Genomic DNA, 115,343 nt, shown 5'->3' with positions numbered 1-115,343 from the left:
GGCCAGGTCGGCGCTCGGCAGGATGACGTTGGCCGACTTGCCGCCCAGCTCCAGCGCGACGCGCTTGACCGCGGCGCCCGCCGTCGCACCGATCTGCTTGCCGACGGCGGTGGAGCCGGTGAAGGAGACGAGGTCGACACCCTCGTGTTCGGCGAGCGCCTGTCCGGCGACCGGACCGAGGCCGGTGACCAGGTTGAAGACGCCGGCGGGGATACCGGCCTCGTCCACGGCCTCGGCGAAGAGCTGGGCGGTCAGCGGGGTGTCCTCGGCGGGCTTGAGGACGACCGTGCAGCCGGCGGCGAGCGCGGGAGCCACCTTCGCGACGATCTGGTGGAGCGGGTAGTTCCACGGTGTGATCGCGCCGACCACGCCCACCGGCTCCAGGAGCACGGTGGAGTTCCCGACCTTCTCCTCGAAGGAGTACGTCGCGGCCAGCTCGGCGTACGAACCGGCGACCAGGATCGGCACACCCGCGTGCACCATCTGCGAGAAGCCCAGCGGCGCGCCCAGCTCGGCGGTCACGGTTTCCGCGATCTCGTCCTTGCGGGCCACCAGCACGTCACGCAGCGCGCCGATCTTCGCGGCGCGCTCGGCGGGCGGGGTCGCGGCCCAGCCGGTGAAGGCGTCGCGGGCGGCCCGTACCGCCGTGTCGACGTCCTCGGCGGTACCGGCCGGGACGTGGCCGATGACCTGCTCGTCGGCCGGGTTCACGACCGCGATCGTGTCCTGGCCGGCGGCGGGCCGCCACCGGCCGCCGATGTACATCGCGTCATGGGCCTTCATCGCAATCCTCCAGAGCTGCTGAGCTGCCGTAGTCGTCCACAACCCAAACTAGCGCTGTTAGTTTTTGTGCGCCAGGGCCCCAAGTCCCCGGGTGCGACGGCCGGCGCCCGGTACGGCGGCGCGGCCCGGGTGGGATCGGGGGCGTGGTGAGGTCCTTCGGCGGAGGCCGGGCGCGCGAGAGCCCCTCGACCGGACCGACGGGCGGTCTGGTGGGTCGAGGGGCGCTGCTACACGTACTTCACGTCCGTGAGATGGGCGAAGACGACGACGTTCGAGGCGTATCCGGTCTTCTTGTCGAAGGTGCCGCCGCAGGTCAGGATCCGCAGCTCGGGGCGGCCGGCCCTCGCGCCGTACACCTCGGCGTCGGGGAATGCCTCCTTCTTGTACGTCCGCACGGCGTCGACGGTGAACACCGCGATCCGGTGGTCCTCCCGGGTGACGTGGACGACGTCACCGGGGACGAGTGCGTTGAGGTTGAGGAAGATGGCCGGTCCGGTCCGGGTGTCCCGGTGGCCGACGAGGAGGGAGGTTCCCGCCTCGCCGGGGGTCGGGCCGTCGCGGTACCAGCCCACCAGGCGCGGGTTGTCGACCTGCGGGGCGGCCAGGTGGCCCTGCGGTTCGAGTCCGAGGCCGACGACGGGCGCCTCGATGGTGATGGCGGGAACGGCCACACTCAGCGGCGGCGAGTGCGGCAGCGGCGGATGTACCGGGCGGGCGGCCGGCTTGGGAGCCGGCTTCACCGCCGCGGACGGGGGCGGGACCGGGCGGGGCGCCGCCGATTTGGTCGCCGCGGTGGTGACGGCCGGTGTCGGAACCACCGGCTTCGCCACCGGTGACGCTACCGCCGGCCGGGACACCGCGGGAGTCGGTACCACCGGCTTGGGCGCCGCCGGCACCGGCACCACCGGCGTCGCCACCCCCGGCGTCGGAACCGCCGGCTTCGTCGCCGGCGGGGACGGCGCCGCCGGCTTCGGCTCGGGCGCCGGGTTCTTGGCGGCCGTGTCGTGAGCGGCGGTGTCGTGAGCGGCGGTGACGACCGGCGCGTCCGGGGGCGATTCGCCGCACCCCCGGACGACACCGGTCACCAACGTCACCGTCGCGGTCGCCGTCATGGCCAGGCGCAGTCCCCGGCTCGGCCCGAGCCGGCGGCGGTAGCGGGTGTTACGCGGCGCCATTTGCGCGGCGGCGTGCCCGACGTACGAACATCAGCCCGGCCACTCCCGCGGCACCCGCGACCAGAGCGGGCGCCATGGCCGAGGAGCCGTCGTCGGTCTCGGTGCCCGTGCCCGTGCCCGTACCCGTGCCGGTGCCGATGTCCGCCGCGCCGCCGCCGCCCGCGGGTACGGCGCCACGCGGAGCGGGCTTGTTGTCCTGCTTCTTCGCGCAGTTGACCTTGAAGATCTTCTGCTTCGGGACGCCGCCCGGGAACGTCCAGCTGAGCTGGTAGTGACCGTCCGGGAGCGAGTAGTCCGCGGTGTTGCCCTTGCCGTTCATGAGTACGAGGCCACCCGACAGGATGGGCTCGACGGGGGTCTTCGGCTGCGGCGGAGTGACCGTCCAGTTGACCAGCTTCACTCCCTCGAAGTTGGACGCGGCCATGCTGAACGTGCAGACCTCGTAGTGGTCGTTGGTGTCGGCGGCGCGGGTTCCGGACTTGTGGATCTTGATGTCTCCACTGTCGCCCTCCACCGCGAGGGCGGCCGGCGCGCCCCACAGGGACACCCCTGCGAGGGCCAGCGTGGCGAGGGCGGCCATGCCCGGGCGGACACCGTGGAAGCGAAGAGATGCCGAGGTGGTCATGCGGGGCTCCTTCAAGCCGAGATGATTGTCGTACTGATCACTCGATCGCCTGATTAGATGTCACATATCGGGCGAGAAGAAGCCTCGAAACGCTGAGAAGATGTCAGATATGACCTGACTGGCCGACAGTCAGTGTCTGCCGCCCGAGCGAACGGGCCCCTTCCGCACCCGTTCCACCCCGCTCCCACGGGCGTCCGGGGAGGAGCCGCGCGGTCCCGGCGCCCGCACCGCGAGCACCGACGCGCCCACGAGGAGCACCCCCAGCATCAGAAACGGCGCCGCCGTGCCCGCCACGCCCGCCACCAGACCCGCCGACGCCGGCGCCGCGACCTGCCCGAGGCGGTTGCCGGTCAGCCGCAGGGCCAGGGCGGTCGAACGCGCCTCCGGCGGCGATGCCTGGACCACCGTGGTCATCGAGAGGGGCTGTCCGACGCCGAGGCAGAAGCCGAGGGCGGCCAGCATCAGCGCCAGCGCCCACACCGGGACCGGCAGTGCGATCCCCGCGCACAGCAGCCCGGCCAGCAGGCAGCTGACGGTCATCAGCGCGGTGCGGCCGAGCAGCCGGATCATCGGCGTCATGACCAGACGGCAGGCGATCGTCGCCGCGGCCCGCAGGCTGAGCAGCAGGCCGACGACGGAAGGGGCGATGCCCCGGTGCTCACCGACGACGGGGAGGTACGCGGTGAGGACGTCGGTCGCGGAGAGGACCGCGAGGCTGATGAGGATGCCGGCCGGCACGCCCCGCGTACGCAGGATGCGGTGGACGGGGACCTTGGCGGCGCCTTCCTTGCGCGCCGCGCCCTCCGCCCGCCGCTCGATCCGCCAGAGCGAGGTGAACGACACCGCCGCGACACCGGCCGAGACGACCAGGGCGAGGGCGCTGGTGCGGCCCATCGCACCGTCGTGCCCGGACACGAGCGCCCCGGCGGCGACCGGTCCGACGAGCTGGCCGAGGGAGGCGCCGATGGTGAAGTGGCCGAAGTTGCGGTCCTGTTCGGCCGGGGCGGACTGGCGGGCGACGATCGACTGCGCCCCGATGACGAAGCACAGGTGCCCGAGACCCATCACCCCGCTCCAGGCGGCCATCGCGGCACGGGAGTTCGCCGTACCGCTGAGGGCGCAGCCGGCCGCGATCAGGACCACACCGGCCGGCAGCAGCGGGGCGCACCGCCCGTGATCCGTCCTGCGCCCCAGCGGTACGGCCGCGAACAGCGGCAGCAGCGCGTACACGCCGGCGATCACTCCGACCGCCCGCTCGTCCGCGCCCAGGGAGAGGGCCCGGTACGAGACGGCCGGCCGCGCCATCGACACCGCCGCCTGCGCGAAGCCGAAGGCGATGACGAGGCGCAGCAACCACCCCCTGCCGCGCATCAGATGATGCCGAACACGATTCCGGCGGCGAGGACCACCAGCGAGGTGAGCGCGGCCCACTTGACGGTGAACCTGGTGTGGTCGCCGAACTCGACCTTGGCCATGCCGACCAGGACGTACACGGCGGGTACCAGCGGGCTCGACATGTGGAGCGCCTGGCCGACGAGCGAGGCGCGGGCGATCTCCAGCGACGACACTCCGTGCGCCGCGCCCGCTTCGGCGAGTACGGGCAGGACACCGAAGTAGAAGCCGTCGTTGGACATGAAGTACGTCAGCGGCAGGCTCAACAGGCCGGTCACGATCGCCATGTGGGGGCCCATGCCCTCGGGGATCGCGCCGACGAGCCAGTCGGCCATGTGCTTGACCATGCCGGTGCCGGTGAGGACGCCGGTGAACACGGCGGCCGCGAAGACCATGCCGGCGACGTTGAGCACGTTGTCGGCGTGGGCGGCGATACGGGCCTTCTGGTCGGCCATGTTCGGGTAGTTGACCGTGAGGGCGAGGGCCGCGCCGATCAGGAAGAGGACCGGGATCGGCAGCAGCTCCATGATCATGGCGGTGAGCAGCGCGACGGTGAGCCCGGCGTTGAACCAGTAGAGCTTCGGGCGCAGTGTCGGGCGGTCGGGGTCGAGCCCCTGGAAACCCTCGCCGTCGGCGGCGTACGCCGGACCGGCGTCGGCCGCCTCCGTACCGTCACCGGCGCCACCGGCGCTCTTGCGCGGCTCCTCGCCGCCGCCGCCACCGGCCGCGACCAGCACGTCGGCCTGCGCCTCGACCACCTCGTCCAGCGTGAGGTACCCGAGCCGCTTGCGCTCCCGCAGGCCCAGCACGTACGCCAGCACGAAGACGAACAGCAGGCCCACGGCGAGGGCCGGGATCATCGGCACGAAGATGTCCGCCGCGTCGAGCTTCAGCGCGGTGGCGGCGCGGGCGGTCGGCCCGCCCCAGGGAAGGGTGTTCATGACGCCGTTCGCCGTGGCGGCGACACCGGTCATCACGACCAGGCTCATCCCGAGCCGCTTGTACAGCGGGTACATCGCCGAGACGGTGATCATGAAGGTGGTCGAGCCGTCGCCGTCGAGGGAGACGATGGCGGCGAGGACGGCTGTTCCGACCACGACCCGCATGGGGTCCGCCTTGCAGAAGCGCAGGATGCCGCGCACGATCGGGTCGAAGAGACCCACGTCGATCATCACGCCGAAGTACACGATGGCGAACATCAGCATCGCGGCGGTGGGCGCGAGGTTTCCCACACCTTCGAGGACGTAGTCGCCGAGCTTGGCGCCCTGCCCGACGAACACACAGAACAGTGCCGGGATCAGCACCAGCGCCGCGATCGGCGACATCTTCTTCATCATGATCAGGACCAGGAAAGTCGCGATCATGCCGAATCCGAGGATTGTCAGCATTTGGGGTACCTAACGTTCGCCCTTGAACTCCCACCAGGCCAGGCGGTTCGTTGACGTTAGGTCGCCGTCCAACGCGTTAACAAGATGTTGACACGCGAGCAATAAGCGCAAAACCCCAGGTCACGATATGGGTGTCACGTCGACGGGGAACCCGTTGAGCACCGCCGTGCCCGACAGCGGGTCGAGCCGGCTCCCGTCGAGCAGCTGATTGACGTTGACCCCGGGGGTGGCCGCGGCGACCGCCATCCGGACGCCGTCCCGGTCGTGCCCCCAGCCGTGCGGCAGGCTCACCACTCCGCCGCGCACCGCGTCCGTCACCTCGACCGGAACCTCCAGCTCCCCTCCCTCCGCGCTGATCCGAGCCTGCTTTCCGTCCGTGAGGCCGAGCCGCGCCGCGTCGTCCGGGTGGACCTGGAGGGTGCAGCGGTTGCTGCCGCCGTTGAGCGACGCGATGTTGTGCATCCAGCTGTTGTTGGACCGCAGATGGCGGCGGCCCACGAGGACGAGCGCCGCGGGCCGTTCGTCCAGCGCGCGCCGCAGCCGGGGCAGGTCTGCGGCGACGGGCCGTGGCAGCAGTTCGATCTTCCCGCTGCGGGTCTTCAGTACCTGCGGAAGACGCGGCCGGAGCGGGCCGAGGTCGACACCGTGCGGATGGGCCAGCAGATCCTGGAGGGTCAGGTCGTACGGGCCCAGGCGCAGCATCATGTCGAGCCGCCGCTCGGGTCCGCCGCGGCCGGTGAGCGCGGCGGCGAGTTCCGCCGGGTCGCCGCCGTGGACGGGCGAGTGCGGTTCGGCGACGGCCTTGGTGAGGGCGCGCTCGATCACCAGGTCGTCCACGGCCGACGGGTCGGCGCCGTGCATGCCGCTCACCGCCAGGATCAGCCGGGCGTGGATCTCGCTCTCGTCCATGCGCCCCTCGTCCAGCGGGACGGCGGCGGGCGTGTAGCGCGCCTGGTTGTGCACGGCGAAGCCGTTGAAGGCGAAGTCGAAGTGGGCGCTCCGGGAGGGCGGCGGCGGAGGCAGGACGACATCGGCGTGCCGTGACGTCTCGTTGAGATAGGGGTCGACGCTGACCATGAAGTCCAGGTGCTCGCTCAGGGCGCGGTCGAGGCGCAGCCCGTCGGGCGCGGAGAGCACGGGGTTGGCGGCGATGGCCACGAGCGCGCGCACCCGGCCCTCCCCCGGGGTGTCGATCTCCTCGGCGAGCGCGGCCAGCGGCAGCTCTCCCTTGGCCTCGGCGTGGCCGGCCACGCGGCTCTTCCAGCGGCCGAGCGCGAACCCCTTGCCGGGCCCGGCCGGCTTCGGCGAGGGCACGGTGGCCGAGAGCGGGAAGAGGGCGCCGCCGGGGCGGTCGAGGTTGCCGGTGAGGATGTTCAGTACGTCGACGAGCCAGTTGGCCAGCGTCCCGAACTCGACGGTGGAACTGCCGACGCGGCCGTACACGGCTGCGGTGGGCGCGGCGGCGAGCCCGCGGGCCAGCAGCCGGATCTCGTCGGCGGGTACGTCGCAGGCGGCGGCCACGGCCTCCGGCGTGAAGTCCCGTACGGCTTCGCGGACTTCGGCCAGCCCTTCGACGTACTCCTCCAGGACACCGGGGGCGGCCAGCTTCTCCTCGAAGAGGACCTGGGCGAGCGCCGCCAGCAGCAGGGCGTCCGTGCCGGGCCTGATGGCGACGTGCCGGTCGGCGAGCTTCGCGGTGCGGGTGCGGCGCGGATCGACGACGACGAGCGTGCCGCCTCGGCGGCGCAGCGCCTTGAGCTTGCCGGGGAAGTCGGGGGCGGTGCACAGGCTGCCGTTGGAGTCCAGGGGGTTGGCGCCCAGCAGCAGCAGGTGGTCCGTACGGTCGAGGTCGGGCACCGGGATGGCGAACGGGTCGCCGAAGAGCAGTCCGCTGGAGACGTGCTTAGGCATCTGGTCGACGGTGCTGGCGGTGAAGAGGCTGCGGGTGCGCAGCAGCGAGAGCAGGACGGGCGGATAGAGCGCGCCGGCCATGGTGTGGACGTTGGGGTTGCCGAGTACGACGCCGACCGCGTGCGGTCCGTACTCCTCGATCAGGGGTCGCATCCGGGCGGCGACGAGGTCGAATGCCTCGCTCCAGGTCGCCTCCCGCAGCACGCCGTCCTCGCGGACGAGGGGCCCGGTCAGCCGGTCGGGGTCGGCGTCGAGCTCACCGAAGGACGCTCCCTTGGGGCAGATGAACCCCCGGCTGAAAACGTCGTCGCGATCACCGCGCGCGCCGGTGACCCTGGTCCCCTCGATGGTGAGGGTCAGGCCACAGGTGGCTTCGCAGAGCGGACAGATGCGCAGGGCGGTGCGGGACGCTGTGGCTTCGTCTTGACCGGGCATGAGCCCTCCAGGGGCGGCGGCGGTGGTGCGCGGGCACTGCCGAGCATACCGACCGGTAGGCATGGTGGGGAGGGCCCGGCGGCCCGAATCAGTCGAAGATCCGGGCCAGGTAGGCGTGCAGGACGGCGCGGGTCTCCGCGATCAGGTCCGGGTCCCCCGACGGGCCGACGCGGAAGGCCAGCTGGAGCAGGGCGTCGGCGGCCTCGACGGCGACCAGGACCGTCCGGCGCAGGGCCGGGTCCGGGGTGCGGCCGAGGTGAGCGGCCAGCAGGTCGGTCAGGCGGTCGGTGACGCGGTAGTCGATGTCGGCGCCGCCGGAGTCGGCCGCCCGGTCGCCCACCGGGATCTGGACGCCGAAGTCGACGAGGCGGAAGCCGGGGACGGTGCGCTTCATCGTGACGTACTCGTCGAGTACGGCGTCGATGGCGCCGCGCCAGTCCTCTCCCGGCATCGCGGAGATGCGGCCGCCGATCCGCTCGGCGTAGTGGTCGAGATTGCGCTGCGCGAGGGCGTCGGCCATGGCGCGCTTGTTGCCGAAGAAGCGGTACACGGACCCGATGGGCACGCCCGCGCGGGCGGCGACCGCGCGCGTACTGAGCTGCTCGTAGCCGCTCTCGTCGAGGAGTTGGGCGCAGGCGTCCAGTATCCGGGCGAGCCGGTCGGCGCTGCGCTGCTGCACGGGGGCTCGGCGAAGCGAGTTCGTTCGGGGCACGGTCCCCATGATGCCGACAGTCCCGGCGGGCGCGGCACCCGTTGAACGGGGAACGATTGCCGGCCGGGCGGCGGAGGGTCCCCGTTGACGAGCGGGCCCCGGAATCCTACTGTCACCCATAGGATTCCTTCGGCACCCCGGGAGCGGACGATGAGCGGCATCGAGCAGGCGAGGAAAGCGGCCGAGGGGCTGGCCCACTCCTCGGGCTTCGGCAACGAACACAGCTCGGAGGCCGTACCCGGCGCCCTGCCGCACGGCCGCAATTCACCCCAGCGCGCCCCGGTCGGCCTGTACGCCGAGCAGCTGAGCGGCTCGGCCTTCACCGAGCCGCGCGCCCACAACCGGCGCTCGTGGCTCTACCGGATCAGGCCGTCGGCCGCGCACCCCCCGTTCGCACGCACCGACAACGGCGACGTGCGCAGCGCGCCCTTCACCGAGACCGTCCCCGACCCGAACCGGCTGCGCTGGAACCCGCTGCCCGAGCCGGCGCCCGGTACGGACTTCCTGGCCGGGCTGTGGACGGTCGGCGGCAACGGCGACGTGACGCAGCGCACCGGCATGGCGATTCACCTCTACCACGCCAACGCCTCCATGACGGACCGGGTGTTCAGCGACGCCGACGGCGAACTGCTGATCGTTCCCGAGCGCGGCGGTCTGCTCCTGCGCACCGAGTTCGGCCTGCTGCGCTGCGAGCCCGGTCACATCGCGCTGATCCCGCGCGGCGTGCGCTTCCGCGTCGAACTCCTGGACGAGACGGCTCGCGGTTACGTCTGCGAGAACTACGGCCAGCCCTTCCAGCTCCCCGACCTCGGCCCGATCGGCGCGAACGGCCTCGCCAACGCCCGCGACTTCCTCGCCCCGGTCGCGGCGTACGAGGACGTCGAGGGTCCGGTGGAGGTGGTGAACAAGTTCTGCGGCAACCTCTGGGCCGCGACGTACGACCACTCGCCGCTCGACGTCGTCGCCTGGCACGGCAACCACGTTCCGTACGTCTACGACCTGCGGCGCTTCAATGTCATCGGCAGCATCAGCTACGACCACCCGGACCCGTCGATCTTCACGGTCCTCACCTCGCCGTCCGACACCCCCGGCCTGGCGGGCGTCGACTTCGTCGTCTTCGCGCCGCGCTGGCTGGTCGGCGAGGACACCTTCCGGCCGCCGTACTTCCACCGCAACGTGATGAGCGAGTACATGGGCCTGATCGAGGGCGCGTACGACGCGAAGGCCGAGGGATTCGTGCCGGGCGGCGGCTCGCTGCACAACATGATGTCGGCGCACGGGCCCGACCGTGAGACATTCGACCGCGCGAGCGCCGCCGAGCTGAAGCCGCAGAAGATCGACGACGGCCTGGCCTTCATGTTCGAGACGCGCTGGCCGGTCACGGCGACCGAGCAGGCGGCGACCTCCGACCACCTTCAGGCGGCGTACGACGACGTGTGGCAAGGTCTGCAACGCCACTTCGGGTCGTAGTACGAACCGTACCTACGGAGAAATGAAACCGTGACCGCATTCGCCCCCGACTCCCTGGTCCTAAACCGGAAGCTGCCGCTCTGGTACCAGGTCTCGCAGTCCCTGCGCGCTTCCATACTGGGCCGCACGCCCGACGCGGAGCTGCGGCTGCCCACCGAGGAGCAGCTCGCCGCCCACTACGGCGTGAGTGTGCTCACGATGCGGCAGGCGCTCAAGGAGCTGGAGGCCGAGGGTCTGATCAGCAGGCACCGGCGGCGCGGCACGTTCATCGAGCCGGGTGCCCGGCGCGGCGCCCCGCGCCGGCTGCTCGGCTCGATCGACGCGATCGTCGCCCAGCAGTCCGGGGAGCTGACGACGGTCCTGGGGCACGGGCCCACGCCCGTGCCCGGGGACCTCGTCGAGCACTTCCCGGACACCGACGAGGTGATCACCTACCGGCGGCTGCGCCGCGACGGCGAGAGCGGCGAGCCGACGAACTGGGCGGAGAACGCGGTGCGGCCGGAGATCGCCGCCGGTCTCGACGTGGCGGACCTCGAACGCTGGCCGATGACGAAGGTGCTGCGCGATGTGGTGGGCGTACGCATCGGCAAGATCACCGACACCGTCGAGGCCCGCCTCGCCGACCCCGAGACGGCGGATCTCCTCAAGGTCCCGCTGCTCAGCCCGATCCTGCACTACACGGGCGTGACGTACGACCGGGAGGGCCGCGTGGTGGACGTGGCCCGCATCCGCTACCGGGGCGACCGCTTCTCCTTCTCGGTGACGGTGGACGCGCACTGACCTGCCCGCCGCCCGCCGTGGCTACCATGCCCGCATGACTGCGAAGCGGTCCGGGGCCCCGGACACCGCCCCGTTGCTCGGTGAACTGATGCCCTGGTCGGTGGCTCCCCTGCGGCTGGGCCGCGGCTGGGTGCTGGCACCGGACAGCCGTACGCTGCGGGCCCGCTGGGACGCGCTGGTACGGGCCGACGGCGCCGGACGCGAGGAGCTGTTCGGGGCCACCCGGTCCCGTACGACGCACAGTTCGGTGGCGGCGCTGCCGGGGCAGCGGGCCGGTACGGGACGGCTCGCGCGGGAGAGCGGGCCCTGCCCGGAGCCGGTGCGTGTCCTGCACGGCCCCTTCGACGAGCAGTGGCTGATCCCGGACCACCGGCTGATCGACGCCGCCCGGCCGGAGCTGTGGCGGGTGGCCGACGACTCGCACCAGCTCTTCGCCGTGGAGCAGGGGTACGTGCCCGGGGCGGCGGCCGGGCCCGCGCTGCTGGTCGGCGCCCTGCTGCCGGACGGCCGCTCCCCGGCGGGCCGCCCCGGCCGCGTCCGCCCGCTGTACCGCCGCCCCGGTGGCCGTGAACCGAACCTGGCGCCGGGCCTCCTGCGGCTGCTGAGCGGACGTTACGGGCACGAGGTCACCGCCGGGGACGTGCTGGCGTGGGCGGTCGCGGTGGCGGAGGGGTCACCGGCGGGCGCGGTGGTTCCGCTGCCGGCCGCGGCGGAGGTCTGGGCGGCGGGGGTCGACCTGGGGCGGCGCATGACGGCCGTTCAGGTGCGCGGCGCGCGGGGCGGTGCCCGCCCCCGGCTGCCGGGCGGGCGTCGCCCGTACGTCCGGTCGGCGGTCACCGCGTGGCCCGCCGCCCTGCGGTACGACGCGGAGGCACAGGTGCTGCACCTCGGGGAGGGGCGCGTGTCGCCCGTACCGGCGGCGGCCTGGGAGTTTCACGCGGGCGGGGTGCGGGTGCTGGACATGTGGTTCGAGCGGCGTACGGCGGTGGGCGGGCCGGGGACGCTGGAGGCGATCCGCCCCACGGCGTGGCCCAGGGAGTGGACGTCCGACCTGCTGGAGCTGATCACGGTCCTGGCGCTGCTCGCCGAGCTGGACGCGGGCCGGGAGGAGCTGCGGTCCGGGGAGCGGATCACCCGTGGCGAGCTGACCCGGGCGGGAGTACTGCCGGTCCCGGAGGCGGCGCGACGCCCGGCATCGGTCCTGGACCACCAGGAGGAGGGCCCGGAGGGCCAGTTCGCGCTGCTCTAGGCACCGACGACGATCCGGTTGGTACGGCACGGCCTGCGGACCCTGATCAAGTCCGGCCACGCCGGGGGCCCTTACGCTGCTCGGCCACTCGCCGGACAGTCCGTCGCCGTCCATGGCCCGCACTTCCACGCCTCGGAGATCCGGGTCGGCGAATACCTGCTGTTCGACTACGCGGTGACCAACACGCATCCCCCGGCATCACTTACCTAGGGCACGAAGAGGAGGAACACTCCGACGAACCCGGCGGCGCCGAGAACGGTTCCGGTGACGGCGGTCCACATGCGCCCGATGCCCTGACCCGCGTAGTACATGCCCGCCACTCCGAAGGTGACAGAGAGGGGTCCGGCGAGGAGCGCCACGGGGAACAGGGGCACCCAAGGCCAGATCGCGGTGACGGCCCCGAGGACCAGCGCGGTGGGCCCCAGCGCGACGGCGGGCGTGTCGGTCCGGTCGTGCACGGTCGGTTCGGGCATGGCTCGCTCCCCCATTTGAACGTGTTCAAATTCCGTGCCGATCGTACCAACGGGGCACGGCCAAGGTGCGGTTGGGGCCGTGACACGACCAAGCCCCCGCCACTCGGGCGGGGGCTCGGGGGCAGCGGCGACCCGGACGGGAGCCTCCCGCCGCTACGTGAAGCTGTTCACCACGCGTTCCAGCATCCGCTCGAACGCGCCGTCCGGATCGACCGGTCCGGCGCCCTCGGCGAACGCCCTGGCCATCCTCGGGTACTTGCCCGTGGCGAGCTCGCGCCCGAGGTAGGCGATCCGCGTCGCGTCCTCCTGCTCCTGCGACCACGGCAGCGACCGCGCCCGCTCGGCCGTCGCGAGCTCGTGGGTGACGTACGTCGTCACCATGCCGTTGACCATCGCCACCAGTTCCAGCTTCGTCCCGGGCGGCGCGTCCAGCCCCTCCAGACAGTCGAGGCAGTACTCCAGATACCGGAGCACGTTGGGGCTGAAGCCGTAGACCGGTGACATGAGCCCCGGCAGCCACGGGTGACGGTGCATCAGGGCCCGCGCCCGGCGTCCGAGCGCGATCATCTCCGCCCGCCAGTCGCCCGACGGCTCCCCGGACAGGTCGTACTCCGCGCTGACGGCGTCGACCATCAGCTCGTACAGGTCCTCCTTGCGCGGCACGTAGTTGTAGAGCGACATCGTGCCGCAGCCGATCTCCGCGGCCACTCTGCGCATCGAGACCGCGTCGAGTCCGTCCGCGTCCGCGATCCGCACCGCCGCCGCCGCGATGTCGGCGCGGCTGTACGCCGGCCTGGGTCCGCGGCCGGCCCGTTCGGGGCGGGCCCAGATCACCTCGGGTGTCGCGGAACGCCCGCCGACTGCCATGGATCATCACCTCGCCCACCATCCTAGTTACGTACAGCGTACGTAGTGCGGTACGGTGGGCCGCATGACAACTACGTACGCTGTACTTAGTGAGGGTCTGGAGAAGCGGTTCGGTGATGTCCACGCCCTGCGGGGCCTGGACCTGGCCGTCGAGCAGGGCACCGTCTGCGGCATCCTCGGCCCGAACGGCGCCGGCAAGACCACCGCCGTCCGCGTCCTCACCACCCTCACGGCCCCCGACTCGGGCACGGCCACCGTGGCGGGCCACGACGTCCGCACGGACCCCGGCGCGGTGCGCCGGTCGATCGGTGTCACCGGCCAGGCCACCTCCGTGGACGGCGAACTCTCCGGCCGCCAGAACCTGCGCCTCTTCGCCCGGCTGCTGCGCATCAGGGGCGCGGCGGGCCCCGCCCGCGCCGACGAGCTCCTCGAACGCTTCGAGCTCACCGAGGCCGCCGACCGCCCCGCCCGCACCTACTCGGGCGGCATGCGCCGCCGGCTCGATCTCGCGGCCGGCCTGCTCGTCCGGCCCGCGGTGCTGTTCCTCGACGAGCCGACCACCGGGCTCGACCCGTACAGCAGGAACCAGATCCGGGACGCGGTACGCGACCTGGCCGGCCGGGGCACCACCGTGCTGCTCACCACCCAGTACCTGGAGGAGGCGGATCAGCTGGCCGACGGCATCGTGCTCATCGACCGGGGCCGGGCCGTCGTCACGGGCACCCCCGCCTCACTCAAGGCCCGTATCGGCTCGTACGCCGAAGTGGTCGTCACCGACGCGTCCGCGATGCTTCCCGCGGCCGCCGTACTCGACCAGCTCACCGGCACCGAACCGGCTCTCGACCACGAGCGCCGGGCGGTCGGGGCCGTCGCGGCCGACCCCGCGCTCACCCTCCCCCGCATCGTCCTCGAACTCGACGCGGCGGGCGTGCCGGTCGTCGACGCGAGCCTGCGGCCCCCGACCCTCGACGAGGTCTTCCTGCGCCTGACCGACCGCCGTCCCGCCCCCGCCACCAGCCCCTTCAAGGAGCGCGCCGCATGAGCACGATCGCGTACGACGGCACGGCCGTGCTCGGCCGTCACCTCCGGCGCATCAGGCACGCACCGGGCGTGCTGATCCTGACGCAGACCATGCCGATCACCATGCTGCTGTTCTTCGGCTACGTCTTCGGCAGCGCGCTCGCCGTGCCGGGCCAGGAGTACCGCGCCTTCCTGGTGCCGGGCCTGCTGGCCGCGACCGCCGCCAACGGCGTCATGACCGGCATGTTCCAGGCCGCCCAGGACTCCCACCGCGGCGTGATGGACCGGTTCCGCACGATGCCGATGAGCCGGACGGCGGTGCCGCTCGGCCAGACCGCCGCCGACCTGCTGGTCACGGCCGCCGGCACGGTGCCACTCGCCCTGGTGGGGCTCGCGGTCGGCTGGCGCGTGGAGGGCGGGGCGCTCGCGGCACTCGGCGCCTTCGGGCTCCTCGCCCTGTTCCGCTTCGCCGCCGCCTGGGTCGGCTGCTGCCTGGGCCTGCTCATCCACAACGAGGAGGCGGCCGGCCAACTCGGCAGCGCCACCTTCGTCCTGCCGCTGATGTCCGGCGCGTACATCCCCACCGACAACCTGCCGGGCGGGCTGCGCGCGGTCGCCGAGTGGAACCCGATCAGCGCCGTGGCCGCCGCCGTGCGCGACCTCTGCGGGAACGCCGAGCCGGCCGCCGGCGCCGCCTGGCCCGTCGCCCACCCGGTGGCCGGGACGCTCGCCTGGTCGCTGGTCCTGCTGGCGGTCTTCGTCCCGCTCACCGTCCGCGCGTACGCGAACAGCGGACGCTGAGCGAGAGCCCGGTGTTGTACGGGCCGGCCGGTTCGCACACCGGTTCCCCGGGGTTCTCCGCCACCCTGTCCGGGTGACAAAGGTGTGACGTACACGATAGTCAGTTGTCTCATGAGCACTCAGCCGCTGCCCCTGGACGGGATCACCGTCGTCGCCGTCGAACAAGCTGTCTCGGCGCCCTTCGCCACCCGCCAGCTCGCGGACCTCGGCGCCCGCGTGATCAAGATCGAGCGACCGGACGGCGGCGACTTCGCCCGGGGCTACGACACCGCCGCGCGCGGCCTCGCCTCGCACTTCGTGTGGTGCAACCGCGGCAAGGAGTCCCTCGCCGTGGATCTGAAGGACCCGCGCGGTCTGGAAGCGGTACGCCGGCTCGTCGCCGGAGCCGACGTGTTCGTGCAGAACCTCGCCAACGGCGCGGCGGCGCGGCTCGGGCTGGACGCGGCGACCCTGTGCGCGGCGCACCCCCGGCTCATCGCGGTCGACATCTCCGGTTACGGGGCACGGGGGCCGTACGCCGACAAGCGGGCGTACGACATGCTCGTCCAGTGCGAGGCGGGGCTCGTGTCGGTGACCGGCACCCCCGAGCAGCCGGCGAAGGCGGGCATCCCGGCGGCCGACATCGCCGCGGCGATGTACGCGTTCTCCGGGGTACTGGCCGCACTGCTGCGGCGCGCGAATACGGGCCTCGGCGGACCGGTCGAGATCTCGATGCTGGAGGCGCTCGGCGAGTGGATGGGGCATCCGCTGCACCACGGGATGCACGGGGGCGAGGCCCCGGCTCGTACCGGGGTCGCGCACGCCGTCATCGCGCCGTACGACGCCTACCCGACGGCGGACGGCGGACAGGTGCTGCTGTCGGTGCAGAACGACCGGGAGTGGCGCCGCCTGGCCGAACGCGTGCTCCGGCGGCCGGAACTGGCGGAAGATCCCGCCTTCGCCACGAACACCGCCCGGACCGGCAACCGGGCCAAGACGGACGCGGTGGTCGGGGAGGCGCTGGGAGCGATGAGCGCGGCGGAGGCGATCGCGGCGCTGGAGGCGGCCGGGATCGCCTGCGCGCGGCTGAACACGGTGGCCGACGTGGCGGCGCATCCCCAGCTGGCGGCGCGGAACCGGTGGCGGGACATCGGCTCACCGGTGGGGCCGCTGCGGGCGATGCTGCCGCCGATCACGATGCCGGGCGGGCCGGAGCCGCTGATGGGTCCGGTTCCCGCACTCGGCGAACACACCGACGCGCTTCTGCACGGCCTGGGGATGACGGACACGCAGATAGCAGCGCTGCGCCGGGACGGTGTGATCGCCTGAGCGCGTTCGCGACTCGGATTCCGCTCCGCGTCAGCGGCGGCTGCCGAAGAGCGATCGACGCAGCCGTCGCAGCGGAGCGAAGAGCGAGACGCGCGCGCTCCTGCTCGTCCGCGAGTGCGCGAGATCACGTGACGTGAGCTCGCGCATCAGCAGCGTCGCCTCGGCCGTCTCACCGAGCGGAACCGCTGGTCCGCCGAGCACCGCGAGATGGCGGTCGAGGCGCGAGCTGGTCGCGCCGCTCCCGCATGTGATCGCAGGCACTCGAGGCCTGCTGCGCACCGTTATCTGTTCCATGTCACTCCCCACCCGTACGAGGGCACCCGGCCCGGGCAGGTTAACCCTATCGCCCCGTCCAGACACTCGTGTATCCCGCCCGGTGTGATTCACCACCCCTGTACGGGTGTTGACGATCACTTGACGATTACTCTCCGAATACAGCCGATTCCAGGGCGAGTTGGACAGTTTGCGCACCCGAGCCCTTCCGCGCGAGGGGATGCGTACCCAAAGGGGCGTCAACTTACCTGAGTTGAGCTAACTTTGAGTGGTTTCCACCGCGATGCCGCACCGCCGCGGACAGGGGTCGCCAGTGAGTACACATCCGGGCAGCAGTGCACAGAGGGTGATCGCGGGCCGGTACCGCCTGCTGGCGCCGCTGGGCGAGGGCGGTATGGGGGTCGTGTGGCGCGCCCGCGACGAGGTGCTCGGACGGGAGGTCGCCGTCAAGGAGGTCAGAGCCCCCTCCGGGCTCGGCGCCACCGACGGCCGGCGGCTGTACGCGCGGCTGGAGCGCGAGGCGTGGGCGGCGGCCCGGATCTCACACCCCAATGTGATCACCGTGTACGACGTGGCGACCGAGGACGGCCGTCCGTGGATCGTGATGGAGCTGGTGCGCGGGCTGTCGCTCTCCGACGTACTGGACAGCGAGGGGCCGATGACCCCGCAGCGGGCCGCGCGGATCGGCGCGGAGGTACTGGCGGCCCTGCGCGCCGCGCACGGGGCGGGCGTACTGCACCGGGACGTGAAACCCGCCAATGTGCTGATCGCCAATGACGGCCGCGTCGTTCTGACGGACTTCGGCATCGCGACGGTCGAGGGCACCTCGGCGCTCACGATGACCGGCGAGCTGATCGGATCGCCGGAATTCCTCGCCCCGGAGCGGGCGATGGGGCGTACACCGGGGCCGGAGTCGGACCTGTGGTCGCTCGGAGTGCTGCTGTACGCCGCCGTCGAGGGCCACTCGCCGTTCCGCCAGGACACCCCCCTCTCGACCCTGCGCGCCGTGGTTGACGAGGAACTGCCGCGCCCCGTACGGGCGGGAGCACTGGCGCCGGTCGTCGAGGGGCTGCTGCGCAAGGAGCCGGCCGAGCGGATGTCCGCGGCGGAGGCGGAGCGTCTGCTGCGGACCGTGGGGGCGGGAGGTGCGCCGCACACCGCGACGGGGCCGGCAGGGCCGTACGGCCCGCCGGTCACAGGCTCCACGGCGGTCGGCGGATCGTCACCGCACGGCGGCCCCGTACCTCTTCCGGTACCGTCGCCCCTCCCTGCGGCCACGACCACGGCCACGGATTCGGCCACTCCCCCGGGCGCGTCCCGGCGGGGGCTCGCGGTGCTGGTGGCGGGGGTGGCCGCGCTGCTGCTCGCGGCCGGCGGGATCACCTGGGCCCTGCTGAACGCCGACGACGACCCGGGCACGACCACGGGCGGAGTCACGACGGGCGGCACGGCCGACGGCGGTGGCGGCGGCGACAGCGGCAATGGCGCTACGGGGTCCGGAGGTGGCGGTGGCGATGACAGCGGCGGCACGGACAACGGCGGTACGGGCGGCGGCGGTACGGGCGGCCCCACCGGCGGCGACACGGGAAGCGGCGGCGGGAGCGGCGGGCCCGGTGGCAGCAGCGCGAACGGCGGGAACGGCAACGGGGGTGGCGGGGGCACGGCGACTCCGCCGCACCACTCCGTCGAAGTCACGGTCACCGCGCTGACCGGCGGTTACTCCGGCGCGTGCCCGCCGCCCGAGGCCGAGGCACCGTCCTTCACCGCGACGTTCACGGTCGGGCGCGTCCCCGTGGAGGTGGGCTACCGGTGGGTGACCAGCAGCGGCGAGTCCTCCGCATCCGGCTGGAAGACGCTGAGTTTCGGCGCGGGCGAGGGGAAGTCGAAGCGGGTGAACCACACGGAGACGGCGTACGAGGAAGGCGGGACGCGCCGGGACGAGATCCGTGTGGAGGTCAGGAGCCCGGTGCGGGCGACGTCCGGCTCCGTACCGTTCTCTGTGACCTGCGAGCAGGAGACCCCGACGGACGGGGCCTCCCACCCGGCCGGTGGGCCGGCGGACGGTCGCGGCTCAGGCGGCTGAGGTGAAGACGGGCAGGTAGCCGCCCGACTGGCCTGCCGCGGTCGGGTGATAGGACTCGCCGATGTTGGTCCACTTCACGCTGTGCAGCCACGGCGCCGACGAGCAGATCTCGTGGCCCGCGAAGGCCGGGGCGACATCGGCGAAGGTGTAGCCGTGGTCCGCCGCCCGCTTGGCGGTGGCGGCGTTCAGGTAGTCGGAGGCGCCGTTGATCGCGGCGCGTTCCCGCTCGGTGAGCCCGGCGATGCAACTGCCGTTGAGCTTGTAGAAGCGGGGGTAGCCGATGACGACGACGTGCGCCGTGGTGGCCTTCGCTCTGATCGCCCCGTACACGGAGTCGAGCTTGCCGGGCAGGGTGGAGTCGACGTACGCGCGCGCTTCGGCGATCCGGGCCAGGCAGGCGGACTCGGACTGGGTGACGCACGTCGTCATGACGTCCGCGAAGCCGGCGTCGTTGCCGCCGACGGTGAGGGAGACGAGGTCGGTCGAGGGGGTGAGCGGGGCGAGCTGACTGGCGGTCACATCACCCGTACGAGCGCCCGAGCAAGCGGTGAACGCGAACGTCGAGGGTGGATGTGCGGCCGCCCACAGCGCCGGGTAGGCGCGCGGAGTGCGCTTGCAGGCACCGCTGGCGCTGTCGTAGTTGCCGGCTCCGACGCCCGAGGAATAGGAGTCGCCGAGGGCCACATAGTCCAGGGATTCGGCTTGTTGGGCCGCCTGCGCCGCGCTCGCCCCGGTGAGGGCGAGGGCCACGGTGAGCAGGAGTGAGGATGAGAACGCCGCGATTCGGGACAGTTTCATGGAACCTCCCTTAGCAGGATTTCCGCCTCAACTGTCGTAGCAGTCCCCATACATCACCGGAAGTGTCCATGCCAAGAACTTTGGCGGGGATCTTCCCCACAATCCCTCCGCATCCTTGACGCGCCCGAGCGGGCTGCGCGACATTGAAGCCCGGCATCCGGCGCGTCGGGGGGCAAAGTCGCCAATGCAGACCATCGGTAACAAGCCATTAGTACGGGTGACGGACTCGCTGCCCGCGCTCGCGGGCGCGGCGCTCGCCGTATCGGGGGTCGGCGCCGTCCTGGCGCTCGCTGATCTGGCGTCACCCCTTCGCGCGCCGTTCACTCTCTTCTTCCTGATCGTGGCGCCGGCCTGGGCCGTGGCCGCCGCGCTGCCAGGACTCGAACCGTTCGGCCGCCTGGTCGCCTCGGCGGCGGGGGCCGTCGCGCTCAACCTGCTGGTGGCCCAGGTGATGCTGGCCACGCACGTCTGGTCGATCAGGGGCGGGGTCGCGGCGATCGCCGCGATCAGCGCCCTGCTCTTCCTCCTGGCGCTGGTCCGGACACGGGTCCGGCGCCCCGGAGGCTCCTTGGCGGGAAGGCGGACCTCCTGACATGGACATCAGCGTGCACCGTCCCGGCGACCTCGGCGCCGCCGACCGGGAAGCCTGGACCGCGATGCAGTCCAAGGCCCACCTCCACGGTTCACCGGAGCTGGCGAACCCGTTCCTCTCGCCCGAGTTCACGCTGGCCCTCAGCCGCTACCGGCGCGGGGTGCGGATCGCCGTCGTACGCGAGGACGGTGAGCCGGTCGCCTTCTTCCCGCACCACAGATCCGCCACCGGCGTCGGCCGGGCCGTCGGCCTCGGGGTCTCGGACAGTCAGGGCCTGGTACACGGTCCCGGCTTCACCTGGGACGCGCGGGAACTGCTGCGGGCGTGCGGGCTCGCGGTGTGGGAGTTCGACCATCTGACGCAGGGACAGACGGCGTTCGACGCGGGCGTCACCGGTTCGTTCCCGTCGCCCGTGATCGACACGCAGGACGGGTACGAGGCGTATCTCGCGTACCTGCGGGAGAACTCGCCGAAGTTCCTCAAGTCGACGCTGGCCAAGGAACGCAAACTGATCCGGTCGGTGGGCGAGCTGAAGTACGTGCACGACGAGCGCGACCCGGCCGCACTGCGGACGCTGATGCACTGGAAGTCCGCGCAGTACCGCAGGACGGGGCGCAGCGACCGCTTCACCCAGCCCTGGATCGTCGGGCTCGTCGACCATCTGTTCCACACCCGGACACCGTCCTTCGGCGGTCTGCTCTCGGTGCTCTACGCGGACGGCCGGCCGATCGCCGCGCATTTCGGTCCGCGGTCCGAAAGGATCTTCTCCTGCTGGTTCCCGGCCTATGATCCCGAGTTTGCGAAATTCTCGCCGGGCCTGCTCATGCATCTGCGTATCGCGGAGGCGGCGGCTGCCGACGGTATCGCGTACATCGATCTCGGCCGCGGCCAGAAGGAGTACAAGGATTCCCTCAAGACCCGCGAAATCATGGTCTCGGAGGGTTGGATGATGCGCCGTCATCCGGTGGCGTTCGGACACTGGGCACACCGTGCCCCGCTCCGGGCGTTGCGCAATACGGTCGTAGAACGGCCGGAACTGTTCGAGCCCGCCGATAAGCTGCTCAAACGGATGGGTGAATTCCGATCGGGACGGTCTCGTATGTGACCGCAACTGTACGGCCAAAACGTAAAAAAGCGAGGCAGCGTTCCAGGCCTTGCCATACAGTCCCAATCATCAATACCGTCGTCATTCCACCCGCAACGGTCCATCATGCAAAGCGGCTCTAGGGGAGGGCTCAAGCGTCGCGATGGGAGACCGGGGCGGGGCGCGGTAGGGGGGTGCGTGCTCGGCGATCTTCACTGTGCCGAGTCGCGTGCCGCGCGGGAAGGCTGTGCCTGCTCGCCCGGCCAGTACGGAGTGTCAATCCGTCATGGCCCGGTGAGAACCCCCCTTTCGAACCGGAAACTCATCCGGACAGCCCGGGGGCGGGCGGTCCACCGGTGGAGAGGGAAAAGACTCATGAGCTCATTCCTCCGCCCTGCGATCGATTCGGTCGACGCGACCGAGGGGCAAGATCCGTCAATGGCCGGCAGTACCTACCGGCCGATCTCTTCACATCTCGCCATAGCACCGCCGGTCAGTGTCGTGATCCCCGCCATGAATGAGGCGGAGAATCTCCCGTACGTCTTCAAGACCCTTCCGCCCTGGATCCACGAAGTGATTCTGGTGGACGGGAATTCGACGGACGACACGGTCCGGGTGGCCCGTGATCTCTGGCCGGGGATCAAGGTCGTCGAGCAGCGCGGAAAAGGCAAGGGCGACGCACTGATCAGCGGATTCGCCGCCTGCACGGGCGAGATCATCGTAATGATCGACGCGGACGGTTCCGCCGACGGCCGCGAGATAGTCAGCTATGTGTCGGCGCTCGTCTCGGGGGCCGATTTCGCCAAGGGCTCCCGCTTCGCCAACGGCGGTGGCACGGACGACATGACGCCGGTCCGCAAGCTCGGCAACCGGGTGCTGTGCGCCGTGGTCAACGCCAAGTTCGGCGCCCGCTACACGGACCTGTGCTACGGCTACAACGCCTTCTGGCGGCACTGCCTCGACAAGATCGACCTCGACTGCACGGGCTTCGAGGTCGAGACCCTGATGAACATCCGGGTGGTCAAGGCCGGCCTGCGGGTCCAGGAGATCCCCAGCCACGAGTACGTCCGTATCCACGGCATGAGCAACCTCAGAGCCGTACGGGACGGCCTGCGCGTGCTCAGAGTGATCCTGAAGGAGCAGGGCAAGCGGCGCGCCGGACGCCGCCGCCCGCCGGTCTTCGCGCCGGGCGCCAGCCGGGGAGAGGTGTCTTGAGCCACCCGGACATCTCGGTGGTGATCTGTGTGTACACCGAGGACCGCTGGGAGGACATCCTCGCGGCGGTCGGCTCGGTGCGCCGCCAGTCCCGGCCCGCCGCCGAGACACTGCTGGTCGTGGACCACAATCCGGCGCTGCTCAAGCGGCTCGGCCAGGAGTACGGGGAAGACCACGAGGAGGTGCGGGTGCTCGCCAACGCGGGCCCCCGCGGCCTCTCCGCGGGCCGCAACACGGGGATCGCCGCCGCCCGCGGCGAGATCGTCGCCTTCCTCGACGACGACGCCGTGGCCGAACGCGACTGGCTGCGCCACTTCGCCGAGGGCTACGCGGACCCGCGTGTGATGGCCGTCGGCGGCCGCACCGTCCCCGCGTGGGCGTCCGGCCGCCGGCCCGACTGGTTCCCCGAGGAGTTCGACTGGGTCGTCGGCTGTACGTACAAGGGCCTGCCGCCCGGACGGGTACGGGTGCGCAACGTGCTGGGCGGGAACGCCTCCTTCCGCAAGTCGGCGTTCGACGTCGTGGGCGGCTTCGCCACCGGCATCGGCAGGGACGGCGACAAACGGCCGCTGGGCTGCGAGGAGACGGAGCTGTGCATCCGGCTCAGCCAGGCGCTTCCGGACGCGGTGCTGCTGATCGACGACCGCTCGGTGATCCACCACAAGGTTCCGGCGGTGCGGGAGCGGTTCGGTTACTTCCGTACGCGGGCGTACGCCGAGGGGCTGTCGAAGGCGCTGGTGGCCCGGAGTGTGGGCGCGGGCAAGGGGCTGGAGTCGGAGCGCCGCTACACCACCCGGGTGCTCCCGGCGGGGGTCGCCCGCGGGCTGCGCGACGCGGCGCTCGGGCGGCCGGGCGGCGCGGGGCGGGCCGGGGCGATCGTGGCCGGCGTGGCGGCGGCGGCCGGGGGCTACGTGCTCGGCAGCCTCCGTGCCCGGGGAGGCACCAGCACGTTCACGGTGCCGGGCCGGACGCCCGCGAGCGGCCCCGCCACCGTTCCCGGGAGACCTCCCGCACGGGGCGGTACGCGGTGAACCGGCCGGTCCCGATCCTGATGTACCACGCGGTGGGCCACCGGCCCGCCAAGGCGGCGTACCGCCTCTCGGTCTCCCCGGACGCCTTCGCCGAGCAGATGCGGCTGCTCGACGACCGCGGCTTCACCCCGCTGACCACCGCGCGGCTGGGGGCGGCCTGGCGGGGCGGCGGCACTCTTCCGGAGCGACCGGTGCTGATCACTTTCGACGACGGCTACGAGGGCGTGCACCGGCACGCCCTCCCCGCTCTCGCCGCGCACGGCTTCGCGGCCACCCTCTTCGTCACGACGCGCTGGCTGCGCGGCCCGTACGACGGTGGGGGCGCCCTCGACACCATGCTCGACTGGGACCAGGTGCGGGAACTGGCCGCCGCCGGAACCGAGATCGGCGGCCACAGCCACAGCCACCCGCAGATGGACCAGCTCACGGACGAGGCCCTGTGGTCCGAGACCCTGCGCTGCCGGGAAATCCTTGGCGAGGAGCTGGGCGCCCGTCCCGTCTCCTTCGCCTACCCGTACGGCTACTCGAACCGGCGCGTGCGCCGTACGGTGCGCGAGGCCGGCTTCGCGCAGTCCCTCGCGGTGGGCAACACCCTCGCCCAGCGGTGCCAGGGGCCGTACGCACTGGAGCGCGTGACCGTACAACGCGGCACGGGCATCGAGGAGTTCGAGCGGATGGTGGAGGGCCGGTGCATCGCCCGTACCTTCGCCGGGGACCGTATCCTCACCAAGGGGTACGCCATGGTCCGCAGAGCCCGAGCGGCCGGCCGGAAGGTAAGCAGGAGCCGTGCCTGACACGACCACCACCACCGACCGGGCCGACAGCCCGGCGCCGCCGGCGCCGCCGTCCGGGCGCCGTTTGCGTCTGCCGGGGGCCGGCGGCGGGAACCCGCTCTTCCGCAACGCCTACGCGCTGATGCTCAACACCGGCATCAGCGCGCTGCTCGGCCTGAGCTTCTGGCTGGCCGCGGCCCGGTACTACTCGGAGTCCGCGGTCGGCCAGGGTTCGGCGGCCATCGCCGCGATGAAGCTGCTGGCCGGCCTGACCGCGCTGACGCTCACCGGGGCGCTCGCGCGCTTCATCCCGGTGGCGGGGCGCGGAACGGGGCGGCTGGTGCTGCGGACCTACGCGGGCAGCTCGGTGGTCGTCGCGGTGGCGGCGCTGGTCTTCCTCGCCACACTCAGCCTGTGGGGCCCTTCGTACAGCTTCCTGCACGGCCCGCTGAACGGCCTCTTCTTCGTACTCGCCGTCGTCGGCTGGTCGCTGCTCACGCTCCAGGACGGCGTACTGACGGGCCTGCGCAGCGCGCTGTGGGTGCCCGTCGGCAACACCGTCTTCTCCGCCGTCAAGCTGATCCTCCTGATCGTGATCGCGGCCGCCGTCCCCACCGCGGGGGTCTTCGTCTCCTGGGTCGCGGCCATCGCCGTGTCGGTGGTCCCGCTGGGGTGGCTGGTCTTCCGGCGCCTGGTGCCGCGGCACGTGGCGGCCACCGAGGAGCGCGCGCAGCCGCCGACGCTGCGGCAGATGGGCCGGTTCCTGGCCGGCGACTACACGGGTTCGCTGTTCTCACTGGCCGTCGTCTACGCCGTGCCGGTCATCGTCGCCTCGCAGGTCGGCGCCGAGGACAACGCGTACTTCTACATCACCACGACCATCGGCGGCACGGTCAACCTGCTCGCCATCAACATGGGCGCCTCGCTCACCGTGGAGGGCGCGCACGATCCGAGCACCCTCGCCCGCAACTGCCGGGCCGCGCTGCGCCGCATGGCGCGCATCATGGTGCCGGTCGCGGCGGTCCTGTTCTTCGGCGCCCCGTACATCCTGGGCGTCTTCGGCGAGGGGTACGCGGACGCCGCGACCCCGCTGCTGCGCTGGTTCGCCGTCGGCGCGCTGCTGCGGGTCGTCATCGAGGTGTACTTCGCGGTGCTGCGCGCCCAGAGCCGCACCTCCCCCCTCGCCTACCTCCAGGGCGGGCTGTGCGTCCTCGTCCTCGGCCTGACGCTGCTGCTGCTCCCGCGCATGGGGCTCGTGGGGGCCGGGATCGCGGAGATCTCCAGCCTGGCTGTCGTGGCGTCGGTCGCGGGCGTGATGCTGTACCGGGTGGTGCGGTCCGCACCGCCCGCCGGGGACCGGGGCGCCGACGCCGCGGCCCCGGACGGCGACCTGGCGGACCTGGCGGTCGGCGGCGATCGCGGGGACGCCGTGTCCGCGAGCGGCGGGCGTACGGGTGAGGACACGCCGTCCGGCGGCGGGTCCGGGCCGCGCTGGGCGCTGCGCTCGGCGCTCGACGCGCCCACCATGCCGCTCGGGGCGCGGCTGGACTTCGACCACCAGGAGCGCAGGCCCGATGTGCGGCCGGGACCGGGGACTCCGGCCGCCGGCACACCGGCGCCGGGCAGCGGCGGGGCCGGCGAGGGGAACGGCCACCGGCCGACGTGGGCGCTCGGGCCGCCGCTGCCGAAGGCCACTCCCGAAGCTCCCCGCTCCGTCTCGTCCGTACCGGCTGCGACACCGTCCCGGGAGGCGAGCGAGGCCGGCATGACGGGTATGGCGGGCGAGGCCGGTGTGGCGGGCGGCGCGGGTGGAGCGGGGCGCGTGGCGGGCGGCGCGGGTGAGGAGCGCGTGGCTCCGGTGTCCCGTACGCCCCACGGGCCGCCCGCGCCCCATCGCACTCCCCTGCCGCATCCGCTGCGCACGCTGCGCTCGCGGGTCCCCGAAGTCGGCGTCGGCCTGCTGCTCCTGGCCGCTCTGGCGCTGTACTGGCTGCCGGTGCGGCACATCGGTGAGGCGGACCTCGACCGTATGGGCGGCCTCGGGCTGGTCTCCGTACTCCCGGCGGCCACGCTGACCGGCGCGGGACTGCTCGCGCTGTCCTTCGCCTCGCTGCTGTGGCCGGACCGGCCGAGGCCCGTCCTGCTGACCACCGTGCTGCTGGCCACGGTGGTGTCGCTGCACGCGCTGCCCGCCGTCCTGGAGGCCGAGCCTCGCTTCCCGACAGCCTGGCAGCACCTCGGCTTCATGGACCACATCGAGCGGACCGGCACGGCGGTGCCCGACCTCGACGCCCGCTGGAGTTGGCCGGGCTTCTTCGCGCTGGCCACCTTCGTGGCCGAGGCGTGCGGCGTCTCCGACATGTCGTCCGTGATCCGCTGGTGGCCCCTGGCCATGCAACTGCTCTACCTCCCGCCGCTCTTCCTGCTGACGCGCTCGATGCGGGCGGGCTGGCGGGCGAAGTGGACCGGGTCGTGGATCTTCGTACTGAGCGGCTGGGTCGGCCAGGACTACTTCTCGCCGCAGGGCTTCACGTACGCCATGTACCTCGCCTTCGTCGCGGTGCTGCTGGTCTGGTTCCGCGAGCCCCGCGTGCTGTGGAGCAGGCGGCGCCCCGGCGAGGCGGAGGTCAGGCCCGCCGGGCGGCGCGAGAAGGCGGTGCTCCTGCTGGTGTTGGCCGGGCTCTTCGCCGCCACCGTGCCGGCCCACCAGCTCACCCCGTTCGTGATGCTCGGGGTGCTCGCGGTCCTGGTGGTGGCGGGCCGCTCGACGCTGCGCGGCCTGCCGATGCTGTTCGCGGTGCTGGTCGCCGTGTGGATCGGATTCTTCGCCGAGCCGTACTGGTCGGGGCACTTCGACGAGCTGTTCGGCGGAGTCGGCGGGGTGGGCGGCAACGTGACCTCGTCCGTCTCCGGCCGCATCGAGGGCGGCAGTTCGACGCACAAGCTGGTGCTGTACGTGAGGGTCGCGATGGCCGGCGGTGTGATGGCATTCGCGTGCTGGGGATGGTGGCGGCGGCGCTTCGCCGGATACAGCGAGCGCTCGCTGCCCGTGCTGGCGTTCGTACCGTTCCTCGGCTTCGGCATGCAGTCGTACGGCGGCGAAATGGCGCTGCGCGTCTTCATGTTCGCGCTGCCCGGCGCCGCTCTGCTGGCCGGGCTCGCGCTGTTCCCCCGCACCGGTGTCACGCTCGCCGAGCGGGAGGCGGACCGCAAGAGCCTCGCGCCGCTGGCGGCGCTGCTGACGGGCCTGCTGCTGATGGGCGGCTTCCTGGTCTCCCGCTGGGGCAACGAGTCCTTCGAGCGGACCAGGTCCGGCGAGGTCGCGGCGATGGAGTTCGTGTACGCGCACGACGATCCGTCGGTGCGGCTGCTGTGGTTGAGCAGCGACACCGTCGACGACGTGACGCCCGCCATGCCGTGGGGCGCGCGGGACATGGAGAAGGTCACCTACTTACCGACGCTCGCACCCACCGATCCGGTGCTGGTCTCGGGGCTGGTCAAGTCGCTGAAGGACGCGGGGCCGAATTCGTACCTCATGGTCAACCGGAGTCAGTCGACGTATCTCCGTCTCGACGCGGGCTACTCGGCCACCTGGGAGAGGCGGCTGACCGCGCGGCTCGACCGGCGGCCGGAGCTGACGAAGGTCCTGTCCAACGCCGACGTCTCGATGTACGCGCTGCGCGAGCAGCCCGACGGCCCGGTCGGGAAACCCGCGCCGGGGCCGCCGGGTCCGAAGATCACATGGACTCCGTGGTCGGTGGTGGGCGCTCTCGCGGCGCTGGCGCTGATCGTGCTGCTGGCGGCGCGGGAGGTCGTACGGGTGGGGGTGGCACCCGGTGTACGGCAGTTGCAGTGGCTCCAGAGCACGTTCTGGTTCTCGCTGCCGCTGCTGGCCGTGCTGCTGGCGTCGCTGGCACAGCGGTTCCTGACGATGGCGTAGTGAGGTGCGGGGGCGGGGCGGGGCCCGGCTGTGGCCCGCTTCAGCGCTCCAGCCACCTCACTTCGTACCCCTTCAGGTCGAGGGACTTCCCGTCGACCTTCGTCCTGACGGGCCGGCCGAGGGTGTTCACGACGAGGACGGTCCGGTCGTCGGCGAGGACGCGGATGTGGCGTGCGTCGTCGGCGGCGACCGGCACGGAGCCGTCGTAGCGGGTCCCGGGAGGGAACTCCCCGGCGAACCGTGCCAGCAGTTTCATCATCGGCAGCCCCCCGCCGCCGTCGGGCAGTTGGGTCGGACGCCACAGGCATCCGGCGCACTCGGCGTCTCCCCTGTTCTGCGGATTCCAGTAGAACGCCGTGCTCGCGCCGCCCCTGGCCATCGCCATCAGGCCCGAGGCGTGGACGGCGGTGCGGCGCGTTTCGCTCCAGCCGTGGCGGTCGTCATCGTCGTCGCCCGGTTCGACGTAGTACTCCGCCCACCACACGGGGAGCCCGCCCGAACGGTCGCCGATCCACTCGCTCACGGCGGTCAGTTTCTCCGTGGCACGGAACTCGTCGGGCAGCAGCTCGTCGTGGCGGGTGTAGCTGGCGCCGTCGATCACGACGAAGTCGGCGCCCTTCTTGTGCTCGTTCCAGTACGTGTAGGAGTCGAGGACCCGCTGGTCGACGCTGCCCCACGGCCCCTTGAGCGCGGAGGCGTAGGTCTTGTCGCGCGGCTCGTAACTGTCCATGACGAGGTAGGGGCCGCCGACGAGGTTCTCCTTGTTGACCCTCTTCAGCTCGGCGTACACCAGGTTGTACAGCTCGGTGTAGCCCTCGTGGTTCCACCGTCGGCGGCTGTCGTCGAAGAAGCCCTTGAACTCGTTCCAGACGATGAAGTGGCGTACGTCGGGATAGCGCCTGGCGACGGTGCCGGCGAGCTTCGCGAAGTCCTCGTAGTGCTCGGGCCTCGGAGCGGTCTCCAGGGCTTCCCTGCTCCAGTCGGTGTTCTCCGCCCCCGCCTTGCCGCCCTTCATCCAGTCGGGCGCGCAGCACAGCGTGATCACAGGGGTGCCGCGCGTTCTGCGGATCAGGTCGACGCGGCTGTCCAGTTCGTCGAAGCGGTAGCGGCCGGGGGACGGCTCCGGATTCTCGGCGCCCCATCCCATGATGTGCTGGATCTGTGGCAGCGGCCGCGCGGACAGCGTCTCCTCGGCCCGGCGCAGGGCGGCCGCCTCGCCCTCGTCGGCGCTGTACTGCGTGTGTGTGAAGCCCCAGCCGAGTGCGGGCTTCGGCGCGCCCGACGGCGGCACGGGGGTGCCGTGCACCTTGTCGCCGTCGGTGGTGGTGCCGGCGTTGTCGTCCCGGCCGACGGTGCCGTCGCGGCCGGGAAGTGCCGTGCACATCGTCAGTACGAGGGCGATCGCGGCCACGCCCACGCCGATCAGTGCGGTGAACCGCCACCGCCTTGCCCCGGAGTTCCATCCATGGCGTCCCATCACCGTTCAGCGTATCGGCGGGGGGCGGCATTCCGGCAGGTGTGACGCAGAACGGATGAACGTCGGAAACCGGGGTGCACGGGGCGGCGCCGTGCCGGATCATGGGCGCCATGTCCGCAAACCCTGAGGCCGCTCTGCCGATCCGGCTGAACGTCGACGACAGCGATTCCCCGTCGGACGTCGTCGACGCGCTGTTTCTCGGCCGTTTCGCGACGGGCGAGCAGCCGTACTCCCACAGCAGGTCGATCGACCGCGTCAAGACCGGCGCCACGCTCCTGCCGCCGGCCGCCAGAGTGCTGCGCGCCGCCCGTGACGACGACCGCAGCGCGACCCTGGCCGAGGGCGACGGCTGGACCCTGCTCGTGTCCCGCTGGACGCGCGGCGCGGACGTCACGGTGACGGCCACCACCTCCGAGCTGGCCGAAAGAGTCCTGAAGCAGGCTACGGACGGTGCCCAGGACGAGCCCCAACCGCAGCCCGAGAACGTCACGATGGGCTTCTGGTATGTCTCGCCGCGCCGGGGCCCGCACCGCACGACCCGCCAGATCTCCGCCGGTACGTGGGACGCGGTGCGGCCCAACTACACCGCTCCGGTGGCCGAGGCGCTGGACCGGCTGATGAAGGTGACCCCGGACGACATCGCGGGCCGGCTGCTCCTGCTGCACGGTCCGCCGGGTACGGGCAAGACGTCGGCGCTGCGCACGCTGGCGCGGTCGTGGCGGGACTGGTGCCAGGTCGACTGCGTACTCGACCCGGAGCGGCTCTTCAACGACGTCGGCTATCTGATGGACATCGCGATCGGCGAGGACGACGGCTCGGCGAAGGGCCGCTGGCGGCTGCTCCTGCTGGAGGACTGCGACGAGCTGATCAGGGGCGAGGCCAAACACACGGCGGGCCAGGCCCTTTCCCGCCTGCTGAACCTGACGGACGGTCTGCTCGGCCAGGGCCGCAATGTCCTGGTCGGTGTCACCACCAACGAGGACCTGGAGCGGCTGCACCCGGCGGTGGTGCGGCCGGGCCGCTGCATGGCGCGCATCGAGGTCGGCTCGCTGACGCGCGCGGAGGCGTTGGGCTGGCTGGGTACGGAGACCCCCGGCCGGGAGGAGGCCGTCGGCCGCGACGGCGCGACCCTGGCGGAGCTGTACGCGCTGCGCCGGGGCACCGGACCGGCGTCGGTCCCGTCCCAGCAGGACGGCTCGGACGCGGGGCTGTACCTGTAGCCGCGGGCCACGCGTACCGCACCGCGCCGCGTTCACCGCCCGTACGCCGCCCGCAGCGCGTCCTCGACCGCCGCCAGCGCCTGCTCGTGGCCGAGGCCGAGACGCCGGGCGCGCTCCGCGTACCCCTGGGCCGCGGCGGCGGCCTGGCGCTCCGCCGCGTCCCCCGCCGCCGCGACGAACGTCCCGTTGCGCCCCCGCGTCTCGATCACGCCGTCGCTCTCCAGCGCGCGGTACGCCTTCGCGACGGTGTTGGCGGCGAGGCCCAGATCCTCCGCGAGGGCGCGTACCGTCGGCAGTTTGTAGCCCACCGGCAGCGCGCCGGCGTGGGCCTGGTCCGAGATCTGGGCGCGCAGTTGTTCGTACGGAGCGGTACCGGAGTCCGCGTCAATGGCGATCTTCAAGGTCACGGCCCGATTGTCCCCCACGGGCCGGGAAAAATGGGAGGCACCCGGACACGCCCCCCGCGTAACGTCCGGCACCATGACCCTGATCGTTCGTGACTTCACCCCGGCCGACACCGACGCGTGGGTCCGGGTGCGCCGCGCCGCGCTGCCCTTCATGGTGACGACCCCCGAGTCCGTTGCCTTCGAACGGGCGACCGCGCATCCGGACAAGAAGATGCGCATGCTGGTGGCCGAGGAGGACGGCGAGCTCATCGGCACGGCCTTCGCCGGTATCGCGTACGACAGCACCGAGCCCGGCCAGGCGTTCGTCACGCCGCAGATCCACCCCGGCCACCGCACCCGCGGCGCGGGTTCGCTGCTGCTGCGCGCTGCCGAGGAGCACCTGCGCGCCGAGGGCGCCACGGCCGTCTACGCCTGGGTGGTGGACACACCCGAGTCCCGCGCCTTCGCCGAGCACCGCGGCTACCGGCCGACCCGCCCCATGCACTTCCAGCGCCTGGACCTGGCGAACGGCCGACTGCCCCCGCGGCAGCCGCTTCCCGCCGGCGTGGAACTCCATACGGCGGCCGACTTCCGGGACGACCCGAGGCCGGTGTTCGAGGCCGACGCGGAGACCACCGCCGACGAACCCAGCGACATCAGCACGGACTTCACGGACTACGAGGACTGGATCAGCCACACCTGGAACCATCCGCTCCTCGACCACGGACTGTCCACGGTCGTGGTGGCCGACGGACGGGTCGCGGCGTTCACGGCGGCGCAGACGGACGGCCTCACCCGGTACTGGTCCGGCATGACCGGCACCGTGCGCGCCCACCGGGGCCGCGGCTTCGCGAAGCTGGCCAAGAACGACTCCCTGCACCTGGCCCGCTCGGCCGGCTACACGGACGCGTACACCAGCAACGACGCGGACAACCTGCCCATGCTCGCCGTGAACAGGTGGTTCGGATACGAGATCTGCGCCTCGGAGGTACGTCATGTCCGCACGTTCGGGTGAGACCGGGGGCGAGTTCGCCGGGAGCACCGGGAACGCCGGGCGGGAAGTCGAGGTCGCCCTGGTCAAGGCGGGCCGTACGAAGATCCGTTACCCGGCCTCCGTCGTCTCCGACGACGGCACGCACCTGGTGGTGAGCGCCCCGTGGGCGGCTCCGGGGGTACGGGACTTCGGCTTCGTACGGTTCGAGCCCGGTGACGTCTTCACGGAGCACTACTGGCGGGACCGGTGGTACGCCGTCAAGGAGGTCAGGGCGGGCGACGGCGCGCTGAAGGGCTGGTACTGCGACGTGACGCGTCCGGCGGTCGTCGCGGGCGGCCGGGTGGAGGTCGAGGACCTGGACCTCGACCTGTGGGTGTCGGCGGACGGTGCCACCGTCCTGCGTCTGGACGAGGACGAGTTCGCGGCGAGCGGCCTGGCGGACCGGGACCCGGAGGCCGCCGCCGAGGCGGTCCGGTCCCTCTACCGGCTGGAACTCCGCGCCCGTGGCGCGGGGTTCCAGGGGCTGCTCTACCACTGAGGGGACGGGGTCCGGGTCAGCCGGAGGCGCCCACGTCGTTGTGGGGGGCGCCGTCGCCCACCGGGGGCAGGTCGCCGCGCTCGGGCATCTCGTCGACGCCGGTGCCGGGGCCGCCACCAGAGCCGCCACCGGTCGCCGGGAGCACCTCGTCCAGCTCCTTGGCGCCGGCCCGGTGGGCCTTCTCGGCGGCGCGGCGCAGGGTCTCCCGGTCCACGCGGTCCGCGTCGGCGCTGACCCGCACCACATGACCCTCGTACGCCCGGGCGTACTCGTGGGCGTCGGCCGCCGCGCGGTACCAGAGGTCGCCGTCGCGCTCACACGCGACGTCCCCGCCGCCTCCGCCCGAACCCACCGACTGCTTCGCGCAGCTCGCCGCGTCCAGTTTTCCGCGGTCGACGGCGAGTTGTATCTGTCCGCCGGAGGCGGCGGAGACGTACGTGGCCGAGAAGCCGTCGTTCCCGATGACGCCCACGGACTGCCGTGCCAGGTCGTACCCCGGCGCCTCGGTCACATAGATCAGCTCCAACGCCGACTCCCCCGCCCGCGCCTTCAGTTCGGCCTGCGGCGGGGCGTCGGCGTCGGTCGCCGTCTCGGCACCACAGGCACCGAGCACGACCGGGAGCAGCAGAACGGCGAGCACACGCGGAATACGGGTCATACGCACATCCTGCCGAACCGGCCCTCACCCCACATGGGTACGGATACTCAGGCCGGCGTCCCCGTCGTCGGCAGGTGGACCGCTCGCCGCTTCCCCTGTTCGTCGTAGGCGATCGAGTCGCCGTCCTCGTGCCAGTGGACGACGAAGCGCTCCCCCGCCCGGTAGGCGTCGAGGCCGGCCCGGCAGTAGGCGACCATGTCCGGGGGAAGAGCGCTCATGGGGTACCAGGCCAGCTCGGAGCACTTGTCCGGTTCCCGGTTGTACGGTGCGAGGTCCGGGCCGCACTCCGCTTCGAAGAACCAGCCCGTCCTCGGGTTTCCGCGCGGTCCCCGGTGCTGCATGACCAGGGCCACGCGCAGGTCGTCGGGGCCCAGCACGACGCCGATCTCCTCCGCCGCTTCGCGGATCATCGCGGCCCGTACGTCCTCGCCGTCCTCGACGTGCCCCGACGGCGCGTGCAGCAGACCGTCCGCGTAACCGGTGCCGGACCGGCGGGCGAGCAGCACCTCGTCGCCCCGGCGCAGGACGAGGTGCACGTCGACGACTTCGGTGTGGCGGGGGCGCCGGGCGGGGTGGGCGACCAGCGCGTACCGTTCGTCGTCGACCGCACGGCCCCACAGGGTCGCGTCGGCGGACAGCGGTTCGTGCCGTACGTGCGAGGTGAGCGGGGTCAGCGCCGCCAGCAGCTCGGCCGCGGGGATGCCGTCGCCGGCCCAGGCCCCCTCGATGAGCAGCAGCCGTCCGCCGGGCTTCAGCAGGGAGCACCAGTGCCGCAGCGCCGCCGCGGCATCGGGAAGCAGCCACAGAACATGACGGGCCATCACGACGTCGAACCGCCGCTCCCCGACCGGTGGCCGGTAGGCGTCGCCGACGAGGATCTCGGCCCGCGTCCCGGCGAGCTTGATCCGCGCCAGGTCCACCATGCGCGGCGAGCGGTCCACCCCCGTCACCCGGTGCCCCTGCTCCGCGGCGAGCAGCGACAGGCTCCCCGTACCGCAGCCGAGATGGAGCACCTCGGCAGGCCGCCCGTCCGCCGGCAGCCAGGTCCTCAGGCGCGCGGCCCACGCCGCGCGCACGGCGGGGTCGAGCAGGCCGTGGTCCGGCTCCCGGTCGAAGGAGTCGGCGGTGGCGTCCCAGTCAATCCTCGTCATGGTTCCGATCGTCGCAGCCGCCACTGACAGTCGCGCTCACGCCGGCAGCCGCTTGCGGTAGTGGAAGCGGTCGTACTCGCCCTCCACCCGCCGCTCCACCTGCTCGTATCCGTAGCGGTCGTACATCCGCCGGTTCTCCCACATCTTCGCGTTCGTCATCAGCCGCACCTCGTTCAGGCCGAGCGAGCGGGCGTACGTCTCGACGAAGGCCAGCAGCCGCCGGCCCGTCCCGGTGCCCTGGGCGTCGGGGTGGACCGCGACGGAGTCCAGGTAGAGGTGGTCCTCGTGCGGGACGAGGACCAGGACACCCACGACCGGGTCGCCCGTCACGAACACCCGCCCCGCCGCGACGTTCGCCGCGTGATCGGCCTCCATCGGGACCGGCACGACACCGATTCGCTCGATGTAGTGGTGATAGGCCGCGTCGGTCACGGCCTTCACCCTCGGTACGTCGGCGGAGGTGGCGGGGCGGATCGTGTCGTCGGTCATGCCGACACGTTACGACGGCGTCGCGTAACCGCCTTCTTCAGCAAGGGCCAGGCCAGCAGGACGACGATCACGGCGTAGACCGTCACCGAGAAGGGCGTGTCGACCAGGCCGGTCGCGCTGCCGTCGCTGATCTGGAGCGCCCTGCGCAGCTGTTGTTCGGCGGCCGGGCCGAGGATGACGCCGATCACGGCCGGCAGCACCGGCAGCCCGTACCGCCGCATGCCGAACCCGATCAGCCCGATGACCAGCAGGATCACCAGGTCGAGCGCCTCGCCGCCCACCGCGTACGCGCCGACCGCGGCGAAGAAGAGGATTCCCGCGTAGAGGTACGGGCGCGGGATGCGCAGCAGCTTCGCCCACAGTGGCGCCAGCGGCAGGTTGAGCAGGAGCAGCAGCACCATGCCGACGAAGAGTGAGGCGATCAGGCCCCAGACGAGGTCGGGTTCGCGTTCGAAGAGCAGTGGTCCCGGCTGAATGCCGTACTGCTGGAAGGCGGCCAGCATGACGGCGGCGACGGCCGTTGTCGGCAGGCCCAGCGTCAGCATCGATACGAGGGTGCCGGCCGCCGAGGCGGAGGCCGCCGACTCCGGTCCCGCCACGCCCTCGATCGCGCCCTTGCCGAACTCCTCCTTGTGCTTCGAGAGGCGCTTCTCGGTGACGTACGAGAGGAACGTCGGGATCTCCGCGCCGCCGGCCGGGATGGCACCGAAGGGGAAGCCGATGACCGGTCCGCGCAGCCAGGACTTCCAGGTGCGCTTCACGTCGGCCCTGCCGAGCCAGGGGCGACCGACCGGAATCGGCTCGGCCACCGCGCGCCGCAGGTGGGCGGCGACCCACAGGGCCTCGCCGATCGCGAAGAGTCCGACCGCGACGATCACCACGTCGACGCCGTCGGCGAGCTGGAGCGAGCCGAAGGTCAGGCGCTGCTGGCCGGTCATCCCGTCGAGGCCGACCAGGCCGATGGTGAGGCCGATGAGCAGCGACGCCGCGCCCCGGACGCGGGACGAGCCGAGTACGGACGTCACGGCGATGAAGGCCAGCACCATGATGGCGAAGTAGTCGGGCGCGCCGATGTCCACCGCCAGCGAGGCGACGGCCGGGGCGAGGGCGACGAGCAGGATCGTGCCGATCATGCCGCCCGCGAAGTGGCCGATGGCGGCGGCCGCGAGCGCCTGGGCGCCGCGTCCGGCCTTCGCCATCGGGTTGCCTTCGATGGCGGCGACCACCGCCGCGCTCTCGCCCGGGGTGTTGAGCAGGATCGAGGTCGTGGAGCCACCGAACATCGCGCCGTAGTAGATGCCCGCGAACATGATGAAGGCGCCGGTGGGTTCGAGACCGTACGTCACCGGAAGCAGCAGGGCCACGGCCATCGCCGGGCCGATTCCCGGCAGTACGCCGATGGCCGTGCCGAGCAGGACGCCTATCGCGGCCCAGAGCAGGTTGACGGGTGTGAGGGCCGTGCCGAAGCCGTCGAGAAGGGAGTTGAGGGAGTCCATGACTCAGAGCACCTCCATCAGGGGGCCACCGGGGAGCGGGACTCCGAGCAGGTTGTCGAAGACGAAGTACGTGACGAGGGACAGGCCGGCGGCGATGAGCGGGTCGCGGTCGTAGTGGCGGCTGCCCAGCGCGTACGCCGATCCCCAGAAGAGCAGGGCCCCGGAGATGGGGAAGCCGAGCGGGTCGATGAGCACGGCGTTGCCGAGGAAGACCCCGGCGAGGAGCAGGACCGTACGCCAGTCGCTGGGGTCGCTGAGGTCGATGTCCTCGCCGCCCTCGGCCTCGCCGCGGCCGCCGCGCAGGACGTCGGCGGTGAGGAGTACGGCGACGAGCAGCAGGGCGATGCCGACGACCACCGGGACGGTCTTCGGGCCGACGGGGCCGCGCTGGGTGAGGTCGACATCCATGGTGAGGGCGTCGGTGAGGACGAGAATGCCGAGCAGCAACAGCAGCACGCCGACGCCGATCTCGGAGTGTTCGCGCAGCCAGGACCGGGGGGTGCGGGCCGCGGCCGGGGTTTCGGTTCCGGTGGTCACAGCCCCAGCTCCTTCAGCACCGAGTCCACGCGCTTGTCCTGCTCGTCGAGGAAGTCGCCGAACTTCTCACCGGTCAGGAACGCGTCGTCCCAGCCGTTCTTCTTCATCGACTCCTGCCATTCGGGCGAGTCGTGCAGCTTCTCGACGAGCGTGACGAGCTTGTCGCGCTCGGCGTCGGTGAGTCCGGGCGGCGCCACGATGCCGCGCCAGTTGGTGAAGTCGGTGTCGAGTCCCGACTCGCGCAGGGTGGGGGCGTCGAGGCCCTTCACGCGCTCGGGTCCGGTGACGGCGAGCAGCCGCAGCTCGCCCGACTCGATCTGGTCGAGGTACTCGCCGACGCCCGACACGCCGAAGGCGACCTTGTCGCCGAGGATGGAGGCGAGCAGTTCGCCGCCGCCGTCGAACGGGATGTAGTTGACCGACTTCGGCTCGATGCCCGCGGCCTTCGCCATCAGCATAGGGGCGAGGTGGTCGGGCCCGCCGGGCGAGGAGCCGCCGCCGACGGGAAGTTCGGCGGGGTCCTTCTTCCAGGCGGCGACGAGGTCGTCGATGGTCTTGTACGGGGAGTCCTTGCCGACGACGACGATGTCCTGCTCTTCGGTGAGCCGGGCGATCGGCGTCGTGTCGCCCAGTGTCCTGGGCGACTTGTTGGTGTGTACGGCGCCGACGACGCCGAGGCCCATCGACATGGCGAGCTTGCCGTTGCCGTGTTCGCCGACGAGGCGGGTGAGGCCGACGGTGCCGCCGGCACCCGGCAGGTTGAACACCTCGATGTTGTGGGTGAGCCCGGCGTCCTCGGCGTTCTTCGCGGCCGTACGGGCCGTGATGTCGTAACCGCCGCCGGGTGTGTTGGGAACCATGAAGCGCAGGCCGGGGATCTGCGTGCCGGTGTCGGCGCCGCTGCCTGTGGTGAGCAGCGGCGGCCCCACCAGTACGAGCAGTGCCGCCCCGAGCAGGGCGAGGGGAGTACGCATGCGCACCTGGGCCACCACCTGTCCGTGTGTACGGGTTGAACTGGGGATTCACGGAAACTTGTGAAGTGGCCCACATGTTGCCCGCGTGTTAACAAGCTGTCTCCCTTCCGCAATCAACGGACGTTGTGGTCGTTGTGGTCGCGCCCTAGCCTTGCGCGGTGACCAAGGTGCTGGTGGTGGACGACGACTTCATGGTCGCCAAACTGCACAGTCGCTACGTGTCCGCGATGGACGGTTTCACGGTCGTCGGAGTGGCGCACAGCGGCGCCGAAGCGCTGCGCGCGGCCGACCGGCTTCGTCCCGATCTGGTCCTGCTCGACGTGTATCTGCCCGATATGGACGGGGTCAGCGTGCTGCGCGAGCTGCGCGCGGCGGAGGAGCGGGCCGCCGGCGGGGCGCACCGGCACACCGTGGACGCCCTGTTCATCACGGCGGCCCGGGACGCGGAGATCATCAGGGCGGCGCTGCGGGCGGGCGCGCTGCACTATCTGATCAAGCCGTTCAACCAGGCGGCTCTCCAGGAGCAGCTGCGGCACGTGGCGTCGATGCGTACCCGCTTCGACGAGCTCGCCGAGCAGGGCGAGGCGCGCCAGGCGGACGTCGACCAGATCTTCGGCACCCGGCCGCCGGGCTCGCGGGAGCTGCCGAAGGGCCTCGCGGCGCACACGGCCGAGCTGGTCGGGCGCACCCTGCGCGAGCACCCCGGCGGCCTGTCCGCCACCGAGTGCGCGGAGGCGGGATCGCTGTCCCGCGTCAGCGCGCGCCGCTACCTGGAGTACTTCGCGGACACGGGCCGCGCCGAGGTGACGCTGCGGTACGGCGGAACGGGCCGGCCGGAGCGCCGCTACCGGTGGACCGGCTGACCGTTCCCGCGCGCGCACCGGCCGGGGGTCTGGCCTCTGCTCGGCCCCGTACCGGCCGGGGATCTGGCCTCCGCTCGGACCCGTACCGCCCGAGGGTTCCGCCCTGTTCAGATCCGCACTCTCGTCGGGTCGAGGACGATCGAGCGGCGCGACGCACGGCGTCGTCGCGTCGGCCGGGGAACTCCCTTCAGCGCGTGGAGGAAGGGCTCTTCGCCACGGTCCGCGGGGCCGAGCCACTCGCCGAGCGTCTGCCAGAGCGCGGAGTACCCGGTGGCCAGCTTCCGCACGGAGGCCCGGCTCAGCCGCGCCACTCCGTTGGCCGTGGCCTCCCGGAGAACGTCCTGCCCCTGTCGGCTGCTGAGGTGCAGTACGCCACCCTCCCCCTCCTCGCACTCCAGGTCCCGTGCCAGACGTTCGAGCCGTTGGTCAATGTCGGACGGGAGGTCGTCCGCGGCGGGACCGTCGGACAGCAGCGGAGGGGGAAACTCCGGGGCGAAGAAGAGGTCGGGCTGCCTGTTGGCCTGGACGTGGCCGATGAGGTCCACGCGGTCCTCCCACTGCCCGCACCGGTCGAAGCCGGTCACCCCGTGGATGCCCGCCCAGATCTCGCATTCGCTGCGGAGCCATTCGGTCGCGACCCGGATGTCGGCCCCGCGTTCCGCGCCCCGCAGGTTCCACACCTGCTGCATCACCTTGGCGACCGCTTCGAGGAGCCGGTAGTCGTAGGACCGCATCTGCTTCTCGGACCAGTTGTCCGCAGGGAGTGCGTCCGCGGCGGTTTCGAGTCCCGGGTAGGCGGTCCTGACGAAGCTCTTGAACAGCTCCTCGTTCCGGAGCAGGTCCAGGTCGGGGTCCTCGTGGACCATCCAGGTGCGCTCCACCGTCATGAAACCGCCCTTCGGTACGAGAACGGCCTTCTCCAGTTCCTCCACGGCACGCCGGACGTGCCCCTCCGTGACGTGCGGGTCGCCGTCGGCCGCCCTCATCGCCATGGCGTACGCGCACGCGCTGTTGTAGTGGGTCAGCCAGTCGCCGCAGCGCCACACCGGAAGGACGTGTCGCAGCAGGGGGACGCGGCTCTGGGCGCGGTTGATCCGTTTCTCGACCTCCCGGGCACCCGCCGATGCCCACGCCGGAGACCCGGTGCCCGGTGCCCGGTGCCAGGCGCAACGGAGCCCACACCTGCTGGTTGACCCGAAGCGCACCCCGGGTCACCGGCTCACGCGGGCCCCTGACGCTCTGGACGTACGAGAAGGGCCATACGACTCCCGCCAGGCTCCGCAGCCGGGCCGGCCAGTAGAGTCCGGCGATGCGGGCCCACCGGTCGTCTGCGGCCAGGCGGTCCAGCTCCCGTCGTGCGGCCCGCTGGAACACGGCGAGGACCAGCCCGGCGGCCGCCTCGCCGTTCTCGCTCGTCCGGGGACGGGCGGACAGCCGCAGCGCGGCGAGTAGCGCCGTCTTCTCGGTGCCGGGGGTCACCAGGCCCGTGGCGGTCGGCCAGTAGCGGTCCACGAGCAGCGGCGCCAGCCGCTCCGTCGTCTCCCGGTGGCGTGCGCCCTTGTTCTCGTACCACTGCCTCACCGTCTCTTCGGCGGTCGCCAGGATGATGGCGTTGCGGTACCGGAGCCCGAGCACCTCCGCGTACAGGCGGGGATGCCGGAGGTGGCGCAGGGGGCGGTACCGCTGCCACAGGCGCAGGTTGTACTGCTCGGCGGTCTGGCCGTCGAGCGTGAGGGCCCGCTGGCAGGTGTCGAGCGCGTCGATGTGCAGCCCCATCTTCTCCTGGACCTCCGCCAACTCGCCGCGCAGGTAGGGGTTGCCGGGGTCGAGCGAGATCGCGTCGTAGTACCGCGAGAGGGCCTCGTGGTACCGGCCGGCCCGGCTGAGCTCACTCGCGTTCTGGTACGCCTCGTACAGCTCGGGGTTCAGTTCCCGGCCCCACCACCGGCGCCAGGGCGGCTGCCGGCCGGCGCGCGTGGCGGGCAGCAGCGAGCTGATCACCCAGCATCCGGCCTTGCGGATGACCTCGCTCCACTCGCTCCCCCACACGGTCGTCGAACGGGCTCCGCCGAACACGTACGCCGTGACGGTCACCGTGACCCCCAGGTTCTCCGGTCCCTGCGCCCGGACCCTGAGCACCCCGCCGACGCGGTAGGCGAGTTGGGGCCGCAGCCGGCTCAGCAGGCGCGGCAGGGCGGTTCCCAGCTTGTTCGGGTCGAGTTCGACGTCGCCGACCAGCTCCAGGAAACTCGTCGGCGGCGCCTCGGCGGGCAGTGTCGTCGGCGCGTACATGCTGCTGCCGGACAGTTGCTGGCGAAGTTCGGCCGTCAGGTCCTCGGGCGGCAGGCCGAGTGTTCCCCCGGGTGTCGCGTCGATGAGTTCCTGCACGTCGACCGGGCCCGGTTTGTACGCCAGCGAGGCGCGCGTCGCTCTCCAGTACAGGTAGAGGACACCGAGGACGACGAAGAAGAAGGCGAGCCGCTGGCCGAGGGACAGGCCGCCGCCGCTCGCGAAGACCCGGCCGAGACCGCCGCAGACCTGGGCCAGCCACCCCACGGCGCTCTCCGCCCAGCCCCACAGCCCGTCGCCCCACGGACCGTCGGCCCAGGCCCGGTGTTCGTCACCGGCCCACGGGAGCAGACCGAGCAGGGCGAGGGTGCCTACGGCGCTCCAGACCCACCACGCGATCCGCCGGGGCGCGGGAAGTGCGGACGTCAGGCTGGTTTCGCTTTCCCTGCGCCGGTTGAACATGCCGGTCTCCGAGCGAGGAACGGCCCCTGCTTCCCACGCTAGGCGAAAAGCCGGTGGTAGACAGAGCAACCATCGCCCCGCCCCGCGCGGCAGGGTCCGGGCCCGCCGCTTCCTCAGGTCCCGCTTAGAGCCTCCTTAAAGCCGGCATAAAGATCACTGAACACCGCCGTCAGCAGCGGTTTTCGCCGGTCGCGGGGGCTAGCGTGCTGATCGCCGGGGCGGGGTTCAGTCCGTCGGCGCCGCTGGTTTCGGGGGGCCGCGCCGCCGGACTCGATCTCCGCCCCCGTGCCCCCACACGCTCCCCACCGCAAGGAGAACGTCCCGATGACCGCTCGTCTCCGTCGTACCGGCGCCTCGATCGCCGTCCTCGGCGTCGCGCCGCTCGCGCTGACCGCCCTGTCCGCCGCCCCGGCCTCCGCCCACGGTTCCATGACGGACCCGGTCTCGCGTGTGTCCGCCTGTTACGCGGAGGGTCCGGAGAGCCCCGACTCCGCGGCGTGCAAGGCGGCGGTCGCGGCCGGCGGTGTGCAGGCCCTCTACGACTGGAACGCGGTCAACATCGCGAACGCCGCCGGGAAGCACAAGCAGCTGATTCCGGACGGCAAGCTGTGCAGCGCCGGCAACGACAAGTACAGGGGCCTGGACCTGGCGCGCGCCGACTGGCCGTCGTCGAAGCTCGCCGCAGGCAAGCACACCTTCCGGTACAAGGGGACCGCGCCGCACAAGGGCTCGTTCGAGCTGTACATCACCAAGGACGGTTACGACCCGACGAAGCCGCTGAAGTGGTCCGACCTGGAGCCGAAGCCCTTCGCCGAGGTCACCGACCCGAAGATGGAGAACGGCGACTACGTCTTCGACGGCACCGTGCCGGCCAAGTCGGGCCGTCACCTCGTCTACAGCGTCTGGCAGCGCTCGGACAGCCCCGAAGCCTTCTACACCTGCTCCGACGTGGTGTTCGGCAAGGACACCGGCGGCTCGGGCACCGCCCCCGCCCCGGTGGCGTCCGCGCCGAGCGAGCAGGACATCGCGGACGGCGCCGACGAGTCGTCCGTGGAGCACAACGGCCATGGCGACAGCGACAACAAGACCGGCGCCGAGGTGACGGCCCCGGCCGCCGGCCAGGACGACGCCGGCACGGGCGAGGCTGACCAGGACAACGCGGGGACGGACAACGCCGGGAAGCCCGCCGCCGAGGAGCCCGCCGCCAACGCGCCGGAGCCGAAGAGCGACGCCGCGCAGCCGGTCACCGCGGCCGCCGCCGGCGACAACCTGGCCGAGACCGGCGGCGACAGCTCCACCACGTACCTCGCGATCGGCGGCGCCGCCGCGCTCGCGATCGGCGCCGCGGCGATGTTCGGCTCGGTCCGCCGCCGGGCCGCCCGCCGCTGACCCGGCCGGCCGTCCGCTGACGGCCCGCCCAGGAGCCGCTGCCGCCCCCACCTCGTTTCCCGGGTGGGGGCGGCAGCCTTTCAGAGTGCCGACGCGCAGGTGGTCGGGGCCGCCCGGCCCGGATCGAGGGCGTTGGCCACCTCGTGGAAGGCGATCCGGTCGATCAGCCCTATCGCCACGTGCTCGGAGAGGTCGACGGGGCACAGGTCCTGGAGCAGGACGTTGCGTACGCCGGGGCCGTCCAGGAACTGGGAGCGGTACGGGGTGACCACCTGGTCGTACCGGGTGGCGATGACCGTGTAGCGCACGCCCGGAACCGTGTCGCCGCCCTCGTTGAGCCTGGTCAGGAACGGGGACCCGGCGATCTGGTCGGCGAGGCCCGGGGTCTTGGTGGTCAGCAGGTGGCCGGCCCCGGGGAAATGGGGCAGGAGTTTCGTCAGGCCCAGCAGGGTCGTGCCGTGATTGTCGGGCGCGATGCCGATGAGGGCGTTCACCTCGTCGGCTCCGCCGAGGAACTTGAGGTAGTGACGCGGCATCATGCCGCCCTGGGAGTGGCCGACGAGGTCGGCCTCGGGAGCGCCGGTGGCGGCGAGCACCTTGTCGACGAAGGTGTCGAGCTGGGCCGCCGACTTGTCGATCGGGCCCAGGCCGTGGAAGAACGGCACGTCGGGAAGCTGCCCGTAGTCGAGGGAGAAGACGCAGTATCCGCGCCTGACCAGGTACGGGGCGAGGCCGAGCCAGTTGTCGACTGAGTTGCCGAAGGTGCCGTGGACGAGGACGACCGGGCGGGGATTGGCGGCGGACGGCTCGCACGAGTAGTCGTTCCACCCGCTGCTGGGGGCCGCGGTGGCGGCGCTCGCGGTGGCGGTGGGGGTGAGGGTGGCGGCGAGGGCCAGGAGGAGTGCGGCGGCAGGTCTGAGTGCGCGCTTCCAGGGCAGCATCGGGTGATCTCCTTGCGGCTCAAGGGGAGTTGCGACGAAGTAGCCCTGTGATCCGGATCACAAAGATGCTGTGCTGCCGCTAAATTACGCGCGAGTAGTCGAAGAGTGAAGTGACGCGCCGGTAAAAATTGACGAAAAGTCAACAAGGGCGACCAGGCTGCTGGCGCTGCTGGTTGAGGCGGACGGGTGGCGGGTTCGGACGGACGTCATGGAAGGCCCAGGCGGACGTCGTGACCGGCTCGGACGGACGTCGCGGCTGGCTCGGACGAACGTCGCGGAAGGCCCAGGCGGACGTCGTGACCGGCTCAGGCGGAGGCGCGGTGACCGGCCGGGGCGGACCCGCGGCCGGCCCGAGCCGGGGCCCGGCCCGTCGGCGCGGACGCTAAGCGCCGGTCGGACAGGGAGCCGGGCACGACCGCCCCCGGCCCGAACTTCGCCCGCGCCCGGTCCGCCACCGCCTCGATCCGGCGCGCCTTGTCGTCCGCCGGGTCGAACGTCAGCTGCTGCGTGGCCCGTTCGGCCGGAGTCAGCCCCTCCGCGCGCAGCGCGATGGCGCGCACCCTGGCGCGTTGCAGGCCGAGCGCCTCGTAGAGCCCGTACGCCGTGGCGGTGATCGCCGCCGAGTGGGCCGTCGGCTCGCCCATGGTGCGGGTGCGGGTCGTGGTGGAGCGGTCGGCGTAGCGCACGGTGAGCGTCAGCGAGCGGCAGACCTGTTCCTCGCCGCGCAGCCGGACCCCCACCTCGTGGGAGAGGGACAGCAGGGCGCGGCGGTGGCGGACCGGGTCCAGCTCGTCGCGGTCGAAGCGCCGTTCGGCGGCGAGCGAGCGGGAGGCCGCGTTGGGTACGACCGGCGTACGGTCGATGCCGCGCGCTCTCTCCTGGAGTTCGCGCCCCGCCCGCGCGCCGACGATCCGCTGGAGGGTGGCGAGCGGCACGGCGGCGACCTTGCCGACCGTGTCGAGCCCGTACGAGCAGAGGCTGCGGGCCGTCGCGGGCCCGACGCCGTACAGCGAGGCGACCGGCTTGCGGCCGAGGTAGTCGGCGGCGGCCTCCGGGTCGCCGGGCACGGCCAGGGTCTTACCCGGCGGCGCGTCCCGCGCGGCGGTCCTGGCGAGCAGCGGGTTGGCGCCCACGCCGATCGTGCAGTCGACGCCGCAGTGCGCGAGCGCGCGCACCCGCAGCAGGGCGGCCAGCCCGGCCGCGTCCCGCCCGAAGTACCGTTCGGCGCCGCGGACGTCGACGAGCGCGGCGTCGGGCGGGAGCGCCTGGACGGTGGGGGCGATGTCCTCGATCAGCCCGAGCAGGGTGGGCAGCGCGGCCTCGGACAGCTCGGCGCCCGCGACGTGGAAGCGTACGTAAAGGATCATCCGGCGCTCCCCGGGCTCGAATGCCACAGCTTGCGTCCCGTCGGGGCGCCTTCACCGGCGGGCTGGAGGTCCGCCCACGGGTTCATTTCGTAGCCGGTGGGCAGGTGGATGCGCCGGCCGTCGTCCCCTCCGCCCTTTCCCGGCGTCTCTTCCGCCGGTTCGGCGGGGGCCGCCAGCCGCGCCGCGACGGCGTCGAGTCCGCCCGTACGCCGCAGCTCCACGAGTTCCGCCAGGTTCCAGGCCGCCGACGCGACCACGCTGAAGCTGCGCGGTCCGCGCCGCTGCACCACTCCGCGCACGAGCAGCAGCCAGGAGTGGAAGACGGTGTGGGCGCACGCCGCGTGGCTGTCGTCGAAGAAGGCGAGGTCGACCAGGCCCGTTCCGTCGTCGAGGGTCGTGAAGATGACCCGGCGGCCCGAGCGGACCGGCGGGGTCTGGGTGGCGGCCTTGGCGCCCGCGACCAGGACGGTCTGGCCGTGTTCGGCCATCCGCAGCCGCTTGGCGGAGGTCGCTCCCAGCTCCTTGAGGAACGTGTAGTGGCCCCCCATCAGGTGCCGGGAGGCGTCCATGCCGAGGACGCCGAGTTCGGCGCTCAGGCGCTCCGCCTCGCTGAGGTCGGGGAGCCCGGCCGGGGCCGCCTGCCGGCTCCCGCCGAGCGAGAGCTGGTCGCCGGACGCGCCGGAAGTGCGCTGCGCGGCGCGGAGTTCGGACAGGTGGAGCAGCAGGTCGCGGCGGTTGGCGCCGAACGCGTCCAGCGCGCCCACCTGGGCGAGCCGTTCGGCGACGGGCCGGCTCGGGTGGGCCCGCTGCCACAGGTCGAGCAGTGACGAGTACGGCCGGCCAGCCACGATCCGCGCGGTCTCGGCCTCGCTGATGCCGTGGACGTCCGCGAGCCCGAGCCGGATACCCCAAATCCCGCCGGACGATCCCTTTGTTCCCTTTCCGCCAGACACCAGTTCGATCTGATGAGCGGCCGCCGACCGGTTCACGTCCAGCGGCAGCACGGGCACTCCACGCCGCCGCGCGTCCGCGAGCAACAGCCGCTTCGGGTACATGCCGGGGTCGTGCGTGAGCAGTCCGGCGTAGAAGGCGGCCGGGTGATGGGCCTTCAGCCACGCCGACTGGTACGTCGGCACGGCGAAGGCGACCGCGTGCGCCTTGCAGAAGCCGTACGACCCGAACGCCTCGACGATCTCCCAGGTACGGGCGGTCACCTCGGGCGAGTAACCCCGCTGCCGCGTCCGCTCCGCGAACCAGGCGCGGATCTGTGCCTGCGTACCGGGATCGGAGAGCCCGCGCCGCATCTGGTCGGCCTCGCCCCGGTCGCAGCCGGTCATGATCCGCAGGATCTCGATGATCTGCTCGTGGAAGACGACCACGCCGTACGTCTCGCGCAGCGCGTCCTCCAGGTCCGGGTGCGGGTAGCGGGCGGGCGCGCGGCCGTGCCGGGCCTCGATGAACGGCCGCACCATGTCGGCGGCGACGGGCCCCGGCCTGAAGAGCGAGATGTCGACGACCAGGTCCCCGAAGGTCGCGGGCTGGAGCCTGCCGACGAGGTCGCGCTGGCCCGGCGACTCGATCTGGAAGCAGCCGAGCGTCTCGGTCGAGCGGATCAGTTCGTACGTCGCCGGGTCGCCCTGCGGCACCTGCTCCGGATCGTCGAGATCGAGCGCCACGTCCGCCGCCCGCCGCAGTTCCGCGACCGCGTGCGCCATGGCCGACTGCATCCGTACGCCCAGCACGTCGAGCTTGAGCAGCCCGAGGTCCTCCACGTCGTCCTTGTCGAACTGCGACATGGGGAAACCCTCGCCGCTGGTGGGCATGACCGGTGTACGGCGCAGCAGTGAGGCGTCGGAGAGCAGCACTCCGCACGGATGCATGGCGATTCCGCGCGGCAGCGCGTCGAGCGCCTCGACCAGTTCCCACATCCGTCCGTACCGGTCCTTCTCGGCCGCCACCTCGCGCAGTTCGGGCAGTTCCTCCATCGCGGCGCGGGCGTCGCGGGCCCGGATGTGGGGGAACGCCTTGGCGATACGGTCCACCTCGGCCGGGTCCATGGACAGCGCGGCGCCCACGTCCCGTACGGCGTGCCGGACCCGGTACGTCTCGGGCATGGCGACGGTCGCGACCCGCTCGGCACCGAAGCGGCCGATGATCGCGCGGTAGACCTCCAGGCGGCGGGCGGACTCGACGTCGATGTCGATGTCGGGCAGCGCGGAGCGCCGTTTGGACAGGAAGCGCTCCATCAGCAGGTGGTGCTCGACGGGGTCGGCGTGGGCGATGCCGATGAGGTGGTTGACGAGCGCTCCCGCGCCGGAGCCGCGCGCGGCGACCCGGATGCCCATGTTCTTCACGTCGTCGACGACGCCGGCCACGGTGAGGAAGTAGGAGGCGAAACCGTGGTGGGCGACGATGTCCAGCTCGTGGTGCATCCGCTGCCAGTACTCCCGGGCCCGCGGCCCCCGGTCGTAGCCGCGCAGCAGCATTCCGGCGGTGGCCCGGGACTCCAGTACGCGCTGGGCGGTGCGGCGGCCGGCTCCGACGAGGTGCGGCTCGGGGAAGTGGACGGTGCCGAGCCCGAGGTCGTCCTCGGGGTCGACGCGGCAGGCGGCGGCGGTCTCCTCGGTCAGGGTCAGCAGCCGGTGGGCGGCGCCCCGGCGGTACCCGGCGGCCTCCGCGACCAGCTCGGCGATGCCCGCCATGTCGTCGGCGCTCTTGAGGGAACGCTCGCCGCTGTCCAGGGGGGCGCGCGGGTCGACGGGGACGAGTCTGCGGGCCGCGTCGAGTACGTCGGCGACCGGGCCGAGGCCCGGGTCGGCGTACCGGACGGCGTTGGTGAGTACGGGGGCGACGCCCTGTTCGGCGGCGAGGCCGAGGGTGCGGGCGGCCAGGCGCAGCGAGCCGGGGCCCGTGCCCGTACGGCCGTGGTGGACGACTTCGAGGCGCAGGGCGTCGCCGTACACGTCCCGCCAGGGCGCGAGCAGGGTGGCGGCCCGGTCGGGGCGGCCGGCGGCCAGCGCACGGCCGACGTCGGAGCCGGGGCCGAGCAGCACGGTGAGCCCGTCGCCGTGATTGCGCTCCCACTCCAGGAGGGGGTTGCGTCCGCCGGCCTCGTGGGCGGCGCTGATCAGCCGGCAGAGGTCCGCCCAGCCGGCGGCGCCGTCCCGGGCGAGGAAGGTGGCGCGGGGCGCGGACTCGTCGACGAAGGCCCCGCCGCGCACCGGCGTGCGCCTGCGCTGCGTACGTCCTTCGTCGCGGGCGGGCTCCGTAGGCCCCAGCGCCAGCTCCGCGCCGAAGAGCGGCCGTACGCCCGCCTTCGCGCAGGCCTTGGCGAAGCGGACCGTGCCCGCGACGGTGTCCCGGTCGGTGAGGGCGAGGGCGTCCATGCCGTGTTCGGCGGCGCGCGCGGCCAGCCGCTCGGGGTGAGAGGCGCCGTAGCGCAGAGAGAACCCCGAAACGGTGTGCAGATGCGTGAACGCGGGCATCGCACCTCCTGAGTCCCCTGAATCAATCCTGCTCTCACCTCCCCCGTCTCCACCATAGACCAAGTTTCGAACGTACGTGCGATAGCCGTGTCCTCAGCCATTCGGCCCGGCCCCACCTGCGCAAACGCGGGAGGCCACTGAGCGTGGGGGCATGACTTTCCTCGACGAGGTGAAGAACGCCGTCACGCCACGGGCCGCACTGCTCGTCATCGGCGTACTGGCGTTGCAGCTGCTGTTCATCGCGTCCTACGTGGGAGCTCTGCACGACCCCAAGCCGAAGGACGTCCCCTTCGCGGTCATCGCGCCCGAACAGGCGGCCGCCCGCCTCGTCGAACAGCTCGGCGGCCTCCCCGGCGAACCGCTGGACCCCCGTACGGTCGCGGACGAGGCCACGGCCCGGCGGCAGATCATGAACCGGGAGATCGACGGCGCCCTCGTCGTCGACCCGGCGTCGAACACGGACACCCTGCTCGTCGCCTCCGGCGGCGGCACCGTGCTGTCCTCGGCCCTGACCGCGCTCACGACCAAGATCGAGGCGTCCCGGCAGCGAGAAGTACGGACCGTGGACGTGGCCCCGGCGTCCCCCCAGGACTTCGACGGCCTCTCCGCCTTCTACCTGGTCGTGGGGTGGTGCGTCGGCGGGTACCTCTGCGCGTCGATCCTGGCGATCAGCGCGGGCTCACGGCCGGCCAACGGTCAGCGCGGCGTGATCAGGCTCGGCGTCATGGCGCTGTACTCGATCGCGGGCGGGATCGGTGGCGCGGTCATCGTGGGACCGATCCTGGGCGCCCTGCCCGGCAGCGTCATGGCCTTCTGGGGCCTCGGCACCCTGGTCGTCTTCGCCGTCGGCGCGATCACGCTCGCGCTCCAGGCGCTCACCGGCATCGTGGGCATCGGCCTGGCCGTCCTGCTGGTGGTGATCGCGGGCAACCCGAGCGCGGGCGGGGCGTTCCCGCTGGCGATGCTGCCGCCGTTCTGGGAGGCGATCGGGCCCGCCCTGCCGCCGGGGGCCGGCACCTGGGCCGCGCGCTCGATCGCGTACTTCGAGGGGAACGCGATGACCGGATCGTTCCTGGTCCTCGCCGCGTGGGCGGTGGCGGGCTGTGTGATCACCCTGGTCATGGCGCTGCGCCGGCCGACGAACGCGGAGTCGCGCCCGGTCGGCGTGTAGCGGGCCGCCCCCGGCCACGCCGAAGGCCCCGTCCGGCACGCATGTGCGCACCGGACGGGGCCTTCGGGCCGGCCGGGCCCGGGCCCGGCCGGCATCAGCCGATCAGCCGTTCAGCCGATCTCCGCGCCCAGCGCGGCCAGCGCCGCCGGCACCGGCTGGAAGAACGTCTCGCCGCCCGACGTGCAGTCGCCACTGCCGCCCGACGTGAGCCCGACCGCCGTGTCGCCCGCGAAGAGCGCGCCGCCACTGTCACCGGGCTCCGCGCACACCGTGGTCTGGACGAGCCCGTTCACGATGTCGCCGTTGCCGTAGTTCACCGTCGCGTCGAGCGCGGTGACCTCACCGTCGTGCACCTGCGTGGTGGAGCCGCTGCGCGTCACCTTCATGCCGACGGTCGCCTCGCCCGCCTTGGTGATCGGCTGCGTGCTGCCGTTGTAGAGGTTGACCTCGCTCGGGTGCTCGACCCCGTCGTCGTACTTCACGAGCGCGAAGTCGTTGCCCGGGAAGGTGGACGCGGCCATCGTGCCGAGCGCGCCGCCCGTGGAGTCGGTCCACTGGGTGCCGGCCTTGCCACAGTGACCCGCCGTGATGAAGTGCGGGGCGCCGTCCTTGACGACGTTGAAGCCGAGCGAACACCGGCCGCCGCCATTGAGGATCGCGTCGCCGCCCGCGATGAGCGGCTTGAACTCCCCGGCCGACTTCTTCAGTTCGGCCTTCTCACCGAGCGCGCCGACGACCTTCTCCAGCTTCGCCCACGCGTCGCCCTTGACCGTACGGTCGGCCGTCACGACGACCTTGTTGGTGACCGGGTCGGTGGCCCACGAAGTGCCGGGAATGGTGGCTTTGTCGGTCAGGGTGGTCCGTACGGCTTTCAGCTCCGCGAGACTGTTCTCGACGATTCTGGCCTTGCCTCCGGCCTTCCGTACGCCCTGGGCCGCCGCCTCGTCCACGACGTTGACCACGAGCGCCTTGGACTCGCTGTCGTAGTACGCCCCGGCCGCGTCGCCGCCCAGGAGCGAGTCGAGGTCCGAGGCGAGCTTTCCGGCTCCCGTCGACGACAGCTTCTTGACGGTGTACTGAGGTGTCTCCTCACTGGCGTTCGCAGTCTGGAAGGTAACTCCCGCTGCCACCAGGGCCGCGATACCTGCTCCCGCTATTGCCACACGGCGCTTGACTGTGCGTCGGTGCTTCACGTAATGACCTCCTGTGGGGGGGTTCGTCCCTGCGAAGTGGGGGGCAGGTCCGAGTACGCCCACTATTTCGAGGCTGATCGGTAGCACACAAGGTCGACTTCAGGACGCGCACACGACAACCCCAGTGCGCCCTCCGTGTCTTTACAAGCCAAGCACCGCCTGTGCCCGTCACGTTCGCGAACACCGCGTGCGACCGTGCGCACAGCAGCGGGTGAGGACTAGTCCTGTCCGGTACTCGCCCTTGCGGTCCGGATTCCGGCGGCGCCGGCGCGCATTGCGGGAACTCCCGGCGCTCCGGGGGCCGTTCAGCAGACTCGGCGCCGCCCCGCACGCCCCGGCCTCTCGACGGCGCGAGTTCCCGCATGCCCTGGCCTCTCGACGGCGCGAGTCCCCGCCCGGTCGGCCGGGCGGGGACTCAGGGGACTCATCTGTGCCGGTGCGCTCCTGGGGCTCGGGCCCGCGTCCTAGTAGACGCTGACGCCGTACGCGCTCAGCGCTTCGGTGACCGGCTGGAAGAAGGTCGTACCGCCGGACGAGCAGTTGCCACTGCCGCCCGAGGTCAGACCGATGGCGCGGGTGCCGGAGTAGAGCGGGCCGCCGCTGTCGCCGGGCTCGGCGCAGACGTTGGTGCGGATCATGCCGTAGACGATGTCGCCGCCGCCGTAGTTCACCGCGGCGTTGAGGCCGGTGACGGAACCGCTGTGGGTGCCGGTCGTGGAACCGCGACGGGTGACGGACATGCCGACGGTCGCGTTGGCCGCGCTGGTGATGTCCTGGCTGCCGACGGTGCCGGGGTGGGCGAGTGAGGTGTTGGCGTACCGCACGAGGCCGTAGTCGTTGCCCGGGAAGCTGGAACCGGCCGTCGGGCCGATGCTCGTGGTACGGGAGGAGTTGGTGTACCAGGGCGGGTTGCCGTCGGTGCAGTGGCCGGCGGTCACGAAGAAGTACGTACCCGCGCTGTTGCGGACGTTGAAGCCCGCCGAGCAGCGCCAGCTGGTGGCGTAGATCGCGTCGCCGCCGGCGAGAAGCTTGGAGAACTTGCCGGGGGTGCGCTCGACGCGGATGGCGCCTGCGTTCGTCCCGGCTTCCTTCTTGATCTTGGCGATCTCGGCGGCGGAGACCGTGCTGTCGGCCGTGACGACCAGGGTGTTCGTCGCCTTGTCGATGTGCCAGGCGGTACCGGCAACATCTGCTTCGAGGACCGCGTCACTCGCGGAGGTGAGCTGGTTGGCGCTGTACGCACGAGCCGTGTCGGCGCTGGCGTTCGGTACGGCGAGTGCGGCCGCGGCGACGAGTCCTGCCGTGACGCCGATCAGGCGGGATCGTCTCGCTATGCCGCTGCGGGGGGTAGTGCGCTTGATCCTCACTTTTCGTCCTCCCAGGGGGAAGTAGGGGGCCCGTTCGTGGGGTGAGACGGGCCCGTGAGGCGCAGTCAGTGAACCGGTCCGGATTCCGGACAGGTTGTGCCCCTGACAAGCGCTCCTCGGGAGTATTCGGGCCGTCAACTGCCCGCGCAAGGGCGCCTTTCGGCCGCCGGGGAGCCGGGTGCCGTTCACCACGGCCGTGTAGCGACCGGGCGGTGCCCCGTACCGGCCCGGTTGACTTGTCCCCGGCCGGTGTCCCCCGCCTGTCTCCCCCACCGGTCTCCCCTGCCGGCCTCCCCGGCCCGAGCCGGCGACTGTCCCCCGCCGGTCTCCCCCTACGTCAGCGGCCGTCCCCCCGGGAAACGCGCCGCTCCCCCGCCGGTACCGGAACCGGCAGCGTGTTGCCCGGCGGCGGGAACGGGCAGATGAAGTGGTCGGCGAAGGCGCACGGCGGCAGCAGCGCCCGGTTGAAGTCGACGCTCACCACGCCGTCGGCGGCGGGCGCGGGTGGCCGCAGGAAGCGGAAGCGGTACGAGCCGGCGCCGCTGGTCGCGTCGGCGAAGACCGCCCACAGCGAGCCGTCGCCCTCGACCGCGACCTGGAGCGTGTACTCCTCGCCCTCGATGCCGAAGGCGATCTCCCCGGCGAGGCCGAGCCCGCGCGTGCGCCCGTCCGCGTTCTCGACCTGGAGGGTGGTGCGCCCGGCGGCGTACGGACGGAACCGGCCCGCCAGCGCCCACTTCTCGTCGTACGGCGTCACCTCCATGCCCGCGAACGCCCGCCTCGCCGGGGACTCGGGGTCGAAGACACGTACCGCCCAGAGCCCTTCGCGGCGCAGCACGACCAGCCGCCGCCCGGCCGCCTCTACGCGGGAATCCGGAATGGGCCCGGTGTCCGCGGTCAGCCGGGCCTCGCCGGTCAGGAGCTCGCCGTCGAGGCTGATCCCGTCCTCGGGCGAGGCGGTCAGTACAACCTCGTCACCCTCGGCGGTCCACCGGCCCGGCACGCCCGGAATACGGCCTTCCGGGTAGTCGGCGAGCCAGTGCGTGCCCGTGAGCGAGAGCGGACCGTACGGCGCGGAGACCGTCCCGGTGCGCTGCTGGTGCCAGTCGTTCCAGTCCTGCCGCGGGTCTGTGCTCATGCGCGCAACCATTCCACACGGGCGCCGCGGGCACGGGGAGCCCGGTGCGCCGCCCGCGTCAGCAGTCGCAGCCGCAACACTCGCAGCAGTCGCAGTCGCACTTGTGGCAGAGCCCTTCGCGCTTCTTGCGCGACCAGGCCCCCTCGTACTCCTTGGCGCAGCAGAGCCGGCAGGTGCAGCACAGCCCGACCGCGGCGGCGCACCCCGCCCAGAAGCCGCGCCTGCCGGGCCGGTGCGGCTCGCCGGTGAACCCCGGCGGCATCCCACCGGGACCACCGGGACCACCAGGACCACCGGGCACGCCCGGACCGCCGTAGGCGCCGTACCCGCCGCCGGGGGCGCCGGCCCCGCCGCCCCCGTAGGGATTGTTCGCGCCGTACGGACCACCGCCGCCGTGACCGGCCCCGGGCGGCGGCGTCCCGTACGCCTGGACCTGGCCCTGGTGACCGCAGGCCGTCGTACCGAACGCCCGGTCCACGGACCGGCTCAGCTCGTGGGCCAGCAGGACGTGCGCCAGCCTGTCGTCTGTGAAGGAGGCGTCGCGCAGCGCGAGCCGTACACCGTGCACCGCGTCGTCGCACAGCCGGCGCGCCTCGGCGAGGCCGGTGCCGGTCGCCGTCAGCGGGTTCCAGGCACCCGACGCGGCGTCAGCTTCCAGGTCCTCCACGGCGTCCAGCAGGTGCGCGAGCCTCCCGAAGAGGCGGCCGGCCTCCGCCAGCGGCGCCGCGTTCTGCGGCCTGCCGGCGAGTACGGCGGTGTGCGCGAAGGCCGCCGCGGTGGCCGTCTCGGCCGGTTCGGTGACCGTGAGGACCGGGGTGCCGGGCCCTGCCAGCGCCTCGATCCCGGCCTGCCGGTCCACCGCGTCGACCAGCAGCGCGGTGTCGAAGCCCAGCGACGCGCCCGTACGCGCGCCCGCCCTGTCCCAGCCGGCGGCGACCCGCCGGGCTGCCGCGGCCACCGGCCTGCGGGCCAACACCCCGTCCCGGTCGGCGACGTGGTCCCGCATCTTCGCCGAGGCCAGTACGAGGGAGACGGCCGCCGCCAGTCTGGCCCCCTCGCCCTGGGCGACGGGCGCCGTGCGCATCGCGCGCAGTGGACAGGGGCCGGCCGTACGCCGCCATCCCGTGACGCGCTCGGACTGAGCCTCCGTCAGAACCGAGACGATCAGCCCGTCGTAGTTGGTGACGACCCGCGCGAGCTGCCCGTGGTCACCGCGAAGTGCCAGGCAGAGACCGCACAGATGGGCCATCCACTCGGTCCTGAGCCCCTCCGTGAGCCGATGGCTGCATGGCCTGACGATTCCGAACAAGGCGCTCCCCCAGGAGTCGTGAGACGGTGCGGCCCGCATCGTACCGAGGCGCTCGCGACGGGACGGGTTCACCCGTCCGTCCCCTTCGTCACCCGTGTGGCCCGACGGTCCTACTTTTCACTCTGTCAGCAGCCGGACACAGTAGGAACCTTGACGAATCGCCACAAGTTCTGCACCAGTACCGTCACGAATCCCCTGCGCGGCGGCTATCCACTTGGCGCGTAATCCGCATGATGGACGACGATAGGGGGAGCGGTACACAGACCGACCGCGGTGAAAGGAGGCGTCCCATGGGATCGGTGCGCAAGGCCAGTGCCTGGCTCGGGCTCGTCGAGGACAGCGACGACGACCGCTACTACGACGACGAGTACGCCGAGGGAAGCAACGAGAGTGCCGAGCCCTGGGTCACGGACCCGCGGGTCCGGGCGGTCTCCGAGTCCGCCGAGGACAAGAGCCCCAGAATCGCCACGGTCACCCCGGACGGCTTCCGGGACGCGCGTAGCATCGGCGAGCTGTTCCGGGACGGCGTCCCGGTGATCATGAACCTCACGTCCATGGAGCCCGCCGATGCCAAGCGCATCGTCGACTTCGCCGCCGGCCTCACCTTCGGCCTGCGCGGTTCGATCGAGCGCGTCGCGAACCGGGTCTTCCTGCTGAGCCCCGCGGACACCGAGGTCGTCAGCGGCGAGGCCGCGGGCCGCGACACGCACGGTTTCTTCAACCAGAGCTGATGGGCGAGGCCGCTCACCGGAAGGCGTCAAGACCGGTGAGCGCCTTGCCCAGTACGAGCTGATGCATTTCGACGGTGCCCTCGTAGGTGAGCACCGATTCGAGGTTGGTCGCGTGCCGCATCACCGGGTACTCCAGCGAGATCCCGTTCGCGCCGAGAATCGTCCTGCTCGTGCGGCAGATCTCGATCGCCTCCCGCACGTTGTTCAGCTTGCCGAAACTGACCTGCTCGGGGCGCAGCCGCCCCGCGTCCATGCGCTGCCCGAGGTGGTGGGCAAGCAGGATGCCCTTGTGGAGTTCGACCGCCATGTCGGCGAGCTTGGCCTGGGTGAGCTGGAAGCCGCCGATCGGCTTTCCGAACTGCTCGCGCGTCTTCGCGTAGTCGACCGCGGCCTCGAAACTGGCGCGGGCGGCGCCCATCGCGCCCCACACGATGCCGTACCGCGCGTGGCTCAGACAGCTCAGCGGCCCCTTGAGCCCCGTGACGTCCGGCAGTACGGCGTCGGCGGGCAGCCGCACCTCGTCCATGACCAGCTCGCTGGTGACCGAGGCGCGCAGTGACCACTTGTGCTTGATCTCGGGCGCCGAGAAGCCGGCGGCGTCGGTCGGTACGACGAAGCCGCGAATGCCGTCGTCCGTCTGCGCCCAGACGACGGCCACGCCCGCCACCGACCCGTTCGTGATCCACATCTTGCGGCCCGTCAGCACCCAGTCGGAGCCGTCCTTCTTGGCGTACGTCCGCATCCCGGCCGGGTCGGAGCCGTGGTCGGGCTCGGTCAGCCCGAAGCAGCCGATGATCTCGCCCGCGGCCATGCCGGGCAGCCAGCGCTGCTTCTGCTCCTCGGACCCGAAGCGGTGGATCGCGTACATGGCGAGGGAGCCCTGTACGGAGACGAGCGAGCGGATGCCGGAGTCGGCGGCCTCCAGCTCCAGGCAGGCGAGGCCGTACTGGACGGCGGAGGCGCCGGCGCAGCCGTAGCCCTCCAGCGACATGCCGAGGGCGCCGATCGAGCCGAGCTCCCGTGCCAGGTCACGGATGTCGGGGAGCTCGCCGCGCTCGTACCAGTCGGCGATGTGCGGCATGACCCGGTCGGCGGCCCACGTGCGTACGGTCGCGCGGACGGCGAGGTCCTCGGGTGCCAGCAGATCGTCGATGCCGATCGGGTCGCTGGGGTCGAACGGCGGAAGCTTCGAAGATACGGACATTCCTGGCCCTCCGGCGGCTGCTCGGCTCACAATCCGATGTGGTGCGATGGTGCGAAAAACTAGCAGTGGTAGTTACTGCTCGCGGCCGACGTTACGGGGTCACCGCGCGACCCGTCCAGACCCGGCCCGTTCGGCGTACTCACGGGACGCCGGCACCGTCACCTGCGGCGAAGGCTCGCTCGCGCACTCCTTCTCCTCCCGCTCGCTCGCGCACTCCTTCTCCCGCTCGCTCGCGCACTCCTTCTCCGCCCGCGCACCGCACTCCATCAGCCGCGGCAGCCTCAGCGCGGCCAGCGCGCCGAGGAGCAGCAGGCCCGCGCTGACGAAGAGCGTCACATGCAGGCCGTGGACGAAGGCGTGCCGCGCGGCGGTGCGCAGCGCGTCACCGGCGGGTCCGCCGATCCGCTCCGCGACCGTGTACGCCTCACCGAGCGAGTTGGCCGCGCCCGCGCTGTCCGCCGAGGAGACACCGGGGACGCCTGCCACGCCGGGCACGTACGCGGCGTTCATGACGCTGCCGAGCAGCGCGATACCCATGCCGGCCCCGAGCTGGTAGGAGGTCTCGCCGATGGCTGCGGCGCCGCCCGCGTGCTCGGCCGGGGCCTCGCTCAGCATCGACTCGTACGCCCCGAACAGCGTGGTCTGGAGCCCGAAGCCGAGCATCACGAAGCCGGCGGTCAGCAGCGCGGGCCGGTCGTGCTGCCCCATCAGGGTCAGTACGAGGACGGCCGCCGCGGTCAGCGCGAAGCCGGACGAGACCATCGCGCGCGGGCCGAGGCGCTGGAGGGTGTACGAGCCGGTGGCGCCGGCCGCCATCGCGGCGAAGGTCAGCGGCAGCAGCCGCAGTCCCGTCTCCAGCGGCCTCAGGCCGAGCACCAGTTGGAGGTACTGGACGGCGATCAGCTCCAGGCCGACCAGCGCGAGCATCGCCAGGACGATGCATCCCACGGACGTGGAGAAGGCGGCCCGCGCGAACATCGTCACGTCGATCAGCGGATTGGCCCGCGTCCTCTGCCGCCGTACGAAGAGAACGAGCAGCGCGGCGCCGGCGAGCAGCGGCAGCAGCGTCCTGGCGTCGGCGATGCCCTCACCGCCGCCGATCCGTTTCACACCGAGCACGACGCCGAGTACACCGGCCGCCGCCATCAGCGCGCCGAGGACGTCCCACGGGCCCTGGCCGCTCCCCCGGGACTCCGGCAGCAGCCAGCGGCCGGCCGGCAGTATCAGCACCATCAGCGGGATGTTGATGAGGAAGACCGAGCCCCACCAGAAGTGCTGGATCAGGAAGCCGCCGAGCACCGGCCCGGTGGCGGCCCCTATCGCCGCGACCGCCGTCCAGATGCCGATGGCGACGGCGCGCTCGCGCCGGTCGGGGAAGACCTGACGGAGGATCGACAACGTCGCGGGCATGATCATCGCGCCGCCGACGCCGAGCAGGGCGCGGGCCGCGATGAGGACGTGCGGGTCGTCGGCGCAGGCGGCGAGCGCGGACGCGCCGCCGAAGAGCCCGTAGCCGAGCAGCAGGACGCGGCGGCGGCCGACGCGGTCGCCGAGCGTGCCGAACAGGATCAGCAGGGAGGCGCAGACCAGCGGATAGGCGTCGACGATCCACAGCAGTTCCATCGCTCCGGGACGCAGGTCCTCGGAGACGGCAGGGACGGCGATGTGCAGGATCGTCGCGTCGAGGGCGACCAGCAGCAGGCTGACGCACAGGACGACGAGTACGACCCAGCGGTTGCCCCCGACCGCCTTCGCCGCCCGGCCGTCCGGCCGGTGCCCGGGGGCGCCCGCAGACCGCTGTGTTCCGGCCGTGGTCGTCCCTGACATGTACGTCCCTCCCAGTGGCGCATCCCTCGCGCTCGGCGGACCGGCGGGAACGGCGTTGTCCAACGTCCCTGCGGGCCCGGCATCGACGGGCGAGTGAGCCGTCAGAGTACGCGAGTTCACACGCCTGCCGCGTGGTGCACCTCTCACCGGACCCGAAGGGGGGTGTGGCGTACGCCACGTCGCCCCCGACCTGCGGGAACCGCGCGCGGGGGCGGTCCGGTGATCTTGGGAGCCCCATGAGGGAGCGGAAAATTCCGTGTTGAGTTCCGGTGAACGCAATTCGTCGGCACCCATTCACTCTTACGAGCGGGCCTCCGAATGAATTGCGCAGCGGGCCTCCTGGATTTCCCGAACGGCCTGGAATTACCCTCCCGGTGAGACGCACCCCACATCACATCGTCATCACAAAGATGCTGGATGGGCCGGGCTTGTCGTTCACTCGCTGTAACGTCGATTCAGTGCGTACTGACCGAATCTTCGCCCGGCTGGACCGGGAACCGGAGCCGCCGAAGATAGAGATCCCCGGGATGAGCCGTACCCGTACGGCCCTCTTCGGTTCGACGCTGGCGTTCTACATGGCCATCGTCTGGGCCGTGCTGATCACGTCCTGGCTGGTCGCCCTCGACTGGAAGATCATGCTGTTCCGGCCGTACGAGCAGTGGCCGCAACTGCACGCCTTCCTGGACTACTTCGTCGTGCTCGGGCAGCGCGGCCCGACCGCCGTGATGGTGGCGGCCTGGCTCGGCTGGCGTTCCTGGCGCCAGCACACGCTGCGCCCGCTGCTGACCCTCGGCGCCTCGCTCCTGCTGCTGAACGTGACGGTGGGCGCGGTCAAGCTCGGCCTCGGCCGCCGCGGGCCGCACTACGCGACGGAGATCGGCTCGGCCGAGATGTTCGCGGGCGGCGATATATTTCCTTCCGGTCACACCGCCAACGCTGTGGTCACCTGGGGCATCCTGGCCTACCTGGCCACCACGCCCAGGGCCAGGCGCTGGCTTTCGGTGCTCTCCGCCGTCGTCGCCCTGGGTGTCGGCGCGACCACCGTCTACCTGGGCACCCACTGGGTGAGCGACGTGCTGCTCGGCTGGGCGGCCGGGTTGCTCATCCTGCTGAGCCTGCCCTGGTTCGAGCCGCTCATCGGCCGCACCGAAGCGTGGGTCTTCGCGGTACGCGAGTCCTGGCGCACACGTCGCCGGCTCGGCGCCGCGCGTCCCGCACCGGCCGGCGGCCGTCTGTCCCCGGCACTGTTCCCTCAGCGTCAGCCCACCGCCCGCAACGCCGCCCAGGCGGACAGTCCGGCCCGCGAGCCGGTGACCGCGGGCAGCGGCCGTGCCGCGGGAGGCGCGACCAGGACCGCCGTTCACCTCACGCAGCGGCCCCACACGGCGCGCTCCGAGCGGCCGCCCGTCACCCCGGCCGGCAGCCGCCGTCCGCCGCACGCCGACCGCACGGGGGCCGCACGCCCCGGCACCTCGCCCCGGCCGGTGACCGGCGGCTGACCCGCCCGGACCCGCCCGGACCCGCGAGACGGTACGCACAGGCACCATCCCGCGCACGACGAAGGCCCCGGCCGGCTCCCATGGAGCCGCCGGGGCCCTTGTCGTGTTCTCCCGGGTTCGGGCGGGGCCGGGCTCCGGGCGGGACCGGGGTTCCGGGCGGGAGCTGGGTTCCAGGCGGGGCCTGGGTCAGCCCTTCCAACAGCGGATGACCGTGTCGTCCTTGACCTCGAAGTTGAGGCGGCCCTCCAGGAACTCCATGGTGATGATCGAGCCCGGCGGGAGCGACCTGACGGTGGTCCAGCCACGCTCCCGGGCCAGCCGCTCCGCGTGGCCGGCGTCGAGGCCGACGTACGCCTCGGGGGTGTCGTCGGGCTGTTCGGAAGGGGTCGGTAGGGGTGCCATGGGGCTCACCGTAGGCCGCTCGGCGCGGGGAGGGAAGTACGGGGCCCGAGCTGTGTGTCATCGCCCCAGATACCTCAGCGGTCACACTTGTGTCACAGGATCACGACAGGCGTTTGAGATGAGCCGCTTCACCCGAAAGGGCATCCGGGTGCTTGTGGCCGGTGAATTGAATGCCCTTGGAATGATCACGCAATAGCAGGTTCCTAATTCATTCCCGGCATCACCCGGACGCTCCCCGCAATTTCCCGACCGCACCGGCCGGCGAAAACTGACGGGCCGTAACGAATTCACGGTTTCCGCACAGAATCCGCACCGGGCGAGGTACGCTCCGCGGTCCCGCCGGGGTATCCGCACTCCGGCGCGTCGCCTTGACCGAGGGCGCGCGCGAGAAGATCACGAGCCTCCCTGATCCGGTCGGTGAGCTCCGGCGGCTCGACCACCTCGAAGGGGAAGCCCATCAGCAGGATGTGGATGACCAGCACGTCGAGGCTCGCCGCCCCGGTGCGCAGCAGGCAGCTGTGCTCGTCGACCGCCTCCAGCACACCGGCGCTGGGCGAGACCGCCTGCCGCGCCTCCTCCAGGGGCACCAGCAGCCGGACCACCGCCGTAGCGGCGTACGCCCCGGTGGACACGCCCTGCGAGACGTACGCCGCGAGATCACGGGCCGGGGGTTCGCGCGGGACGAAGCGCGGGCCGTGCGGGGGCGTGGGGGTGATCCGGTCCGCGCGGAACGTACGCCAGTCGGAGCGGTCCAGGTCCCAGGCGACGAGGTACCAGCGGCGCTCGGTGCACACCAGGCGGTGCGGCTCGACGGTCCGGCGGGACGAACTGCCACCGTGGTCGCGGTACTCGAAGCGCACCCGCTCGCTGTCGCGGCAGGCGTTGGCCAGTTCGGTCAGTACCGAGGCGTCGACCGTGGACGGACCGGGGCCGCGCAGCATGGGGACGGTGAAGGCGTTGAGCGCGCCGACCCGGCGGCGCAGCCGGTTCGGCAGCACCTGTTCGAGCTTGGCCAGCGCGCGTACGGACGCCTCGCCGATGCCCTCGATGCCCTGGGCGGCCGCGGTGCGCAGGCCGACCGCGACCGCGACGGCCTCCTCGTCGTCGAGGAGCAGCGGCGGCAGTTCGGCGCCCGCGCCGAGCTGGTAACCGCCGCCCGTACCGGGGCTGGCGTTGACGGGGTAGCCGAGCTCCCGCAGCCGGTCGACGTCGCGGCGCACGGTGCGCGGAGTGACGCCGAGCCGCTCGGCCAGGCCGTGGCCCGTCCATTCGCGGTGGGCCTGGAGCAGCGAGAGCAGGCGCAGCAGACGTGCCGAGGTCTCCAACATGCAGGCGAGTCTGCCAGGGCTCGAGGACAGCAACTGTCCTCGAGCCCCGGCCGCTCTCCCCATCCCGCCGGTCGCCTACTTCGCGGTGTCGAGCCGCACGCTGAGGTCGTTGTCGACGGTGAAGTACGGATACGCCGTCGTCGGCCGGGTGACCCGCGGGCCCTCGACCGGCAGCACCGGATAGCGGAAGACGCCCTTCTTGTCCCAGACGTCGTCCAGGATGCGGCCGACCCGGATCCCGTCGGCCTGCCCCGGCTCCGCGTCCGCCGGGCACAGCCACAGGTCCCACAGCCGCTGCTCGTCGCCGCGCCCCTCCGCCAGCGGCTCGTACGCCAGGGTGAAGGTGAACGTGCCGTCCTCCCGGACCGTGACCGGCTCCCGGTGCACGTCCTTCGTCGCGCCGCGCAGCCGGGCCTCGGCGACCGCGTCCCCGGCGAGCCCGGCGCCGTACAGCCGCCCCTCCAGCGTCATCGCGCCGTGCGAGAGGCTGACGGTCCCGGCTTCCGCGTGCGGCGAGCGCAGCCAGCTGCGCACCGCGAGCCGGCCGTCGACGGTCGGGTAGGGGATGCGTACGGCGACCCGGGCGCGGCCGGGGTCGGGCGCGCGGTCGACGAGCGAACGCAGGTCCCTGATGCCGGGCTCGACGCGCTGTTCCTCCGTCTCGTCGCCGTAAGCGGTGAAGACGTCCCAGCGCCCCTCGGCCAGCTCGACGGTGCTGGGCAGCACCGCCCGCAGCCGGCCCTCCCCGGCGGGGGTCAGCGGCAGCCGCACGGTGTCCGCGGCCGTGTTCCCGCCGCGCCGGCGCAGGACGAGCGCCGCGCCGGGCGACGCCTCGCCCACGATGTCGAAGGTGACGCCGCCCGCGGAGTCCGCGATGCAGTCGGCGCGCGGCGGCCCGGTGCGGGCCGGTGTGCTGGTCATGCGGTCTGCCCTTTCCGGAGCACGGAGGCGGCCTTGTGACGGAGGGAGTACGCCCCGTCGAGCACCGCTCCCCGGGAGAGGTGGAGCGCGTCGTGGAACCGGCCGCGGGAGCGCCCGTGGGAGCCGCGCGAGACCAGTTCGGTGAACAGCGCCTCATGGCGTTCGGCGATGGGCCCCGGGTCGAAGCGGGCCGAGCTTTCGAGCGCCGCCGCGCCCATGGTGCGCCGCAGGTCGTCGTCGTTGATCAGGCCGAGGAGCGCGTCGGCGACCGCGCCGGTGTCACCGACCGGCACGAGCCGTCCGTCGGACCCGTCGGTGATGATCTCGCGGGGCCCGTGCGGGCAGTCGGTCGAGACGACCGGCAGCCCGGAGCGCATCGCCTCGACGATGGTCATGCCGAAGGACTCGTGGCTGGAGGTGACGGCGGCGATCGAGCCTTTGACCCATTCGGGTTCAATGGGGTTGGCCGGTCCCATCAGGAAGACGTGGTTGTGGAGCCCGAGTTCTGCGATGAGCGCGTGCAGGGCGTCTTTCTCGTTGCCGCTCGCGTCGCCGCTGCCGTAGATGCGCAGCCGCCAGTCGGGGCGGACGGCGACGACCTTCGCGAAGGCTTCGACGAGCAGGTCGTACTGCTTGACCTTGGTGAGCCGGCCGGCCGCGACGACCCACTTGGCGCTGGAGTCGGCCGGTGCGACCAGCGGCGCGGGCACGCTGTTGGGCACGGCCTCGATGCGTACGCCGGGGAGCTTGAGGTGGGTGCGGTAGGCGTGCGCGTCGGCCTCGGTGACGGTCGTGACGGCGTCCAGCATTCCGTAACGGTGGCTCAGTTCGCGGCGCAGCCGGTAGCCGTGGCCGGCCAGGGTGAGGTGCTCCTGGCCGACGCGCACGGGGCCGCGCCGGGTCTGACGGGTGATGTGCACGTTGAGGCCCGGGCGGGTGCCGACGACGACGTCCGCCTCCGTGGACCGCAGATGGGTGGCGAGACGGGCGTCGGTGAGGCGGCTGTACTGCTTGTGCCGGCCGTCGCCCCTCGGGAAGACCTTCGCGGGGAGCGCGAACCGCTCGTCGTCGCCGTCGTATCCGTGGCTTTTCTTGCGCAGGTCCACCAGGTAGTCGAGCCGGACGCCGGCGGGTGCCCCCATCGCCGGCTCGTCGCGATGACGGAAGACCGAGACGATCTCGACGTCGTGCCGCTCGGCCAGGGTCCGGGCGAGGTTGAACGTCGTGCGGATCGTCCCCCCGATGCCGTACGCGTTGTGGAGCAGGAAAGAGATGTGCATACGCCGACGCCGACCCCCAGATCTTCGACGGACCGGTCTGTGTCCGCCTGCTTTCAGAAATGGACTGTACTGGGCGGAAACTGACTGACCCGAGCCGCATCAAATCGTTCCAATACGGTTGTCACATCGATAGCACAAGCGAGCAACCAAACCTCTGTTCCACGCATCAGGGGCGGTAGGGAAGCTGCGGAACGGTGAAGCAGTTGCGGGTCATGTCGCCCTGCGTCACCCACCCCGCCCCGTCCCGCCACCGCGCCACCGAGAGGCACGTACGGCTCGTCCGGGGCGGCTCGGCGTGCCGCTCGAACGAGACGGGGAGCAGCAGTCCGCGCGCGGTGTACGGCTCCTCCCGGTTCAGATACGCCTCGACGCACGCGCGTGTGAGCCCACGCCCGCACGACCTGGCGGCGTCCGTGAACCACATCGCGGCCGCCCAGCCCTCCAACTGCCACTGGGAGACGACCCGGTCCTCGCGCCGCGCCGCGCGCATCGCCTCGCGGAACTCCCGTACGGCCGGATGGCCCACGTCCTCGTAGTTGCGGCTGGCCCCGGTGACCCAGAGGGTGTTGCGGCAGCGCGGCGCGTCCGCGAAGTCCCCGGAAACGGCGGACGACCAGTTCTGCACATTGGTGACCTTGGCGGTGACCCGCGCACCGACCGCGTCCATCGCCTCGCACAGCTGGGCGTTGCCGTGCGTGTCCATCGCGTCGAAGACCAGGTCGACCCCACGGTCCTTCAGGTCGGCGGCCACCGCGCGGAAGTTGGGCAGCGCGAAGTCGACCTGTTCGCTGACGACCCGGTAGCCCTCGGCCTCCAGGCCCCGGGCGACCAGCCGGGCGTACGCGGCCGAGGACGCCTGGTTGTAGGAGATCACCGCGGCGGTGCGGGCGCCGTGCTCACGCTTGAAGTAGCGGTAGACCTCGGTGCCGCCGTAGAGCGTGCCGTTCCAGCCCGGCCTGCCTCCGGTGCGCGGGGCGTCGCTGCCGTAGATCCCGTACAGGTGGGGATAGGTGTCGTACGCCGGACCGATCGGCTGGCCGCCGATGTCGGGAACACCGGCGGCGGCGACCCGAGGTGCTCCCGCGTACTCCAGGGCCGTCGTGGCGACCAGCGCGAAGACCTTCCGCTCGTCGAGAAGCCGGTGCACGCAGCCGTTGTTGCCGACGCCGCTGCCGCCGTCGTCGCAGGTGAACACCTCGACCTTCCGGCCGTCGATGCCGCCGTCGGCGTTGAGCGCGTCGAAGTAGGCCAGCGCGCCGTCCCTCGGTCCGGTGAAGGCCGCTCCGCCGACCGGGCTGGTGGCGCTGGTGATGATGCCGATGCGTACCGGCCCGGCCTCCCGGGCGGGCGGGGCGCTGCGCCGGCCCTCGAAGTCGCGCTCGGGCAGCCTGCTGCCGCACGCGGCGCTCAGCAGGAGGAGCGCCACGAGCAGCAGGCATTCAGCAGCCCGGAGCAGACGCATTGCCGCTGAGCTGGACCAGCGCGCACAGGGTCTTGACGGAGACCTTCCACACCTCGTCCTGGAGGACGGCGGAACCCTTGCTGTCGGGCAGCGCGGGCTGTCCGCCGACGAGCAGGTCGTACGTCACGTCCGCCCCGGTGGCGGAGGTGAACTTCACGTCGGTGACCGTCGCCGAGGACCTCTTGGCATTCGGGTCCTTGGCGAAGGCGGTCAGCAGGGGCTGCATCCTGTCGCCGTCCTCCAGCACCTTCGCCTTGTCGTTGACCGGCGTCCCGGGATCGAAGAACGTCTTCCAGTTCTTCTCGACCTCCGCCCTGGCCGCCGCCGGGTCGGCGGGCGCGTCCCGCTCCGGTGTCGCCGGGGGGCTGGTGCCGAGGGCGGGTGAACGCGCCGGCGCCTCGGGGGCGTCGTCGTCGTCACCGCATGCCGCGGCGGCGGGTGCGAGGACGAGCATCGCGGCGGCAGCCCACGCCGCTGTTCGAGGGCGCGTGCCTCGAGAGTGTCTGCCGAGGACCATCTGGCTCACCACCGGGTGTCCGACCGGGCCGTGCGGCCCGATGCTTCCAGGGTCGGCTGCTTCTGGGCACAGTGCAACGCATCCGCCCAGGAGGGGACAGACCCGTACAACCCGCTACGTACTTCCAGGGGGTCCCGGTGCAAAGGACGCGACCGCGCGGCCGGCCGTTGTGGACCGGCCCGCGCGCCGTGCTGTGGGCCGGCCCGGCGGCGCTCGCCTGCGGGGCGGTGCTGTGCGTGATCGGCTGGTACGGCGTCTCCGGTGAGCGCTTCGCCGAGCGGCAGCTCCCGTACCTCGCCTCCTGCACCGTGCCCGGCGCGGCGCTGATCGTCGCGGGTGCGGTGTTCCTCGCGCGCGTCGGCCCGGCGTGGGCGGCGACGGAGAAGAACGCCGCCGCTGAGCCGTTGGAGGTACCGGCGCCGCCGCCGTCCGCGCGAGGCCCGCTCGTCCGGATCCCCGGCGGCACACTCCTGCACCGGCCCGACTGCCCCCTCGTCGCCGGAAAACCGGGCGCCGCGCCGCCGGACGACGCGTCCGGACTCGGCCTGTGCCCCGTCTGCGAACCGCCCGCCCCCGACGAACCCCCCGCTTCCTCCCCGGGGGCCTGACGCGGTGTCGTCGCTGACGTACGACCTGACGCTGGCGGGGCTCGCCGTGGGCAGCGCTGCGGCGCTCACCGGGATCGGACTGATCGTCACCTACCGGGCGACGGGGGTACTGAATCTGGCGCACGGTGCGAACGCCATGGTCTGCGCGTACGTCCTGCGCCAACTGGCCGTCGGATGGGACTGGCCGCTGCCCGTCGCCGCCGCGGTGACGCTGGTGGTGGTCGCGCCCGGCCTCGGGCTGCTCCTGGACCGGGCGGTGTTCCGCCCGCTGGCGGTCCTCGGCGGCGAACCGGCGCGGACCCTGGTCGCGTCGATCGGCGTATTCGTCCTCCTGGTGGGGGGCGCGGCCCTGGTGTGGGGCACGGGAGCCCGCGCGGACGCGCCCGTGCTGCTCTCCGGGGACCCGTGGGCCCAGCTCGCGGCGGTGGTGGTACTGGCGGCCCTGGTCGGCGCGGTGACCCGGTGGACGCGCTTCGGGCGCGAGCTGCGCGCGGTCGTCGACAACCGCCCGCTGGCCGCGCTGGGCGGCACCGACACGGACCGGGTGGCGGCCGCGGGCTGGGCGTTCGGCTCGTTCACGGCGGGGCTGACGGGGGTGCTCCTGGCGCCGTACGTACGCCTGGACCCGTACGGACTGCCCCTCCTCGTCGTCGAGGTGATCGCGGTGGCGGTGCTGGCGCGGATGCGGAGCCTGCCGGTCGCGGTGGTGGCGGCGCTGGCGATCGGCGTCGCTCAGGCGCAACTGACGCGCGTGCACCCGCCGTCCGGCTGGGCGGAGCCGCTCGTGCAGGCGATCGGCGCGAACCTCTTCGTGGTGGCCCTGCTGATCGCCGCCCTGACGGTGCCGGTCCCGGACACCCGCGACGCGCTCCCCCGCTCTCCGGCGCCCGCCGTCCGGGCCGCCCCGCCGGTCGCCTGGCTGGTGGCGGGTGTCCTGTTCCTCCTCCCCTTCGGCTTCGCGGGCTCGGACCTCCACACGTCCGTCCAGGTCCCGGCGCTGGCGGTGATCCTCCTCTCGCTGGTGGTGGTGACGGGCCGGGGCGGCCAGATCTCGCTGGGCCAGGCCGCGTACGCCGGTCTGGGCGCCCTGTTCACCGCCCTGCTCGCGGCGGGCCGCTTCCCCGGACTGCCCGCCGTGCCGGAACTCCCCGCCCTGGCCGTGGCGGTGGTGCTGGTGGCGCCGCTGGGCCTGCTGCTCGGCTGGCCGGCGATCGGACGCCGGGGCCTCGCCCTGGCCCTCACCACCCTGGCGTTCGGCGTCGCGGTGAGCCGGTTCGTCTTCGCGCAGCCGTACGCGACGTCGGGCCTCGGCCTGACCCGCCCGGCCGGCTTCCATTCCGACCGGGTGTACTACGCCCTGGAGCTCGCGCTGCTGGCCGCCGCCCTGCTGGCCGTGGCGGCGCTGCGCCGCGGCCGCACGGGGCGGGCGCTGGCGGCGATGCGCGACCACGAGACGGGCGCGTCGGCGGCGGGCGTCCCCGTCCCGGCCCTGAAGCTCCTCACCTTCGTCACCGGCGCGGCGCTGGCCGCCCTGGGCGGCGGCATGCTGGGCATGGGTCTGCGCGCGTTCGATCCGGCGGCATACGACCCGGTGCGCGCGTTGCTGTGGTTCGCCGCCGTGGTGGTCCTGGGCGCCGACAGCCTGCTGGGCGCGTGCGCGGCGGCGGCGCTCCTGGTGGGCGTGGACGCGGGAGTGGGGGGAGGCGCGGCGGCGGCGCTGATCGGCGTCCTGGCGGTACTGCTGGGCCACCGTCCCCTGACGGCGAGAGCCCCCGCGCGTGTGGCCACCACCGAGGCCGCCCCGGAGGCCACCGTCACCCCGGCGACCGGCGCCCCGCCGCCGGCCCCGGTCGCCGCGCACGTCGTCGGGCCCTCTCCCGGCCCGCCCCTTCCCGGGCTGGGGAAAGCCCCGCGCGGCGGCCCCGCAGCCGTGCTCCGGCGCCCGCCGCCCGCCCCCGCTCCGCGCCACCGCCCCGTCGGCGGCACCGCCTCCCCCACACCCCCTCGCCGCGCACGCCCTGCGCCTCACCTACGGCGACACGTACACCGCCCTCGACGGCGTCGGCCTCACCGTCGAGCCGGGCCGCGTCACCGCCCTGGTCGGAGCCAACGGAGCCGGCAAGAGCACCCTCTTCCACTGCCTCTGCGGCACCCTGCGCCCGGACTCCGGCCGCGTGGAGCTGAACGGCGTGGACATCACCCGCACACCCCCGCACACCCGCACCCGCCTCGGCATCGCCCGGACCTTCCAGGAGCTCGCCGTCTTCCCCTCCCTCACCGTCGAGGAGAACGTCGCGCTCGGCGCCGAGCAGGGCCACGTACGCCACGACCCCACCGCCGTGGAGGCCGTACTGCGCCTCCTGGACCTCGCGGGCCCCGTCCGCCACTGCCCGGCCGCCGCCCTGCCCACCGGCACCCTGCGCCGGGTGGAACTCGGCCGGGCGCTCGCGGGCCGCCCGCACACGCTCCTCCTCGACGAGCCCGCCGCCGGGCTCGACACGGCGGAGGCCGAACGGCTGGCCCGCGTCATGGCCGCCCTGGCGGCCGACGGCATGGCCGTGCTCGTCGTCGAACACGACCTCGACCTGGTCGCGGACATCGCCCACACCGTGCACACCATGACGGCGGGGCGCATCGCACCATGAGCAACGCCATGGAACTCCGCCGCGCCCTCGTCCGCTACGGCCCCCTGGAGGCCCTCCACGCGGTGGACCTCCCCGTCCCGGCGGGCGGCCCGCCCACCGTCCTGCTCGGCCGCAACGGCTCCGGCCGTACGACCGTCCTGCGCGCCCTCGCCGGCACCGTGCCCCTCGCCTCCGGCCGGGTCCTGTGGCACGGCACGGACATCACCCGCCTGCGCGCCCACGACCGCGCCCGCAGCGGCCTGTGCTTCGTACCCGACCGGTACGCCGTCTTCCCGTCTCTGACCGTCGCGGAGAACCTCCGGCTGGCCGCGCGGCAGGACGTCGCACCCGCCCTCACTGCCTACCCGGAGCTGCGCGGCCTGCTCTCCCGCCGCGCGGGCACCCTGTCCGGCGGTGAGCAGCGGATGCTCGCCGTCGCCCGCGCGTTCGTCTCCCGCGCCCGCGTGGTGCTCCTCGACGAACCCACACAGGGCATGGCCCCACCCCTCGCGGACCGTACGTACGCGCTGCTCGCCGCCCTCGCCCCGGCCACGACGGTCGTACTGGCGGAACAGAGGATGCCGCCCGCTCTGCTGAGCCGGACGGTGCCTCTGCCCGTCTTCGTGCACGAACTGCGCCGCGGCGCGGTCGTGTTCAGCGGTGAGGCGTCCGAGCCGAGGAACCCGCCGCCGTGACCGCGCCCGCCGGCTGCCCCTCCACCGCCGGAGCCGCAGGCACGGGCTCCCCCTTCGCCGCCGGAGCCGCAGGCACGGGCTGCCCCTTCGCAGCCGGAACGACCAGCGTCGTCCCCGTCCGGATGCGGTGCGGATCGCTGCCGATCACCGCCGCGTTGGCCCGGTGGAGCGCCTTCCAGCCGCCCTTGACGCGGTAGCGGCGGGCGATCGAGGCGAGCGTGTCACCGGCCCGCACGACATGCACCCGGCCCGAGAGGCGGTAGCGCTTCGAACAGGCGGGCCACGCCTTCCACCCCTGGTTGGCGAGCACCTTCTCCGCCACCTTGATCTGCTCGGCCCGCGTGGCGAGGTCCGCGCGCGGGGCGTACGCGAGCCCGCCGTGCTCCACCCACGTCGGATGCCAGAACTGGAGCCCGCCGTAGTAGCCGTTGCCCGTGTTGATGTGCCAGTCGCCGCCGCTCTCGCACTCGGCGAGGCAGTTCCAGGGCCACTGCGTGGCGGCGCAGCCGGCCGCGGGCGCCGCGGCGGACCCGGGTGCGGGAGGCGGCGCGGCCCGCGCGTCCGTGGGACAGAAGGCCAGCAGTACGGCGAGCAGGGCGGCCGGCACGTGGGAGGTCTGCGGCAGCTGGGGCATCGCGCCACGCTAAGCAGCCGCCCGCGCCCCGCCCCACGTGCCGCGCGGCGGACCGCGAAGCCCCACCCGGTCGGCCGACGGCGCCCGGCGGGGTACGCCGGGGCAGGTTGGTTCGATTCTGTTCCCTTCTTCGCGTGACTCCGGCGACAGCTCACCCGTTGTCTTCTTGACGAGCCGGGAACCGCCCGGCACCCGCACCGAGTCCGAGGAGCCCCCCGTGCCGCGCATGCTCGACGTCAGCGACGACGTACGCGCCGAGATCGGCAACGAAGAAGCCGACCGCCTGCTCGCCGGCGAGAACGCCCCGGGCAGCTACGACTGCACCTCCTGCCGCACGCAGGGCGACTCCGAACTGGAGCGCACGAGCACCGTGCTGTTCGTCGGGGACGAGACCGCCGTCCTCGCGTTCGCCCACGCCACCTGCATCCCCTCGCAGGTCGTCCAAGTGGCGGAGGACCAGCTCCAGGGCGCCGTACGCAGCATCACCGGCGGCGGCCCCGACCTTCCCAGCGCGGAGGAGTTCGGCGGCTCGCCGGGCCAGGCCGTGCTCGGGATCACCAGCGGTCTCGTACTGATCGACGGTCAGCTGTTCCCGGCCCTGGTCGTGGAGCCGACCGGCCCGGTCGCCCGCCCCGGCTCCGCCGGCACCACCGACGAGTTCCTCCAGCTCGTCACCGAGCAGGGGTTCCGGCCGGTCACCGACATGTCCGACGTGCCCGCCCCGCTGCCCGGCTGGTCGGTCCTGCTCGCCATGGGCCAGCTGCACGCCGTGCTCCAGCCCTCGGCCACCGGCGGCAACCCGGTCTCCTGGTGGCAGGCGCACCAGCCGCTCCAGGTCACCGACGGCTGGCGGACGGCGGCCAACAAGTCGAGCACCGTCCTGGTCTACGCCGCGCCCGCCGGTTCGATCGGCCAGCAGCCGCGCGAGGACCTGCTGCGCAACGCGCTGGAGCGGGCGGCCGCCCGTGGTGTGCTGGCCGCCGCCGCCATGCCGCTGGCCGGCACCTGACCGGCACGGGCCCCACAACAGGTCCATGCGTAACACTCACCCCCGCCGAGCAGGGAATTCCCTGCTCGGCCCGCATCCGACGGGCGCTGGGGTCGTTGGCACGTACGTGCACTCATACGACCCCTCACGCCATCAGCCGTACCAGAGCCAGATCCCCGCGATGCGCCCCTCGCGGGAGACCCGTGCCGAACCCTCGCACACCCCGATCTACGACGCGCTGTACTCGGAGTACCGCCGGTCCTTCCGGGCACTGCCCGGAGACCGCAGCGGCGAGGAGGAACTGGGGTTCACGGGCTTCGGCCAGGTGACGCGTCACGGTCAGGGCTCCGGCCCCGCGAACCACACCGGCCAGGGAACGCACGGCGCGCACACCGGTTTCTGGCGCGTCACCAGCAGCGACGGCAACGGGCGGCAGCACACCGGGAATCACCTCCCGGCCGCGCTGCCGCCCGCTCCCCGTAGGGGGTTCTAGGCCCGTCCACGGGCCGTCCGGCGTTACTTCTTGCGGCCGCGCTTCTCGCGCACCCGCACCGAGATGTGGATCGGCGTGCCATCGAAGCCGAACTCCTCGCGCAGCCGGCGCTCGATGAACCGCCGGTAGCCGGCCTCCAGGAAGCCCGAGGCGAAGAGCACGAACCGCGGCGGCTTGGCGCCCGCCTGCGTCCCGAAGAGGATGCGGGGCTGCTTGCCGCCGCGGACGGGGTGCGGGTGGGAGGCGACGATCTCGCCGAGGAAGGCGTTGAGCCTGCCGGTCGGGATGCGCGTCTCCCAGCCCGCCAGCGCCGTCTCGATCGCCGGGACCAGCTTCTCCATGTGACGGCCGGTCTGCGCCGAGACGTTCACCCGAGGCGCCCACGCGACCTGGGCGAGCTCGGTCTCGATCTCCCGCTCCAGGTAGTAGCGGCGCTCCTCGTCGAGGGTGTCCCACTTGTTGTACGCGATGACCAGCGCGCGGCCCGCTTCGACGGCCATCGTGATGATCCGCTGGTCCTGCACGCTGATGGACTCGCTGGCGTCGATCAGGACGACGGCGACCTCGGCCTTCTCGACGGCGGCGGCGGTACGCAGCGAGGCGTAGTAGTCCGCGCCCTCCTGGAGGTGGACGCGGCGCCGGATGCCGGCCGTGTCGATGAACTTCCAGGTGATGCCGCCGAGCTCGATCAGCTCGTCGACCGGGTCACGGGTGGTGCCGGCGATCTCGTTGACGACGACGCGGTCCTCGTTCGCCACCCGGTTCAGGAGCGACGACTTGCCGACGTTCGGACGGCCGATGAGCGCGATACGGCGCGGGCCGCCGGCGGCCATGCCGAAGGTCTGGGCCGGAGCCTCGGGCAGGGCCTCCAGGATGGCGTCCAGCATGTCGCCGGTGCCGCGGCCGTGCAGGGAGGAGACGGGGTGCGGCTGGCCGAGGCCGAGCGACCACAGGGCGGTCGCGTCCGCCTCGCCGCTCAGGCCGTCGACCTTGTTGGCGCAGAGCACCACGGGCTTGCCGGCCTTGCGCAGCAGCCGTACGACGGCCTCGTCGGTGTCGGTCGCGCCGACCGTGGAGTCGACGACGAACACGACCGCGTCGGCGGCCTCGATCGCGTACTCGGCCTGGGCGGCGACGGACGCGTCGATGCCGAGGACGTCCTGCTCCCAGCCGCCGGTGTCGACGATCTTGAAGCGGCGGCCCGCCCACTCGGCCTCGTACGTGACGCGGTCGCGGGTGACGCCCGGCTTGTCCTCGACGACGGCCTCGCGGCGGCCGATGATGCGGTTCACCAGGGTCGACTTGCCGACATTGGGGCGGCCGACGACGGCGAGGACCGGCAGCGGGCCGTGACCGGCTTCGCCGATCGCGCCTTCGACCTCTTCGGGGTCGAAGCCCTCCTGCGCGGCGAGCTCCATGAACTCCGCGTACTCGGCGTCGCCAAGTGCTCCGTGCTCGTCGCCGGAGTGAATCTGGTCGTTCATGAAGTCCGTTCCTCGTTCATCATCATCGATGGACCACCCGATTCGCGCGGTCCACTACTCAAGTCTCGCCTAGCGCCCGGTGAAGCGCCTGGCACTTTCCAGGTGGGCGGTCAGCCGCTCCTGGATCCGTACGGTGGCCTCGTCCAGCGCCTTGCGCGTGCGCCGTCCGCTGCCGTCGCCGGCCTCGAAGGGGTCACCGAAGACGACGTCCACGCGGCCGCGCAGCGGCGGCAGCCCCCGTATCAGCCGGCCGCGTCGCTCCGTACTGCCGAGCACCGCCACCGGGACGATCGGCGCCCCGCTGCGTACGGCGAAGTACGAGAGACCCGCGCGCAGCGACGCGAAGTCGCCCTCGCCCCTGGTGCCCTCGGGGAAGATCCCGAGCACCCCGCCGTCCGCGAGGACGCCGAGGGCGTTCGAGATCGCCGTACGGTCGGCGGTCGTGCGGTCCACCTTCAGCTGCCCGATTCCGCGCAGGAACGGGTCGAGTGGGCCGACGAACGCCTCTTTCTTGATCAGGAAGTGCACCGGACGCGGGGCGGTCCCCATCAGCATGGGACCGTCGATCATGTGCGAGTGGTTCACGGCCAGGATCACCGGGCCGCTCATGGGCACCCGCCAGGCACCCAGGACGCGGGGCTTCCACAGCCCGTACATGAGCCCGATGCCGATGCCGCGTCCGACGGCCGCACCACGCGGCGTGGGTGCGGTCACTTCGCGGCCCGCTTCCCCTCGACCAGGGTAACGACACACTCGATGACCTGCTCCAGCGTGAGGTCGCTGGTGTCGACCTCGACCGCGTCGTCCGCCTTGGCCAGTGGCGAGGTCTTGCGGCTGGAGTCGGCCGCGTCCCGCTTCAGCAGGGCCTCACGGGTCGCGGACACGTCCGCGCCCTTGAGCTCGCCGCTGCGGCGGGCGGCGCGCGCCTCGGGGGACGCGGTCAGGAAGATCTTGAGGTCCGCGTCCGGCAGGACGGTCGTACCGATGTCGCGTCCCTCGACGACGATGCCGAGCGCGGCGCCCTTGGCGATGGTCCGCTGGAGCTCGGTGATCAGGGTGCGCACCTCGGGCACGGCGCTCACGGCGCTCACCTTGGAGGTGACCTCCTGGGTGCGGATCGGCCCAGAGGCGTCGATCCCGTCGACCGTGATCGTGGGGGCGGACGGGTCGGTCCCGGAGACTATGACGGGCTTGCCCGCGGCGTCCGCGATGGCGACCGGGTCCGTGACGTCGATGCCGTTGTTCAGCATCCACCACGTGATCGCCCGGTACTGGGCGCCGGTGTCCAGGTAGCTGAGCCCGAGCTTGGCGGCGACGGCCTTGGAGGTGCTGGACTTGCCCGTGCCGGAGGGGCCGTCGATGGCGACAATCACTGCTGCCGGGGCGGTCCGGGCGGCGGTTTCCACGGTGTAGGACACCTTCCTGGTACACGGGCATGGGCGGACGGGGACCCACGGGACCCCACACAAGGTTACCGAGTCCCCGGCCCCGCCCTCGACGCCCCTACTAAGCCACCGCAAACCGGACATCGCCCCGGGTCGCGGCGCCGCTACCGGCGGATCGACCAGCCCCGTTCCCGGAGCGAGTCCATCAGCCCGGGGGCGGCCGACGGCTCGACCATCAGCTGCACCAGACCCGCCTGCTGCCCGGTCGCGTGCTCGATGCGGACGTCCTCGATGTTGACCCCCGCCCGGCCGGCGTCCGCGAAGATCCTGGCCAGCTCGCCCGGACTGTCGCTGATGAGGACCGCGACGACCTCGTACGCCGCCGGGGCGGTCCCGTGCTTGCCCGGCACGCGCTCGCGGCCCGCGTTGCCGCGCCGCAGGACGTCCTCGATGCCGTCGGCGCCGCCCCGGCGCTTGTCGTCGTCGGCGGACTGGAGGGCCCGCAGCGCCTGGACGGTCTCCTCCAGGTCGGCAGCGACGCCGGTGAGCACGTCCGCCACGGGGCCCGGGTTGGCGGAGAGGATCTCGACCCACATCCGGGGGTCGGAGGCGGCGATGCGGGTGACGTCGCGGATGCCCTGGCCGCAGAGCCGTACGGCGGTCTCGTCGGCGTCCGCGAGCCGCGCCGCGACCATGGAGGAGACGAGCTGCGGGGTGTGCGAGACGAGCGCGACCGCGCGGTCGTGGGCGTCCGCGTCCATGACCACGGGAACGGCCCGGCACAGGGCGACCAGTTCCAGCGCGAGGTTCAGGACCTCGGTGTCGGTGTCGCGGGTGGGGGTGAGGACCCAGGGGCGGCCCTCGAAGAGGTCGGCGGTCGCGGCGAGCGGACCCGAACGCTCCTTGCCGGACATCGGGTGCGTACCGATGTACGCCGTGAGGTCGCACCCCAGCGCCTCCAGCTCGCGGCGCGGTCCGCCCTTGACGCTGGCGACGTCGATGTACGCGCGGGCGATCCCCCGCCCCATGGCGTCGGCCAGCGTCGCGGCCACGTGTGCGGGCGGCACGGCGACAACGGCGAGGTCGACGGGGCCTTCCGGCGCCTCGTCGGTGCCGGCGCCGAGGGCCGCGGCGGTGTGGGCCTGCGCCGGGTCGTGGTCGGTGAGGTGGACGGTGACGCCCCGCCCGGCGAGCGCGAGGGCCGCGGACGTGCCGATCAGGCCGGTTCCGATGACGAGAGCAGTTCTCACTGGGCGATGTCCTTGCGGAGGGCGGCGGCGGCGCCGAGGTAGACGTGGGAGACCGAGGACTTGGGCAGGCTGGACTCGACGTGCGCGAGGACACGCACGACACGGGGCATGGCCCCGGATATGTCGAGTTCCTGGGCGCAGATCAGTGGTACGTCGACGATGCCGAGCTTGCGCGCCGCGGCGGCCGGGAAGTCGCTGTGCAGATCCGGGGTGGCGGTGAACCAGATGCTGATGAGATCGTCCGGGGTGAGCCCGTTGCGCTCCAGGACGGCCGTGAGCAGTTCGCTGACCCGCTCGTCCATGTGCCCGGCCTCGTCCCGCTCCAGCTGGACGGCCCCGCGCACCGCTCGTACTGCCACGTCGTGCTCCTCGTTCCCGTGCCTCATGTGCCTCTGCGTGATCCAGCCTAGTTGGGCGCGGTGGAGCGGGGCCCTGCGCATTCCGCGGGGTGAGACACGCGAACCCGGCCGCCGGGTGCTTCTCCTGCGGACCGATGCGCGCGAAGATGCTGGCCTTCGCGCCGAATGTCCGGAGCGAAGGGTGAGGAGCACGTGATGGGCAAGGGTACGAGCCGCCGGGCGGTCCTCTCGGCCGGCGCAGCCGTGGCGGGCGCCGCCCTGACGGTCGGCTGCGGCAACGGGGAGGGCGGCGGGGAAGCCGACGAGACGCGGCCGACGGCCTCCGAGCCGTCCGCGCCGACCGGCGAGTCCCCTTCCGCCGGGGAAACCCCTTCGGCGGGGGAGACGACGCCCGGGGGCGGCCGGCCTCTCGCCAGTACCTCCGAGATCCCGGTCGGCGGCGGCAAGATCTTCGACGGCGAGAAGGTCGTGGTGACGCAGCCGGAGGAAGGCACTTTCAGGGCCTTCTCCGCCATCTGCACCCATCAGGGCTGCACGGTCGGCAGCGTCGAGGGCGGCACCATCAACTGCCCCTGCCACGGCAGCAAGTTCCGCGTCGCGGACGCCTCGGTCGCGAGCGGCCCGGCGCGCAGGCCGCTCCCCCCGCAGCAGATCACCGTGGAAAGCGGTTCGATCCGGCTGCCCTGACTGCGGCACAATCCCGGGCATGATCCCGCCCGCCGCCCCCGACCCGACGACTGCCGATTCGACGACTGCCGATTCGACGACCGCCCATCCGGCCAACGCCGACCCGGCCACCGCCGGCGGGCCCGCCGTCCCCGCTTCCTCGGCGCCGACGCCCGAAGAGCTCGTACGCCATCACACCGTGTACTCCTGCGTGATGGGCTCGCGCGCCTTCGGGCTGGCGACGGACGACAGCGACACCGACCGGCGCGGCGTCTTCCTCGCGCCGACACCGCTGTTCTGGCGCTTCGAGAAGCCGCCGACGCATGTCGAGGGGCCGGCGCGGGAGCAGTTCTCCTGGGAACTGGAACGATTCTGTGAGCTGGCCCTGCGGGCCAACCCGAACATCCTTGAGTGCCTGCACTCCCCCCTCGTCGAGCACGCCGACGCCACCGGCCGCGAGCTGCTCGCCCTGCGCGGCGCGTTCCTCTCCCGCCGGGTCCACCAGACGTTCGCGCGGTACGCCGCCGGCCAGCACAAGAAGCTGATGGCGGACGTACGGCAGCACGGCGCCCCTCGCTGGAAGCACGCCATGCACCTGCTGCGGCTCCTCGGCAGCTGCCGCGATCTGCTGCGTACGGGCGAGCTGGTGACCGACGTCGGCGAGGACCGCGGGCGGCTGCTCGCCGTCAAGCGCGGGGAGGTCGGGTGGCCGGAGGTCGAACGCCGGATGGAGGTTCTCGCGGCGGAGGCGGACGAGGCAGTGGCGAAGAGCCCTCTCCGGGCGGAGCCGGACCGCCCGCGCGTGGAGGACTTCCTGCTGCGCACCCGCCGCGCCTCAGCGCACTGAGACGGCGGCGGGCGTGGTCACGGCGTCGCCGAGCCTCGCCCGTACGACGAAGTCGTCCAGCCGCTCGTACGCCGTCGCCTCGGCCGGAAGCCGGGACGCCGCCTGCGCCTCGTCGAGGACGCCGTGGAGTGCTTCGGTGTCCTCGCGCAGGCGCTCGCGGTCCGGCCCGGTGGCCGTGCCGTGTTCCGCCTCCGCCTTCTGCGCGACGAGCTCCGGCAGGTACGCCGGGGCGTCCACCCGGTTCCGCAGCGTGGGCAGATGGGCCAGCACCTCGCCGCTGCGCATCAGATGGATGCCGGTCAGCAGCGCCCGGAAGGTGTAGAGCAGCGGCTTCAGTTCGCCGGTCTTCTCGAAGAGCCGCCACTGCGTGCCCGCGAAACCCCGGTAGTGGTGCGCGTGGTGGCTGGTCAGGACGGCGGGCGCCAGCTCCACCAGCTCCGCGTGCGCGTCCGTCGTACGCACGACCAGGGGCGACAGCAACTGCTCCAGCACATAGCCGTTGCGGCGCAGCATCAGCCGCACGAACTTGCGCAGGTCGTGCGTGACCAGGTCCATCTCCACCCCGTCGCGCACCCACATGCGACCGCGTGTCTCCTCGGGCTCGTCCAGGCCGACGAGGTCCGCCGCGGGCAGCAGGTGCGTACCGCGCAGGTCGACGTCGGAGTCGCGGGACGGGAACCCGTAGAGGTGGGCTCCGGAGACGGTCGCGAACAGCAGGGGGTCGGTCTCCTCGGCGAGGACGGGGGCGAGGTCGGTGTCCGGCAGCCCGGCCTCGCGCAGGCGCTTCTCGTACGCGTTCATCGGTCAAGCGTCCCAGAGCGCGCCCAGGGCCAGCAGCTCGGTCCGGTACTCGATGCGCTGTGCCCACTCGGCCGGCCACGCGGCCGCGCCCAGGTGCGCTCCCGCGAAGGCTCCCGCGAGGCAGGCGATCGAGTCCGAGTCGCCCTTCGTGCATGCGGCGCGGCGCAGCGCGGTGAGCGGCTCCTCGGGGAAGAGGAGGAAGCACAGCAGCGCGGTCGCGAGGGCCTCCTCCGCGATCCAGCCGTCGCCCGTCGCCAGGCAGGGGTCGGTCTCCGGCGACGGTGTGCGCAGGGCCGCCGCGAGCCGCTCCAGTACGGCCAGGCACTCGTCCCAGCCGCGCGCGACGAAGTCCTCGGGCGACGCGTCGTGGGCGTGCGTCCACAGGCCGCCGAGCCAGCGCTCGTGGTACCGGAGGCGGTTCTCGTACGCGTACGAACGGAGCAGCCCCACCAGTCCGGTGGGCTCCGCCCCCTGGGCGAGCAGACGCACGGCGTGCGCCGTCAGGTCGCTCGCCGCCAGTGCGGTGGGGTGGCCGTGGGTGAGCGCCGACTGCAACTGGGCGGCCCCGGCGCGCTGCTCGTCGCTCAGCCCCGGTACGAGCCCGACCGGCGCGACCCGCATGTTGGCCCCGCACCCTTTGGAGCCGAGCCGGCTGGCCTGCTGCCACGGCCGGTCGCTGTCGAGCAGCCGGCAGGCGACGAGGCAGGTGTTGCCGGGGGCCCGGTTGTTGTCGGGCGAGTGGTACCAGTCGACGAATTCCTCGCGTACGGGGCGCACCAGCCGCGGCGGCCCGAGTACACCGCGCTCCATGGCGGTCCGTATCCCGCGTCCCAGCGCGAGCGTCATCTGGGTGTCGTCCGTGACGATCGCCGGCGACGGCAGCTCCATCTCCCGCCACGGACCGCACTTCGCGAGGATCGCGGGTACGTCGTTGAACTCGGTCGGGTAGCCCAACGCGTCGCCCAGCGCGAGCCCCACGAGGGCTCCGGTGGCTGCCTGCTTCATTCGGACCGTTCTCCTTCGGATCGTCGTTCGGGGCGCAGAAGTGCGGGATGCAGGGTGGTGGCGGTCCCCGCCCGGTAGAGCGCGGCGGGTTTGCCGCGTCCTCCGGTACGCCGGGGCGCCCCCTCCACCGGCTCCACGAAGCCGGGCGAGGCCAGCACCTTGCGCCGGAAGTTGGGCCGGTCCAGCTCGACGCCCCAGACCGTCTCGTACACCTGCTGGAGCTCGCCCAGGGTGAACTCGGGCGGGCAGAAGGCGGTGGCCAGGCAGGTGTACTCGAGCTTGGCGCGGATGCGCTCCCGCGCGTCCGCGATGATCCGCGCGTGGTCGAAGGCGAGCTCCGGCAGGGCGCCGACGGGCGTCCACTGCGCGTGCGCCGCGTCGCCGCCGCCGCGCGGCTCGGGCAGGCCGGGCACGAGCGCGGTGTACCCGACCGAGACGACGCGCATGCGGGGGTCGCGGTCGGGGTCGCTGTACGTACGCAGCTGCTCCAGGTGGAGCGCGGCGGCGGACTCCTGCGACAGACCGGTCTCCTCCGCCAGTTCGCGGCGGGCGGCGTCCTCGGCGCACTCCCGGGGCAGTATGAAGCCGCCCGGGAGCGCCCAGGCCCCGGCGTACGGGTCCTGGCCGCGCCGGATCAGCAGGACGTGCAGGCGGCTCTCGCGGACGGTGAAGACGGCGAGGTCGACGGTCACGGCGAACGGCTCGAAAGCGTGCGGGTCGTAGGGCGTCCGGCCGTTCTCGTTCATCGCTTCTCCGGCAGTGGATCGGTGAAGCCCCATCCTCCGGCGAGCAGCGCGTCGACGGCGGCCACGGCGGCCGCGAGCCGTTCCTCGTGCGGTCCGCGGAGCGTGACGAAGGGGCGCCCGGTACGGGTGAGTTCCTCGCGGAAGCGTTCCGTCATCCACGGCCGCAGGTGTTCGCCGTCGCGCAGGCCGTCGTCCTCGAAGGGCACGTCCGTGTGGTCGGTGAGCAGCCACAGGTCCTGGCCGCCGCGTGCGGCGATGCGGGCGACTTCAGGGCTGGGCCCGCCGAGGTAGCGCTCGTGCCACACCGTGGTGGCGAAGGCGTCGGTGTCACAGAACAGCACGGGAGAGCCCGTCCCGGCCGCCGCGTCCTCGGTTTCGCACTGCCGCCGCGCGATCAGCGGGAACTCCTCCGTGCCGAAGACGACGTCCGTCCAGTCGGCTTCCGGGCGCTCCGCGCGCAGGGCGGCCAGCTTCCGCTCGCTGTACTCCCTGCCGTACTCGGGAACGCACTTCGTGTGTTCCCAGACGCCGCCGCGGGCCCGGTAGTGGTCGGTGAGCGCCCGTGCCATGGTCGTGGTCCCGGTCGACTCGGCCCCCAGGACGACGACGCGCCGGGCGAGGGCGGCCCGTACGGGCGTCTCCAGGAAGTCCCAGTGGCGGACGGGGTCCGCGCGTACGGCCGTTCCCGAGACGGGGAAGGCCGTACGGTCCGGGTCGACGCACACCGCGTCCGCGCCGAAGCGCCGGCCCAGCTCCTCGCCGTACGCCTCCGAGGTGAAGACGGCGTCGACGGCCCCGGGAACGGCGGCCAGGAAGACCGCCATGTGCGCGTCCCACACGGCGGGATCGGTGATGTCGACGGGGATGTCGTCCACGGCCCCTACGACATCGGCGTCCGGGTGCGCGGCCCGCATCCACGCCACCCTCTCGTCGAGCGGGACGGATTCGACGGACGAGGCGCACACGAGAACGGTGAGCCGTTCGCAGCGTTCCCGTGCGGTGCGCACGAGGTGGTGGTGTCCGGCGTGCGGCGGATAGAACTTCCCGAGCACGAGGCCGTGCTTGTAGTCCGTCATACGGCGGCCCGCACAACGGGCTGTTCCCGGGAAGCGCCGCCGCGCCGCCAGTTGATCAGCCCGAGAACGCACAGGGCCATGAAACCGACGTAGAGCAGGGAGGTCAGGTACAGCCCCTTGTAGGCGTACAGCGGGACGTACACGACGTCCGCCGCGATCCACAGCCACCACGATTCGAGGCGCTTCCTGCACTGCCCGTACGTCGCCATCAGGGAGAGCGCGGTCGTCAGGGCGTCCCAGAAGGGAACGGTCGAATCGGTGGCGCGGTCGAGGAGCAGCGTGAGGGCCAGGGTCCCCACCGCCCCCGCCGCCACCAGCCAGGTCCACTCGGTGCGGCTGGTGCGCCGTACCGGGAGGGAGGAGGAGCCTGGTCCACCCCCGTGGGTCCAGGTCCACCAGCCGTAGGCGGCGAGGGTGATGAAGACGACCTGCAAGCCGGCGTCGGCGTACAGGCCCGCCTGGGTGAAGAGGAGGACGAAGAAGATGTTGTTGGCGATGCCGATCGGCCAGTTGGCGATGTGCTGCCGGGCGACGAGCCAGACGCAGAGCGCCCCACTGCCGAACCCGAGTACTTCCGTCCAGCTCACCGGTGTGTCCAGGACGGTCACCAGCGGCTGCTGCAACGGCCCGAGTATGTCCGCGAGACTCACGCCCGCCCCCTTAGTAGTCAGGATGACTATAAAGGCGCGGGGGGCTGTTCCACAAGCGGCAAAAAGCCCCGGCGGGTTCCTGTACGTACAGGAACCCGCCGGGGCTCAGATGCGGAGGGAAGGGCCGGTTACAGGCCGACTTCCTTCATCAGCATGCCCACCTCGGTGTTGGTGAGGCGGCGCAGCCAGCCGGACTTCTGGTCGCCCAGCGGGATCGGCCCGAAGGACGTCCGCACGAGCCGCTCGACCGGGAAGCCGGCCTCGGCCAGCATGCGGCGGACGATGTGCTTGCGGCCCTCGTGAAGGGTCACCTCGACCAGGTAGTTCTTGCCGGTGTTCTCGACGACGCGGAAGTGGTCGGCGCGGGCGTACCCGTCCTCCAGCGCGATGCCGTCCTTGAGCCGCTTGCCGAGGTCGCGCGGGAGCGGTCCCTGGATGGCGGCGAGGTAGGTCTTCTTCACGCCGTACTTGGGGTGGGTCAGACGGTGGGCCAGCTCGCCGTGGTTGGTGAGCAGGATGATGCCCTCGGTCTCCGTGTCCAGACGGCCCACGTGGAAGAGACGCGTCTCACGGTTGTTGACGTAGTCGTTCAGGTTCTGGCGGCCGTCGGGGTCGCCCATGGTGGCGACGACGCCGGCCGGCTTGTTGAGCGCGAAGAAGAGGTGCGACTGGGTGGCGACGGTCAGGCCGTCGACCTTGACCTCGTCCTTGTGCACGTCGACGCGGCGGCCCTGCTCGGTCACGATCTCGCCGTTGACCTCGACCCGGGCCTGCTCGATCAGCTCCTCGCAGGCACGCCGCGAACCCATGCCCGCACGGGCGAGGACCTTCTGGAGGCGCTCGCCCTCCTGCTCGGCTCCCGGGAACGTCTTGGGCGTCTTCACCTGAGGCTTGCTGTGCCGCTCGCGTACCCGCTCCTCCAGCTTGGCGTCGAGCTCACGCGGGCGGGACGGAGCGCTCTGCGGGCCACGGCGCAGCCCGGGGGTCCGGAAGCCGCCCTGCGGGGCCTTGGGGCCGCCCTTGGCGCCACCGCGCGCGGACGCGCCGCGGCTGCCGGTGCTCGAAGCGCCGCCCGCGCCACTGCCGCCACGGCCCGCTCCGGCGCCACCACGGCCGGCGGGGGCTCCGCCGCGACCGGCGGGCGCTCCGCCACGACCCGTACCCGAACCGGCACCACGGCCCGCTCCGGCGCCACCGCGCCCGGCGGGGGCACCGCCACGGCCCGCGCCGCCGCCACCACGGCCCGCACCGCTGCCGCCACGGCCTGCACCCGCGCCGCCGCCCTCACGGGCGCCGGGGGCGTCACGGCCGACGTCGTAACGGCGCTCCTCCGGACGGGGACGGTCCGGGCGGTCCGAGCGCTTCTGCTTGTCGTCGCGCCCCTTGCCCGCGCCCCGCTGATTCCGGTCGTTGCCGCTTCCGCTGTTCCTGCCGCTGCTGCTTCGCATCAAAATTCCGTCTTGTCGTCTGCGTGTGTGTCCGAGGCGTACGGGGCGTCCGCATCGAACGACGGCACACCCTCTAGCGTCTCAGCCTCGATCGCGTCCGCCTCCGGGAGGAATGGCGCGAGCTCCGGGAGCTCGTCCAGGCCCCTCAGGCCCATCCGCTCCAGAAAGTAGTTCGTCGTCCTGTACAGGATCGCACCTGTTTCGGGTTCCGTGCCCGCCTCCCCTACCAGACCGCGCTGGAGGAGGGTCCGCATGACGCCGTCACAGTTCACGCCCCGCACGGCCGAGACCCGTGAGCGGCTCACGGGCTGGCGGTACGCGACGACCGCGAGCGTCTCCAGGGCGGCCTGGGTGAGCCGGGCCTGCTGCCCGTCCAGGACGAAGCTCTCGACCGCCGCCGCGTACTCGGGCCGCGTATAGAAACGCCACCCTCCGGCGACCAGCCTGAGTTCGAATCCGCGCCCCTGTACGGCGTACTCGTCGGCCAGTTCCCGCAGCGCGTCCGCGACAGCTCTGCGGGGCCTCTCCAGCACCTTCGCGAGGTGTTCCTCGGTGGCGGGCTCGTCGACCACCATGAGGACCGCCTCCAGGGCGGGCTTGAGACCGAGGTCCCCGACCGCGGCGGGCTCGCTCACGCTGTCTCCTCCACCACTTGATCGAATTCGTCCGTGACGACCGGCTGCGCCGCCTCGCCGCCGGTCCACCGCACCACGAGTTCCCCGAGAGCCTCCTCCTGGTCCAGGACGACGGCCTTCTCCCGGTAGAGCTCCAGCAGCGCGAGGAAGCGGGCGACGACCGTGAGGGTGTCGGAAGCATCCTCCGTCAGCCCCTGGAACGTCGCCTCACCCACCTCCCGCAGCCGCGCGACGACCACCTCGGCCTGTTCCCGTACGGAGACGAGAGGCGCGTGGATGTGGTCGACGTACACCTGCGGCTCGGCCCGCGGCTGCATGGCCTTCACGGCGAGCCCGGCGAAGCCGTCGGGGCCGATGCTGATGACGACCTCGGGCAGCAGCGCGGCGTGCTGCGGCTCCAGACCGACCGTACGCGGGTAGCGCCGGGCCTCGGCGTCCAGCCGCTCGCTGAAGATGTCGGCGATCCGCTTGTACGCGCGGTACTGGAGCAGCCGCGCGAACAGCAGGTCCCGTGCCTCCAGCAGGGCCAGATCCGCCTCGTCCTCCACCTCGGCGGCGGGCAGCAGCCGGGCGGCCTTGAGGTCGAGGAGCGTGGCGGCCACCACGAGGAACTCGGTGGTCTGGTCGAGGTCCCAGTCGGGTCCCATGGCGCGGATGTGCGCCATGAACTCGTCGGTGACCTTCGAGAGGGCGACCTCGGTGACGTCGAGCTTGTGCTTCGAGATGAGCTGGAGCAGCAGATCGAACGGCCCCTCGAAGTTCACCAGCCGAACGGTGAACCGCCCGTCCCCGGCGCCTTCAGTACTGCTGGCAGACGCGTCACTCCCGACAGGCGCGTCCGGGCGGGCACCGCCGACGGAGCGCGGGTCCGAGTCCCCGGCGCCCGCCTCGCGGGAGCCGGCGTCGTCGGCGCCGTCGGCCGGCGCTACTTCGGCGGGTGATGCTGCGGCCGGTGGCGCTCCCGCCGGTGCAGATTCGGCCGGTGGCGCCCCGTCCGGTGCAGCCCCGGCGGGCGGCGCTGCGGCCGGTGGCGCTGCGGCCGGTGGCGCTTCGGGCGGGGCCGCGGCCCCGGCGTCCGGCGGCTCCGGTGCCCCCGGCCCGCGCCCCAGGCGGCGGCGGGGGGCGGGGGCGGAGTCGTCAGGGCGCGGCGGCATGTCGGTGGTCCAGGGTGCGGGGGAAACAAGGGCAGGGGCAGCGCAGGCTACCCCCGGTCCGGTCAGCGCCCGCGCAGGCGTCGTACGAGAATGCTCGCGTCGCCCCGGGACTCCAGGTCCGCGAGTACGACGGCGACCGCCTCCCGCACGATCCGGCCGCGGTCGACAGCGAGCCCGTGCTCGCCGCGCAGCACCAGCCGTGCGTGCTCCAGGTCCATCAGTTCCTCGGCCGAGACGTAGACGGTGATCTTCTCGTCGTGGCGCTCGCGCCCGCTGGGGCGACGATTCGCGCCGCGCCCGCCCCGGCGCCGCGGCTGGGCACCCGTCGCGGGGCCGCCAGGAGCCGCAGGACGCTGCTGGGCGGCCGACTGGGGCGTCGGCTGCCCCTCGGGGCCCCGGCGCGCCTTGGCGGCCGCCTGGTCGCCCTCCACGGCCCTGCTGCGATGCCCGCCGGCCTCCGCGTCGGCGGCGGCGTGCTCCGTCGCGTCCCGGCCGCCTGCGGCCGGCGTGCCCTCGGACTGCTCGCCCGCCGCGCCGGGGTCGCTCTCCCCCGCCGGCCCCGGCACGCGCGCCTCGCCGTTGACGGGCGGGCGGCGCGGGGACGACGACTGCAGCGCCATTCCCCCGGTCGTGCGGAACAGTTCGTCGGCCCCCGGCAGACTCACTCGGCGTGACACCGGGCGAGCACCTCCCTGGCGAGCTGGCGATAAGCGGCCGCACCGACCGAGTTGGAGGCGTACGTCGTGATCGGCTCACCGGCGACCGTGGTCTCCGGGAAGCGCACCGTCCGCCCGATCACCGTGTGGTAGACGTGCTCGTCGAACGCCTCGACGACCCTCGCCAGCACCTCACGGCTGTGCACCGTACGGGAGTCGTACATCGTCGCGAGGATGCCGTCGAGCTCCAGGTCGGGGTTGAGCCGCTCCTGGACCTTCTCGATCGTCTCGGTCAGCAGGGCCACGCCGCGCAGCGCGAAGAACTCGCATTCCAGCGGCACGATCACCTTGTGAGCCGCCGTCAGGGCGTTCACGGTGAGCAGGCCGAGCGAGGGCTGACAGTCGATCACGATGTAGTCGTAGTCGGCCATCAGGGGCTTGAGCGCCCGCTGAAGTGTCGACTCGCGCGCGACCTCGCTGACCAACTGCACTTCCGCCGCCGACAAGTCGATATTGCTCGGCAGCAGGTCCATGTTGGGCACCGCGGTCTTCAGGAGGACCTCGTCGGCCGACATGCCCCGCTCCATGAGCAGGTTGTAGACCGTCAGGTCGAGCTCCATCGGGTTCACGCCGAGACCGACCGACAGGGCTCCCTGCGGGTCGAAGTCGACGAGCAGCACCCGTCGTCCGTACTCCGCGAGAGCCGCACCCAGATTGATGGTGGACGTCGTCTTGCCGACGCCGCCCTTCTGGTTGCACATGGCGATGATCTTCGCGGGGCCATGATCGGTGAGCGGGCCCGGGATCGGGAAGTACGGCAGCGGCCGTCCGGTCGGGCCGATCCGCTCGCGGCGCTGGCGGGCAGCGTCGGGGGCGAGGGTGGCCGCGTACTCGGGGTCGGGCTCGTACTCGGCATCGGGATCGTAGAAGTGCCCCTCGGGCACCTCGTCGAAGTCGGCGAAGCGGGTGGTGGACTTGTCCCCACTCTGGTCGCCGGCCATGGCGTTCACGTGTAGGCCGTCCATGCTCTGGTGGGCTGTCGTCATGTGCTGATGGGTGGCGAAGGTGCGGACAGCGACGGAGCCGACAGCCTGGAGCCCCGATGGGCCCTGGCCCCGTGCAGGCATTCCTGGTTGACCACCCCCGGGAGTAAATGTCGACTCATTCACAAGTCGTCTTACCTCCTTGGACGTGACCAGGAAACTTATCGATAGGTCAGCGTGGCACCATGCCGACGGTTGGCGACTCTATGGCGTGTCACCGGTCCGCAGCAACACAATCGGCCGGACGCGGCCCGATGTGTCGGCAATGGAACACCCCTGTGTCAAGGGTGCGCGGACGGCAAACCGGGGCACGGACCGCGCGTTTCGCAGGGTCGCGAATCGGTTAAAGGGTTACGTTCGCGGCGAGTTGAGCGAGTCCCCGCGAGGGCCCCGGAACGCGACCGGCCGGACCTTGTCGGGCAAGGTCCGGCCGGTTGCGTGAGGTTGACGACTTTCGTTGACGCGTCAGCCGAGCAGCGTGCTCAGCTCGACGTGCGGCAGCGCGTGGGCCTCGGCGACCTCGCGGTAAACGACCTGGCCGTCGTGGGTGTTGAGGCCCTTGGCGAGGGCGGCGTCGCGGCGCAGCGCCTCGACCCAGCCGCGGTTCGCGAGCTCGACGATGTACGGCAGCGTGGCGTTCGTCAGCGCGTACGTCGAGGTGTTCGGGACGGCGCCCGGCATGTTCGCGACGCAGTAGAAGACCGAGTTGTGGACGTTGAACGTCGGCTCGGCGTGCGTGGTCGCGTGCGAGTCCTCGAAGCAGCCGCCCTGGTCGATCGCAATGTCGACAAGAACACTTCCGGGCTTCATCTTGGCGACGAGCTCGTTGGTGACCAGCTTCGGGGCCTTGGCGCCGGGGATCAGGACCGCGCCGATGACGAGGTCGGCCTCGACGACGGCCTTCTCCAGCTCGAAAGCGTTGGAGACGATCGTCTTGACCTTGGTGCCGAAGACCTTGTCGGCCTCGCGCAGCTTGTTGATGTCACGGTCGAGCAGGGTCACGTGGAAGCCCATGCCGACGGCGATCTGCGTGGCGTTCCAGCCGGAGACACCGCCACCGATGACCACGGCCTCACCGGCCGCCGTGCCGGGGACGCCGCCCGGCAGCACGCCGCGGCCGCCGACCGAGCGCATCAGGTGGTAGGCGCCGACCTGCGGGGCCAGCCGGCCCGCGACCTCGGACATCGGGGCCAGCAGCGGCAGGGCGCGGTTCGCGGTCTCGACCGTCTCGTAGGCGATCGCGGTGGTGCCGGAGGCCAGCAGGGCGTCCGTGCACTCGCGGGAGGCGGCCAGGTGCAGGTAGGTGAAGAGGGTCTGGTCCTTGCGGAGGCGGTGGTACTCCTCGGCGATGGGCTCCTTGACCTTCAGCAGCAGGTCGGCGGTGGCCCAGACCTCATCGGCGGTCGCCAGGATCTGCGCACCGGCGGCGACGTACTCACCGTCCGTGATCGAAGATCCGACGCCGGCGTTCTGCTCGACGAAGACCTGGTGGCCGTGGCGCACCAGCTCGTGCACGCCTGCGGGGGTGATGGCCACCCGGAACTCGTTGTTCTTGACCTCGCGGGGGATGCCGACCTTCACGTCGATCACGGTCCTTGGCTCAGGGGGAAAAAATGGGTCATTGCCATACATACCCAGGTACGCACGGCACACCCGGGCAACACCGCAGCATGACGCGGCAGAGCCAGTCTAATGAAGGATTTCCCGCTGTCTAGCCTTACAAAGCATCAATCTCTCGGCGAACCACTGCGGATTTCGTAGGCGGAACCCTCTTCTCCAAGCAGTCTTTCTGAGGCGTTCCGGTGCAGCCGGGCCGCCGCCGGGTCGCCGAGCCGGTCGAGGGTGTCCGCGAGCCGCAACTCCAGTGCCGCGTGCAGCCGTACGTCCCCGGCCTGCCGCGCGCCTTCCACGGCCTCGCGGCAGGTACGCAGCGATTCCTCGGGCCGGCCCGCGTACTCCTGCACCCGGGCCACTTCACTCAACGCCCGGGCGTGGCCCGGCAGATCACCGACCCTGCGGTGGCCAGCGGCCGAAGCCCGCCAGTTGCGCAGTGCCTCGCCGTAACGCCCCGCATAGGTATGGACGGCCCCGAGCCGCCCGTACAGGCGGGCGGCGTCCGCCCGTTCGCCCCGCGTCAGCCGCTGCTCCAGGGCTCGTCCGTACCAGTCGGAGGCGCGCTGCCAGTCGCCCAGTTCCTGGTACGTCCCTCCTACGGATTCCATCGCGCGGCCCGTCGCGTACGGGTCGCCTGCCGCCCGGCCGGCGTCCAGAGCCGCCCGGTAGCGCGCCAGCGCCTCCTCCGTGCGCCCGGTCCGCGCGTCCAGGTCCGCGAGATTCAGCAGCGCGGCGGCCCTTTCGCGGTGCAGACCGCACCGCTCGGCCACGTCGAGTACGAGCCGGTGCAGCCCGTACAGCTCGGGAGCCGCCGCATCGGTGCCCCGGTGCGCCGCCAGTGCCCGGACGAGCGCGGCCACCAGCCGCCTCGCGAGGGTGTCGAGCTCACCGTCCTCGACCGCGATGCGGGCCGAGGCGAGGAGCGCGGGCTGCCGGACCCGCAGCCACTCGGCGGCGGCCGGGACATGGGGGAAGCGCAGGGCGCGCGGCAGCCCCGCCAGGTTCTTGCGGGCCGCGGAGCCGTCGGGCTCGGTGATCGCCCGGCAGGACTGGAGCAGGCGTACGGTCCGCTCCAGCATCCTGGCGCGGGCCAGCTGCACCTCGGCGGGCCGGTCCCGGTCCGCCATCAGTGCCTTCAGCATCGGCGCGAGGCAGCCGGGCACCTCGTACTGCCGGTCGCCCGCCCGGCGCAGGAGTCCGAGCGCGGTGAAGTCGTCCAGTGCGGTCTGGGCCCCGGAGACCGAGCAGCCGGCGAGGGCGGAGGCCGTGTGGGCGTCCACGGCACCGGCGGGCGCGAGGGCCAGCAGGCGCAGCATCCGGGCGGTGGGCTGCGGCAGCGACTCGTACACGAACCGGAACGTGCGGGCGAGCGGCCTGCCGCCGGTGGGCTGGCCGGGCTCGGCGGGCAGGTCGTGCAGCCGCTTCGTCACATCGGCCACCGACGCCTTGGGGCTGGCGGCGAGCCAGCCGCCGATCAGCGTGAGCGCGGCGGGCTGTCCCCCGCACTCCTCGGCGAGCGATTCGGCCGCCGTGGGGTCGACGGTGATCCTTACGGCGCCCGTGAACCGGCCGAGCAGTTCGACGGCGGAACCGGTGTCCAGGCCGCCGATGGTGCAGGGCCGCACCCCCGGGATGCCGGTGAGCGGCCCCCGGAGGTGGCCACGACCAGGCAGTCCGGGTTGTCGGGGAGCAGCGGGTCGACCTGTTCGGCGTCGGCCGCGTCGTCGAGGACCAGCAGGACACGGCGTTCGGACAACGCTTCTCGGACCAGCTCGGACAGCTCGTCGTCACCCGCCCCGGGCGGGACGGGCACCGCGAGGTCGTCGAGCAGCGCCCGGGCCATGCGCTCGGTGGGGACCCGTTCGCCGCCGGGGTCGGTCAGCCGGGCACGCAGCGTGCCGTCCGGGTAGTCACCGGCGAGGCTCGCGGCGAGTTCGGCGGCGAGGGCGGTGCGGCCGGAGCCCGGCCGCCCCGCGATCAGCAGGACCCGGGCCCTGGGCGCCTTGCGTCCGGCGAGCGTGTCGAGTCCGGCGCGCTCGATGTCGTCGCGCAGCTCCTTCAACTCGCGCGCTCTGCCGAAGAACCCGCCCGTTGTCCGCCCTGCCGCAGCACCCGCCGCCATGCCGCTGGTGTCCACCGCCTGATCCGTCACGGGCCACGCTCCCGTCCGCCTGCGCACCACCCCGCCCGCGACTGCGGTCGGGAACTTCGAGCGTAGTTCACGCTCTGCTACGAACCGTGCGGAGCGCGGCGGGCGGGTCACCCAATCGGATCAGGGGATTTTCAGATGAGCGTCACGCCTCGAACGGCCGCGCCGGCCACGGGGCATCCGCCGGACGGAGGGCGTCGACCCCGTCGCCCGCGAGCGCGGCGGCGAGCGCCAGCACCCCCACCGCCAGGCAGGTGTTGTGCAGCTCTCCGGCGAGCACACCGCGCACGAGGTCCTTGAGCGGGACCCGCGCCTGCTCCATGTCCGCCTCTTCCTCCTCCACCTCGAAGCGATCGCCCTCGACGTCGGAGAGATCGCGGGCGAAGAAGATGCGTACGGCCTCGTCACAGCCGCCCGGCGTCGGGTAGACGTCGGTCAGCACGTGCCACTCCTCCGCCTTGACGTGCGCCTCTTCGTAGAGCTCGCGCTGCGCGGCGCCCAGCGGGTTCTCGCCCGGTACGTCGAGCAGTCCGGCCGGGATCTCCCACAGCCGCTGGCGCACGGGGTGACGGTACTGGCGGATGACCAGGACACGGTCGTTCTCGTCGAGGGCCAGGACCGCCACGGAACCGGGGTGCACCTGGTAGTCGCGGCGTACCACGCTGCCATTGGGCATGACCACGTCGTCGGTGCGGACACTCGTCTTGTTGCCCGTGAAGGGAACCGCGGTCGCGGTGACCTGCCACTCCTCGGGGGTGTCCTTGATGGCCATGAAAGCGTCCTCCCAAAGCAGAAGCAGAAAGCAGAAAACCGGGGCACCGGCCCCAAAAGGCCCGTACCCCGGCAACCGTATCTCCTGCTGCTACTTGCCTGCCGAGCCGGTCTCGCGCGCACCCTGCTGCCGCTCGACGGCCGCCTTCACCAGGCCCGCGAAGAGCGGGTGGGGACGGGTCGGGCGGGAGCGCAGCTCCGGGTGCGCCTGGGTGGCGACCAGGTAGGGGTGGACCTCGCGCGGGTACTCGACGTACTCGACGAGCTTGTTGTCGGGGGAGGTACCGGAGAAGACGATGCCCGCCTTCTTCTCCAGCTCCGCGCGGTAGGCGTTGTTCACCTCGTAGCGGTGGCGGTGGCGCTCGTCGACGTACGGCTGGTCGCCGTAGACCTCACGGACGATGGAGCCCTCCGCGAGCTTCGCCGGGTACAGGCCCAGGCGCATGGTGCCGCCCAGGTCGCCCGCGCCCTCGACGTACGCGAGCTGCTCCTCCATGGTGGAGATCACCGGGTGGGAGGTGGCCGCGTCGAACTCGGTGGAGTTGGCGTCCTCGATGCCGGCCAGGTTGCGCGCGGCCTCGACGACGATGCACTGAAGGCCCAGGCACAGGCCGAGCAGCGGGATCTTGTTCTCGCGGGCGTACTGGATGGCGCCGACCTTGCCGTTGACGCCGCGCTCGCCGAAACCGCCGGGGATGACGATCGCGTCGACGTCGCCGAGCTGGTTCCGGGCGCCCGCCTGCGTCTTGCAGTCGTCGGAGGTGACCCACTTGACCTTGACGCGGGCCTTGTTCGCGAAGCCGCCCGCCCGCATGGCCTCGGTGACCGACAGGTACGCGTCGGGCAGGTCGATGTACTTGCCGACGAGCGCGACCGTGACCTCGTGGTCGGGGTTGTGGACGCGGTCCAGCAGGTCCTCCCACTGGGTCCAGTTCACGTCGCGGAACGGCAGGTCCAGCTTGCGGACGACGTACGCGTCCAGGCCCTCGGTGTGCAGCACCTTCGGGATGTCGTAGATCGACTTGGCGTCGATCGCGGCGACCACCGCGGCCTCGTCGACGTCGCACATCAGCGAGATCTTGCGCTTGATGGACAGCGGGACCTCGCGGTCGGCGCGCAGCACGATGGCGTCCGGCTGGATACCGATGTTGCGCAGCGCCGCGACCGAGTGCTGGGTCGGCTTGGTCTTCAGCTCACCGGACGGGCCGATGTAGGGGAGCAGCGAGATGTGGACGACGAAGACATTGTCGCGGCCGACCTCGTGGCGGACCTGGCGGACGGTCTCCAGGAACGGCAGCGACTCGATGTCGCCGACCGTGCCGCCGACCTCGGTGATGACCACGTCGACGTCGTCGGTCGCCATGCGCCGGATGCGGTGCTTGATCTCGTTTGTGATGTGCGGGATGACCTGCACGGTGTCGCCCAGGTACTCGCCGCGCCGCTCCTTGGCGATGACTGTGGAGTAGACCTGGCCGGTGGTGACGTTGGCCGAGCCGTCGAGGTCGACGTCGAGGAAGCGCTCGTAGTGGCCGATGTCCAGGTCGGTCTCGGCGCCGTCGTTGGTGACGAACACCTCGCCGTGCTGGAACGGGTTCATCGTGCCGGGGTCGACGTTCAGGTACGGGTCGAGCTTCTGCATCGTGACCCGCAGGCCCCGCGCCTTGAGCAGCGCACCCAGGCTGGAGGCCGTCAGGCCCTTACCGAGGGAGGAGGCGACACCCCCGGTGACGAAGATGTGCTTGGTCGTCATGGATTTGGGCGGCATCGCCAAGAGGGGGCTCCCGTGGTCGCGAAGTGAGGTGCGTACCGGCCGCCGGCCCGGAATCCGGGTGGTGCCGTCGCTGCGGTTTCGGGGCGCCTGATCGTCACAGACTGGCCACCGGTCCACGGGGTACCAGCCTATCAGCGACGGGAGGAGGCCGCTTCCGGCCACGCGGCGCCGGAACTCCTGCCGCCCGAGACGTGACTCCTGCCGCGCGAGACGTGTTCTGCCACCTGCCTCTCACCCGCCCCTCACCCGAAGCCCACCCACAACTCACCCCTAGCTCACCCGTTCGGCAGACTCGTGTTGCCGGTACCGTCGCGCAGAGCTCTTGGCTGCGACGTATCCTGCTCGGATACATCGCTGCGAGCCGGCCGGCGAAGGCACCATCACCGCCCGCTCCCGGGACCAAGAGCTCGTCGAAAATCCCCTGACCGCAAGTGCCCCGATGGGGCGAACGTGGCCGTTCGACTGGAGATTGCAACGTGGCCGGGCGCATCGAGGACTACGCACTTATCGGAGACATGCAGACCGCGGCACTGGTCTGCCGGGACGGCACGATCGACTGGCTGTGCCTTCCCCGCTTCGACTCACATGCCATTTTCGCCGGCCTGCTCGGCACCGAGGAACACGGATTCTGGCGGATCGGACCCGCGCACGCGGCCGACGCGGGACCACCGGCGGCCACCCGCCGTCGCTACCGCGGCGACTCCCTGATCCTCGAATCCGAGTGGGACACCCCGCGCGGCACGGTCAAGGTGACCGATTTCATGCCGCCGCGCGACGGCGCGCCCCAGGTGATCCGGATCGTCGAGGGCGTCACCGGCCGGGTGCGGATGCGCTCCGCACTGCGGATGCGTTTCAGTTACGGACGTGTGGTGCCCTGGGTCCACAAGGTCGACACGCGCACGGTCGCCGTCGCCGGACCCGACTCCGTCTGGCTCGACGCCGACGTCGACACGTACGGCAAGGATCTGACGACGTACTCCGACTTCACCGTCGCGCCCGGTGACCGGATCGCCTTCACGATCAGCTGGCAGCCCTCGCACAAGGCCGAGCCGCCGCTGCCCGAGCCGGAGGCATCGCTGGAGGCGACCGCCGAGTTCTGGAGCGACTGGGTCGAGCAGTGCACGTACCACGGGCCCTACCGCGAGCCCGTGATCCGCTCGCTGATCACTCTGAAGGCGCTGACGTACGCCCCGACCGGCGGCATCGTCGCCGCGCCGACGACGTCACTGCCCGAGGAGATCGGCGGCGTACGGAACTGGGACTACCGGTACACCTGGCTGCGCGACGCCGCGATCACCCTGTCGTCGCTGCTGCGCACCGGCTACCGCGAGGAGGCGCGTGCCTGGCGCGAGTGGCTGCTGCGGGCGGTCGCGGGCGACCCGGAAAACCTCCAGATCATGTACGGGATCGCGGGTGAGCGGGAGCTGGGCGAGGCCGAGCTGGACTGGCTGCCCGGCTACGAGAACTCGACCCCGGTACGGGTCGGAAACGGCGCGGCGCACCAGTTGCAGCTCGACGTGTACGGCGAGGTCACCGAGGCCCTGCACCTGGCCCACATGACGGGTCTGACACGCAACGACTACGCCTCACTGCTCCAGCTCAAGCTGATCCGCTACCTGGAGGACCACTGGGACCAGCCGGACGAGGGCATCTGGGAGGTGCGCGGCCCGCGCCGCCACTTCGTGCACTCCAAGGTGATGGCCTGGGTCGCCGTCGACCGGACGATCAAGCTGATCGAAATGGGCGACGCGGACGGGCCGGTCGAGAAGTGGCGGGAGCTGCGCGACGAGATCCACCGCTCGGTGTGCGAGAAGGGCTACGACCCGGAACGCAACACCTTCACCCAGTCGTACGGTTCGCAGGAGCTCGACGCCTCTCTGCTGCTCATTCCGCAGGTGGGTTTCCTGCCGCCCGACGACAAGCGGGTCATCGGCACCATCGAGGCGATCCAGCGCGAGCTGTCCACCGAGGACGGGTTCGTACTGCGCTACCCGACCGCGGGTGACCACGCGGGCCTGGACGGTCTGGAGGGTGACGAGGGCGCGTTCCTGGCGTGCTCGTTCTGGCTGGCCGACGACCTGGCGATGATCGGGCGGGTCGACGAGGCGCGCAAGCTCTTCGAGAAGCTGCTGGGGCTGCGGAACGACCTGGGGCTGCTGGCGGAGGAGTGGGACTCCCGGCTGCAACGCCAGGTCGGCAACTTCCCGCAGGCCTTCAGCCACGTGCCGCTGATCGACACGGCACTGCGGCTGACGGCGAGCGGTGCGTACGGCGGCTGACTAGAGCAGCTTGCCGATCACCTGACGGGCGGCGCGTTCCCCTTCGGTCGCGCCGCCCTCCATGAAGCCCTGGAAGTCGTAACTGCAATGCTCGCCGCCGATGTGGATGTTCCCCTGTGCGGTGCCCTCGTAGCCGGCGTACCGGTGCAGATAGCCGACGGGCCAGTACGAGTACGCGCCGAGGGCGTAAGGGTTGCGGTGCCACGCGGAAAGCTGCGCCTTCGCGGTCCACGTTTTCGACGTTCCCGGGAAGAACGCGTCCACTTCACGGGAACGGCGCGCGGCGAGGTCCCGTACGTACGGGTCCGACTCGGTGGCGAAGGGCGTGGCCGGGGTGAGCGCTCTGGCGAGCCGGCCGCTGCCGTACTGGATGAGGATGCCGCCGGTCCCGGGCTGGAGCTTGGTGGTGTCCCAGGTCTGCTGTACGTCGCTGTCGGTGAAGCAGTCGCCCGCCGACACGCCGGGCCAGGGGCCCTCGCCGCGCCAGGGACGCGCCGAGAACTGCATGTTGAGCTTGGTGCAGTCGCCCATACGGGCGTCGCGGACCAGGTTCTTCATGAGCGGGTCGAAGCCGGCCCCCGACAGGTCGAGACGCTGGAGTACGGGCAGCGGCACGCACAGGACGGTGTGGTCGGCGGTGACGGTGGTGATCGTGCCGGCGTCGGTGAAGGTAAGGGTCTGGGTGCCATTGGCGTTGGCCCTTACCGCCGTGAGCTGCTTGCCCATCCGGACGGTGCCCGCGGGCAGTGCGTTCGCGATGGCGCGCGGGAGCTGATCGTTGCCGCCGGTGATGTGGTAGCGCTCGTTGGACAGTCCCCAGACGTTGAAGTGACCCGGGTTGGGCTGGTAGCCCATCAGGAGAACGAGCGCGAGCGCCGACTGCTCGCTCGTCTCGGCGCCGTACTCGACGTTGTAGGCGACGTCCATGAAGCGGCCGAGCGGCGAGGAGTGCCCGCCCGGAACCCGTGAGTCGATCCACTCGTGGATCGATATGGTGTCGAGGGCGGTCCCGGCCGGGGTGCTCTGGTTCCACTTCACCTCGCCCGCTTCCTTTAGGTCGCGGTGCAGGGCCTGGAAGACGCCCTTGAAGTCCTCGTCGGCCTGGTGGCGCGGGTAGTACGCTCCGTTGAACCAGAGCACCTCTTCCGCGCCGTTCGGTCCGCCGCCCAGGAAGTCCTCCGTCACCAGCGTGAAGCGGCGGCACAGTTCGAGGATCTTCTTGTGGCTGGTGTCGATCAGTTCCCCGCCGATCTCGGAGCTCTGCCCGTACGCCCAGTGGCCCCGCTGGGTCCACATGCGGCCACCGACCCGGTCGCGGTTCGCCTCGTAGAGCGTGCAGCCGAGCCCCGCGTCCTGGAGGGTCAGCGCGGCGGTGAGACCGGCTATGCCGGCGCCGACCACGGCGATTCTGGGCGCCGCCGCGCCCTGTGCGACAGCCGCCGCGGGCGCCGCCTGGGCGGTGACGGCCTGGCCGGCCAGGACCGTACCGAGGCCCAGAGCGGCTGCCCGGCCGAGCAGTTCGCGGCGGCTGGAACCGCGGACCTCGGCGGCGGGCATCCGCAGTCTGCGGGCGGCGGCGTGTTCCGCGGCGAGCTGCCGCAGTGCGTGCATCACGTGCGTACGGGACATGGGAGAGCTCCTCAGACGGTCGCGGCTGGCTGACTGGTCGGGCTGTCGTCGGTGCGTTCGGCCGCGTCCTCCAGGACGATCCGGCCGATGATCTCGTAGCGTTCGGGCTGCTTCGCCTTGAGGTAGAGGCCGAGTCCCAGGCCGCCGAAGAAGACCAGTCCGACGATCCACGGGATCAGCTCGAAGAAGAGGGAGTCGGCGGCGAGTCCGGCCGCGGTCTCCATGTTGAGCACCAGCAGGACGACGACGGCGATCATGCCGATGCCGCCGAGGAGCGGCGCGGTGAAGGTCCTGAACCAGTGCCGGTCCTCCGGGTGGTTCTTCCGGAAGTAGCCGATCACCGCGAACGAGCAGAGCGTCTGGACGATGAGGATCGCCATCGTGCCGAGGATCGCCAGCAGCGTGTACAGGTGGATGTACGGGTCCTCACCGGCGAGCCAGAAGGCGGCGACCAGGAGGGTGGCGATGCCGGACTGGACGTAGGACGCGATGTACGGCGACCCGTGCGAGCGGTGCGTGCGGCCGAGCGCGGGGTGCAGGAAGCCCTCCCGGCCGATCGCGTACAGGTAGCGCGACGCGCACTGGTGGAACGCCATGCCGCAGGCGAACGAACCCGTGAGCAGCAGCCACTGGAACGCGTCGACGGCCCACGCCCCGATGAACGCCTGCGTCGGATCGAAGAAGAGATCGAGCGGGGAGGCCGACGACGAGACCTTGACCGACCCTTCGAGGCCGTTTCCGGCGATCGTCATCCAGGAGACGTAGATGTAGAAGAGCCCCACCCCGACCACCGATATCAGCGTGGCGCGCGGGATGACGCGCTTCGGGTCGCGGGACTCCTCGCCGTACATCGCCGTCGACTCGAAGCCGACCCACGACCAGAAGGCGAAGAAGAGGCCGAGCCCCGCCGACGTTCCGGTGAAGGCGTTCACGGGGTTGATCGGTTCCATGGGGATGCCGTCGGGACCGCCGCCCGCGAGCAGGACCGCTGTGGCGACGGCGAACAGGACGGCGATCTCGGCGACGAGCATGACGCCGAGGGCCTTGGCGGTGATGTTGATGTCGAAGTACGCGAGCACGCCGGTGACGGCGAGCATCCCGGCGGCGTACACGATCCACGGGATGTCGACGCCGAGCTGGTCGGCGACGGTGGTCTGGCCGAAGTAGGCGAAGATGCCGACGATCGACGCCTCGAAGACGATGTACGCGAGAACGGCCAGCATCCCGGACGCCATGCCGGCGATGCGTCCGCGGCCGTGCGAGATGTAACCGTAGAAGGCGCCCGCGGCGGTGATGCGCTTCGCCATGGCGACGTACCCGACCGAGAAGACGGTCAGGACGAGGGTCGCGAAGAGATAGCCGGCGGGAGCGCCCGTTCCGTTGCCGAAGCCGACGGCGATGGGGAGATTTCCGGTCATGGCGGTGATCGGCGCCGCGGTGGCGACCGCCATGAAGACCACACCGACCAGTCCGACGGAATTCGCCTTCAGCCGCTGGACCTCACGTGCGGGTTTGTCAGACATGCCGGGCCCTCTCTGTTGTACGGGGGGCGACAGTCTTGGGCCGGGTGACGCAGACCACAATCGACACGCGGTCACTCAAAAGCGTTACGGGGGCGACGACTTGTCGGCCCGCCGGGCCGCGCGATGTGTCCCGTAACCGCAGGGTGATGTTCCTGGAACGGACACGCGGGTAGCGTCCACCGAATGCGGTGTCTTCCTGGGGCACGGCGGGAACAAGGTCACGAGGTACATCGCAGTGGAAACGCAAGGCGGCATCACCGTGCAGCGGGCGCTGGAGCTGCCGGGGCTGCGCGGCGGTCTTCCCGAGGTCGTCGCCGGCGCCGACCGGCTGAACCGCACCGTGCGCTGGGTGCACGCCGGGGAAGTGCCGAACATCGCCTCGCTGCTCAAGGGCGGCGAGCTGCTCCTGACGACCGGCCTGGGCCTCGGCACGCGCCCCGCCGAGCAGCGCGCGTTCGTACGCCGCCTCGCGGACCGGGGGATCGCCGCCCTGGTCGTCGAACTGGGCCCGCGTTTCAGCCGCCTCCCCTCGACGATCGTGGAGACCGCGCGGGCGGCCGGACTGCCGCTCGTGCAGCTGCACCGCGAGGTGCCGTTCGTCTCGGTGACCGAAGAGGTCCACACCGAGATCGTCAACGGCCACTACACCCTCCTGCGGCGGGCCGAGGAGGTCCACCGGCGCTGTACGGAGGCGCTGCTCGGCGGCGGCGGGATTCCACAGGTGCTCGGCATCCTCGCGGACTTCACCGCGAACCCGGTGTTCCTGGAGACGGCGGACGGACAGCTCCTGTACGCGGCCGCGCCCGAGTCCGGCGACGCGTGCGCCGACCCTCTCCAGGTCTGGGAGGGCCTGCGGGGCCAGCGGGAGGCGCGCGAGTCGGGACCGCCCGCGAACGGCGTGATCGTGGACGTACCGGGCGGCGGCCACGGCGCGGGAGCGGTGCGGGCCAGGATCGCGCTGCTCGCGGTCGCGTCCCCGCTCCTGCCCGTGCACCGGATCGCCGCGGAGCGGGCGGCCGGAATCCTCGCGGTGGTCCTGATGCAGGCGCGCCAGGAGGAGGAGCTGGCCGCACGCGGCCGGGGTGACTTCCTCACCGACCTCGCCGAGGGCCGCATCGCCGCCGAGGACGCCCCCGCGCAGGCCAGAGTGCTCGGCTTCAAGCCGGGCGAGGGCCCGCTGCTCCCCGTCGTCATGCGGCTCGCGGCCGAACTGGCGCCGGCGGGCAACTGGGCCGTACTGGCACGGGCCGTCCTGGAGGAGCTCTCGGCGGTCGGCGTGCCGGTCCTGCTGGGTGTACGCCCGGTGGAGGGCCGCGTACCCCTGCTGCTGGGTCTGCGCTCGGAGTCGGAGCGGACAGCGGTCGCGGACCGGGTGGCGGCCGCCCTGCGCGCCGGGGTGGAGCGAGCGGGCCTGGAACGCGCGGGCGCCCATCCCCCGGTGGTCGTCGTGGGCGTGGCCGGCGGCTGGACAGCGGCATCGGCGGGGCTGCGCCACGCGGCCGAGACCGCCACGGCGGCGCAGGGCCTGTCCGACCGTCCCTGGTACGACGCCCGGCGCCTCGACATCGACCTGCTCCTGTGGCGCCTGCGCGAGCACCCGGACCTGGCGGCCTTCGTCGAACGGGCGATCGGCCCGCTGCGCGACCACGACCGCACGTCCCGCCCGCCCCTGCTGCCCACCTTGCAGACGTATCTGGCGCACGCGGGCCGGAAGGCGGAGACCGCCCGCGAGCTGCATCTGAACCGCCAGACCCTCTACAACCGCCTGGCGCGCATCTCCGAACTCCTCGGCACGGATCTGGACGACCCGCAGACGGTGCTGGCACTGAGCCTCGCCCTGCGCGCCCGCCGCCACACGACCTAGCCGGTCAGTTCGTCGTACACGCTCAGCACCTGCGCCACGGTCTCGTCCTCGGTCGGCCAGGTGGCGGCCTGCGCCTTGCCGGCCCGGGACAGCCACAGCCGTCGCTCCGGGTCGCCCAGCAGCCGCAGGACGGCTTCCCCGAGCGCCTCACCGTCGCCGTACGGAACGAGCTCGGCCGCGTCGCCCACCAGCTCCGGTACCCCGCCGACCGCCGTGGCGACCAGCGGCGTGCCCGCGCGCAGCGCCTCCTGCGCCAGCACGGACCGGCCTTCCCAGCGGCTGGCCAGAACCGCGACGTCGGCGACGGCGAGCAGCTCACCGATGTCGTCCCGCCGGCCGATGAGCTTGACGGGCAGCGATTCGGCCTCGATGCGCCGCTGAAGGGCGCCCCGCTCGCTCCCCTCCCCGGCGACCACGAGCAGGGGCGTGGGAATGAGATCGCGCCACGCACGGGCCGCGTCGAGGAGGTCCCCGTATCCCCGGCTCCGTACGAGACTCCCGACGGCCATGACCAGGGGCCGGTCCACGGCACCGAGATCGGCCCGCGCCTTGCTCTCCTCGCCGTTCAGGGGCGGGCGCGGCGCCGGCACGGTGACCGGCGCGAGGCGCGCGTCACGCGCACCGCGGCCGCGGGCCCGGTCGACGAGATCGGACGACGTCCCCAGCACCACGGCGGCAGCCCTGGCCGCCCGGCGCTCCATCATCCGTACGAGGTGTCCGCGCGGCCCCGCGTCGTCCACCCGCGTGTGCCAGGTGACGACCAGCGGAATCCGCCGTCCCCGCAGCGCCAGGGCACTGCGCACAGCGGCGTGCGGCCCATGGGCGTGCACGAGACCGGCACCCGAGCAGGCCGCCCGCAGCGCCGCCACGGCGGCGGGATCACTGCGCCGGGGTACGGGGACGAATCGCGCCCCGGAACCGGCGAAGTCGTACGACCTTTCGAGCCCTGCGGGGGCGCAGACGGTCACCCGCAGTCCGTGTGCGACAAGCCCGGCCGCCAGCGACCTGACGTGCGCGCTGCTGCCCGGACTGCCGCCGCCGAGCACATGGACGACACTCAGCGGCGCCTGGCCGTACGGCGGGACCGGTGTGCTGCTCACGTCGGTCGGAGCTCCTGAGTCGGCGTCGGACGGCGGACGTACTGCGCGGCCCAGGATGCCAGCCCGCACGCGCGTTCCGGCACCACGAAAGGGTCGAACCCCTGGTCGTACGTCACGGGCATCACCCACACGGGTGATCAGGGCCGCACGTTGCGCAGTGACGGTAGGACCGTCCGCGCGACGGTACGGGACCGCGCCGGGGGGAGGTCCGGAACCCGGAGCGTGACGTGAGGCGGACGGCGGGCCGGTTCGCGCGACCGGCACCGCACCGGACCCGCGTCATGCGGTTGCGCACGCCGCCGGCGCAGCGGAACTCACCCGTACGTGGGCACCCACCGCAACCCGCACCGGCACCAGGTCACGCACCGCGACCGGCAGCGGCGCGCGCCCGCACCTGAGCACGCACCGCGACACGCACCCGCCCTACTCGTCACTCCGCGCGGCCGCCAGCAACTCCTCCGCGTGCGCCCGGGCGGTCTCCGAGTCCTCCTGCCCCGCCAGCATGCGCGACAGCTCGCGCACGCGGTCCTCGCCCTCCAGCACGGTGACGCCACTGCTGGTGACCGATCCGTCGACCGTCTTCTCCACCAGGAGCTGCCGGTCGGCGAACGCCGCGACCTGCGGCAAGTGCGTCACGACGACGACCTGGGCCGACTTCGCCAGCTTCGCCAGCCGCCGCCCGACCTCGACCGCCGCCTTGCCGCCGACCCCCGCGTCGACCTCGTCGAACAGATAAGTCGGCACCGGATCGGAACCGGCGAAGACGACCTCCACCGCGAGCATCACCCGGGAGAGTTCACCACCCGAGCCCCCCTTGGCGATCGGCCGGGGCTGAGCGCCGGGGTGCGGCGCGAGCAGCAGCTCGACCTCATCCACCCCGGACGCCCCATAGGCCACCAGCCGCCCGCCGACCTCGACCCCCTCCGGGTCCTCGGTCTGGCGGATGTCGATCGACACCCGCGCGTGCGGCATGGCCAGAGACGCCAGTTCACCCGTGACGGCTTCGGCGAACCGCTCCGCCGCCTCCGTACGCGCGTCGGTCAAGGTCTGTGCCAGTTCGCCCAGTTCATTCCGCAACGCGTCCCGCTCGGCCGTCAGCTCACCGATCCGGTCGTCGTCGCCCTCGAGCTCGGTCAGCCGCGCGGCACCTTCCTGCGCCCACGCGAGCACCGCCCCGACGTCATCGCCGTACTTGCGCGTGAGCTGAGTGAGCGCCGCCCGCCGCTCCTCCACCGCGGACAGCCGCAGCGGATCGGCGTCGAGGTTGTCGGCGTACCCGGCCAGCTCCCCGGCCACGTCACCCAGCAGGATCCCGATCTCACCGATCCGCTCGGCGAGCACGGCGAGCGCCGGATCATGTGCGCGTACCGCGTCGAGCGCCCGGTGGGCCCCGGCGACCAGCGTGTTCGCGTCGAGGCTTTCCAGGTCCTCCGGGTTCCCGGCGAGCGCGGCGTGCGCCACGGACGCGGCCGACGCCAGCGCCTCGGCGTGACCCAGCCGCTCCGCCTCGGCGGCGAGTTCGACGTCCTCGCCGGCCCGCGGTTCGACCGCCGCGATCTCCTCCAGCCCGAAGCGCAGGAGATCCGCTTCCTGCGCCCGCTCGCGCGCCCGGGTGGTCAGCTCGTCCAGTTCCACCACGACGGCCCGCAGCCGCCGGTACGCGGCGGCGTACTTCGCATGAGGTACGGCGACGGCGTCACCCGCGTACCGGTCGAGCGCCTGGCGCTGCCGGGCCGGCCGCAGCAGGCCCTGCTGATCGGTCTGCCCGTGTACGGCGACGAGGTCGTCCGCCAGCTCCGCGAGGAGCCCCACCGGAACCGAGCGCCCGCCCACATGGGCACGCGATCGGCCTTCGGCCGAGATGGTCCTGCTGATCAGCAACGCCCCGTCGTCGAGTTCGGCGCCCGCCTCCTGGGCCCGTACGGCGGCGGGCGCGTCGGCGGGCATGGTGATCCGCCCCTCGACCACCGCCGCCTTGGCCCCGATCCGGACGAGCGCGGGATCGGCGCGCCCGCCGAGCAGCAGCCCGAGGCTGGTGACGACCATGGTCTTGCCCGCGCCGGTCTCACCCGTCACCGCGGTGAACCCGGGTGACAGCTCGACGACGGCGTCATCAATGACGCCCAGCGACCGTATCCGCATCTCCTCCAACACGGACACGACCTTACGAGGTCCCGGCCCCCCATTGCGACGGCCCCCGCACCGACACTCCCCCGCACGCCCCCTCACTCCCCCGGGAACCGCCTCTCCCGCCGTGGAAAACGCCCACCGCGGCCCGGTCGGTCACCCGGAGCAGCGTCGCTTCGGTCGAGATGTCGACATCACCGCGGCGTCACTTCACTTCACTTCACTGCGCCGCACCCCGACGCGCCGCAGCGCGACACCGGCACTCCGCGTGCCGCGCTCCGGTACTCCACGCCCCGCACTCCGCACCTCAGTGCGGCGCCCCCCGCCACCCCGACACCGGAAGGGCGAACTTGGCGACGAGCCGGTCGGTGAACGACGCATGGTGCAACCGCGCCAGCCGTACGGGCACGGCGCCCCGCCGGACCACCACCCGCGCGCCGGCGGGCAGTTCCACGGTCCTGCGGCCGTCGCACCACAGCACGCCGTGCGGCGTGTGCGGCTGCACCTCCACCGCGAGCACGGAATTCGGCGACGTCACGAGCGGCTTGGCGAACAGCGCGTGCGCGCTGATCGGCACCATCAGGAGTGCCTCCACCTCCGGCCAGACCACGGGCCCGCCGGCCGAGAAGGCGTACGCCGTGGACCCGGTCGGGGTGGCGCAGACGATGCCGTCGCAGCCGAAGCCGGTCACCGGCCGCCCGTCGATCTCCAGGACGACTTCGAGCATCCGCTCGGGCGAGACCTTCTGCACGGCGGCCTCGTTGAGCGCCCAGTCCTCGTGCACGATGTCGCCGTTATTGTGCACCAGAACGTCGAGCGTCATGCGCTCCTCGACCTCGTACGCACGCGTGACGACCCGGTCGACCACCTTGTCGAGGTCGTCCCGCTCGGCCTCCGCGAGGAAGCCGACGCGGCCGAGGTTGACGCCGAGCATCGGCACCCCGGAGGCGCGCGCGAACTCGGCGCCGCGCAGCAGCGTCCCGTCCCCCCCGAGGACGATCAGCAGTTCACAGCCGTCGAGTACGGCGGGCGAGGCTTCCGCCACCGTCTCGACGGACGCCGGAAGCGGCAGATCGGCCGCCTCCGCCGCCAGTACGCGCACACCGATTCCGCTGCGCAGCAGCCCCTGTACGACCAGTTCCGCGCTGCGGATGGCCGCGGGGCGACCGGTGTGAGCGAGCAGGAAAACGGTGCGTGCCGCTCCCGGAGGCTCAGCAGCTCTGTCCGTCGTGGTCGCTGTCGTCGCTGTCGTCGTTGTCAACTCGGCCCCTCCGCCACTGCACGGTCAACATCCGCCGGGTCGAGCGCGGGAGCACCGGCCCGGAGCCACAGAAAGTACTCGACATTCCCCGAGGGCCCCGGCAGCGGACTGGCCGTGACGGCCCGTACGCCCAGGCCGAGTTCCCACGCCTGGCGCGCCACGGCCCGTACGGTTTCGGCCCGGAGTTCGGGGCTGCGCACGACTCCGCCGCTGCCCAGGCGGTCCTTGCCCACCTCGAACTGCGGCTTCACCATCATCACGAGATCGGCGTCCGGCGCGGCGCACCGCACCAGCGCCGGCAGCACCAGCCCCAGCGGAATGAAGGACAGATCACCGACGATCAGGTCGACCGCCTCCCCGTCAATCGTGTCGAGTGTCATTTCCCGCACGTTGGTACGGTCCTTGACGCTCACGCGTTCATCGGACTGGAGCGACCACGCGAGCTGGCCGTATCCGACGTCGACGGCGACGACCTGCCGGGCGCCCGCGCGCAGCAGCACATCGGTGAATCCACCCGTCGAGGCCCCGGCGTCGAGCGCCCGCCGCCCCTCCACCTTCAGCCCCAGTGGTACGAACGCCTCCAGCGCGCCGGCCAGCTTGTGGCCGCCGCGCGAGACGTAGTCGGGGTCGTTGTCGTCCTTGAGCACCACGACGGCGGCGCTGGTCTCGACCTGCGTGGCGGCCTTGGTCGCGACGGCGCCGCCCACCTTTACCCGCCCTGCGGCGATCAGCTGGCTCGCGTGCTCCCGGGAGCGGGCGAGTTTCCGGCGGACCAGCTCGGCGTCGAGGCGTCGGCGCGCGACTCCTGCCACGATCGGTTCAGCTCCTGTTGTCGTACGGGGAAGGGGGCGCCGGAGGTCCCGGTCGGGCGTCCAGCGCGGTCAGCGCCTCACGCAGCCCCCGGTGTACATCCTCGTACACCTCGATGTGCCCGTCCGCCGGGAGGTGGTCGGCGTCGCCCAGCCGCTCCAGCAGCGCGTCGACGCCGCCGTGCCCGGTGGCGGTGCGCTCCACCCCGAGGGGCGCCGGTGCGGCCGGGTCGTACACCGCGGCGGCGACGGGCTCCGGCGTCCGGCCGGCCCTGTCCTTGACGTCCTCGACGTCCTCGACCTCGTGGTTCATGCCCCGACGCTACCCCGAAGCCCTGGGGTACCGTCGATCCGATGGCAACGACGGAGGAGTGCCGCGGCGCACTCGACACACTTTCGGACAACCTGGCCCGGGCCGACGACGACGGCGTACGCAGCGCCGCCGCGCTCGACCGTTCCCTGAGCTGTCACGTCACTGATCTGGACGTCACGTTCACCGGCCGCCTCACGGACGGCCGGATCGACGTACGGGAGACCCTGGACGGTCCGCCGCGCGAGCGGGCCGAGATCCGCCTGGCGATCACGGGCGACGACCTGGTCGCGATGGTCGGCGGCGAGCTGAACTTCGCCAGGGCCTGGGCTTCGGGCCGGGTGAGGCTGGAAGCCGGCTTCCGCGACCTGATCCGCCTCAGGAAACTCCTGTAGCCCACTGGCCGGCCCGTCCTCCTTAGCCCACCGGCCGGTCCGTCCTGCTGTGGCCCACCGGAGCCGGCCCGTCCGCCCGCGTCAGGAAGCCGGGACGGCCCCGGCCACCGCCCGCCCCGCGCGTGCCTGCCGCGCCGCCGGCACCACCAGCGGCGTCCCGGTCTCCGGGTCGTCGATGACCTGGCAGCGCAGCCCGAAGACCCGCTCCACGAGCTCCGCCGTGACCACCTCGGCCGGCGGCCCCTGCGCGACGATCTCGCCGTCCCGCATCGCGATGAGGTGGGTGGCGTACCGCGCCGCATGGTTAAGGTCGTGCAGTACGGCGACCAGCGTGCGCCCCTGCGTCTCGTGCAGTTCCGCGCACAGGTCGAGCACGTCGATCTGGTGCTGGATGTCGAGGTACGTCGTCGGCTCGTCGAGCAGCAGCAGGGGCGTCTGCTGGGCCAGGGCCATGGCGATCCACACGCGCTGCCGCTGTCCGCCGGACAGCTCGTCGACGTAACGGTCGGCCAGCTGTCCGACGCCCGTCGACTCCATCGACTCCCCGACGATCCGCTCGTCCTCCGGCGACCACTGCCGCAGCAGCCCCTGATGCGGGTAGCGGCCGCGCGCCACCAGGTCGGCGACCGTGATCCCGTCCGGCGCGACGGACGACTGCGGCAGCAGCCCCAGCGTCCTGGCGACCTTCTTCGCGGGCATGGAGCCGATGGCGTTCCCGTCCAGGAGCACCCGGCCCTGTGTGGGCTTGAGCATCCGCGAAAGGGCGCGCAGCAGCGTCGACTTGCCGCACGCGTTGGGACCGACGATGACCGTGAACGAATGGTCGGGTATCTCGACGGACAGGTCCTCCGCGATGACCCGCTGGTCGTAGGCGAGGGTCACCGATTCCGCACTGAGGCGCTGACGCTGCACTGGCTTGCTCCTGAGGTTCTTCTCGGTCGTCATATACGTCCCGCCTTGCGCTCCGTCACCAGCAGCCACAGCAGGTAGCAGCCGCCCAGTACGCCCGTCACCACACCCACCGGCAACTGCGTGTCGCTCAGACCCTGCTGTGCGATCCAGTCGGCGAACACCAGCAGCGTGGCACCCATGCACACCGACGCCGCGAGGTTCGCGCCCGGCGAGCGCGTCAGCCTGCGGGCGAGCTGCGGCGCGCTCAGCGCGACGAAGGCGATGGGTCCGGCGGCGGCCGTGGCCACCGCGATGAGCAGCACGGCGGACAGCATCAGCACCAGCCGGACGCGTTCGACGCTCACCCCGAGGGCGTACGCCGCGTCGTCGCCCATCTCCATCATCCGCAGCGACCGCCCGTGGCCCAGCACCAGCGGAATCAGTACGACGCACATGCCGAGCAGCGGCCACGCCTGCTCCCAGCCCCGCCCGTCGAGCGAGCCCGTCATCCACACCGTGGCCCGGGTCGCGTCGACGATGCTGGCCTTGGTGATCAGGTAGTGGTTGAGCGCCGTCAGCATGGCGGCCGCGCCGATGCCGACGAGTACCAGCCGGAAGCCGTGCACACCCCGCTTCCAGGCGAGGAAGTAGACGGCGGCTCCCGTCAGCAGACAGCCGACGAGCGCGCCACCGGTCACCGCTACAGCGTTGCCCTTGAACAGCACGATCACGGTCAGCGCGCCGGCCGTCGCGCCCTGCCCGAAACCGATCACGTCCGGACTGCCCAGCGGATTGCGGGAGATGGACTGGAAGACCGCGCCGGACGCCCCGAGCGCCGCACCGACGAGCAGCGCGACGACGACCCTCGGCACGCGCAGCTCGGTGACGATGAATTCCTGCGACGCGGTGCCGTTGCCGAGGAGCGTACGTACGACATCGGCCGGCGACATCGGGAAGTCACCACTGCCGATGAGCACCACACCCATGGCCAGCGCCGCGGCGACGAGCAGCAGCGAGGCGAGGAGGGCCCGGGGCTCGATCCGGAAGGAGAGCCCGCCGCGGGTGCGCACCGTGCGCGAGGTCCGCGTCAGGGGCCGCTTCCCGGTCCGTGTCCGCGAGGGAGAGGTAACAGTCACAGTTGAGCCATCTTCCGGCGGCGTACGAGATGAATGAACACGGGCCCGCCGACCAGCGCGGTCACGATGCCCACCTGGAGTTCGGAGGGCCGGGCGACGACCCGTCCGATGACGTCCGAGCCCAGCAGGAGCACCGGCGAGAGCACGGCGGCGTACGGCAGGATCCAGCGCATGTCGGGCCCGGTGAGGGTCCGTACGAGGTGCGGGACCATCAGCCCGATGAAGACGATCGGCCCGCAGGCGGCGGTCGCGGCGCCGCACAGCAGCGTGACGGCGACCATCGCGAGGACGCGGGTCCGGGTCAGGTGCGCGCCCAGCGCCCTCGCCGTGTCCTCGCCCATCTCCATCGCGTTGAGCGGCCGTGCGATGAGCAGCGCGAGCACCACACCGACAGCGATGAACGGCCAGACCTTGCCGATGATCACCATGTCGGCGGAGGCCAGCGAGCCGACGGTCCAGAAACGAATCTGCTCCAGCGCGGCGGAGTCCATCAGCTGTACGGCGTTGACGTAACCGTAGAGCGCGGCCGTCGCGGCGGTCCCGGCGAGCGCGAGCCGCACGGGTGTCGCGCCCCGGCTCCCGCCCAGGACGTAGACCAGTACGGACACAACTCCCGCACCGGCGAACGAGAACCAGACATATCCGGTCAACGAGGTGATACCGAGAAAGCTGATGGCGGAGACGACGGCGGCGGCGGCCCCCGCGTTCACGCCCAGGATGCCCGGCTCCGCGAGCGGGTTGCGGGTGAGCCCCTGCATGACCGCGCCCGAGAGTCCGAGAGCCACGCCCACGAGCACGCCCAGGATCGTGCGGGGCACCCGCACATCCCGGACGATCACGTCGTTGCCGGTGCCGGAGGCATGGAACAGGCCGTGCCACACGTCGCCCACAGCAAGCGGTTTGGCGCCGATCGCGATGCTCGCGAGCACGACCAGCAGCAGTACGCCGACGGAGACGAGCAGTCCGACGGCGCGCCAGGCGTTGCGTTTGGGGGACGCGGGAGCGGCCTCCGGGGCCTGCGCCGCGCTCTGCTTGGGGGAACTCTCGACCAACACGGAGTTAGGTTAGCCTACCCTCGCATCGCGCCACACGGCCGCGGGCCCAACGATTCCCCGGCCCCCGGCTCGCGCCCTCCCCCTAAAATCCCACCCTGGTCAGCGCCTTGTCCGCGTCCAGCCCGCACGTCCCGTCGCCGGCGTACGTCCAGGCCGCCGCGCACAGCGCCCGCAGCCCGTCCAGCGCCGCGCCCTCACCCTCGGCGACCAGCTCACCGTCGCGTACGGCCGCGGTCCACCCGCCGCACACGAACCCGCCGTCGGCCCCGGCCGCTTCCGCCACTTCCGGCTGCCCGGTGAGCAGCCCGCGCAGGTCCGCGTCCACATACGTCGGCCGGTACTTCGGCGCCGCCGCCAGCAGCTGCGCGGCGTCCGTCACCCCGGTCAGTACGAGCAGCGAGTCGACACCGCCCACGTTCGCGCCCTCGATGTCGGTGTCCAGCCGGTCCCCGACCACCAGCGGCCGCTCCGCGCCGGTGCGCAGAATCGTCTCCCGGTGCATCGGCGGCAGCGGCTTGCCGGCCACCCGCGGCTCGGCGCCCGTGGCGATCCGTACGACCTCCACCGCCGCACCGTTGCCCGGCGCGATCCCCCGCGCACCGGGAATCGTCAGGTCGGTGTTGGACGCGAACCACGGCACGCCGCGCGCCACGGCGTACGACGCCTCCGCGAACCGGCCCCACGCCAGATCGGGCCCGCCGTACCCCTGCACCACGGCCGCCGGATCGTCGTCGGCCGACTCCACCGGCACCAGCCCGCGCTCACGCAGCGCGACCCGCAGCCCGTCCCCGCCGACCACCAACACCCGCGAACCGGCCGGAACCTGATCGGCGATCAGCCGCGCCACGGCCTGCGCCGACGTGATGACGTCGGACGCCTCCGCCGGCACCCCGAGTTCCGTCAGGTGCTCCGCGACCGCATCGGGCGTCCGCAGCGCGTTGTTGGTCACGTAGGCGAGGTGCATCCCGCCGTCCCGGGCGACCCCGAGCGCGTCCACGGCGTGCGCGATTGCCTCACCGCCCGCGTACACGACACCGTCGAGATCCAGCAGAGCCGTGTCGTACGCCTCCCTCAGCGCACGCGCGCTCGCGTCGGGCCGGGTCCTGGTCCGCTGGCTCATTCCGTATCACTCCTAGATCGGTGCCTGTCCCCCGATCATCGCTCATCGGACCACCCGACTTACGATGCACCAATGAGTACACCTGGTCGGCCCGAGGAGGACCACGGCCTGCGCCTGGCCCCGTTCCGTGGACTGCGTTACGTCCCCGAGCGAGTGAGCAGCCTGGCCGCTGTCACGTCCCCGCCGTACGACGTGGTCGTACGGCCGGACGGCCTGCACCACCTGGAATCGGCCGACCCGTACAACATCGTCCGCCTGATCCTCCCGCAGGCCGCCTCACCCGCCGGCCGCAACCAGCAGGCCGCCGACACCCTGCGCCGCTGGCTGGCGGAAGGCGTAATGGCCCCGGACCCCGAGCCGGCCCTGTACGTGTACGAGCAGCGCAGCGGCGACGTTCTCCAGCGCGGACTCATCGGAGCCCTCACCCTGACTCCGCCCGCCGAGGGGATCGTCCTCCCCCACGAGGACGTCATGCCGCACGTCGTCGCCGACCGCGCCGCCCTGATGCGTGCCACGGCCGCCAACCTCGAACCGCTCCTGCTGACGTACCGCAGCGGCGGCCAGGCCGCAGGCGCGACCGCCGTCATCGAACGCACCATCCACCGCTCGCCCCTCCTGGCCACCACGACGGAGGACGGTTTCAGCCATCGCCTGTGGTCGCTCACGGACCCCGCCGAGCTGGCCGAGGTCACGGCCGACCTGTCCCACCGCCAGGCCCTGATCGCGGACGGCCACCACCGGTGGGCGACGTATCTGCGCCTCCGGGAAGAGCACCCCGCGCGCGGCCCCTGGAACTCCGGCCTCGTCCTCCTCATCGACACGGCCCGCTACCCGCTCCAGGTCCGCGCCATCCACCGCGTGCTCCACCGCCTGCCCGTCGCGGACGCCCTCGCCGCCGTCGCGGACACCTTCCGCGTGCGTGAGGTCCGGGGACCGCTCTCCCACGCCCTGGACGCCCTCGCCTCCGCGTCCGCCGCCGGCAACGCGTTCCTCCTGGCCGGGGACGGCGCCTTCCACCTCATCGACCGCCCCGACGAGGCCCTGCTGTCCCGTACGGTCCCGGCCGGCCGCCCCGAAGCCTGGCGCACCCTGGACGCGACGGTCCTGCACGCGGCCCTCCTGGACCACGTGTGGTCGATCCCCGACGCCCCCGAGCACATCGCGTACATCCACGGCACCGAGGCGGCCGTCACGCAGGCGGAGCGCCACGGCGGCACGGCGGTCCTGATGCATCCGGTACGCGAAGAGGTCGTCCGCGACCTGGCCCGTCAGGGCGTCACGATGCCCCGCAAGTCCACCTCGTTCGGCCCGAAGCCGGCGACGGGCCTGGTCCTGCGGAGCCTCGACCTGAGCTGAACCGCGCCGGAAACGAGAAAGGGCGGCACCCCCGGAGGGGTGCCGCCCTTTCTCAAACGGGACTCAGTCAGTCCTTGTCGCCCTGAGACTCGACGTCGGTCTCAACCTCGGCCTCGACCTCGGCCTCGGCCTCGGTCTCCGCCTCAACCCCGGTCTCGGCGTCGTCCGTGACGACGATCTCGGCCTCAGCGGCGGCCGGGGCGGTCCGCCCGGACTCCTCGCTGTCCTCGTCGAGCGCGTCGACGAAGTCGACACCGTCGAGCTGGGCGAGCCGGTCCGAAGCGTCGGTCAGGCCGTCCTTGTCCGCCTCGATCGCCTTGGCGAACCACTCACGTGCCTCGGCCTCCCGCCCGGCGGTCAGCAGCGCGTCGGCGTACGCGTACCGCAGTCGCGCGGTCCACGGCTGAACCGAGTTCGACGCCAGCTCGGGACCCTGGAGGGTCACGATGGCCGCATCGATCTGACCCATGTCCCGACGCGCCCCGGCCGCGACCATGCGCATCTCGACCTGGCCCGCCTTGTCGAGCTTCTGCACCTCGGGCTCGCCAGCCATCGCCATCGCGCGCTCGGGCCGACCGAGCCCGCGCTCGCAGTCCGCCATGACGGGCCACAGCTCCACGCTGCCGGTCATCCGGCGGGCGGCGCGGAACTCCGCGAGCGCCTCCGTGTACCGCTGAGTCGCGTACGCCGCGAAGCCGGCGGCCTCACGCACGGCAGCCACCCTGGAGGCGAGCCTCAGCGCGATGCGCGAGTAGGCGTACGCCTCCTCGGGGTCGTCGTCGATGAGGTTCGCGACCATGACGAGGTTCTTGGCAACGTCCTCGGCCAGGGTCTTCGGCAGGCTCTGGAGCTCCTGACGAACGTCTTTGTCGATCTCGTATCCCGTGACGTCCTCGGGGATGGGAAGCCGCTTGACGGGCTCCCGCTCACGGTCGTCCCGCTGACCGCGGTAACCGTCGCGGTCGCCGCCACGGTCCCCCCGGTCGTCACGACGCGGGGCACGGTCGTCACGGCGGGGCCCACGGTCGTCACGACCGCCTCGGAACCCACCACGCTCGTCGTCCCGACGCGGCCCACTGCTCGGCCGGTCGTCACGACGCTCATAACCGCCGCCGCTGCTGGGACGCCCGCCCCGGCTGTCGTCACGCCCACCACGGAACCCACCGCGATCGTCGTCACGACGCTGGTAACCGCCGCCGCTGGGACGGTCGTCACGGCGCTGGAAGCCACCGCCGCTCGGACGGTCGTCACGACCCTGGTAGCCACCGCCGCTCGGACGGTCGTCACGACCCTGGTAGCCACCACCCCTGGGGCGGTCGTCGCGACGCTGGAACCCGCCGCCACCGCTGCTGGGACGGTCGTCCCGACGCGGGGCACGGTCGTCACGACCGCCACGGAACCCGCCACCCCGCTCGTCGTCCCGACGCGGCCCACTGCTCGGGCGGTCATCGCGACGCTGGTAGCCGCCGCCACTGCTGGGACGGTCGTCACGACGCTGGAAGCCGCCGCCGCTGGGACGGTCGTCACGGCGCTGGTAACCGCCACCACTCGGGCGGTCGTCACGACCCTGGTAGCCACCGCCGGTGGGACGGTCGTCACGGCGCTGGTAGCCACCGCCGCTGGGACGGTCGTCACGGCGCTGGTAGCCACCACCGCTGGGGCGATCGTCGCGACGCTGGAACCCGCCGCCACCGCTGCTGGGACGGTCGTCCCGACGCGGGGCACGGTCGTCACGACCGCCACGGAACCCGCCACCCCGCTCGTCGTCCCGACGCGGGGCACGGTCGTCGCGGCCACCACGGAACCCGCCGCCACCGCCGCTGGGGCGGTCGTCACGACGCTGGAAGCCACCGCCACCGCTGCCACCACTCGGCCGGTCGTCACGACGCTGGTAGCCACCACCGCTGGGGCGATCGTCGCGACGCTGGAACCCGCCGCCACCGCTGCTGGGACGGTCGTCCCGACGCGGGGCACGGTCGTCACGACCGCCACGGAACCCGCCACGCTCGTCGTCCCGACGCGGCCCACTGCTCGGCCGGTCGTCACGACGCTGGTAACCGCCACCGGCGCTGGCCGGACGGCCGCCACGGCTGTCGTCACGGCGAGGGCCGCTGCTCGGTCGGTCGTCACGACGCTGGAAGCCACCGCCACCACCGCTCGGACGCCCGCCTCGGTCGTCATCACGGCGAGGCCCACCGGAGCGGTCGTCACGACCACTTCGGGGAGCACCGCCGGTGGGGCGGTCGTCACGACGGAACCCACCGCGATCGTTGTCCCGGCGCGGCGCACGGTCGTCACGACCGCCGCGGTATCCGCCCCTGTCATCGCCGTCTCGCCGGCGCGGCTCGCGCTCCGGACGATCGTCGGAAGAGTTGGTGGACATCGGTTGGCTCCTGTCTTGGGGTAACGCAGTCATTCTCGCGCAGTCGGCCATCCGACGCGCTTCGGAAAAACAAAAAGGACCCTTGGTCCAGCATGAACGCTGGACCAAGGGTCCTGAAAGATTGTTCGGCGGTGTCCTACTCTCCCACAGGGTCCCCCCTGCAGTACCATCGGCGCTGAAAGGCTTAGCTTCCGGGTTCGGAATGTAACCGGGCGTTTCCCTAACGCTATGACCACCGAAACCCTATCGGGCTTAGCGAACAAGCACACTCTTCAATTAAGTAAGTGGATCTGTTCAACCGGTGCGATAA

At 72.1% G+C, this 115,343-nt stretch carries 96 protein-coding genes, 1 rRNA gene and 5 pseudogenes (1 of these 102 cut by a window edge); 32 read left to right on the top strand and 70 right to left on the bottom strand.

All coding sequences use genetic code 11. The features are described from left to right. The 7 genes from AS594_RS27370 to AS594_RS27335 all read right to left on the bottom strand — a co-directional run. Positions 1-783 carry the 5' portion of an aldehyde dehydrogenase family protein gene (locus tag AS594_RS27370; protein ID WP_069929511.1) on the bottom strand. It extends 612 nt beyond the left edge of the window, so the window shows 783 of its 1,395 coding nt (coding positions 1-783); it begins with the start codon at positions 781-783; its stop codon lies off the left edge, out of view. A 227-nt stretch (positions 784-1,010) separates the two neighbouring features. Next, positions 1,011-1,640 carry a class F sortase gene (locus AS594_RS41330; RefSeq protein WP_420877902.1) on the bottom strand — a complete coding sequence of 210 codons (630 nt, stop codon included), beginning with the start codon at positions 1,638-1,640 and terminating at the stop codon, positions 1,011-1,013. 304 nt (positions 1,641-1,944) lie between these two features. Continuing rightward, positions 1,945-2,583, bottom strand: coding sequence for a hypothetical protein (locus AS594_RS27355; RefSeq protein WP_069935458.1), 639 nt, complete (start codon positions 2,581-2,583; stop codon positions 1,945-1,947). 129 nt (positions 2,584-2,712) lie between these two features. Continuing rightward, positions 2,713-3,954 (bottom strand): MFS transporter, encoded by a 1,242-nt coding sequence (locus AS594_RS27350; RefSeq protein WP_069929508.1) that lies wholly within the window; start codon positions 3,952-3,954, stop codon positions 2,713-2,715. Continuing rightward, on the bottom strand, positions 3,954-5,363 hold the full coding sequence (locus AS594_RS27345) for a CitMHS family transporter (RefSeq protein WP_069935457.1): 1,410 nt from the start codon (positions 5,361-5,363) through the stop codon (positions 3,954-3,956). The genes AS594_RS27350 and AS594_RS27345 overlap by 1 nt, the downstream gene beginning before the upstream one ends. 120 nt (positions 5,364-5,483) lie before the next feature. Next, positions 5,484-7,709 carry a molybdopterin oxidoreductase family protein gene (locus tag AS594_RS27340; protein ID WP_069929506.1) on the bottom strand — a complete coding sequence of 742 codons (2,226 nt, stop codon included), beginning with the start codon at positions 7,707-7,709 and terminating at the stop codon, positions 5,484-5,486. A gap of 88 nt (positions 7,710-7,797) precedes the next feature. Continuing rightward, positions 7,798-8,430 (bottom strand): TetR/AcrR family transcriptional regulator, encoded by a 633-nt coding sequence (locus AS594_RS27335; protein ID WP_069932150.1) that lies wholly within the window; start codon positions 8,428-8,430, stop codon positions 7,798-7,800. A gap of 141 nt (positions 8,431-8,571) precedes the next feature. Here AS594_RS27335 and hmgA point away from each other — a divergent pair, with 141 nt between their 5' ends. The 3 genes from hmgA to AS594_RS27320 are packed head-to-tail and all read left to right on the top strand — an operon-like array spanning position 8,572 to position 11,920. After that, positions 8,572-9,891: a homogentisate 1,2-dioxygenase gene (gene hmgA / locus AS594_RS27330; protein ID WP_069935456.1), complete on the top strand. Its 1,320-nt coding sequence runs from the start codon at positions 8,572-8,574 to the stop codon at positions 9,889-9,891. Between the two features lie 30 nt (positions 9,892-9,921). Beyond that, on the top strand, positions 9,922-10,671 hold the full coding sequence (locus AS594_RS27325; protein WP_069929503.1) for a GntR family transcriptional regulator: 750 nt from the start codon (positions 9,922-9,924) through the stop codon (positions 10,669-10,671). A gap of 34 nt (positions 10,672-10,705) precedes the next feature. Next, positions 10,706-11,920 (top strand): type ISP restriction/modification enzyme, encoded by a 1,215-nt coding sequence (locus tag AS594_RS27320; RefSeq protein ID WP_069929502.1) that lies wholly within the window; start codon positions 10,706-10,708, stop codon positions 11,918-11,920. Positions 11,921-12,126: 206 nt separating this feature from the next. On the opposite strand, the gene AS594_RS27310 is transcribed toward AS594_RS27320, so the two are convergent. Continuing rightward, positions 12,127-12,393, bottom strand: coding sequence for a hypothetical protein (locus AS594_RS27310; protein WP_069929500.1), 267 nt, complete (start codon positions 12,391-12,393; stop codon positions 12,127-12,129). 153 nt (positions 12,394-12,546) lie between these two features. Then, the gene (locus AS594_RS27305; RefSeq protein WP_069929499.1) at positions 12,547-13,260 is read right to left on the bottom strand and encodes a TetR/AcrR family transcriptional regulator; all 714 of its coding nucleotides are present in this window, start codon (positions 13,258-13,260) and stop codon (positions 12,547-12,549) included. A gap of 64 nt (positions 13,261-13,324) precedes the next feature. On the opposite strand from AS594_RS27305, the gene AS594_RS27300 reads away from it, so the two are divergent. The 3 genes from AS594_RS27300 to AS594_RS27290 all read left to right on the top strand — a co-directional run bounded on the left by AS594_RS27300 (position 13,325) and on the right by AS594_RS27290 (position 16,389). Beyond that, entirely contained in the window at positions 13,325-14,302 is a 978-nt protein-coding gene (locus AS594_RS27300; protein ID WP_069929498.1) for an ATP-binding cassette domain-containing protein, read from the top strand. After that, positions 14,299-15,081 carry an ABC transporter permease gene (locus AS594_RS27295; protein WP_069929497.1) on the top strand — a complete coding sequence of 261 codons (783 nt, stop codon included), beginning with the start codon at positions 14,299-14,301 and terminating at the stop codon, positions 15,079-15,081. Before AS594_RS27300 ends, AS594_RS27295 begins: the two co-directional genes overlap by 4 nt. A 111-nt stretch (positions 15,082-15,192) precedes the next feature. Then, entirely contained in the window at positions 15,193-16,389 is a 1,197-nt protein-coding gene (locus AS594_RS27290; protein ID WP_069929496.1) for a CaiB/BaiF CoA transferase family protein, read from the top strand. A 30-nt stretch (positions 16,390-16,419) separates the two neighbouring features. Here AS594_RS27290 and AS594_RS27285 read toward each other — a convergent pair whose 3' ends face one another. After that, positions 16,420-16,683 (bottom strand): hypothetical protein, encoded by a 264-nt coding sequence (locus AS594_RS27285; RefSeq protein ID WP_069929495.1) that lies wholly within the window; start codon positions 16,681-16,683, stop codon positions 16,420-16,422. 262 nt (positions 16,684-16,945) lie between these two features. Here AS594_RS27285 and AS594_RS27280 point away from each other — a divergent pair, with 262 nt between their 5' ends. Beyond that, entirely contained in the window at positions 16,946-18,745 is a 1,800-nt protein-coding gene (locus AS594_RS27280; protein ID WP_069935992.1) for a serine/threonine-protein kinase, read from the top strand. Here AS594_RS27280 and AS594_RS27275 read toward each other — a convergent pair. After that, positions 18,734-19,543 (bottom strand): SGNH/GDSL hydrolase family protein, encoded by an 810-nt coding sequence (locus tag AS594_RS27275; RefSeq protein WP_069929494.1) that lies wholly within the window; start codon positions 19,541-19,543, stop codon positions 18,734-18,736. The two genes, AS594_RS27280 and AS594_RS27275, sit on opposite strands and share 12 nt — an antisense overlap. Before the next feature lie 184 nt (positions 19,544-19,727). Here AS594_RS27275 and AS594_RS27270 point away from each other — a divergent pair, with 184 nt between their 5' ends. The 6 genes from AS594_RS27270 to AS594_RS27245 all read left to right on the top strand — a co-directional run bounded on the left by AS594_RS27270 (position 19,728) and on the right by AS594_RS27245 (position 28,178). Beyond that, positions 19,728-20,135 carry a hypothetical protein gene (locus tag AS594_RS27270; RefSeq protein WP_069929493.1) on the top strand — a complete coding sequence of 136 codons (408 nt, stop codon included), beginning with the start codon at positions 19,728-19,730 and terminating at the stop codon, positions 20,133-20,135. 1 nt (position 20,136) lies between these two features. Beyond that, complete coding sequence (locus AS594_RS27265; RefSeq protein WP_069929492.1) at positions 20,137-21,240, top strand: GNAT family N-acetyltransferase; 1,104 nt, start codon at positions 20,137-20,139, stop codon at positions 21,238-21,240. Positions 21,241-21,594: 354 nt separating this feature from the next. Next, on the top strand, positions 21,595-22,434 hold the full coding sequence (locus AS594_RS27260) for a glycosyltransferase family 2 protein (RefSeq protein WP_069935455.1): 840 nt from the start codon (positions 21,595-21,597) through the stop codon (positions 22,432-22,434). After that, positions 22,431-23,465: a glycosyltransferase family 2 protein gene (locus AS594_RS27255; protein ID WP_069929490.1), complete on the top strand. Its 1,035-nt coding sequence runs from the start codon at positions 22,431-22,433 to the stop codon at positions 23,463-23,465. Before AS594_RS27260 ends, AS594_RS27255 begins: the two co-directional genes overlap by 4 nt. 20 nt (positions 23,466-23,485) lie before the next feature. Further along, the gene (locus AS594_RS27250; RefSeq protein ID WP_069935991.1) at positions 23,486-24,259 is read left to right on the top strand and encodes a polysaccharide deacetylase family protein; all 774 of its coding nucleotides are present in this window, start codon (positions 23,486-23,488) and stop codon (positions 24,257-24,259) included. Further along, positions 24,252-28,178: a lipopolysaccharide biosynthesis protein gene (locus tag AS594_RS27245; protein ID WP_069935454.1), complete on the top strand. Its 3,927-nt coding sequence runs from the start codon at positions 24,252-24,254 to the stop codon at positions 28,176-28,178. The genes AS594_RS27250 and AS594_RS27245 overlap by 8 nt, the downstream gene beginning before the upstream one ends. 40 nt (positions 28,179-28,218) lie before the next feature. Here AS594_RS27245 and AS594_RS27240 read toward each other — a convergent pair whose 3' ends face one another. Next, positions 28,219-29,655 (bottom strand): xylan 1,4-beta-xylosidase, encoded by a 1,437-nt coding sequence (locus AS594_RS27240; RefSeq protein ID WP_069929488.1) that lies wholly within the window; start codon positions 29,653-29,655, stop codon positions 28,219-28,221. A gap of 110 nt (positions 29,656-29,765) precedes the next feature. Here AS594_RS27240 and AS594_RS27235 point away from each other — a divergent pair, with 110 nt between their 5' ends. Further along, entirely contained in the window at positions 29,766-30,875 is a 1,110-nt protein-coding gene (locus tag AS594_RS27235) for a DUF5925 domain-containing protein (protein ID WP_069930821.1), read from the top strand. A gap of 32 nt (positions 30,876-30,907) precedes the next feature. On the opposite strand, the gene AS594_RS27230 is transcribed toward AS594_RS27235, so the two are convergent. Beyond that, entirely contained in the window at positions 30,908-31,282 is a 375-nt protein-coding gene (locus AS594_RS27230; RefSeq protein ID WP_069929487.1) for a GntR family transcriptional regulator, read from the bottom strand. A gap of 73 nt (positions 31,283-31,355) precedes the next feature. Between AS594_RS27230 and AS594_RS27225 the strand changes: the two genes are divergently transcribed. Beyond that, on the top strand, positions 31,356-32,276 hold the full coding sequence (locus AS594_RS27225; protein ID WP_069929486.1) for a GNAT family N-acetyltransferase: 921 nt from the start codon (positions 31,356-31,358) through the stop codon (positions 32,274-32,276). After that, on the top strand, positions 32,257-32,793 hold the full coding sequence (locus tag AS594_RS27220) for a ribonuclease FAU-1 family protein (protein ID WP_079144382.1): 537 nt from the start codon (positions 32,257-32,259) through the stop codon (positions 32,791-32,793). Before AS594_RS27225 ends, AS594_RS27220 begins: the two co-directional genes overlap by 20 nt. A gap of 16 nt (positions 32,794-32,809) precedes the next feature. Here AS594_RS27220 and AS594_RS27215 read toward each other — a convergent pair whose 3' ends face one another. From AS594_RS27215 to AS594_RS27190, 6 genes and pseudogenes are all read right to left on the bottom strand, one after another. Continuing rightward, positions 32,810-33,451: a hypothetical protein gene (locus AS594_RS27215; RefSeq protein ID WP_176741019.1), complete on the bottom strand. Its 642-nt coding sequence runs from the start codon at positions 33,449-33,451 to the stop codon at positions 32,810-32,812. Positions 33,452-33,510: 59 nt separating this feature from the next. Next, positions 33,511-34,602, bottom strand: a pseudogene (locus tag AS594_RS27210) (methyltransferase domain-containing protein); the annotation flags it as partial. Between the two features lie 36 nt (positions 34,603-34,638). After that, entirely contained in the window at positions 34,639-35,091 is a 453-nt protein-coding gene (locus AS594_RS27205; protein ID WP_069929484.1) for a GNAT family N-acetyltransferase, read from the bottom strand. Then, positions 35,088-36,587, bottom strand: a complete 1,500-nt coding sequence (locus AS594_RS27200) for a tripartite tricarboxylate transporter permease (protein WP_069929483.1) — start codon at positions 36,585-36,587, stop codon at positions 35,088-35,090. Before AS594_RS27200 ends, AS594_RS27205 begins: the two co-directional genes overlap by 4 nt. A gap of 3 nt (positions 36,588-36,590) precedes the next feature. Further along, the gene (locus AS594_RS27195; protein WP_069929482.1) at positions 36,591-37,124 is read right to left on the bottom strand and encodes a tripartite tricarboxylate transporter TctB family protein; all 534 of its coding nucleotides are present in this window, start codon (positions 37,122-37,124) and stop codon (positions 36,591-36,593) included. Then, positions 37,121-38,104 carry a Bug family tripartite tricarboxylate transporter substrate binding protein gene (locus AS594_RS27190; protein WP_069930819.1) on the bottom strand — a complete coding sequence of 328 codons (984 nt, stop codon included), beginning with the start codon at positions 38,102-38,104 and terminating at the stop codon, positions 37,121-37,123. The genes AS594_RS27195 and AS594_RS27190 overlap by 4 nt, the downstream gene beginning before the upstream one ends. Before the next feature lie 152 nt (positions 38,105-38,256). On the opposite strand from AS594_RS27190, the gene AS594_RS27185 reads away from it, so the two are divergent. Then, complete coding sequence (locus AS594_RS27185) at positions 38,257-38,961, top strand: response regulator (protein WP_256096853.1); 705 nt, start codon at positions 38,257-38,259, stop codon at positions 38,959-38,961. A 107-nt stretch (positions 38,962-39,068) separates the two neighbouring features. Here AS594_RS27185 and AS594_RS46315 read toward each other — a convergent pair whose 3' ends face one another. Both AS594_RS46315 and AS594_RS47970 read right to left on the bottom strand, forming a co-directional pair. Next, complete coding sequence (locus tag AS594_RS46315; protein ID WP_069935453.1) at positions 39,069-40,007, bottom strand: hypothetical protein; 939 nt, start codon at positions 40,005-40,007, stop codon at positions 39,069-39,071. 661 nt (positions 40,008-40,668) lie between these two features. After that, a pseudogene (locus AS594_RS47970) lies at positions 40,669-41,253 on the bottom strand (tetratricopeptide repeat protein); the annotation flags it as partial. 783 nt (positions 41,254-42,036) lie between these two features. On the opposite strand from AS594_RS47970, the gene AS594_RS27170 reads away from it, so the two are divergent. Continuing rightward, the gene (locus AS594_RS27170) at positions 42,037-43,101 is read left to right on the top strand and encodes a lytic polysaccharide monooxygenase auxiliary activity family 9 protein (protein ID WP_069929479.1); all 1,065 of its coding nucleotides are present in this window, start codon (positions 42,037-42,039) and stop codon (positions 43,099-43,101) included. Between the two features lie 80 nt (positions 43,102-43,181). Here the strand turns inward: AS594_RS27170 and AS594_RS27165 are convergent, their stop codons facing one another. The 3 genes from AS594_RS27165 to AS594_RS27155 all read right to left on the bottom strand — a co-directional run bounded on the left by AS594_RS27165 (position 43,182) and on the right by AS594_RS27155 (position 48,894). Beyond that, positions 43,182-44,042, bottom strand: coding sequence for an esterase/lipase family protein (locus AS594_RS27165; protein ID WP_069935452.1), 861 nt, complete (start codon positions 44,040-44,042; stop codon positions 43,182-43,184). A 305-nt stretch (positions 44,043-44,347) separates the two neighbouring features. Then, positions 44,348-45,409, bottom strand: a complete 1,062-nt coding sequence (locus AS594_RS27160; protein ID WP_079144811.1) for a DNA polymerase Y family protein — start codon at positions 45,407-45,409, stop codon at positions 44,348-44,350. Further along, positions 45,406-48,894 carry a DNA polymerase III subunit alpha gene (locus AS594_RS27155; RefSeq protein ID WP_069935451.1) on the bottom strand — a complete coding sequence of 1,163 codons (3,489 nt, stop codon included), beginning with the start codon at positions 48,892-48,894 and terminating at the stop codon, positions 45,406-45,408. Before AS594_RS27155 ends, AS594_RS27160 begins: the two co-directional genes overlap by 4 nt. 151 nt (positions 48,895-49,045) lie before the next feature. On the opposite strand from AS594_RS27155, the gene AS594_RS27150 reads away from it, so the two are divergent. Continuing rightward, a complete protein-coding gene (locus AS594_RS27150; protein WP_069929476.1) occupies positions 49,046-50,065 on the top strand; it encodes a DUF3533 domain-containing protein in 1,020 nt (339 codons plus the stop codon). Between the two features lie 110 nt (positions 50,066-50,175). Here the strand turns inward: AS594_RS27150 and AS594_RS27145 are convergent, their stop codons facing one another. From AS594_RS27145 to AS594_RS27130, 4 genes are all read right to left on the bottom strand, one after another. Further along, complete coding sequence (locus tag AS594_RS27145; RefSeq protein WP_069929475.1) at positions 50,176-51,258, bottom strand: S1 family peptidase; 1,083 nt, start codon at positions 51,256-51,258, stop codon at positions 50,176-50,178. A gap of 464 nt (positions 51,259-51,722) precedes the next feature. Further along, complete coding sequence (locus AS594_RS27140; RefSeq protein ID WP_069935450.1) at positions 51,723-52,625, bottom strand: S1 family peptidase; 903 nt, start codon at positions 52,623-52,625, stop codon at positions 51,723-51,725. 337 nt (positions 52,626-52,962) lie between these two features. After that, a complete protein-coding gene (locus AS594_RS27135) occupies positions 52,963-53,763 on the bottom strand; it encodes a DUF1684 domain-containing protein (RefSeq protein ID WP_069935449.1) in 801 nt (266 codons plus the stop codon). A gap of 58 nt (positions 53,764-53,821) precedes the next feature. Beyond that, positions 53,822-55,072, bottom strand: a complete 1,251-nt coding sequence (locus AS594_RS27130; protein ID WP_206281757.1) for a DUF5685 family protein — start codon at positions 55,070-55,072, stop codon at positions 53,822-53,824. Positions 55,073-55,362: 290 nt separating this feature from the next. Between AS594_RS27130 and AS594_RS27125 the strand changes: the two genes are divergently transcribed. Then, positions 55,363-55,803, top strand: a complete 441-nt coding sequence (locus AS594_RS27125) for a cell division protein SepF (RefSeq protein ID WP_069935448.1) — start codon at positions 55,363-55,365, stop codon at positions 55,801-55,803. A 13-nt stretch (positions 55,804-55,816) separates the two neighbouring features. On the opposite strand, the gene AS594_RS27120 is transcribed toward AS594_RS27125, so the two are convergent. Continuing rightward, positions 55,817-57,007 (bottom strand): acyl-CoA dehydrogenase family protein, encoded by a 1,191-nt coding sequence (locus AS594_RS27120; protein WP_069929471.1) that lies wholly within the window; start codon positions 57,005-57,007, stop codon positions 55,817-55,819. Between the two features lie 99 nt (positions 57,008-57,106). Continuing rightward, positions 57,107-58,834, bottom strand: a complete 1,728-nt coding sequence (locus AS594_RS27115) for an MFS transporter (RefSeq protein WP_069935447.1) — start codon at positions 58,832-58,834, stop codon at positions 57,107-57,109. 458 nt (positions 58,835-59,292) lie between these two features. Between AS594_RS27115 and AS594_RS27110 the strand changes: the two genes are divergently transcribed. Next, the gene (locus AS594_RS27110) at positions 59,293-60,333 is read left to right on the top strand and encodes a phosphatase PAP2 family protein (RefSeq protein WP_069935446.1); all 1,041 of its coding nucleotides are present in this window, start codon (positions 59,293-59,295) and stop codon (positions 60,331-60,333) included. Positions 60,334-60,519: 186 nt separating this feature from the next. Here AS594_RS27110 and AS594_RS27105 read toward each other — a convergent pair whose 3' ends face one another. The 6 genes from AS594_RS27105 to AS594_RS27080 all read right to left on the bottom strand — a co-directional run bounded on the left by AS594_RS27105 (position 60,520) and on the right by AS594_RS27080 (position 66,180). Continuing rightward, the gene (locus AS594_RS27105) at positions 60,520-60,735 is read right to left on the bottom strand and encodes an I78 family peptidase inhibitor (RefSeq protein ID WP_069929468.1); all 216 of its coding nucleotides are present in this window, start codon (positions 60,733-60,735) and stop codon (positions 60,520-60,522) included. Positions 60,736-61,022: 287 nt separating this feature from the next. After that, entirely contained in the window at positions 61,023-62,063 is a 1,041-nt protein-coding gene (locus AS594_RS27100) for a helix-turn-helix transcriptional regulator (RefSeq protein ID WP_079148758.1), read from the bottom strand. Between the two features lie 75 nt (positions 62,064-62,138). Further along, on the bottom strand, positions 62,139-62,984 hold the full coding sequence (locus AS594_RS27095) for a transcriptional regulator domain-containing protein (RefSeq protein ID WP_069929467.1): 846 nt from the start codon (positions 62,982-62,984) through the stop codon (positions 62,139-62,141). Beyond that, the gene (locus tag AS594_RS27090) at positions 62,981-64,264 is read right to left on the bottom strand and encodes a glycosyltransferase family 4 protein (RefSeq protein ID WP_069929466.1); all 1,284 of its coding nucleotides are present in this window, start codon (positions 64,262-64,264) and stop codon (positions 62,981-62,983) included. Before AS594_RS27090 ends, AS594_RS27095 begins: the two co-directional genes overlap by 4 nt. Before the next feature lie 166 nt (positions 64,265-64,430). Continuing rightward, positions 64,431-65,726 carry an ABC transporter substrate-binding protein gene (locus AS594_RS27085; RefSeq protein WP_069935445.1) on the bottom strand — a complete coding sequence of 432 codons (1,296 nt, stop codon included), beginning with the start codon at positions 65,724-65,726 and terminating at the stop codon, positions 64,431-64,433. Next, positions 65,704-66,180 (bottom strand): MTB12 C-terminal domain-containing protein, encoded by a 477-nt coding sequence (locus AS594_RS27080; RefSeq protein WP_338120184.1) that lies wholly within the window; start codon positions 66,178-66,180, stop codon positions 65,704-65,706. Before AS594_RS27080 ends, AS594_RS27085 begins: the two co-directional genes overlap by 23 nt. Positions 66,181-66,380: 200 nt before the next feature. On the opposite strand from AS594_RS27080, the gene AS594_RS27075 reads away from it, so the two are divergent. From AS594_RS27075 to AS594_RS27065, 3 genes and pseudogenes are all read left to right on the top strand, one after another. Then, the gene (locus tag AS594_RS27075; protein WP_240509094.1) at positions 66,381-66,851 is read left to right on the top strand and encodes a hypothetical protein; all 471 of its coding nucleotides are present in this window, start codon (positions 66,381-66,383) and stop codon (positions 66,849-66,851) included. 4 nt (positions 66,852-66,855) lie between these two features. Then, positions 66,856-69,496 (top strand): annotated as a pseudogene (locus AS594_RS47965) (ABC transporter permease subunit). Further along, a complete protein-coding gene (locus AS594_RS27065; RefSeq protein ID WP_069929461.1) occupies positions 69,493-70,170 on the top strand; it encodes an ATP-binding cassette domain-containing protein in 678 nt (225 codons plus the stop codon). Before AS594_RS47965 ends, AS594_RS27065 begins: the two are co-directional and overlap by 4 nt. Here the strand turns inward: AS594_RS27065 and AS594_RS41320 are convergent. Beyond that, positions 70,130-70,804, bottom strand: a complete 675-nt coding sequence (locus AS594_RS41320) for a transglycosylase family protein (protein ID WP_079144385.1) — start codon at positions 70,802-70,804, stop codon at positions 70,130-70,132. The two genes, AS594_RS27065 and AS594_RS41320, sit on opposite strands and share 41 nt — an antisense overlap. 217 nt (positions 70,805-71,021) lie before the next feature. On the opposite strand from AS594_RS41320, the gene AS594_RS27055 reads away from it, so the two are divergent. Together AS594_RS27055 and AS594_RS27050 are read left to right on the top strand one after the other, a co-directional pair. Then, positions 71,022-71,813, top strand: a complete 792-nt coding sequence (locus tag AS594_RS27055) for a hypothetical protein (RefSeq protein WP_069929460.1) — start codon at positions 71,022-71,024, stop codon at positions 71,811-71,813. Positions 71,814-71,919: 106 nt separating this feature from the next. After that, positions 71,920-72,285 (top strand): hypothetical protein, encoded by a 366-nt coding sequence (locus AS594_RS27050; RefSeq protein WP_069929459.1) that lies wholly within the window; start codon positions 71,920-71,922, stop codon positions 72,283-72,285. A gap of 23 nt (positions 72,286-72,308) precedes the next feature. Here the strand turns inward: AS594_RS27050 and der are convergent, their stop codons facing one another. From der to aroH, 5 genes are all read right to left on the bottom strand, one after another. Beyond that, on the bottom strand, positions 72,309-73,769 hold the full coding sequence (gene der, locus AS594_RS27045) for a ribosome biogenesis GTPase Der (protein ID WP_069929458.1): 1,461 nt from the start codon (positions 73,767-73,769) through the stop codon (positions 72,309-72,311). A 69-nt stretch (positions 73,770-73,838) separates the two neighbouring features. Then, a complete protein-coding gene (locus tag AS594_RS27040) occupies positions 73,839-74,426 on the bottom strand; it encodes a lysophospholipid acyltransferase family protein (protein WP_079144812.1) in 588 nt (195 codons plus the stop codon). Positions 74,427-74,479: 53 nt separating this feature from the next. After that, a complete protein-coding gene (cmk, locus tag AS594_RS27035) occupies positions 74,480-75,187 on the bottom strand; it encodes a (d)CMP kinase (RefSeq protein ID WP_069929456.1) in 708 nt (235 codons plus the stop codon). Between the two features lie 131 nt (positions 75,188-75,318). Next, entirely contained in the window at positions 75,319-76,404 is a 1,086-nt protein-coding gene (locus tag AS594_RS27030; RefSeq protein ID WP_069935443.1) for a prephenate dehydrogenase, read from the bottom strand. Then, positions 76,401-76,763: a chorismate mutase gene (gene aroH / locus AS594_RS27025; protein WP_069930816.1), complete on the bottom strand. Its 363-nt coding sequence runs from the start codon at positions 76,761-76,763 to the stop codon at positions 76,401-76,403. The genes AS594_RS27030 and aroH overlap by 4 nt, the downstream gene beginning before the upstream one ends. A gap of 195 nt (positions 76,764-76,958) precedes the next feature. Between aroH and AS594_RS27020 the strand changes: the two genes are divergently transcribed. Together AS594_RS27020 and AS594_RS27015 are read left to right on the top strand one after the other, a co-directional pair. Then, positions 76,959-77,450, top strand: a complete 492-nt coding sequence (locus AS594_RS27020) for a Rieske (2Fe-2S) protein (protein ID WP_069935442.1) — start codon at positions 76,959-76,961, stop codon at positions 77,448-77,450. Between the two features lie 19 nt (positions 77,451-77,469). Next, entirely contained in the window at positions 77,470-78,276 is an 807-nt protein-coding gene (locus AS594_RS27015) for a nucleotidyltransferase domain-containing protein (RefSeq protein ID WP_079148757.1), read from the top strand. Here the strand turns inward: AS594_RS27015 and AS594_RS27010 are convergent. The 14 genes and pseudogenes from AS594_RS27010 to AS594_RS26945 form a co-directional block, all read right to left on the bottom strand. Beyond that, a complete protein-coding gene (locus tag AS594_RS27010) occupies positions 78,265-79,077 on the bottom strand; it encodes a nucleotidyltransferase domain-containing protein (protein ID WP_069935441.1) in 813 nt (270 codons plus the stop codon). The genes AS594_RS27015 and AS594_RS27010 overlap by 12 nt on opposite strands. Positions 79,078-79,080: 3 nt before the next feature. Continuing rightward, entirely contained in the window at positions 79,081-80,082 is a 1,002-nt protein-coding gene (locus AS594_RS27005) for an ADP-ribosylglycohydrolase family protein (protein ID WP_069935440.1), read from the bottom strand. Continuing rightward, complete coding sequence (locus AS594_RS27000; protein ID WP_079148756.1) at positions 80,079-80,828, bottom strand: NUDIX hydrolase; 750 nt, start codon at positions 80,826-80,828, stop codon at positions 80,079-80,081. Before AS594_RS27000 ends, AS594_RS27005 begins: the two co-directional genes overlap by 4 nt. Further along, entirely contained in the window at positions 80,825-81,904 is a 1,080-nt protein-coding gene (locus tag AS594_RS26995; protein ID WP_069929451.1) for an AAA family ATPase, read from the bottom strand. Before AS594_RS26995 ends, AS594_RS27000 begins: the two co-directional genes overlap by 4 nt. Then, positions 81,901-82,554: a nicotinamide riboside transporter PnuC gene (gene pnuC, locus AS594_RS26990; protein ID WP_069932154.1), complete on the bottom strand. Its 654-nt coding sequence runs from the start codon at positions 82,552-82,554 to the stop codon at positions 81,901-81,903. The genes AS594_RS26995 and pnuC overlap by 4 nt, the downstream gene beginning before the upstream one ends. Positions 82,555-82,682: 128 nt before the next feature. After that, positions 82,683-84,002, bottom strand: a complete 1,320-nt coding sequence (locus AS594_RS26985) for a pseudouridine synthase (RefSeq protein WP_069929449.1) — start codon at positions 84,000-84,002, stop codon at positions 82,683-82,685. Further along, on the bottom strand, positions 84,002-84,637 hold the full coding sequence (gene scpB / locus AS594_RS26980) for an SMC-Scp complex subunit ScpB (protein WP_069929448.1): 636 nt from the start codon (positions 84,635-84,637) through the stop codon (positions 84,002-84,004). The genes AS594_RS26985 and scpB overlap by 1 nt, the downstream gene beginning before the upstream one ends. Next, on the bottom strand, positions 84,634-85,791 hold the full coding sequence (locus AS594_RS26975; protein WP_069932155.1) for a segregation and condensation protein A: 1,158 nt from the start codon (positions 85,789-85,791) through the stop codon (positions 84,634-84,636). The genes scpB and AS594_RS26975 overlap by 4 nt, the downstream gene beginning before the upstream one ends. A gap of 62 nt (positions 85,792-85,853) precedes the next feature. After that, positions 85,854-86,456, bottom strand: a complete 603-nt coding sequence (locus tag AS594_RS26970) for a hypothetical protein (protein ID WP_069929446.1) — start codon at positions 86,454-86,456, stop codon at positions 85,854-85,856. Further along, entirely contained in the window at positions 86,453-87,574 is a 1,122-nt protein-coding gene (locus AS594_RS26965) for a ParA family protein (protein ID WP_069935438.1), read from the bottom strand. Before AS594_RS26965 ends, AS594_RS26970 begins: the two co-directional genes overlap by 4 nt. Before the next feature lie 381 nt (positions 87,575-87,955). Then, positions 87,956-89,071, bottom strand: coding sequence for an alanine dehydrogenase (gene ald, locus AS594_RS26960; RefSeq protein ID WP_069930813.1), 1,116 nt, complete (start codon positions 89,069-89,071; stop codon positions 87,956-87,958). A 146-nt stretch (positions 89,072-89,217) separates the two neighbouring features. Beyond that, a pseudogene (locus tag AS594_RS26955) lies at positions 89,218-91,256 on the bottom strand (tetratricopeptide repeat protein). A 142-nt stretch (positions 91,257-91,398) separates the two neighbouring features. Then, positions 91,399-92,025, bottom strand: a complete 627-nt coding sequence (locus AS594_RS26950; protein WP_069929443.1) for an NUDIX domain-containing protein — start codon at positions 92,023-92,025, stop codon at positions 91,399-91,401. A 90-nt stretch (positions 92,026-92,115) separates the two neighbouring features. Continuing rightward, entirely contained in the window at positions 92,116-93,789 is a 1,674-nt protein-coding gene (locus AS594_RS26945) for a CTP synthase (RefSeq protein WP_069929442.1), read from the bottom strand. A gap of 482 nt (positions 93,790-94,271) precedes the next feature. On the opposite strand from AS594_RS26945, the gene AS594_RS26940 reads away from it, so the two are divergent. Next, a complete protein-coding gene (locus AS594_RS26940) occupies positions 94,272-96,074 on the top strand; it encodes a glycoside hydrolase family 15 protein (protein ID WP_069929441.1) in 1,803 nt (600 codons plus the stop codon). Here the strand turns inward: AS594_RS26940 and AS594_RS26935 are convergent, their stop codons facing one another. Both AS594_RS26935 and AS594_RS26930 read right to left on the bottom strand, forming a co-directional pair. Then, positions 96,075-97,703 carry a flavin monoamine oxidase family protein gene (locus AS594_RS26935; RefSeq protein WP_069929440.1) on the bottom strand — a complete coding sequence of 543 codons (1,629 nt, stop codon included), beginning with the start codon at positions 97,701-97,703 and terminating at the stop codon, positions 96,075-96,077. Positions 97,704-97,714: 11 nt separating this feature from the next. Then, positions 97,715-99,226, bottom strand: coding sequence for an APC family permease (locus tag AS594_RS26930; protein ID WP_069935437.1), 1,512 nt, complete (start codon positions 99,224-99,226; stop codon positions 97,715-97,717). A 235-nt stretch (positions 99,227-99,461) separates the two neighbouring features. On the opposite strand from AS594_RS26930, the gene AS594_RS26925 reads away from it, so the two are divergent. Beyond that, positions 99,462-101,090 (top strand): PucR family transcriptional regulator, encoded by a 1,629-nt coding sequence (locus AS594_RS26925; protein WP_069929438.1) that lies wholly within the window; start codon positions 99,462-99,464, stop codon positions 101,088-101,090. Here AS594_RS26925 and AS594_RS26920 read toward each other — a convergent pair. The 5 genes from AS594_RS26920 to AS594_RS26900 form a co-directional block, all read right to left on the bottom strand. Then, the gene (locus tag AS594_RS26920; protein WP_069929437.1) at positions 101,087-102,190 is read right to left on the bottom strand and encodes a glycosyltransferase family 4 protein; all 1,104 of its coding nucleotides are present in this window, start codon (positions 102,188-102,190) and stop codon (positions 101,087-101,089) included. The genes AS594_RS26925 and AS594_RS26920 overlap by 4 nt on opposite strands. 423 nt (positions 102,191-102,613) lie before the next feature. Then, positions 102,614-104,332, bottom strand: a complete 1,719-nt coding sequence (recN, locus tag AS594_RS26915) for a DNA repair protein RecN (RefSeq protein ID WP_069935436.1) — start codon at positions 104,330-104,332, stop codon at positions 102,614-102,616. 292 nt (positions 104,333-104,624) lie between these two features. Beyond that, positions 104,625-105,578 carry an NAD kinase gene (locus tag AS594_RS26910; protein WP_079144387.1) on the bottom strand — a complete coding sequence of 318 codons (954 nt, stop codon included), beginning with the start codon at positions 105,576-105,578 and terminating at the stop codon, positions 104,625-104,627. Next, positions 105,575-106,390 (bottom strand): TlyA family RNA methyltransferase, encoded by an 816-nt coding sequence (locus AS594_RS26905; RefSeq protein ID WP_069929435.1) that lies wholly within the window; start codon positions 106,388-106,390, stop codon positions 105,575-105,577. Before AS594_RS26905 ends, AS594_RS26910 begins: the two co-directional genes overlap by 4 nt. Before the next feature lie 7 nt (positions 106,391-106,397). Further along, on the bottom strand, positions 106,398-106,700 hold the full coding sequence (locus AS594_RS26900) for a hypothetical protein (protein WP_069929434.1): 303 nt from the start codon (positions 106,698-106,700) through the stop codon (positions 106,398-106,400). 41 nt (positions 106,701-106,741) lie between these two features. On the opposite strand from AS594_RS26900, the gene AS594_RS26895 reads away from it, so the two are divergent. Further along, positions 106,742-107,092, top strand: a complete 351-nt coding sequence (locus AS594_RS26895) for an SCP2 sterol-binding domain-containing protein (protein ID WP_069935435.1) — start codon at positions 106,742-106,744, stop codon at positions 107,090-107,092. An 81-nt stretch (positions 107,093-107,173) separates the two neighbouring features. Here AS594_RS26895 and AS594_RS26890 read toward each other — a convergent pair whose 3' ends face one another. The 4 genes from AS594_RS26890 to AS594_RS26875 all read right to left on the bottom strand — a co-directional run bounded on the left by AS594_RS26890 (position 107,174) and on the right by AS594_RS26875 (position 111,294). Then, positions 107,174-108,037: an ABC transporter ATP-binding protein gene (locus tag AS594_RS26890; RefSeq protein WP_069929432.1), complete on the bottom strand. Its 864-nt coding sequence runs from the start codon at positions 108,035-108,037 to the stop codon at positions 107,174-107,176. Next, positions 108,034-109,119, bottom strand: a complete 1,086-nt coding sequence (locus tag AS594_RS26885) for a FecCD family ABC transporter permease (protein WP_420877846.1) — start codon at positions 109,117-109,119, stop codon at positions 108,034-108,036. Before AS594_RS26885 ends, AS594_RS26890 begins: the two co-directional genes overlap by 4 nt. Then, positions 109,116-110,171, bottom strand: a complete 1,056-nt coding sequence (locus AS594_RS26880) for a FecCD family ABC transporter permease (protein ID WP_069929431.1) — start codon at positions 110,169-110,171, stop codon at positions 109,116-109,118. The genes AS594_RS26885 and AS594_RS26880 overlap by 4 nt, the downstream gene beginning before the upstream one ends. A gap of 85 nt (positions 110,172-110,256) precedes the next feature. Beyond that, positions 110,257-111,294: an HAD-IIA family hydrolase gene (locus tag AS594_RS26875; protein WP_069929430.1), complete on the bottom strand. Its 1,038-nt coding sequence runs from the start codon at positions 111,292-111,294 to the stop codon at positions 110,257-110,259. Between the two features lie 72 nt (positions 111,295-111,366). Between AS594_RS26875 and AS594_RS26870 the strand changes: the two genes are divergently transcribed. Beyond that, a complete protein-coding gene (locus AS594_RS26870; protein ID WP_069929429.1) occupies positions 111,367-112,650 on the top strand; it encodes a DUF1015 family protein in 1,284 nt (427 codons plus the stop codon). Between the two features lie 67 nt (positions 112,651-112,717). Here the strand turns inward: AS594_RS26870 and AS594_RS26865 are convergent, their stop codons facing one another. From AS594_RS26865 to rrf, 3 genes and pseudogenes are all read right to left on the bottom strand, one after another. Continuing rightward, positions 112,718-113,449: a tetratricopeptide repeat protein gene (locus AS594_RS26865; RefSeq protein ID WP_069935434.1), complete on the bottom strand. Its 732-nt coding sequence runs from the start codon at positions 113,447-113,449 to the stop codon at positions 112,718-112,720. Between the two features lie 384 nt (positions 113,450-113,833). After that, positions 113,834-115,033: pseudogene (locus tag AS594_RS46300) on the bottom strand (hypothetical protein); the annotation flags it as partial. Positions 115,034-115,156: 123 nt separating this feature from the next. Then, positions 115,157-115,273: ribosomal RNA gene (gene rrf / locus AS594_RS26855) — 5S ribosomal RNA — on the bottom strand. Positions 115,274-115,343: the final 70 nt, after the last annotated feature.

This window comes from Streptomyces agglomeratus (genome assembly GCF_001746415.1).
Taxonomy (GTDB): domain Bacteria; phylum Actinomycetota; class Actinomycetes; order Streptomycetales; family Streptomycetaceae; genus Streptomyces; species Streptomyces agglomeratus.
The sequence above is the reverse complement of the archived record's forward strand: the minus strand, read 5'-3'. Positions and strand labels throughout refer to the sequence as shown.

Bases quoted from the DNA above. Each gene is read 5' to 3' on its own strand.
- AS594_RS27355 (WP_069935458.1), bottom strand. From the start codon at position 2,583: ATGACCACCTCGGCATCTCTTCGCTTCCACGGTGTCCGCCCGGGCATG.
- AS594_RS27350 (WP_069929508.1), bottom strand. From the start codon at position 3,954: ATGCGCGGCAGGGGGTGGTTGCTGCGCCTCGTCATCGCCTTCGGCTTC.
- AS594_RS27345 (WP_069935457.1), bottom strand. From the start codon at position 5,363: ATGCTGACAATCCTCGGATTCGGCATGATCGCGACTTTCCTGGTCCTG.
- AS594_RS27340 (WP_069929506.1), bottom strand. From the start codon at position 7,709: ATGCCCGGTCAAGACGAAGCCACAGCGTCCCGCACCGCCCTGCGCATC.
- AS594_RS27335 (WP_069932150.1), bottom strand. From the start codon at position 8,430: ATGGGGACCGTGCCCCGAACGAACTCGCTTCGCCGAGCCCCCGTGCAG.
- hmgA (WP_069935456.1), top strand. From the start codon at position 8,572: ATGAGCGGCATCGAGCAGGCGAGGAAAGCGGCCGAGGGGCTGGCCCAC.
- AS594_RS27320 (WP_069929502.1), top strand. From the start codon at position 10,706: ATGACTGCGAAGCGGTCCGGGGCCCCGGACACCGCCCCGTTGCTCGGT.
- AS594_RS27310 (WP_069929500.1), bottom strand. From the start codon at position 12,393: ATGCCCGAACCGACCGTGCACGACCGGACCGACACGCCCGCCGTCGCG.
- AS594_RS27305 (WP_069929499.1), bottom strand. From the start codon at position 13,260: ATGGCAGTCGGCGGGCGTTCCGCGACACCCGAGGTGATCTGGGCCCGC.
- AS594_RS27300 (WP_069929498.1), top strand. From the start codon at position 13,325: ATGACAACTACGTACGCTGTACTTAGTGAGGGTCTGGAGAAGCGGTTC.
- AS594_RS27295 (WP_069929497.1), top strand. From the start codon at position 14,299: ATGAGCACGATCGCGTACGACGGCACGGCCGTGCTCGGCCGTCACCTC.
- AS594_RS27290 (WP_069929496.1), top strand. From the start codon at position 15,193: ATGAGCACTCAGCCGCTGCCCCTGGACGGGATCACCGTCGTCGCCGTC.
- AS594_RS27285 (WP_069929495.1), bottom strand. From the start codon at position 16,683: ATGGAACAGATAACGGTGCGCAGCAGGCCTCGAGTGCCTGCGATCACA.
- AS594_RS27280 (WP_069935992.1), top strand. From the start codon at position 16,946: ATGCCGCACCGCCGCGGACAGGGGTCGCCAGTGAGTACACATCCGGGC.
- AS594_RS27275 (WP_069929494.1), bottom strand. From the start codon at position 19,543: ATGAAACTGTCCCGAATCGCGGCGTTCTCATCCTCACTCCTGCTCACC.
- AS594_RS27270 (WP_069929493.1), top strand. From the start codon at position 19,728: ATGCAGACCATCGGTAACAAGCCATTAGTACGGGTGACGGACTCGCTG.
- AS594_RS27265 (WP_069929492.1), top strand. From the start codon at position 20,137: ATGGACATCAGCGTGCACCGTCCCGGCGACCTCGGCGCCGCCGACCGG.
- AS594_RS27260 (WP_069935455.1), top strand. From the start codon at position 21,595: ATGAGCTCATTCCTCCGCCCTGCGATCGATTCGGTCGACGCGACCGAG.
- AS594_RS27250 (WP_069935991.1), top strand. From the start codon at position 23,486: ATGTACCACGCGGTGGGCCACCGGCCCGCCAAGGCGGCGTACCGCCTC.
- AS594_RS27240 (WP_069929488.1), bottom strand. From the start codon at position 29,655: ATGGGACGCCATGGATGGAACTCCGGGGCAAGGCGGTGGCGGTTCACC.
- AS594_RS27235 (WP_069930821.1), top strand. From the start codon at position 29,766: ATGTCCGCAAACCCTGAGGCCGCTCTGCCGATCCGGCTGAACGTCGAC.
- AS594_RS27225 (WP_069929486.1), top strand. From the start codon at position 31,356: ATGACCCTGATCGTTCGTGACTTCACCCCGGCCGACACCGACGCGTGG.
- AS594_RS27220 (WP_079144382.1), top strand. From the start codon at position 32,257: ATGTCCGCACGTTCGGGTGAGACCGGGGGCGAGTTCGCCGGGAGCACC.
- AS594_RS27215 (WP_176741019.1), bottom strand. From the start codon at position 33,451: ATGACCCGTATTCCGCGTGTGCTCGCCGTTCTGCTGCTCCCGGTCGTG.
- AS594_RS27205 (WP_069929484.1), bottom strand. From the start codon at position 35,091: ATGACCGACGACACGATCCGCCCCGCCACCTCCGCCGACGTACCGAGG.
- AS594_RS27200 (WP_069929483.1), bottom strand. From the start codon at position 36,587: ATGGACTCCCTCAACTCCCTTCTCGACGGCTTCGGCACGGCCCTCACA.
- AS594_RS27170 (WP_069929479.1), top strand. From the start codon at position 42,037: ATGACCGCTCGTCTCCGTCGTACCGGCGCCTCGATCGCCGTCCTCGGC.
- AS594_RS27165 (WP_069935452.1), bottom strand. From the start codon at position 44,042: ATGCTGCCCTGGAAGCGCGCACTCAGACCTGCCGCCGCACTCCTCCTG.
- AS594_RS27160 (WP_079144811.1), bottom strand. From the start codon at position 45,409: ATGATCCTTTACGTACGCTTCCACGTCGCGGGCGCCGAGCTGTCCGAG.
- AS594_RS27155 (WP_069935451.1), bottom strand. From the start codon at position 48,894: ATGCCCGCGTTCACGCATCTGCACACCGTTTCGGGGTTCTCTCTGCGC.
- AS594_RS27150 (WP_069929476.1), top strand. From the start codon at position 49,046: ATGACTTTCCTCGACGAGGTGAAGAACGCCGTCACGCCACGGGCCGCA.
- AS594_RS27135 (WP_069935449.1), bottom strand. From the start codon at position 53,763: ATGAGCACAGACCCGCGGCAGGACTGGAACGACTGGCACCAGCAGCGC.
- AS594_RS27125 (WP_069935448.1), top strand. From the start codon at position 55,363: ATGGGATCGGTGCGCAAGGCCAGTGCCTGGCTCGGGCTCGTCGAGGAC.
- AS594_RS27120 (WP_069929471.1), bottom strand. From the start codon at position 57,007: ATGTCCGTATCTTCGAAGCTTCCGCCGTTCGACCCCAGCGACCCGATC.
- AS594_RS27115 (WP_069935447.1), bottom strand. From the start codon at position 58,834: ATGTCAGGGACGACCACGGCCGGAACACAGCGGTCTGCGGGCGCCCCC.
- AS594_RS27105 (WP_069929468.1), bottom strand. From the start codon at position 60,735: ATGGCACCCCTACCGACCCCTTCCGAACAGCCCGACGACACCCCCGAG.
- AS594_RS27100 (WP_079148758.1), bottom strand. From the start codon at position 62,063: ATGTTGGAGACCTCGGCACGTCTGCTGCGCCTGCTCTCGCTGCTCCAG.
- AS594_RS27095 (WP_069929467.1), bottom strand. From the start codon at position 62,984: ATGACCAGCACACCGGCCCGCACCGGGCCGCCGCGCGCCGACTGCATC.
- AS594_RS27090 (WP_069929466.1), bottom strand. From the start codon at position 64,264: ATGCACATCTCTTTCCTGCTCCACAACGCGTACGGCATCGGGGGGACG.
- AS594_RS27085 (WP_069935445.1), bottom strand. From the start codon at position 65,726: ATGCGTCTGCTCCGGGCTGCTGAATGCCTGCTGCTCGTGGCGCTCCTC.
- AS594_RS27080 (WP_338120184.1), bottom strand. From the start codon at position 66,180: ATGCTCGTCCTCGCACCCGCCGCCGCGGCATGCGGTGACGACGACGAC.
- AS594_RS27065 (WP_069929461.1), top strand. From the start codon at position 69,493: ATGAGCAACGCCATGGAACTCCGCCGCGCCCTCGTCCGCTACGGCCCC.
- AS594_RS41320 (WP_079144385.1), bottom strand. From the start codon at position 70,804: ATGCCCCAGCTGCCGCAGACCTCCCACGTGCCGGCCGCCCTGCTCGCC.
- der (WP_069929458.1), bottom strand. From the start codon at position 73,769: ATGAACGACCAGATTCACTCCGGCGACGAGCACGGAGCACTTGGCGAC.
- AS594_RS27040 (WP_079144812.1), bottom strand. From the start codon at position 74,426: ATGTACGGGCTGTGGAAGCCCCGCGTCCTGGGTGCCTGGCGGGTGCCC.
- AS594_RS27020 (WP_069935442.1), top strand. From the start codon at position 76,959: ATGGGCAAGGGTACGAGCCGCCGGGCGGTCCTCTCGGCCGGCGCAGCC.
- AS594_RS27015 (WP_079148757.1), top strand. From the start codon at position 77,470: ATGATCCCGCCCGCCGCCCCCGACCCGACGACTGCCGATTCGACGACT.
- AS594_RS27010 (WP_069935441.1), bottom strand. From the start codon at position 79,077: ATGAACGCGTACGAGAAGCGCCTGCGCGAGGCCGGGCTGCCGGACACC.
- AS594_RS27005 (WP_069935440.1), bottom strand. From the start codon at position 80,082: ATGAAGCAGGCAGCCACCGGAGCCCTCGTGGGGCTCGCGCTGGGCGAC.
- AS594_RS27000 (WP_079148756.1), bottom strand. From the start codon at position 80,828: ATGAACGAGAACGGCCGGACGCCCTACGACCCGCACGCTTTCGAGCCG.
- AS594_RS26995 (WP_069929451.1), bottom strand. From the start codon at position 81,904: ATGACGGACTACAAGCACGGCCTCGTGCTCGGGAAGTTCTATCCGCCG.
- AS594_RS26985 (WP_069929449.1), bottom strand. From the start codon at position 84,002: ATGCGAAGCAGCAGCGGCAGGAACAGCGGAAGCGGCAACGACCGGAAT.
- AS594_RS26975 (WP_069932155.1), bottom strand. From the start codon at position 85,791: ATGCCGCCGCGCCCTGACGACTCCGCCCCCGCCCCCCGCCGCCGCCTG.
- AS594_RS26965 (WP_069935438.1), bottom strand. From the start codon at position 87,574: ATGCCTGCACGGGGCCAGGGCCCATCGGGGCTCCAGGCTGTCGGCTCC.
- AS594_RS26950 (WP_069929443.1), bottom strand. From the start codon at position 92,025: ATGGCCATCAAGGACACCCCCGAGGAGTGGCAGGTCACCGCGACCGCG.
- AS594_RS26945 (WP_069929442.1), bottom strand. From the start codon at position 93,789: ATGCCGCCCAAATCCATGACGACCAAGCACATCTTCGTCACCGGGGGT.
- AS594_RS26935 (WP_069929440.1), bottom strand. From the start codon at position 97,703: ATGTCCCGTACGCACGTGATGCACGCACTGCGGCAGCTCGCCGCGGAA.
- AS594_RS26930 (WP_069935437.1), bottom strand. From the start codon at position 99,226: ATGTCTGACAAACCCGCACGTGAGGTCCAGCGGCTGAAGGCGAATTCC.
- recN (WP_069935436.1), bottom strand. From the start codon at position 104,332: ATGCGGATACGGTCGCTGGGCGTCATTGATGACGCCGTCGTCGAGCTG.
- AS594_RS26900 (WP_069929434.1), bottom strand. From the start codon at position 106,700: ATGAACCACGAGGTCGAGGACGTCGAGGACGTCAAGGACAGGGCCGGC.
- AS594_RS26895 (WP_069935435.1), top strand. From the start codon at position 106,742: ATGGCAACGACGGAGGAGTGCCGCGGCGCACTCGACACACTTTCGGAC.
- AS594_RS26890 (WP_069929432.1), bottom strand. From the start codon at position 108,037: ATGACGACCGAGAAGAACCTCAGGAGCAAGCCAGTGCAGCGTCAGCGC.
- AS594_RS26875 (WP_069929430.1), bottom strand. From the start codon at position 111,294: ATGAGCCAGCGGACCAGGACCCGGCCCGACGCGAGCGCGCGTGCGCTG.
- AS594_RS26870 (WP_069929429.1), top strand. From the start codon at position 111,367: ATGAGTACACCTGGTCGGCCCGAGGAGGACCACGGCCTGCGCCTGGCC.
- AS594_RS26865 (WP_069935434.1), bottom strand. From the start codon at position 113,449: ATGGTCGCGAACCTCATCGACGACGACCCCGAGGAGGCGTACGCCTAC.